At 38.6% G+C, this 115,343-nt stretch carries 99 protein-coding genes, 15 tRNA genes and 2 pseudogenes; 50 read left to right on the top strand and 66 right to left on the bottom strand.

Annotated features, from left to right (window positions below; all coding sequences use genetic code 11):
- Window positions 1-62 precede the first annotated feature (62 nt).
- The 17 genes from SKA34_RS09940 to SKA34_RS09860 form a co-directional block, all read right to left on the bottom strand.
- Window positions 63-147, bottom strand: a tRNA-Leu gene (locus SKA34_RS09940).
- Window positions 148-161: 14 nt separating this feature from the next.
- A tRNA-Cys gene (locus SKA34_RS09935) sits at window positions 162-235 on the bottom strand.
- A gap of 20 nt (window positions 236-255) precedes the next feature.
- Window positions 256-342, bottom strand: a tRNA-Leu gene (locus tag SKA34_RS09930).
- Window positions 343-405: 63 nt separating this feature from the next.
- Window positions 406-481, bottom strand: a tRNA-Gly gene (locus SKA34_RS09925).
- A gap of 19 nt (window positions 482-500) precedes the next feature.
- Window positions 501-574 (bottom strand) — tRNA-Cys (locus SKA34_RS09920).
- Between the two features lie 20 nt (window positions 575-594).
- Window positions 595-681: transfer RNA gene (locus tag SKA34_RS09915), tRNA-Leu, on the bottom strand.
- A 63-nt stretch (window positions 682-744) separates the two neighbouring features.
- Window positions 745-820: transfer RNA gene (locus tag SKA34_RS09910), tRNA-Gly, on the bottom strand.
- A gap of 19 nt (window positions 821-839) precedes the next feature.
- A tRNA-Cys gene (locus SKA34_RS09905) sits at window positions 840-913 on the bottom strand.
- Between the two features lie 20 nt (window positions 914-933).
- A tRNA-Leu gene (locus SKA34_RS09900) sits at window positions 934-1,020 on the bottom strand.
- A gap of 63 nt (window positions 1,021-1,083) precedes the next feature.
- Window positions 1,084-1,159, bottom strand: a tRNA-Gly gene (locus SKA34_RS09895).
- A gap of 19 nt (window positions 1,160-1,178) precedes the next feature.
- Window positions 1,179-1,252 (bottom strand) — tRNA-Cys (locus tag SKA34_RS09890).
- 215 nt (window positions 1,253-1,467) lie between these two features.
- A complete protein-coding gene (gene nspC, locus SKA34_RS09885; protein WP_255348828.1) occupies window positions 1,468-2,586 on the bottom strand; it encodes a carboxynorspermidine decarboxylase in 1,119 nt (372 codons plus the stop codon).
- 73 nt (window positions 2,587-2,659) lie between these two features.
- Window positions 2,660-3,904 (bottom strand): carboxynorspermidine synthase, encoded by a 1,245-nt coding sequence (locus tag SKA34_RS09880; protein ID WP_006645385.1) that lies wholly within the window; start codon window positions 3,902-3,904, stop codon window positions 2,660-2,662.
- A 40-nt stretch (window positions 3,905-3,944) separates the two neighbouring features.
- Window positions 3,945-6,854, bottom strand: coding sequence for a pyridoxal phosphate-dependent class III aminotransferase (locus SKA34_RS09875; RefSeq protein ID WP_006645384.1), 2,910 nt, complete (start codon window positions 6,852-6,854; stop codon window positions 3,945-3,947).
- A gap of 561 nt (window positions 6,855-7,415) precedes the next feature.
- On the bottom strand, window positions 7,416-7,721 hold the full coding sequence (locus SKA34_RS09870) for an MAPEG family protein (protein ID WP_006645383.1): 306 nt from the start codon (window positions 7,719-7,721) through the stop codon (window positions 7,416-7,418).
- A gap of 114 nt (window positions 7,722-7,835) precedes the next feature.
- On the bottom strand, window positions 7,836-8,123 hold the full coding sequence (locus SKA34_RS09865) for a putative quinol monooxygenase (protein WP_006645382.1): 288 nt from the start codon (window positions 8,121-8,123) through the stop codon (window positions 7,836-7,838).
- Between the two features lie 13 nt (window positions 8,124-8,136).
- On the bottom strand, window positions 8,137-8,607 hold the full coding sequence (locus tag SKA34_RS09860; RefSeq protein ID WP_006645381.1) for an NUDIX pyrophosphatase: 471 nt from the start codon (window positions 8,605-8,607) through the stop codon (window positions 8,137-8,139).
- Between the two features lie 220 nt (window positions 8,608-8,827).
- Between SKA34_RS09860 and SKA34_RS09855 the strand changes: the two genes are divergently transcribed.
- Window positions 8,828-9,583: a siderophore-interacting protein gene (locus SKA34_RS09855; RefSeq protein ID WP_006645380.1), complete on the top strand. Its 756-nt coding sequence runs from the start codon at window positions 8,828-8,830 to the stop codon at window positions 9,581-9,583.
- Window positions 9,584-10,101: 518 nt separating this feature from the next.
- On the opposite strand, the gene pgsA is transcribed toward SKA34_RS09855, so the two are convergent.
- The 3 genes from pgsA to uvrY form a co-directional block, all read right to left on the bottom strand.
- On the bottom strand, window positions 10,102-10,659 hold the full coding sequence (gene pgsA / locus SKA34_RS09850; protein WP_006645379.1) for a CDP-diacylglycerol--glycerol-3-phosphate 3-phosphatidyltransferase: 558 nt from the start codon (window positions 10,657-10,659) through the stop codon (window positions 10,102-10,104).
- Between the two features lie 109 nt (window positions 10,660-10,768).
- Window positions 10,769-12,619, bottom strand: coding sequence for an excinuclease ABC subunit UvrC (gene uvrC, locus SKA34_RS09845; protein WP_083784385.1), 1,851 nt, complete (start codon window positions 12,617-12,619; stop codon window positions 10,769-10,771).
- The gene (uvrY, locus tag SKA34_RS09840; protein WP_005368391.1) at window positions 12,619-13,263 is read right to left on the bottom strand and encodes a UvrY/SirA/GacA family response regulator transcription factor; all 645 of its coding nucleotides are present in this window, start codon (window positions 13,261-13,263) and stop codon (window positions 12,619-12,621) included. The genes uvrC and uvrY overlap by 1 nt, the downstream gene beginning before the upstream one ends.
- A gap of 911 nt (window positions 13,264-14,174) precedes the next feature.
- Here uvrY and SKA34_RS09835 point away from each other — a divergent pair.
- From SKA34_RS09835 to SKA34_RS09825, 3 genes are read left to right on the top strand one after another with little or no spacing between them, the layout of a single operon-like run.
- Complete coding sequence (locus SKA34_RS09835) at window positions 14,175-14,726, top strand: ECF-type riboflavin transporter substrate-binding protein (RefSeq protein WP_005368393.1); 552 nt, start codon at window positions 14,175-14,177, stop codon at window positions 14,724-14,726.
- Between the two features lie 2 nt (window positions 14,727-14,728).
- On the top strand, window positions 14,729-16,423 hold the full coding sequence (locus tag SKA34_RS09830) for an ABC transporter ATP-binding protein (RefSeq protein ID WP_006645377.1): 1,695 nt from the start codon (window positions 14,729-14,731) through the stop codon (window positions 16,421-16,423).
- A 2-nt stretch (window positions 16,424-16,425) separates the two neighbouring features.
- Window positions 16,426-17,268, top strand: coding sequence for an energy-coupling factor transporter transmembrane protein EcfT (locus tag SKA34_RS09825; RefSeq protein ID WP_006645376.1), 843 nt, complete (start codon window positions 16,426-16,428; stop codon window positions 17,266-17,268).
- Between the two features lie 88 nt (window positions 17,269-17,356).
- On the opposite strand, the gene lgt is transcribed toward SKA34_RS09825, so the two are convergent.
- The 4 genes from lgt to SKA34_RS09805 form a co-directional block, all read right to left on the bottom strand.
- Window positions 17,357-18,157 carry a prolipoprotein diacylglyceryl transferase gene (gene lgt, locus SKA34_RS09820; protein ID WP_006645375.1) on the bottom strand — a complete coding sequence of 267 codons (801 nt, stop codon included), beginning with the start codon at window positions 18,155-18,157 and terminating at the stop codon, window positions 17,357-17,359.
- 454 nt (window positions 18,158-18,611) lie between these two features.
- Window positions 18,612-19,097: a DUF1456 family protein gene (locus SKA34_RS09815; RefSeq protein ID WP_006645374.1), complete on the bottom strand. Its 486-nt coding sequence runs from the start codon at window positions 19,095-19,097 to the stop codon at window positions 18,612-18,614.
- Window positions 19,098-19,175: 78 nt separating this feature from the next.
- Window positions 19,176-20,090: a hypothetical protein gene (locus SKA34_RS09810; protein ID WP_006645372.1), complete on the bottom strand. Its 915-nt coding sequence runs from the start codon at window positions 20,088-20,090 to the stop codon at window positions 19,176-19,178.
- Window positions 20,091-20,271: 181 nt separating this feature from the next.
- Window positions 20,272-21,519 (bottom strand): mechanosensitive ion channel family protein, encoded by a 1,248-nt coding sequence (locus SKA34_RS09805; RefSeq protein ID WP_006645371.1) that lies wholly within the window; start codon window positions 21,517-21,519, stop codon window positions 20,272-20,274.
- Window positions 21,520-22,361: 842 nt separating this feature from the next.
- Here SKA34_RS09805 and SKA34_RS09800 point away from each other — a divergent pair.
- From SKA34_RS09800 to SKA34_RS23200, 5 genes are all read left to right on the top strand, one after another.
- Complete coding sequence (locus SKA34_RS09800; protein ID WP_006645369.1) at window positions 22,362-23,555, top strand: vWA domain-containing protein; 1,194 nt, start codon at window positions 22,362-22,364, stop codon at window positions 23,553-23,555.
- The gene (locus tag SKA34_RS09795) at window positions 23,552-25,018 is read left to right on the top strand and encodes a lytic transglycosylase F (RefSeq protein ID WP_006645368.1); all 1,467 of its coding nucleotides are present in this window, start codon (window positions 23,552-23,554) and stop codon (window positions 25,016-25,018) included. The genes SKA34_RS09800 and SKA34_RS09795 overlap by 4 nt, the downstream gene beginning before the upstream one ends.
- Before the next feature lie 678 nt (window positions 25,019-25,696).
- Window positions 25,697-26,155 (top strand): Na+ dependent nucleoside transporter N-terminal domain-containing protein, encoded by a 459-nt coding sequence (locus SKA34_RS23910; RefSeq protein WP_006645367.1) that lies wholly within the window; start codon window positions 25,697-25,699, stop codon window positions 26,153-26,155.
- A 4-nt stretch (window positions 26,156-26,159) separates the two neighbouring features.
- A complete protein-coding gene (locus SKA34_RS23905) occupies window positions 26,160-26,873 on the top strand; it encodes a nucleoside transporter C-terminal domain-containing protein (protein WP_006645366.1) in 714 nt (237 codons plus the stop codon).
- 243 nt (window positions 26,874-27,116) lie between these two features.
- Window positions 27,117-27,290 carry an AlsS gene (locus SKA34_RS23200; protein WP_006645365.1) on the top strand — a complete coding sequence of 58 codons (174 nt, stop codon included), beginning with the start codon at window positions 27,117-27,119 and terminating at the stop codon, window positions 27,288-27,290.
- Window positions 27,291-27,384: 94 nt separating this feature from the next.
- Here SKA34_RS23200 and SKA34_RS09785 read toward each other — a convergent pair whose 3' ends face one another.
- Window positions 27,385-29,064 (bottom strand): alkaline phosphatase, encoded by a 1,680-nt coding sequence (locus tag SKA34_RS09785; protein WP_006645364.1) that lies wholly within the window; start codon window positions 29,062-29,064, stop codon window positions 27,385-27,387.
- A 457-nt stretch (window positions 29,065-29,521) separates the two neighbouring features.
- Between SKA34_RS09785 and SKA34_RS09780 the strand changes: the two genes are divergently transcribed.
- From SKA34_RS09780 to SKA34_RS23345, 5 genes and pseudogenes are all read left to right on the top strand, one after another.
- Window positions 29,522-30,748, top strand: coding sequence for an NAD(P)/FAD-dependent oxidoreductase (locus SKA34_RS09780; RefSeq protein ID WP_006645362.1), 1,227 nt, complete (start codon window positions 29,522-29,524; stop codon window positions 30,746-30,748).
- Window positions 30,749-30,872: 124 nt separating this feature from the next.
- A pseudogene (gene gfa, locus SKA34_RS09775) lies at window positions 30,873-31,490 on the top strand (S-(hydroxymethyl)glutathione synthase).
- Window positions 31,491-32,104: 614 nt separating this feature from the next.
- Window positions 32,105-33,235: an S-(hydroxymethyl)glutathione dehydrogenase/class III alcohol dehydrogenase gene (locus tag SKA34_RS09770; protein WP_006645359.1), complete on the top strand. Its 1,131-nt coding sequence runs from the start codon at window positions 32,105-32,107 to the stop codon at window positions 33,233-33,235.
- 300 nt (window positions 33,236-33,535) lie between these two features.
- Window positions 33,536-34,780 (top strand): dicarboxylate/amino acid:cation symporter, encoded by a 1,245-nt coding sequence (locus tag SKA34_RS09765; RefSeq protein WP_006645358.1) that lies wholly within the window; start codon window positions 33,536-33,538, stop codon window positions 34,778-34,780.
- 290 nt (window positions 34,781-35,070) lie between these two features.
- On the top strand, window positions 35,071-35,220 hold the full coding sequence (locus tag SKA34_RS23345) for a hypothetical protein (protein WP_006645357.1): 150 nt from the start codon (window positions 35,071-35,073) through the stop codon (window positions 35,218-35,220).
- A 189-nt stretch (window positions 35,221-35,409) separates the two neighbouring features.
- Here SKA34_RS23345 and SKA34_RS09760 read toward each other — a convergent pair whose 3' ends face one another.
- Entirely contained in the window at window positions 35,410-37,731 is a 2,322-nt protein-coding gene (locus tag SKA34_RS09760; protein ID WP_006645356.1) for an ATP-dependent helicase, read from the bottom strand.
- Between the two features lie 244 nt (window positions 37,732-37,975).
- On the opposite strand from SKA34_RS09760, the gene SKA34_RS09755 reads away from it, so the two are divergent.
- The 4 genes from SKA34_RS09755 (at window position 37,976) to torE (ending at window position 41,576) form a co-directional block, all read left to right on the top strand.
- Window positions 37,976-38,683, top strand: a complete 708-nt coding sequence (locus SKA34_RS09755; RefSeq protein ID WP_006645355.1) for a hypothetical protein — start codon at window positions 37,976-37,978, stop codon at window positions 38,681-38,683.
- Window positions 38,684-38,905: 222 nt separating this feature from the next.
- The gene (locus SKA34_RS09750; RefSeq protein WP_006645354.1) at window positions 38,906-39,670 is read left to right on the top strand and encodes a metal-dependent hydrolase; all 765 of its coding nucleotides are present in this window, start codon (window positions 38,906-38,908) and stop codon (window positions 39,668-39,670) included.
- Between the two features lie 197 nt (window positions 39,671-39,867).
- Window positions 39,868-40,971: a phosphoribosylaminoimidazolesuccinocarboxamide synthase gene (locus tag SKA34_RS09745; RefSeq protein WP_006645353.1), complete on the top strand. Its 1,104-nt coding sequence runs from the start codon at window positions 39,868-39,870 to the stop codon at window positions 40,969-40,971.
- Window positions 40,972-41,396: 425 nt separating this feature from the next.
- Complete coding sequence (gene torE, locus SKA34_RS09740; RefSeq protein ID WP_006645352.1) at window positions 41,397-41,576, top strand: trimethylamine N-oxide reductase system protein TorE; 180 nt, start codon at window positions 41,397-41,399, stop codon at window positions 41,574-41,576.
- On the opposite strand, the gene SKA34_RS09735 is transcribed toward torE, so the two are convergent.
- A protein-coding gene (locus SKA34_RS09735; protein ID WP_086004116.1) for an IS3 family transposase occupies window positions 41,569-42,746 on the bottom strand; the annotation gives its coding sequence in 2 pieces (ribosomal slippage) (window positions 41,569-42,488 and window positions 42,488-42,746; 1,179 coding nt in all). The genes torE and SKA34_RS09735 overlap by 8 nt on opposite strands.
- A 130-nt stretch (window positions 42,747-42,876) precedes the next feature.
- Between SKA34_RS09735 and torC the strand changes: the two genes are divergently transcribed.
- Together torC and torA are read left to right on the top strand one after the other, a co-directional pair.
- Window positions 42,877-44,055, top strand: a complete 1,179-nt coding sequence (gene torC, locus SKA34_RS09725) for a pentaheme c-type cytochrome TorC (RefSeq protein ID WP_006645350.1) — start codon at window positions 42,877-42,879, stop codon at window positions 44,053-44,055.
- A gap of 23 nt (window positions 44,056-44,078) precedes the next feature.
- A complete protein-coding gene (gene torA, locus SKA34_RS09720) occupies window positions 44,079-46,547 on the top strand; it encodes a trimethylamine-N-oxide reductase TorA (RefSeq protein WP_006645349.1) in 2,469 nt (822 codons plus the stop codon).
- A gap of 211 nt (window positions 46,548-46,758) precedes the next feature.
- On the opposite strand, the gene gnd is transcribed toward torA, so the two are convergent.
- From gnd to zwf, 3 genes are read right to left on the bottom strand one after another with little or no spacing between them, the layout of a single operon-like run.
- A complete protein-coding gene (gnd, locus tag SKA34_RS09715) occupies window positions 46,759-48,207 on the bottom strand; it encodes a decarboxylating NADP(+)-dependent phosphogluconate dehydrogenase (protein WP_006645348.1) in 1,449 nt (482 codons plus the stop codon).
- Between the two features lies 1 nt (window position 48,208).
- Window positions 48,209-48,934: a 6-phosphogluconolactonase gene (pgl, locus tag SKA34_RS09710; RefSeq protein WP_006645347.1), complete on the bottom strand. Its 726-nt coding sequence runs from the start codon at window positions 48,932-48,934 to the stop codon at window positions 48,209-48,211.
- A 2-nt stretch (window positions 48,935-48,936) separates the two neighbouring features.
- Window positions 48,937-50,436 carry a glucose-6-phosphate dehydrogenase gene (gene zwf, locus SKA34_RS09705; RefSeq protein WP_006645346.1) on the bottom strand — a complete coding sequence of 500 codons (1,500 nt, stop codon included), beginning with the start codon at window positions 50,434-50,436 and terminating at the stop codon, window positions 48,937-48,939.
- A gap of 591 nt (window positions 50,437-51,027) precedes the next feature.
- On the opposite strand from zwf, the gene SKA34_RS09700 reads away from it, so the two are divergent.
- Together SKA34_RS09700 and SKA34_RS09695 are read left to right on the top strand one after the other, a co-directional pair.
- Window positions 51,028-51,363, top strand: a complete 336-nt coding sequence (locus SKA34_RS09700; RefSeq protein WP_006645345.1) for a PBPRA1643 family SWIM/SEC-C metal-binding motif protein — start codon at window positions 51,028-51,030, stop codon at window positions 51,361-51,363.
- Between the two features lie 106 nt (window positions 51,364-51,469).
- Window positions 51,470-51,937 carry an RNA methyltransferase gene (locus SKA34_RS09695; protein ID WP_006645344.1) on the top strand — a complete coding sequence of 156 codons (468 nt, stop codon included), beginning with the start codon at window positions 51,470-51,472 and terminating at the stop codon, window positions 51,935-51,937.
- A gap of 544 nt (window positions 51,938-52,481) precedes the next feature.
- On the opposite strand, the gene SKA34_RS09685 is transcribed toward SKA34_RS09695, so the two are convergent.
- Window positions 52,482-54,551: a GGDEF domain-containing protein gene (locus SKA34_RS09685; protein WP_006645341.1), complete on the bottom strand. Its 2,070-nt coding sequence runs from the start codon at window positions 54,549-54,551 to the stop codon at window positions 52,482-52,484.
- On the bottom strand, window positions 54,548-55,720 hold the full coding sequence (locus SKA34_RS09680; RefSeq protein WP_039860390.1) for an extracellular solute-binding protein: 1,173 nt from the start codon (window positions 55,718-55,720) through the stop codon (window positions 54,548-54,550). Before SKA34_RS09680 ends, SKA34_RS09685 begins: the two co-directional genes overlap by 4 nt.
- A gap of 374 nt (window positions 55,721-56,094) precedes the next feature.
- Between SKA34_RS09680 and SKA34_RS09675 the strand changes: the two genes are divergently transcribed.
- Complete coding sequence (locus tag SKA34_RS09675) at window positions 56,095-56,661, top strand: C40 family peptidase (protein ID WP_006645339.1); 567 nt, start codon at window positions 56,095-56,097, stop codon at window positions 56,659-56,661.
- A gap of 284 nt (window positions 56,662-56,945) precedes the next feature.
- Here SKA34_RS09675 and SKA34_RS09670 read toward each other — a convergent pair whose 3' ends face one another.
- From SKA34_RS09670 to SKA34_RS09660, 3 genes are all read right to left on the bottom strand, one after another.
- Window positions 56,946-58,121 carry an amino acid permease gene (locus SKA34_RS09670; protein ID WP_006645338.1) on the bottom strand — a complete coding sequence of 392 codons (1,176 nt, stop codon included), beginning with the start codon at window positions 58,119-58,121 and terminating at the stop codon, window positions 56,946-56,948.
- Between the two features lie 418 nt (window positions 58,122-58,539).
- Complete coding sequence (locus SKA34_RS23610; protein WP_006645337.1) at window positions 58,540-58,683, bottom strand: hypothetical protein; 144 nt, start codon at window positions 58,681-58,683, stop codon at window positions 58,540-58,542.
- Between the two features lie 286 nt (window positions 58,684-58,969).
- Window positions 58,970-59,353, bottom strand: coding sequence for a DUF805 domain-containing protein (locus SKA34_RS09660; protein ID WP_006645335.1), 384 nt, complete (start codon window positions 59,351-59,353; stop codon window positions 58,970-58,972).
- A 272-nt stretch (window positions 59,354-59,625) separates the two neighbouring features.
- Between SKA34_RS09660 and SKA34_RS09655 the strand changes: the two genes are divergently transcribed.
- Window positions 59,626-62,166, top strand: a complete 2,541-nt coding sequence (locus SKA34_RS09655; RefSeq protein ID WP_006645334.1) for an Ig-like domain-containing protein — start codon at window positions 59,626-59,628, stop codon at window positions 62,164-62,166.
- 75 nt (window positions 62,167-62,241) lie between these two features.
- Here SKA34_RS09655 and SKA34_RS09650 read toward each other — a convergent pair whose 3' ends face one another.
- From SKA34_RS09650 to SKA34_RS09640, 3 genes are all read right to left on the bottom strand, one after another.
- On the bottom strand, window positions 62,242-62,517 hold the full coding sequence (locus SKA34_RS09650) for a hypothetical protein (protein WP_006645333.1): 276 nt from the start codon (window positions 62,515-62,517) through the stop codon (window positions 62,242-62,244).
- Window positions 62,518-62,620: 103 nt separating this feature from the next.
- The gene (locus SKA34_RS09645; RefSeq protein WP_006645332.1) at window positions 62,621-63,883 is read right to left on the bottom strand and encodes a NupC/NupG family nucleoside CNT transporter; all 1,263 of its coding nucleotides are present in this window, start codon (window positions 63,881-63,883) and stop codon (window positions 62,621-62,623) included.
- A 310-nt stretch (window positions 63,884-64,193) separates the two neighbouring features.
- On the bottom strand, window positions 64,194-65,108 hold the full coding sequence (locus tag SKA34_RS09640) for a LysR family transcriptional regulator (protein WP_006645330.1): 915 nt from the start codon (window positions 65,106-65,108) through the stop codon (window positions 64,194-64,196).
- Between the two features lie 450 nt (window positions 65,109-65,558).
- Here SKA34_RS09640 and SKA34_RS09635 point away from each other — a divergent pair, with 450 nt between their 5' ends.
- From SKA34_RS09635 to SKA34_RS09595, 9 genes are all read left to right on the top strand, one after another.
- Window positions 65,559-66,380 carry a phosphate ABC transporter substrate-binding protein gene (locus SKA34_RS09635; protein WP_006645329.1) on the top strand — a complete coding sequence of 274 codons (822 nt, stop codon included), beginning with the start codon at window positions 65,559-65,561 and terminating at the stop codon, window positions 66,378-66,380.
- An 87-nt stretch (window positions 66,381-66,467) separates the two neighbouring features.
- Window positions 66,468-67,379: a phosphate ABC transporter permease subunit PstC gene (pstC, locus tag SKA34_RS09630; protein WP_006645328.1), complete on the top strand. Its 912-nt coding sequence runs from the start codon at window positions 66,468-66,470 to the stop codon at window positions 67,377-67,379.
- Window positions 67,380-67,384: 5 nt separating this feature from the next.
- Complete coding sequence (pstA, locus tag SKA34_RS09625) at window positions 67,385-68,272, top strand: phosphate ABC transporter permease PstA (protein ID WP_006645327.1); 888 nt, start codon at window positions 67,385-67,387, stop codon at window positions 68,270-68,272.
- A gap of 16 nt (window positions 68,273-68,288) precedes the next feature.
- Window positions 68,289-69,038 carry a phosphate ABC transporter ATP-binding protein PstB gene (gene pstB, locus SKA34_RS09620; protein ID WP_006645326.1) on the top strand — a complete coding sequence of 250 codons (750 nt, stop codon included), beginning with the start codon at window positions 68,289-68,291 and terminating at the stop codon, window positions 69,036-69,038.
- Between the two features lie 176 nt (window positions 69,039-69,214).
- Window positions 69,215-69,850: an alternative oxidase gene (locus tag SKA34_RS09615; protein ID WP_006645325.1), complete on the top strand. Its 636-nt coding sequence runs from the start codon at window positions 69,215-69,217 to the stop codon at window positions 69,848-69,850.
- Between the two features lie 26 nt (window positions 69,851-69,876).
- Window positions 69,877-70,212, top strand: a complete 336-nt coding sequence (locus SKA34_RS09610; protein WP_006645324.1) for a DUF1971 domain-containing protein — start codon at window positions 69,877-69,879, stop codon at window positions 70,210-70,212.
- Window positions 70,213-70,455: 243 nt separating this feature from the next.
- Complete coding sequence (locus SKA34_RS09605) at window positions 70,456-72,108, top strand: mechanosensitive ion channel family protein (RefSeq protein ID WP_006645323.1); 1,653 nt, start codon at window positions 70,456-70,458, stop codon at window positions 72,106-72,108.
- A gap of 368 nt (window positions 72,109-72,476) precedes the next feature.
- Window positions 72,477-72,926 carry an META domain-containing protein gene (locus SKA34_RS09600; protein WP_006645322.1) on the top strand — a complete coding sequence of 150 codons (450 nt, stop codon included), beginning with the start codon at window positions 72,477-72,479 and terminating at the stop codon, window positions 72,924-72,926.
- A 403-nt stretch (window positions 72,927-73,329) separates the two neighbouring features.
- A complete protein-coding gene (locus tag SKA34_RS09595; RefSeq protein ID WP_006645321.1) occupies window positions 73,330-74,241 on the top strand; it encodes a LysR substrate-binding domain-containing protein in 912 nt (303 codons plus the stop codon).
- A 51-nt stretch (window positions 74,242-74,292) separates the two neighbouring features.
- Here SKA34_RS09595 and SKA34_RS09590 read toward each other — a convergent pair whose 3' ends face one another.
- On the bottom strand, window positions 74,293-74,481 hold the full coding sequence (locus SKA34_RS09590; protein WP_005368511.1) for a DUF4250 domain-containing protein: 189 nt from the start codon (window positions 74,479-74,481) through the stop codon (window positions 74,293-74,295).
- Between the two features lie 133 nt (window positions 74,482-74,614).
- Entirely contained in the window at window positions 74,615-75,283 is a 669-nt protein-coding gene (locus tag SKA34_RS09585) for a hypothetical protein (RefSeq protein ID WP_006645320.1), read from the bottom strand.
- A 288-nt stretch (window positions 75,284-75,571) separates the two neighbouring features.
- Here SKA34_RS09585 and SKA34_RS09580 point away from each other — a divergent pair, with 288 nt between their 5' ends.
- On the top strand, window positions 75,572-75,928 hold the full coding sequence (locus SKA34_RS09580) for a hypothetical protein (protein WP_006645319.1): 357 nt from the start codon (window positions 75,572-75,574) through the stop codon (window positions 75,926-75,928).
- Window positions 75,929-75,934: 6 nt separating this feature from the next.
- Here SKA34_RS09580 and SKA34_RS09575 read toward each other — a convergent pair whose 3' ends face one another.
- Window positions 75,935-76,117: a hypothetical protein gene (locus tag SKA34_RS09575; protein WP_006645318.1), complete on the bottom strand. Its 183-nt coding sequence runs from the start codon at window positions 76,115-76,117 to the stop codon at window positions 75,935-75,937.
- Between the two features lie 174 nt (window positions 76,118-76,291).
- Here SKA34_RS09575 and SKA34_RS09570 point away from each other — a divergent pair, with 174 nt between their 5' ends.
- On the top strand, window positions 76,292-76,708 hold the full coding sequence (locus SKA34_RS09570) for a PPC domain-containing protein (protein ID WP_006645317.1): 417 nt from the start codon (window positions 76,292-76,294) through the stop codon (window positions 76,706-76,708).
- A 55-nt stretch (window positions 76,709-76,763) separates the two neighbouring features.
- Here SKA34_RS09570 and SKA34_RS09565 read toward each other — a convergent pair whose 3' ends face one another.
- The gene (locus SKA34_RS09565; RefSeq protein ID WP_006645316.1) at window positions 76,764-77,972 is read right to left on the bottom strand and encodes an MFS transporter; all 1,209 of its coding nucleotides are present in this window, start codon (window positions 77,970-77,972) and stop codon (window positions 76,764-76,766) included.
- Window positions 77,973-78,130: 158 nt separating this feature from the next.
- Between SKA34_RS09565 and SKA34_RS09560 the strand changes: the two genes are divergently transcribed.
- From SKA34_RS09560 to SKA34_RS09550, 3 genes are all read left to right on the top strand, one after another.
- On the top strand, window positions 78,131-79,009 hold the full coding sequence (locus SKA34_RS09560) for a LysR family transcriptional regulator (protein ID WP_006645315.1): 879 nt from the start codon (window positions 78,131-78,133) through the stop codon (window positions 79,007-79,009).
- Between the two features lie 315 nt (window positions 79,010-79,324).
- Window positions 79,325-80,692: an anaerobic C4-dicarboxylate transporter DcuC gene (gene dcuC, locus SKA34_RS09555; RefSeq protein WP_006645314.1), complete on the top strand. Its 1,368-nt coding sequence runs from the start codon at window positions 79,325-79,327 to the stop codon at window positions 80,690-80,692.
- Window positions 80,693-80,802: 110 nt separating this feature from the next.
- Complete coding sequence (locus SKA34_RS09550; RefSeq protein ID WP_006645313.1) at window positions 80,803-81,141, top strand: hypothetical protein; 339 nt, start codon at window positions 80,803-80,805, stop codon at window positions 81,139-81,141.
- Between the two features lie 13 nt (window positions 81,142-81,154).
- Here SKA34_RS09550 and SKA34_RS09545 read toward each other — a convergent pair whose 3' ends face one another.
- On the bottom strand, window positions 81,155-81,922 hold the full coding sequence (locus tag SKA34_RS09545; protein WP_006645312.1) for a ribonuclease H family protein: 768 nt from the start codon (window positions 81,920-81,922) through the stop codon (window positions 81,155-81,157).
- Between the two features lie 119 nt (window positions 81,923-82,041).
- Between SKA34_RS09545 and SKA34_RS09540 the strand changes: the two genes are divergently transcribed.
- The gene (locus SKA34_RS09540) at window positions 82,042-83,301 is read left to right on the top strand and encodes a mechanosensitive ion channel family protein (protein WP_006645311.1); all 1,260 of its coding nucleotides are present in this window, start codon (window positions 82,042-82,044) and stop codon (window positions 83,299-83,301) included.
- Window positions 83,302-83,385: 84 nt separating this feature from the next.
- Here the strand turns inward: SKA34_RS09540 and SKA34_RS23605 are convergent.
- From SKA34_RS23605 to SKA34_RS09530, 3 genes and pseudogenes are all read right to left on the bottom strand, one after another.
- Window positions 83,386-83,781 (bottom strand): annotated as a pseudogene (locus SKA34_RS23605) (Fic/DOC family protein); the annotation flags it as partial.
- 12 nt (window positions 83,782-83,793) lie between these two features.
- Window positions 83,794-83,976 carry a hypothetical protein gene (locus SKA34_RS23600; RefSeq protein ID WP_006645310.1) on the bottom strand — a complete coding sequence of 61 codons (183 nt, stop codon included), beginning with the start codon at window positions 83,974-83,976 and terminating at the stop codon, window positions 83,794-83,796.
- 2 nt (window positions 83,977-83,978) lie between these two features.
- Window positions 83,979-84,233 carry a YhfG family protein gene (locus tag SKA34_RS09530; protein WP_006645309.1) on the bottom strand — a complete coding sequence of 85 codons (255 nt, stop codon included), beginning with the start codon at window positions 84,231-84,233 and terminating at the stop codon, window positions 83,979-83,981.
- 205 nt (window positions 84,234-84,438) lie between these two features.
- Between SKA34_RS09530 and SKA34_RS09525 the strand changes: the two genes are divergently transcribed.
- Window positions 84,439-86,805 carry a YgiQ family radical SAM protein gene (locus SKA34_RS09525; RefSeq protein WP_006645308.1) on the top strand — a complete coding sequence of 789 codons (2,367 nt, stop codon included), beginning with the start codon at window positions 84,439-84,441 and terminating at the stop codon, window positions 86,803-86,805.
- Between the two features lie 174 nt (window positions 86,806-86,979).
- A complete protein-coding gene (locus SKA34_RS09520) occupies window positions 86,980-87,975 on the top strand; it encodes a phospholipase A (RefSeq protein ID WP_006645306.1) in 996 nt (331 codons plus the stop codon).
- Between the two features lie 42 nt (window positions 87,976-88,017).
- Here the strand turns inward: SKA34_RS09520 and SKA34_RS23340 are convergent, their stop codons facing one another.
- Together SKA34_RS23340 and SKA34_RS09510 are read right to left on the bottom strand one after the other, a co-directional pair.
- Window positions 88,018-88,173, bottom strand: coding sequence for a hypothetical protein (locus tag SKA34_RS23340; protein WP_006645305.1), 156 nt, complete (start codon window positions 88,171-88,173; stop codon window positions 88,018-88,020).
- Window positions 88,174-88,348: 175 nt separating this feature from the next.
- On the bottom strand, window positions 88,349-89,092 hold the full coding sequence (locus SKA34_RS09510) for a YggN family protein (protein WP_232284263.1): 744 nt from the start codon (window positions 89,090-89,092) through the stop codon (window positions 88,349-88,351).
- 221 nt (window positions 89,093-89,313) lie between these two features.
- Between SKA34_RS09510 and SKA34_RS09505 the strand changes: the two genes are divergently transcribed.
- Window positions 89,314-89,793, top strand: a complete 480-nt coding sequence (locus SKA34_RS09505) for an NYN domain-containing protein (protein ID WP_005368538.1) — start codon at window positions 89,314-89,316, stop codon at window positions 89,791-89,793.
- Between the two features lie 71 nt (window positions 89,794-89,864).
- Here SKA34_RS09505 and SKA34_RS09500 read toward each other — a convergent pair whose 3' ends face one another.
- Window positions 89,865-90,545: a cation transporter gene (locus SKA34_RS09500; protein WP_006645303.1), complete on the bottom strand. Its 681-nt coding sequence runs from the start codon at window positions 90,543-90,545 to the stop codon at window positions 89,865-89,867.
- Between the two features lie 158 nt (window positions 90,546-90,703).
- Between SKA34_RS09500 and SKA34_RS09495 the strand changes: the two genes are divergently transcribed.
- From SKA34_RS09495 to aqpZ, 3 genes are all read left to right on the top strand, one after another.
- Complete coding sequence (locus tag SKA34_RS09495; RefSeq protein ID WP_006645302.1) at window positions 90,704-91,588, top strand: LysR family transcriptional regulator; 885 nt, start codon at window positions 90,704-90,706, stop codon at window positions 91,586-91,588.
- A gap of 101 nt (window positions 91,589-91,689) precedes the next feature.
- Window positions 91,690-92,505: a UDP-2,3-diacylglucosamine diphosphatase gene (locus SKA34_RS09490; RefSeq protein ID WP_006645301.1), complete on the top strand. Its 816-nt coding sequence runs from the start codon at window positions 91,690-91,692 to the stop codon at window positions 92,503-92,505.
- A 234-nt stretch (window positions 92,506-92,739) separates the two neighbouring features.
- The gene (aqpZ, locus tag SKA34_RS09485; RefSeq protein WP_006645300.1) at window positions 92,740-93,429 is read left to right on the top strand and encodes an aquaporin Z; all 690 of its coding nucleotides are present in this window, start codon (window positions 92,740-92,742) and stop codon (window positions 93,427-93,429) included.
- A 73-nt stretch (window positions 93,430-93,502) separates the two neighbouring features.
- Here aqpZ and SKA34_RS09480 read toward each other — a convergent pair whose 3' ends face one another.
- From SKA34_RS09480 to SKA34_RS09470, 3 genes are all read right to left on the bottom strand, one after another.
- Window positions 93,503-96,565 (bottom strand): FAD-binding and (Fe-S)-binding domain-containing protein, encoded by a 3,063-nt coding sequence (locus SKA34_RS09480; protein WP_006645298.1) that lies wholly within the window; start codon window positions 96,563-96,565, stop codon window positions 93,503-93,505.
- Between the two features lie 214 nt (window positions 96,566-96,779).
- The gene (locus SKA34_RS09475; protein WP_006645297.1) at window positions 96,780-98,291 is read right to left on the bottom strand and encodes a phosphatase PAP2 family protein; all 1,512 of its coding nucleotides are present in this window, start codon (window positions 98,289-98,291) and stop codon (window positions 96,780-96,782) included.
- Window positions 98,292-98,385: 94 nt separating this feature from the next.
- Window positions 98,386-99,813: an NAD-dependent succinate-semialdehyde dehydrogenase gene (locus SKA34_RS09470; RefSeq protein WP_006645296.1), complete on the bottom strand. Its 1,428-nt coding sequence runs from the start codon at window positions 99,811-99,813 to the stop codon at window positions 98,386-98,388.
- Window positions 99,814-100,067: 254 nt separating this feature from the next.
- On the opposite strand from SKA34_RS09470, the gene SKA34_RS09465 reads away from it, so the two are divergent.
- The gene (locus SKA34_RS09465) at window positions 100,068-100,907 is read left to right on the top strand and encodes a pirin family protein (RefSeq protein WP_006645295.1); all 840 of its coding nucleotides are present in this window, start codon (window positions 100,068-100,070) and stop codon (window positions 100,905-100,907) included.
- Between the two features lie 53 nt (window positions 100,908-100,960).
- Here the strand turns inward: SKA34_RS09465 and SKA34_RS09460 are convergent, their stop codons facing one another.
- On the bottom strand, window positions 100,961-101,437 hold the full coding sequence (locus tag SKA34_RS09460; RefSeq protein ID WP_006645294.1) for a DUF2947 domain-containing protein: 477 nt from the start codon (window positions 101,435-101,437) through the stop codon (window positions 100,961-100,963).
- Between the two features lie 167 nt (window positions 101,438-101,604).
- Window positions 101,605-101,826, bottom strand: a complete 222-nt coding sequence (locus SKA34_RS09455; protein WP_006645293.1) for a hypothetical protein — start codon at window positions 101,824-101,826, stop codon at window positions 101,605-101,607.
- Between the two features lie 398 nt (window positions 101,827-102,224).
- Between SKA34_RS09455 and SKA34_RS09450 the strand changes: the two genes are divergently transcribed.
- The gene (locus tag SKA34_RS09450) at window positions 102,225-103,016 is read left to right on the top strand and encodes a DUF3108 domain-containing protein (protein WP_006645292.1); all 792 of its coding nucleotides are present in this window, start codon (window positions 102,225-102,227) and stop codon (window positions 103,014-103,016) included.
- 53 nt (window positions 103,017-103,069) lie between these two features.
- On the opposite strand, the gene SKA34_RS09445 is transcribed toward SKA34_RS09450, so the two are convergent.
- From SKA34_RS09445 to SKA34_RS09425, 5 genes are read right to left on the bottom strand one after another with little or no spacing between them, the layout of a single operon-like run.
- Window positions 103,070-103,321, bottom strand: a complete 252-nt coding sequence (locus SKA34_RS09445; RefSeq protein WP_006645291.1) for a hypothetical protein — start codon at window positions 103,319-103,321, stop codon at window positions 103,070-103,072.
- A gap of 37 nt (window positions 103,322-103,358) precedes the next feature.
- The gene (locus SKA34_RS09440; RefSeq protein WP_006645290.1) at window positions 103,359-103,925 is read right to left on the bottom strand and encodes a gamma-glutamylcyclotransferase family protein; all 567 of its coding nucleotides are present in this window, start codon (window positions 103,923-103,925) and stop codon (window positions 103,359-103,361) included.
- 4 nt (window positions 103,926-103,929) lie between these two features.
- A complete protein-coding gene (locus SKA34_RS09435; protein WP_006645289.1) occupies window positions 103,930-104,895 on the bottom strand; it encodes a biotin-dependent carboxyltransferase family protein in 966 nt (321 codons plus the stop codon).
- On the bottom strand, window positions 104,883-105,581 hold the full coding sequence (gene pxpB / locus SKA34_RS09430; protein ID WP_006645288.1) for a 5-oxoprolinase subunit PxpB: 699 nt from the start codon (window positions 105,579-105,581) through the stop codon (window positions 104,883-104,885). The genes SKA34_RS09435 and pxpB overlap by 13 nt, the downstream gene beginning before the upstream one ends.
- A gap of 9 nt (window positions 105,582-105,590) precedes the next feature.
- On the bottom strand, window positions 105,591-106,346 hold the full coding sequence (locus SKA34_RS09425) for a 5-oxoprolinase subunit PxpA (protein WP_006645287.1): 756 nt from the start codon (window positions 106,344-106,346) through the stop codon (window positions 105,591-105,593).
- Window positions 106,347-106,592: 246 nt separating this feature from the next.
- On the opposite strand from SKA34_RS09425, the gene SKA34_RS09420 reads away from it, so the two are divergent.
- Window positions 106,593-106,775 carry a DUF3012 domain-containing protein gene (locus SKA34_RS09420; protein ID WP_006645285.1) on the top strand — a complete coding sequence of 61 codons (183 nt, stop codon included), beginning with the start codon at window positions 106,593-106,595 and terminating at the stop codon, window positions 106,773-106,775.
- Between the two features lie 89 nt (window positions 106,776-106,864).
- On the opposite strand, the gene SKA34_RS09415 is transcribed toward SKA34_RS09420, so the two are convergent.
- From SKA34_RS09415 to SKA34_RS09395, 5 genes are all read right to left on the bottom strand, one after another.
- Window positions 106,865-106,951, bottom strand: a tRNA-Leu gene (locus tag SKA34_RS09415).
- Between the two features lie 100 nt (window positions 106,952-107,051).
- A tRNA-Leu gene (locus SKA34_RS09410) sits at window positions 107,052-107,138 on the bottom strand.
- A 66-nt stretch (window positions 107,139-107,204) separates the two neighbouring features.
- Window positions 107,205-107,280: transfer RNA gene (locus SKA34_RS09405), tRNA-Gly, on the bottom strand.
- Window positions 107,281-107,299: 19 nt separating this feature from the next.
- Window positions 107,300-107,373 (bottom strand) — tRNA-Cys (locus SKA34_RS09400).
- A gap of 171 nt (window positions 107,374-107,544) precedes the next feature.
- Window positions 107,545-108,459 (bottom strand): PfkB family carbohydrate kinase, encoded by a 915-nt coding sequence (locus tag SKA34_RS09395; protein ID WP_006645284.1) that lies wholly within the window; start codon window positions 108,457-108,459, stop codon window positions 107,545-107,547.
- A 798-nt stretch (window positions 108,460-109,257) separates the two neighbouring features.
- Here SKA34_RS09395 and SKA34_RS09390 point away from each other — a divergent pair.
- Both SKA34_RS09390 and SKA34_RS09385 read left to right on the top strand, forming a co-directional pair.
- Window positions 109,258-111,135: a DUF294 nucleotidyltransferase-like domain-containing protein gene (locus SKA34_RS09390; protein ID WP_006645283.1), complete on the top strand. Its 1,878-nt coding sequence runs from the start codon at window positions 109,258-109,260 to the stop codon at window positions 111,133-111,135.
- 12 nt (window positions 111,136-111,147) lie between these two features.
- The gene (locus SKA34_RS09385) at window positions 111,148-111,897 is read left to right on the top strand and encodes a 3'-5' exonuclease (RefSeq protein WP_006645282.1); all 750 of its coding nucleotides are present in this window, start codon (window positions 111,148-111,150) and stop codon (window positions 111,895-111,897) included.
- A gap of 50 nt (window positions 111,898-111,947) precedes the next feature.
- Here the strand turns inward: SKA34_RS09385 and SKA34_RS09380 are convergent, their stop codons facing one another.
- Complete coding sequence (locus SKA34_RS09380) at window positions 111,948-113,519, bottom strand: BCCT family transporter (RefSeq protein WP_006645281.1); 1,572 nt, start codon at window positions 113,517-113,519, stop codon at window positions 111,948-111,950.
- Between the two features lie 460 nt (window positions 113,520-113,979).
- The coding region (locus SKA34_RS09375; RefSeq protein WP_006645280.1) for an IS66 family transposase at window positions 113,980-115,343 on the bottom strand (1,364 nt) is incomplete at its 5' end.

The following is a 115,343-nucleotide window of genomic DNA, read 5'->3' as shown; positions in this document are numbered from 1 at the left end:
AGTTTATGATTAGACTAGAAACAACAAAGCCCCAGTGTGAGCTGAGGCTTTATCGTTTTTACTGGTGCCCGAGGACGGACTTGAACCGTCACTCCCGAAGGAAACGGATTTTGAATCCGTCGTGTATACCAATTTCACCACTCGGGCTTATTTTTAGATAATGGAGGCGCGTCCCGGAGTCGAACCGAGGTACACGGATTTGCAATCCGCTGCATAGCCACTCTGCTAACGCGCCATTTTTACTTATCAAATAGATGGTGCCCCGGGCCGGACTTGAACCGGCACAGCGCGAACGCCGAGGGATTTTAAATCCCTTGTGTCTACCAATTCCACCACCAGGGCACGCAATTTCTTGCGATGATTAGACACCATCTGTGACTACCGCTTTCGCCATAATCTTTAATTTGGAGCGACACATCGGGTTCGAACCGATGACCTCAACCTTGGCAAGGTTGCGCTCTACCAGCTGAGCTAGTGTCGCATAGATTCTCATAAGAGAATGGAGGCGCGTCCCGGAGTCGAACCGAGGTTCACGGATTTGCAATCCGCTGCATAGCCACTCTGCCAACGCGCCATTTTTACTTCTCAATTAGATGGTGCCCCGGGCCGGACTTGAACCGGCACAGCGCGAACGCCGAGGGATTTTAAATCCCTTGTGTCTACCAATTCCACCACCAGGGCACGCAATTTCTTGCGATGGTTAGACACCATCTGTGATTACCGCTTTCGCCATAATCTTTAATTTGGAGCGACACATCGGGTTCGAACCGATGACCTCAACCTTGGCAAGGTTGCGCTCTACCAGCTGAGCTAGTGTCGCATAGATTCTCATAAGAGAATGGAGGCGCGTCCCGGAGTCGAACCGAGGTCCACGGATTTGCAATCCGCTGCATAGCCACTCTGCCAACGCGCCATTTTTACTTCTCAATTAGATGGTGCCCCGGGCCGGACTTGAACCGGCACAGCGCGAACGCCGAGGGATTTTAAATCCCTTGTGTCTACCAATTCCACCACCAGGGCACGCAATTTCTTGCGATGGTTAGACACCATCTGTGATTACCGCTTTCGCCATAATCTTTAATTTGGAGCGACACATCGGGTTCGAACCGATGACCTCAACCTTGGCAAGGTTGCGCTCTACCAGCTGAGCTAGTGTCGCATAGATTCTCATAAGAGAATGGAGGCGCGTCCCGGAGTCGAACCGAGGTCCACGGATTTGCAATCCGCTGCATAGCCACTCTGCCAACGCGCCAACTTTGTTTCTGAAGAAGTTAACTTTTCCAGAATCTTTTGTCCTTTACGAGTCACCTCGTTGTGGTACGTGGTGTAATTTACTGATTTTACAGAATCAGTCAACGAAAAATTATGACTTTTTATTTAATTGGTCACTTTCCATTACATCAACCTATATTTCAGCCCGTAAATGATCAAAAACCAGACAATCTTTAATTATTAACTTTGTCTCATTTACGAAATAAGAAATCGTGATAATGAAGACTCAAAATCTTGATAAGTGAATTCGTTTAATTTTTCTACAGCGCCATCGATTCGACGACAATAAATACTAGGCATTCTTAATCCATTGAACCAATTAAGCTTCACCATGGTATAACCCGCGCTATCTGCTATGTGTAATTTCTGCCCAATAGCTAATGGCTGTTCAAAATTCGCCACACAGAATTGATCGCCTGCTAAACAAGAACAACTACCAATCACATATTGATGGTTCCCCTTTTCAGATGCTTCACTAATTGTGGCAGGTTCATTATAAATTAAAGTATCGAGTCGATGCGCTTCTGTTGCGCTATCTACAATCGCTGTTTTAATACCATTTTCGACAATATCAACCACGGTCACCGCTAAGTCAGTAGTTTGAGTAATAATTGCTTCACCAGGCTCTAGATATAATTGCACATCAAATCGCTCTGCAAATATTTTTAAAGCCGCAGCCAACTTTTCTAACTCGTAATCCGGCCAAGTGAAGAAAACACCGCCACCTAAACTCACCCAATCAAGTTTTTCCAAATAACGCCCGAAACGTTCTGATATAGAATCTAATAACGCAATAAACGCATCTGCACTTTTATTTTCACAGTTCATATGAAACATCGCGCCATCGAGATCATCAAACAGTTCATCTATTAATAGGTTTTCTTGCACTCCTAAACGCGAATATTGACGAGCAGGATCAGCTAAATCTTGCCCTGCACAACTTATACCCGGATTTAAACGAAGACCAACTGACGCCTTGCCGTCAGCCAAATGGCGATTGGCTTGCAATTGAGAAACAGAGTTAAAAATGATTTTATTACAGTACTGTAGGACCTCTTCTACATCTTCTTGGCTATATCCAACGCTATAAGCATGAGTTTCACCACCAAATTTTTCAGCACCTAACCTGACTTCAAATGGCCCACTACTGGTTGTGCCGTCAAGATATGGCTTCATGACATCAAACACGCCCCATGTTGAAAAACACTTCAACGCGAGTACCAGTTTTACACCAGATAATTGTTTTAACTTTTTGGCTTGCTCTAAATTATTGATCAGCTTCTGCTCATCAATCATGAAATATGGCGTTTTCAATGCGGCTTACTCTTTTATATAAATAACAAAGCGAGCTTGCTTCTACATACAAGCTCGCTTAAATAGATGTGTCTTATTTCAAGATTTGAATATCAGGCTGACCCACTGGCAATTCTTGTACATGCCAATCTAAACCGATTGTTGGCATTGTCGCTAAGAATGGGTCTGGGTCTAGCTGCTCCATATTAAACACACCTTTATCCGCCCATTTACCATTAAAGAACTGTAATGCGGCAGTAATAGCAGGAACACCTGTTGTGTATGAAATTGCTTGATGCTCTACATCTTCATACGCCACTTCATGATCAGCGTTGTTGTAAATAAACACACTGCGTTCTTTGCCGTCTTTTTTACCTTGTACCCAAGTACCGATACAGGTTTTTCCCGTGTAACCCGGCGCTAATGATGTTGGATCAGGTAATAACGCTTTTAAAACATGCAGTGGTTGTACGACAGTTCCATCATGAAGCGTTAGTGGATCTGGACTTAATAAGCCAATATCACGCATACAGTTAAAATAGTTCAGGTATGCATCACCAAAACCCATCCAAAACTCAATACGTTTTGCTGGAATAAACTCCTGCATAGAGCGCACTTCATCATGTGCCATAGAATAAACTTTATGCTTACCTACTAACGGGAAATCAAATTCAAGCATACGGCTATGACAGCCCACTTGTTTCCATTCACCATTTTCCCAATAGAAAGAATCGCCTTGGATTTCCAACATATTGGTTTCGGGATCAAAGTTAGTCGCAAACTTCTTACCGTGATCACCTGCGTTTACATCCATTACATCAATGGTGTCTATTTCATCAAACAAATGCTTTACTGCATAAGCAGCAAAAACACTCACTACACCAGGATCAAACCCCGCACCTAAAATCCCTGTAATACCTGCCTGCTTGAATTTCTCACGGTAACCCCATTGCCAATCATAAGCTTGAGGTACTTGCTGACCTTCAGAGCATAAATCAACAGCAACAGAAGTATCGAGATAAGAAACTTTCGCTTGGTAGCACGCTTCCATTATCGCCATATTGACCCAAGGAGGCCCTGCATTAATTACCAAGTCGGGTTTCACGTCTTCAATTAAAGCAACTAATGCATCAACATCGTCTGCATTGACAGCACGTGCTTGAATTGTCTTCGTCGGATCTTTTAGATTATTTTTCTTATCAATTGAGCTAATAATCTTTTCACATTTACTGATTGTACGAGAAGCTAATGTAATATCGCCGAGCACATCATTATTCTGAGCCGCTTTATGTGCGACAACCCAGCCAACACCACCAGCACCAATTTGTAAAATAGCCATTATTTATTTCCTTCTAAATTCATTTATCTGTGTGGTTGTCTTACTGAGTTGAAGACAATAGCGATTGGCCTAATTGAGAAACTTTATTCAATAAGGTTTTGAAATCGTGAATAGTTAAACACGGGTTTAAAATCGTGAACTTCAATGCCACTTTCTCGTCAACAACAGTTTCACCCAGTACTGCTTGTCCTTGCACTAAGGCATCTATACGCAATTGTTTATTCAGTTGATTAAGTTGCTGCTCAGTTAAGTTTGCTCCTTCACCTACAAAACGGAATAGTACCGTTGATAAAGCAGGATCGGCTAATAACTCATATTGCGATTGTTGATTAACTAAATCAGCGACATGTTGCGTTTGATTAATAAGATGATCGTACATTTCACCTAATGCATCAGCGCCAACACTTTGCATCGTCATTAACACTTTTAAAGCATCAAAACGCTTAGTTGTCGCTATTGATTTATCCACTAAATTTGGCAGTAAATCATCTTCACGGTTAAGATAATCTGCATGGTGGAGCAGATACTTAAAGTGTGCTTTATCTTTCACCAACACTGCACCACAGCTAATCGGTTGAAAGAAAAGCTTATGAAAATCAACGCTTAAAGAATCAGCTTTTTCAATACCATGCAAACGACTTTGATGACGACTTAAAATGAGTGCGCCACCGTATGCACCATCAACATGGAACCAAAGATTGTGACGAGCGGAAATATCTGCCAATCCTGTAAGATCATCAATTGCACCGTGGTCTGTTGTACCTGCTGTTCCAACAACTGCAAACGGAATAAGGTCATCTGCTTTTAATGCTTCAATCGTGGTAATCAATGATGCTAATTGAATAGTGCCATCAGGATTAGTATCAACACAGACTACAGATTGTTCACCAAGTCCCATCAACGACGCTGATTTTTGCACGGTGAAATGGGATTTTTTAGAGCATAATATACGTAGTTTATCCGCGTATGATGGCAAACCTTGTTGCTGAATATTATGACCAGAGATAGTGTCGGCAGCCCAGTCACGTGCTAACAATAGTCCCATCAGATTACTTTGCGTTCCCCCACTGGTAAACACACCATCTGCTTGTTGGCCTAATTGATAAACATCGCACAACCAATCAATGATTTTCTGTTCAACAAACGTTGCTGCACTGGCCTGATCCCATGAATCCATTGACTGATTCAATGCGGCAATAAAAGCTTCTGCAGCAATAGCAGGAACAAGTGGCGGGGTATGCAAATGCGCAATACAGTGTGGATGTTGCACCATAATTGAGTGCTTCGCGATAAGATCGCCTGTTTGCTCAATCACGGCATCAAGTGAGGACTGCGGCCGATTTAAATCAATACCATTTATTAGCGTTTTTAGTAATTGAGGATCCATCCCCGAATAAGGCTGATTAGTTTGTTCAAAGACTTTTTTCAGTACTTGAGTCGTTTGATTCAGCGCCGTTTCAAAGCTCTCAGAGCCACCTTTACCCGTTTGAATAAAGTAATCTTTCCAATTAACTTTATGATCCGACTCTAAAACCAATCCTTGTTCAATCGGTTCAACATGAACCTCAATAGCCTCTTTAATCGTATTAATAACAAAATCAAGCTGTTCGAAACTAATAATAAGAGGCGGTAAAAAACGTAATACAGAGCCTTGACGTCCACCTTTTTCAATAATCAAACCACGCTCTAATGCAGAGCGTTGAATCGCAGCGGTTAACTCAGGAGCGGCGATCGGCTCATCAAACTTATTCTTACTACCATCGGATTGAACAATTTCGATGCCCAACATTAAGCCTTTACCGCGTACTTCAGCAATACAGCTAGTTTGTGCTGCCACTTTTTCTAAACCACGACGCAGATACATACCCGCTTTTTGAGCATGCTCAACTAAACCGTCTCGTTCAATAATTTCTAACGTTTTAGCCCCTGTTGCCATTGCTAACTGGTTGCCACGAAATGTGCCGGTATGCTCTCCAGGATTCCAATTATCAATCTCTTTATTAAAAACAAGGACTGACATTGGCAAACCACCGCCTACAGCTTTTGATAAACAAAGAATGTCTGGCGTGATCCCTGATTCTTCAAACGCAAAATTATGACCCGTTTTACCAATACCACATTGGATCTCATCAAAGATAAGTAGAATGCCATGCTCTTGCGTTATTCGACGTAATTCTCGCAGCCAAAAAGCAGGCGCAGGAATAACTCCACCCTCACCTTGAACAGGTTCTACAATGATGGCAGCAGGTTTTTGAACTCCACTTTCATCGTCACTCAGCATGCGTTCGATATAACGTAAGCTTTGTTTTGCGCCGTCATCACCAGACAAACCATACGGACAGCGCAATGAATATGGGAATGGCAAGAAATGTACATCAGCCATTAACCCTTGACGGCGAGATTTAGTGTTTAAATTTCCCATCATCGCCATCGTGCCATTTGTCATTCCATGATAAGCACCATGAAAAGCTGCCATGGTATTTCTACCTGTCGTTTGTTTGGCAAGTTTAATCGCAGCTTCTACGGCATCAGCCCCTGTTGGGCCACAAAATTGCACACAGGCATTATTTGCAAACGACTCGGGTAAAAAGCTCAACAATTGCTTAATAAATTTATCTTTAGCAACCGTTGTTATATCAAGGGTTTGATATGGTAGGCCTGATTCTAATTGTTCAACAATTGACTTATTAATTTCTGGGTGATTATAGCCAAGTGCTAACGTTCCCGCCCCAGCTAAACAATCAATAAACAATTGCCCACGGGTATCTTCAACTAATACACCTGCCGCTTTCGCTATTGCTAAAGGTAAACGTCTTGGGTATGAGCGTACATCCGATTCGTAGTGCTCTTGGCTTAATAACAATTCATCAAGAGTTAAGTCATATAAACCATTAACAACAGGTACTGTTGTTGATAGATCAGTGTCGCCAAAATTAAAAAGTGTAGACATATTTCGTTCCTGTCATCACTTAGCTTTTGCACAATAAACGTAACAAAAGATAAGTAAAAACCATATTAATAACGATATAAATACCGAGTTAAGATATTTTTAAATATAAAATCATACTAAAAATACAAATGTGCAGAAGCAATAAGCATTTGCAACAACATGCAATTCAAGGTTTAGTGTGATTTTCGATCTGGAACGATCAAGGCTCCGTAATAATACGGTATTTCGGTAAATGAAAACCAAAATGAAATGAAAGTGATAATAGATCCACTGTTGGGTTCCTTAAATATGTGTTAGCTATTACAAAACTGAACACCGTATAAATTCCCTTCTATTTATGCAAATAAGCACAAATACCTACTGCGTAATTGCTAAGTGAACTACGTTATTATCTTACTCAAGCTAAGACGGGGCAAAAATACCACAATCTATTAATAAAAAACAACATTGAAAAATAAAAAGATACAAACTTTTACAAATCACCACTCTCGAAAATTTAGCCATAACTCAACGACTACGAGAGTTAAAACAGCCTTTAACATTACAATAAAATAACTCAATTTACAGCCAAGCGATAACTGCTGTAGCAAATAGTCCAATAAGCCCCAGTAAACTCACCGCGAAAAAGATACTGCGTAATACTTTTAAATTAAAGTAATAACACAACATATGCCCTATTCGTACGAATAAATAAACCACAGCGAAGCCATTAATCCAGTGAGCAATCGGCTGAGAAAATAATGGAAAAAGAACGAATAAAATAAAGATCCCAAGGCTTTCATTGCTATTAGCTAATGCTCTATTAGCACGGAATAAAAAGTGTTCATGGTTAGCTTCAATAGTAAAACCAGGGGCGTGCTTTTGCACTAAGAATAACAATATCTAATACGACTAATTGCAATAGTAACAACAATCCCAAAGAGCCAATAACCCAAATTGTCATTTTATAGGGAAGCAAAAACTCGATTGAATAGTCCTTTTTTATTCATTCTCGGTTTGCCACACCTCATAATGGCGTTCAACATTTGAAGTGACTCTCCCCCATTCAGATGCTTTGACTCGCCTTTGGTGATGTTCGAACGCAGTATTACTAGAAAACTCTTCGTAAACATCAAAATAACAAAGAGAATGAGAACGTTGATGAACATTAAACACTAAACAACCAGATTCTTTCTTCGTTAATTCGACATGCTTCTCAAGTGCTTTGCTAACAAAATTAAGTTCTTCTTCAGGAACGACAATAAATCCTTTTAATATCACTTTTCCCATATTTTCAATTTCCTCAATAATCTGGAATGTTCTGCTTAATATCTACTTTAAAAAGAGATTCAATCGGCTTATCAACAAAATAAGCCCATACATGATCAAAAACATGGTGCTGATTGGGAAATGGCGTTAGTGCTTTTGCTTCTTCTAATGTGCACCATTGATAATCTGTATGTTCGTGATTAAGTGTTACGGCTTGATTTGGAGGGCACATCACCACAAAAACCGGAATAATTTGCAGCACATTAACGTTGGCTTCAAAAAACTGCTGCAAATACTCAGCGTTATAAAGATCTACCACTTCAATTTGGGTCTCTTCTTTAAACTCACGGACAATGGCTTGCCAACCCGTTTCATTACCTTCGATAGACCCACCAACATGGCACCAATATCCACCTTTCACGCGCTTCATTAGTAGCATTTTCATCACGCCATCAATTTCTGATAACGCAACGCCCGCTACAATCGAAGAATCAATCGGGATCATCATCACTCCTTAATTTGTTGATCACTACCCTTTTCTAGTTATACACGAATACTTATAAAAAAAACGGCTGCACATTGAGCCGTTTGGTCATTATAGAAAATTAAAATAGATATTCGTCCATATAATTTCTGTCAGCCATATGCGTAAAAATAGTAAATAAAATATCCTATTGTACAGAGCCCTGCTAATATAAACAAAAATCATTCTCAATTGGTAAGGCATGAATAACGAAGTAAAAGTAAGAAACAGCGAAATCATCACAACCAATATGCAACGAATTACTTTACAAGGAGAGTGCTTATCTGCATTTTCTAAGAATAGTGCAGGAAACTATATAAAATTACTTTTTGCTGAAAATGGCAGTACTGATATTAGTCTTGTGCCGAAAGGGCAACGACCAGTGATGCGTACCTATACGATTAGAAAATATATTCCGGAAGAAAATAGTATTGAAGTCGATTTTGTTCGTCATAATACAGATCAAGGCGATCACAGCTATGCGGCTAAATGGGCGAAGCAAGCATCATTAGGCGATAAAATTAGTCTATTAGGCCCAGGGGAAATTAAAGACCTCAATCATGATGCAGATTGGTTTTTTATGGTTGCCGATATGACTGCCTTACCATCATTGACGACAAAAATACAAAGGCTGCCAATAAATGCGAAGGGATACGCCGTTATTCAAGTTATTGATAAAGAGGATATACAGGAATTATCTAAGCCTAAAAATATTGAAGTGATATGGATAACAGCCTCTGATTCGCTAACAGATACTGTAACGTCATTACCTTGGAAAGATGGCAAGGTTTCTGTTTGGTCAGCCTGTGAATTCGATACCATGCGTCAATTACGACAATATTTTCGTAATGAGAAAAACGTTGAAAAAGAGTTCATTTACATAAGCAGTTATTGGAAAAACGGTGTGTCAGAAGATGGTCACAAAGACATTAAACGTCGGGATGCAGCGAACATATGAAAAGTATTAAGCACTTTTGTAAGTCGTAAATGGTATAGACGTTTTTTATAGCTGTTAACTCGACTAATAAATAAAATCTTCTGATAACAGAGGCGTTCATGACAGCTCAGAAAACTAAAAGTTAAGCACCTGAAAATGGAACGCTATTACGGACAGGGTGTATATCACGAAGAATATCGTGACATTGAATGCGAACTTACGTTTAAACCAAGATAACAACATGCAGGTTATATACTTTCAACAAGAAAGAGTAATAAGTCTGCATGTCCAACATTAATGAGTATTATCTTTTATACACAGATTAGGATCTAACGCTTGCTTATCCAGTGCTGGAAAATTAGGAACTTGCACCCCCCTTTTTCTTTCTTTGAGTATTCTTGAGCATATTCCATTGCACTGATCCCTCATCCTTAATCGTTTGATTTTCACTCAATATAACTAAGAGAGGGTGTCTTAAGAAATACTAGAAGTATAAAAAAAGGCCTGATTAATCAGACCTTTTTTAAAAATATGGCTTACTAGTGATTTTCTGCGTTAAGCAAATCACCTTTGGCTGCCTTTAAATATTGCACCATTGACCAGTACGTTAATACCATTGCAACATACAAAGATACATAACCTAACCATACAACGTATTCATGCGGATGCCATAACAACAATAATAGAGCAAACATCTGAGAGGCAGTCTTCACTTTCCCTACCCAAGAAACAGCTACGCTTGCACGTTTACCAATTTCAGCCATCCATTCACGTAGTGCTGAAATAATAATTTCACGACCAATCATAGTGACAGCAGGGATCGTAACCCATACTGAATGATAATGCTCAACCACGAGTACTAAGGCCGTTGCTACCATGAGTTTATCAGCAACAGGATCGATAAAAGCACCAAACCGAGTTGTTTGATTTAATTTACGAGCAAGGTAGCCATCGAACCAATCGGTGACACCCGCGACCCAAAAAATGAACGCTGTTGCAAAAGCAGACCACTCGTACGGCACATAAAAGGCAATAACAAAAAATGGGATAAGAATGAGCCGGACGAAACTTAAGATGTTAGGTATTGATAAACGCATAATATTATTCTTATGTTCAAAATCAGAGTTTAATCTACTCCCCTAGCCTACTCCAAAGTCTGCTTAGGTGCGAATTTATCAGTAAATTAAACCAAAAAAGTGCAGCGAACTAATTATGTTGCAATGCATCGACTATTTTTTCTGCTAAAGCAGGACTAATACCAGGTACTTTAGCAATTTCTTCTTTATTTGCTTTCTTCAGCTCTTGCATACCACCCATATATTTGAGCAACGCTTGACGTCGTTTAGGCCCAATACCTTCTACATCTTCAAGACTACTACGCTTACGAACTTTTGCACGTTGGGCGCGGTGACCACTAATAGCATGGTTATGACTTTCATCACGAATATGCTGGATCAGATGCAACGCTGGTGAATCACTTGGCATAGAAAACTCTTCGCCTGTAACAAATATGAGCGTTTCTAAACCAGGCTTACGTGTAGTGCCTTTTGCCACACCAACAAGCAAAGGTCGTTTTGGCCAATCAGCAATATACGGCTTCACTACATCATACGCTGTTGATAACTGACCTCTACCGCCATCTATGAAAATTATGTCTGGAATTTTATCTAATTCCATATTTTTGCTATAACGACGTTCCAAAACTTGTGCCATTGCTGCGTAATCATCACCACCAGTAATACCCGTTATATTATAACGACGATATTCTTGCTTTAATGGCCCTTCCTGATTAAACACAACACATGAGGCAACCGTTTTTTCCCCCATCGTATGGCTAATATCAAAACATTCCATACGTGAAATCGGCTTTAAGTTTAAAGCTTGTTGAAGCGCAAAGAAACGCTCTTGTATCGTTAGACGGTGATTAATTTTGCTCGTCAGTGCGGTTTCTGCATTCGTCTTTGCCAATTTTAAATACTGCGCACGAGTTCCTCGTGAATTGTATTTAAAAGTGATAGTGCGCCCAGCCATTTCCGTTAACGCTTTAGCAATGGTTTCACCTTCTTCTCCCAGCGTTTCACTTAATAAAATAACGCTCGGGATCACTCGACCTTCTACTTGGTTAAAATAATATTGAGTAACAAACCCTGAGAGAACTTCTGTTAACGTTGCATCAATTGGCACTTTAGGAAAATAACTGCGGCTACCTAAGATCTTACCTTGACGAATATATAACCCATGGATACATGCAAGCCCATTACTGTGTGCAATACCAATGACATCAATATCATCTTCATTGTCTTGACTTACAAACTGCTGTTCTTGTATACGCCTTAGTGCTTGAATTTGATCGCGATATCGTGCCGCTTGCTCAAACTCTAACGCTTGGCTAGCTTGCTCCATTTTCTTAACCATAATGCTAATCACTTGGCGATCTTTACCCTGTAAAAATAATCGCACCAATTGCACTTGTTGTTGATAGTCATCATCGCTGATCAACCCTTCTACACAAGGCCCAGAGCAACGCCCAATTTGATACATCAAACATGGACGACTTCGGTTAGCATATACTGAGTCTTCACACTGACGAACCGGAAAAATTTTTTGTATGAGATGCAAACTTTCGCGAACTGCACCAACATCAGGATATGGACCAAAGTATTCACCTTTGCGACGTTTAACACCACGGTGAATCGACAAGCGTGGATGTTTGCTGGCACTTAGAAGAATATAAGGATAAGACTTATCATCACGCAGTAATACATTATATTTAGGTAAATACTGCTTGATGTAGTTATGTTCAAGGATAAGCGCTTCAGTTTCAGTATGGGTTACCGTCACATCCACATTGCAGATATTTTTAACTAAGGCACGTGTTTTTTCACCCGCAACATTAGTTCGAAAATAGCTAGAAAGGCGTTTTTTTAAATCTTTTGCTTTACCGACGTAAATAACCACACCAGCGGCGTCATACATTCGATAAACGCCTGGCTGGTGTGTTACTGTTTTTAGAAAAGCTTGAGAATCAAAACTTTTTTCTGTTGGAACATCTGACACTATAAGGTCTCTGTATCAAGCATTCCGTGTCGAATGGCAAGATGCGTTAATTCAACATCACCACTAATATCCAGTTTGTTAAACAAACGATAGCGATAACTATTAACGGTTTTCGGACTCAAATTTAATTGCTCCGAAATATCTGTTACCTTTTGCCCTTTCGTGATCATCATCATTATCTGAAGTTCGCGCTCAGAAAGCTCTTTAAAAGGATTCTCAGAATTTGAAGCAAATTGGCTTAACGCCATCTGCTGCGCAATTTCAGGTGAAATGTAACGCTGGCCACTGTTTACCATTCTTATCGCATTAACCATTTCATCAGGTCCCGCTCCCTTCGTTAAGTAGCCCGCAGCACCTGCTTGCATTACTTTTGTTGGAAATGGGTTTTCGGTATGAATCGTTAAAACAATAATTTTTACATCGGGATTGAATCGTAAAATCTTACGGGTCGCTTCAAGTCCACCAATACCAGGCATATTCATGTCCATAAGAATGATATCGGCATGATTGCTACGGCACCATTTTACGGCTTCCTCACCACTGATGGCTTCCCCTACCACTTTAATACCACGGACATCTTCAAGAAGACGTCGAATCCCTGTGCGAACCAGTTCGTGATCATCTACAAGGAATACATTTATCAAGCTGTATCTCCAATGATTTGGCTCTGCACCCAGCCAGAATGGCAGGATAGCTACTACTACATAATTCTACCTTAACTTGATACCTCACCAAATGCTGATTCTGTGTATCAGCGCAAAGTTTAGTGTTAAGTTAAAGCTTGACAATACGTTGTTTTATTACACGCTTCAAAATAAAGGTGCGCCTCAATTATTTCCTATTTAGAAAAAAAAATAAAGCGAAAAATATAATATTTCCAATTAGTTATAATTATCAATCAAATAACAATTTGTTACATCAGTTATAATTTATAAAGTTTAGATCTAACACTAGATTTGTCATGCTTTTTGCTGTATTGACTATATGAGTGTAATTGATTATGTGATTTTTTTTACTTAAATTGAAAAAAAAGCGCAAAAAAACACCAAAAATGAATACACTCCGACCTATTAAACCTCTCTGACTCAAGTTTTCACATTATTGTTTCCAAACCCCCCTATAAAAACAAAGAACGCGTACTAAAAATCGAGTTTTATCAGCTCTATAACATATTGAAAAATTTAATAAAACCATATCAAACACCGACTAAATTTTAGTTTTTAATATTAATTTAAATAAAGTCGTTCATTCTTTAGACGTCTAGATGTAAAGCATTCCCTTCGCTTACTTAATAGAGTATTATGTGCGCCGCTTTTGGTTCTACTCTTTTTTCGATATATCGAACTCAGAAATTAGGCCGCCACCGCTCTTATTTTATAATGGACTATTCGCGTGAGTGACAACATTTAGCATAATTTGCTATTGATTATCATCAACTTTGGCATGGCAGCTGAACCGGTGCATTTACTTAACCATAAAGCATACGCGAATCTAGTTTTTATATGTGTTGTTCAATATACGTTGAATAACTATCAAGAGTTTACAAGGTTTAGTTATGAGTCTTTCAGCCAAAACGGTTGTTCTGATTGCTATCGGTGCTGCACTTTACGGCATTGGAGGGTTACCTATGTTTGGTATTCCTGTTTTTGCAAACACAACTTTAAAGCCAGCAATGGCTGTACTGGCACTATTCGCTGTTCTATTTGGCCCTTTAGTTGGTTTTCTTGTTGGTTTTATCGGCCACTGGGTGACAGACCTGTTTGCTGGATGGGGGGTTTGGTTCACTTGGGTTTTAGGCTCTGGAATCGTCGGTATGATCATTGGCTTATACCCCAAACTAACCCGTGAACGCTTGGAAAAAGGCCTTTTTTCTAAGCTTGATTTCACTCTATTTGTAGTACTCGCATTCTTAGGCAATGTAATTGGCTACGGCTGTTCTGCCTTTTTAGACTCTATTCTTTATGCCGAACCTTTTGCCAAAGTCTTAGCGCAACTTGTCATTATTGCTGCAGGTAACACAACGTTAATTGCCGTTGTGGGACACTTTATTTTGACATCTGTTGCCAAACGTAAGCAGCAAAGCTACAACCTCAAAGAGGCATACTAAGCATGGCTATTCAATTTACTGATTTCTCCTTCAAATATTGGGCGCTTGAAAAGCCAACGCTAAAAAATATCAACCTCACCATTAATACTGGTGAGAAAATCGTGATTGTTGGTCCTAGTGGTAGTGGTAAATCAACATTGGGACAATGTCTTAATGGCCTAATTCCACATGCAATCAAAGGTGACTGTTCAGGAACACTCACTATCAATCAGCAAAATACTCAAAAAATGGACCTCGACCATTGTACAAGTATGGTTGGTACAGTATTGCAAGATACTGATGGTCAGTTTGTAGGATTAAGTGTCGGCGAAGACATCGCTTTTGCGCTTGAAAATCAAATGATCCCACAAAAAGAGATGCACGATATTGTTCAAGCAACTGCTGATATGGTTGATTTGAACGCTATCATTGATCACTCACCATTTGATTTAAGTGGTGGTCAAAAACAACGAGTGTCACTTGCTGGCGTTATGGTTGATGATGTTGATATCCTCTTATTTGATGAACCTTTAGCAAGTCTTGACCCTAAAACAGGCAAAGCAGCAATAGAAATCATTGATAACTTGCATAAAGATACAGGCAAAACAGTGATTATCATTGAACACCGTTTAGAAGATGTTCTCCATCGTCCTGTTGATCGCATCATTATGATGAATCGTGGTGAAATTGTCGCAGATATGACGCCTGATGAATTATTAGCAAGTACGGTGCTTGAACAGCACGGTATTCGTGAACCTTTGTATATTTCTGCTATTAAAGCGGCAGGTTGTACACTTTCAAAAGACGATCACCCCGCTTATTTCTCTACCCTTTCGCTAGATAAATTTAAGCCACAACTAGAGCAATGGTTTCATCAAGTTACGCCAGTACAAAAGCCTGAACTTAGCAATACCTTATTGAGCGTGAAAAACTTGTCTTACTCCTATGATGGCGTAAAAAACACCCTTAATGATGTTAGCTTTAATGTCCATAAAGGCGAATTTGTTTCTATTATGGGTAAAAATGGCTCGGGCAAGTCAACCATCACCCGTTTAATCATGGGAGTATTAGAGCAAGATAGCGGTACTATTTCGTTAAATGGTGATAACCTCGCCAATTGTTCTATTTTTGAACGCAGCCATAAAATTGGCGTTGTATTACAAAATCCCAATCATATGATTTCTCACCATATGATTTTCGATGAAGTCGCATCTGGGCTTCGTAACCGTGGTGTTGACGAAAATACAGTCAAAGACAAAGTTAATCACATGCTTGAGCTCTGTGGCTTAGGTCGTTACCGTGAATGGCCTATTGATGCGCTGAGTTTTGGTCAAAAGAAACGTGTCACTATTGCTACTATGCTTGTGTTGGAGCCTGAATTGTTGATCCTTGACGAGCCAACAGCAGGACAAGATTACCACCACTACACCGCAATGATGGCATTCATTAAAGAACTTAATGAAAAGCTTGGTATTACCATCATTATTATCTCGCATGATATGCATTTAGTACTGGAATACACACAACGCGCCATTGTTATTGCTGACAGCCAATTGCTTGCAGATGATAGTGTCTACCGTATATTTAGCCAGCCAACCCTACTTGATAAAGCTAACTTAACAGTGACAAGCCTTTACACTTTAGCTAAAGCTATGGGCATTACACGTATCGACAACTTCATCCGTTGTTTTATTGAGCACGAAGCAAAAACGAAATAATCATGAAAACCAATAAATTCAAATTTGGTATTAGTTATATTAATACCCATTCATGGCTACACTCGCTAAACGGTATTACGAAACTCATTCTATTTATAGCTTGGGTTACCATGGTATTATTGACGTTCGATCTACGTGTAATTTGTGGATTGATTATTTTAGGTCTGTTCTTACTTAAAGAAACCAAAATACCTTTTAAGGTATATAAACCGTTACTCATGGGTACAGCTGTCGTTTTACTGATGAACGCATTATTTATGTTCTTGATTGCGCCGCAGCAAGGCACAGATTACATGCATAGTAAAACCGTTCTGATCCACCTCTTTGGTCATTACGATATTACGCTTGAAACATTGTTTTACTTGTTAACAGTAACACTAAAATATTTCAGCATGTTCCCGATCGCATTGGTGTTTGTGTTCACAACTCATCCAACAGAGTTTTCCGCAAGTTTAAACAAACTGGGTGTACCTTATCGTGTTGCTTACGCTGTTAGTTTAACCTTACGTTATCTGCCAGAAGTGATGAAAGACTTCACCAACATTATGCATGCTCAACAAGCACGTGGGGTAGATATTTCAAAAAATGCACCGGTGATGACACGTATCCGCAATGTCGCAAAGATTCTTGGCCCATTAATTTTTTCAAGCTTAGATCGTGCAGATGTCATTTCCAATGCAATGACTTTACGTGGTTTTGGACGCAATAAACAGCGTACTTGGTATAGTTTAAAACCAATGACTAAAAATGACTTTATTGCTTTAGCAATTATTGTAGCAATACTTGGTTTTGGTATTTTCCACCGTGTTGAATCTACCAGCTTATTTTGGTATCCATTCCACTAATTACTTTAGCTTTGTAGTATCAGTTAACAGCAACAAAAAAGCCGATCACGAGATCGGCTTTTGATATCTACAGTACAAACAATCGTTTTTAACTTTGTGATTCTCGCGCTAATCGACGCGCTTTTTGACCTTTAATCACAAGGATAATACCAACAATAATGAATGGAATACTTAACAGTTGACCAGTATTAAGCACCATATCTGTTGAGTAGTCAGCCTGATGTACTTTAATAAATTCTAACAAGAAGCGTACTGTCATGACTAATACTAAGAACCAGCCTAATAGTAGCCCCTTATACTTTCCAATATCTGTTTTACGGTAAAGCGCAAACAATAAAACAAAGATGGCTAAATAAGAGAACCCTTCGTACAACATGACAGGGTGGCGAGGAATCATATCAACACGTTCAAAAATAACGGCCCATGGAAGATTACTCTGTGTACCTAGAATCTCTGAATTAAAGAAATTACCCGTACGAACAAAGAAGCCGAACAATGCTGTTGCGATAGCTAAACGATCAAGTAACCACATGAAGTTAATTTTGTAGCGCTTAGTATAGAAGTAGACAGCTAGAATAACACCTAAACCACCACCGTGACTCGCTAACCCGCCGTTCCATACCGCAACAATTTGACCAGGGTTCGCCCAGTAATAGCCTGGATCGTAGAACACAACATGAAATAAACGCGCGCCAACAATAATACCAACGACTGCGTACATTAATAATGAATCTAGACTTTCTACTGGCTTATCTTCACGTTCATACACTGACTTCATAACTTGGAAACCAGCGGTAATTGCTAACGCAAATAACACACCATACCAATGAATCTTCAAACCGAAGATTGACACCATAACGGGGTCGACATTCCAAACAAAATGATCCAACGAGATTACCTTCTCAGTAACATAGTGCCCAAACAAGATGGACGACTTACAATAGGCACAGGTTATCAAGAAAAATCACTGTGGTGAATAAACGTTAGCTTAATTTAAGTAAATTTATCCTATTAGTCAGTTCATTACTAAAGGTTATGCCCTGCATCTGCTAGTAACGCCAAATAATCAGAAATAAAACCATCAACCAATCAATCACCAAGACTAACGCATTTTTAGTAAATATAAAGATACGTTAAATATAATCCCTATGGCAAATGCGGAGTTGTAATTTGAAACATTGAGTTCGTGTGAGTGACCCATTAGCCATTATTTTATCTCTACTAAATTTTACTCTTTCTGATAAAAATCGCATGCAACCTGGTATTACAGATGTAAAAAAAGCAGCCAACGCTGCTTTTTATCACTTTCTATTTCATGTGTTATGTCTACGATGACAACACAATTATTCGGCTTCTACCGAAGTGGACTCTTCACCACGTAAGTTAATTTGTAATGCTTGTAAAAAGTTACGTAGCACCTGATCTTTACACTCACGGTAGTGTTTATGATCTAGCTTACGGAAAAACGCACTTAATTCATGCTTACTTAAACGGAAATCCACCAGCTTAAACAAATCTAATACATCATCTGCTTTTAGATTTAAGGCAATTTGCAGCTTACGGAAAATAATATTATTCGTTAGCTTTTGCTCTGGTACTGGTTGTGGACCTTCTTTCTTGCCACGCTTTTGATTGATAAAGCCGTTTAGAAACGTTGCAAATTCTTCATCTGAACAGCTTTTGTAATCGTCATTGTCTTCTGGCTTTAACCAGTTACATACTTGCTCACGAGTTACAGTTGCATCTGCTTGTGCAAAGATTTCAATTACTTGGCTATCGTTTAAATCAAAGATGTAGCGTACACGGCGTAAAATATCGTTATTAGTCACAGTTTTTCCAGTTTAGTAGGCTGCCCCTTCATCGGGATCACAGCTAAGTTTCGGCTGATACTAGCAGATGTTGCAGGGTTATTCACTTGCATTGTTCAAAGATGACACATCTACCGTTGCTATCATCGCCTTAGTTAATGGGTTCTTCTCACTAGTGATCAAGAGCTTTTTATCTTTATACCAATTCACAGCTTCCCACTGAGAATAAATACGTAAACGCTTATATTTTGCCGTCGACCAATCCAATTGATTGTTTTTCACTTTAACCAACCAAATAAATGAATAACCTAAAAAGATATCTTTACGATAGCCCAATAACGCCAGTGTTGAGGTCTTGTCATTATAATCAGCACTCGTAATTAGTCCTTCTGTTAAGTAATCCCCAACCGGTGAGACAGTCTGGTTAGATTTAGTCGTACTGATTCGGTATAACTTGGTATGTTCATTTTGCCAATTTTTACTAAATAACCATAATTGATCACCCACGACTGTTATCGCTTCACTATCGAAGTTATGTTGATACGTCTTACCCGGTTTAAAATCTTTAAAACGGTATCGAATAGTCGTGATAGGCGTAACTGACGATCCTTTTTCAAGCGAGACAAGTGGTACTTTATAAATCACACCACCATCACGGCGTGTTGAGTTATTCCCTGTATCGCCAATATATAAATAGCGTTTACTCTGTGCTAAATCTTCCCAATCATAATTTTTACTGCGTTTAACCGTCACCGTTTTTGTGACAGTTTGAAAATTAGAAGACAGTTGATAAATCTGATTGAGGCTGCCACTGTCATTATGTGACCATACATGCCCATTAATCACCGCCAAACCTGATGATTCATTTAAAACCTCAGGCAAATTCGCTATAACATTAACATCTAATGGCTTACGGACAGCATAAGTTGAGGCCGTGCTACAGCCAGACAAAAACAAAAAGCCTAACAACCAATAAACATGCTTGTTTAATGGGAAATGAACTCTATTAGCCATAAAAAACGGATACCTGTGATTTTTTATGTTCGATAATAAACATATTACATCATAGCATTCTATATAATAATATCTTTAATCATAAAACACATAGTCACGGTATTTCTCAAATATATTATACCTATAAGCAGTAAAGTAAACGGAAAAAAAAGATATTCCTATAATAGTTTTGATAAATATATCAATGATTATATAATATAGAGGCATCGCTATTATCAATATATCCTGATATATGTTGAAATGACTTTAACTCAAATATTGGTAACGAAGATAAAATGTGATCAAATATTTCTGATTGTATGTACTCATAGTTGATCCAATTTGTATCATTCGTAAATATATAAATTTCTATGGGCAGACCTTCTGATGTCGGCTCAAGGCTCCTTACTAGAAAAGTGAAATCAAGTTTAATATCATGTCGACTTCTTAAATAGACTTCAATATATTTTCTAAATAATCCAATATTGGTCAATGTTGTATATTTAAAACCATTATGATCACTGGCTGCTTGGGATAAATTATCATCAATAATTTTTTTTAAATATTCTATCTCTTTAAGTTTTTCAACTAATCTTTCAGAGCAAAACTTTACAGTGTCTAAATTTATATATAGAGCACGTTTTATCCTTCTACCACCAGACTCAGACATCCCTCGCCAGTTTTGAACAGTTGACGTCGTTAATGAAGTCGTAGGGATTGTTGCAATAGTCTTGTCAAAGTTTCTAATTTTTACTGTATTGAGATTTAATTCAATAACATCACCATCAACACCTTGAGATGGAATAGTGATCCAGTCTCCTACTCTAACCATATCCATTTGAGATACTTGAATACTCGAAACAAGTCCCATAATTGAGTCTTTAAAAACAATTAATGCAATACCACCTAAAGCACCAATACCAGCCATTAATGACAGCAAACTTTTGTTAATAATAATGGATATAGCAAGAATGGAAGCAAAAACTGCAATGATAATCTTTAATACCTGTACATAAACATGCATAGGTTGTTTTTCTAGTGACTTAACGCTTCGGGGCAGTTTCTTTAAGCCATCCAAGCAGCGAAATAAAAATATAATCACCACAAACAATAAGTACAATGCAGCCAATACTTCAATTGTTTTAACAAGGTCAACTAATGGCAACTTTTCACTCGAAATAAACGGTGCTGCTTTTAGAAAAACAATACCAGGACCTAAATGTGATAAGACCTTAATTACATTAAAATTAATAATTATTGTTAGTAATTTATTATTAGTTTTAGCTATGATTTTTTCAGCAGTGGTCACAATATATCGCTTCAAAATGAAGTTTAAAATAAAGCTAACACAACAAATAGTTAAAAAAACGATTAAAGCTGATAAGTAATTTGCCATTATTTCATTTATTGAAAGCGTTTGCAAAAGCCACTGTGTAATTCTGCTATTCATCCTTTAAGCTCCAATTTTTAGTGATGCTAGTTTAAATACCCAAGAATAAATAGCGTATCAAGCATTCCTAAACATAAGCTGAAATTGAAAAAATTATTTTGAATCATTTTACTTCATACTTTTAATTGTATTTTATAAAATACATGCGTCAATAAAACTTTGAATACCATCATGAAAAAATTAGTAAAATTAGGGGTTTCCTTAATCATCTATGATAATTTATTTTTAATAAACAATAGAGACATACATTAATATTAAATGTCAATACTTAAATAAAAATTTTAATATACTATTATTACTATATTAATTAAATAATTCATCTTAAAAAAGCTTTACTAAATGAAAACAAAAAGTAACTTAATATCTTTTAGGTGTTATTACTTAAGGACTATAAATTTATAACTTTAGATTTAAATTTATCATCGTGTCTAGTCTGATTAGTAAATACGATATATTGTACTCCAGCATATAAACCATAAGCACCAATTTTTGCCATGAATATACAAACCTTAACGAATTCACGTTTAAAGTATAGGTGTTTTGTTAGAAGCATATCGTTATTATAATAAAAATAAGAGGGACATTTGTAAAATCGACAAACACTATTAAACATGATGCAATAAATTTAAATCATTGTTATCAATAACTATCAGAACAAGTAGAAGATTATATTAAGGCCAAGGGCTACAGGTTACAAACACTCATCAATCTCTAACACCAATATTACCAGATAAACAACTTGTCAAAACTCTGCAAAAAAGATGCTTAGCAGCCATAATTAAATAGTCATTTTTGTAATTATGCTGAAATTCAGTACATAACATATTGATATGCGAGATATTATGTTGATACGTCTATTAATGCTCAGTTTTCTTTTGGTGGTCTCTCTTCCTACCTATAGTAGGAGTGATAAAAAACCACCAGCACTCGTCTTACCTGACATTTTACAACCTGAACAAACAAAAAATATAAACACGTCCATACCTTTTACTCGTACAGGCCCCACAATTCAAGTCGCGATCTTACTCGATGCTAGTGGCTCTATGGGAGGATTAATTAATCAGGCAAGAGAGCAGATCTGGTCAATCATCAATGCCATTTCATCAGCCAATAAACATGACCACCCTGTCACATTACAAGTTGCATTGTTTGAATATGGTGTTGAACATCAATCAAAATACGATGGTTATTTACGTCTACTCTCACCACTTACCTCAGATCTTGACCAATTTTCAGAAGCACTATTTGCAATAAAGATTGGAGGGAGTAAAGAATATGCGCCACAAGTAATTCAAGAAGCTACAAACCGTTTACAGTGGAGCCCCCATCAAGACGATCTACGTTTAATCATCATTGCAGGTAATGAAGAGTTTCAACAAGGGGATATTCCGATTAGCCATGCTATTCCTCTGGCAGTAAGTAAAGGTATCATCATCAACACCTTATATTGCGGTCCCCATTTAAAAGGTCGTAAATTACAGTGGGCAACACCTTCACTACTGAGCCATGGCAAATATCTGAATATCGATCATAAGAGGAAGGCCCCCCATATTGAGACCCCTTACGACGATGATATCATCGAACTAGGTAGAAAACTTAACGACACTTACATAGGTTATGGTGCAAAAGGGGCAAGTAAGAAAAGCCAGCAAATCGCTCAAGACACTAATGCATCAAGCCTTTCTAAATCCACTAGCACAGAGCGCAGTATTGCCAAGGCAGGAAAGCAATATAAAACCCAAGATTGGGATCTGATTTCTCTGGCTCAAGAAAATTTAGAGCAAGGTGTAACGTACGCGAAAAAAGATCAACAGCACTATAATGGATTAAATGATCAACAAATCACCGAAAAGCTAAAAAAACAAATTGCACAAAGAGTCCAACTACAACAACAAATATCAACGTTAGAGCAAAAGCGAAAAACCTTCATTAAACAATCAAAAAGTGAGAATACAAAGTCAAAAGATGACTTGGGAAATGCGATTATTTTAACCATACAGGATCAAGCTAAATCAAAAGGCTTTAGTTTCCCATGAACAACCAACTAAAAAGGCTGTTATTACCTTTATTGCTCTACCTAGCTTTACTCCTTACTTCTAGTACAGCTCTAGGCTTAACACTATCCCCCCTTATAGGCCCAACTTACACAGGCGATCTTAGCGTCCTTGAAAAAAAAAGAGTGATAAGAGTATTAGTTTCGGCTGACTTAGGTTTTTATTATATTGAAGATGGCCTTCCTAAAGGTATTATCGCTGAATTACTTCACCACTTTGAGTTAGATATTCATAAAACTTATCCAAAGCTTAATATTCAAGTGATCCCTGTACATAGAGATCAGCTCATCAAATTCTTAATTGCCGGACATGGTGATCTTGCCGTCGCAAATTTAACTATTACTGGGCAACGCAAAAAGCAAGTCGCGTTTAGCGATCCTGTACTTAGCGATATTTCAGAAGTTATTATTAATAATATCGATTCGCCTGAAATAACCAAAATAGAGCAACTGAGCGATCAAGAAATCTGGGTAAGAAAAAGTTCGAGTTACTATCAAAGCCTGCTTGAAGTCAATAACCGTCTATTACTCCAACGCCTTGCACCAATGAAGATCCATTTTATAGAAGAAACACTGCAAGATTATGAATTATTAGAAATGGTTAATCTCGGATTGATGAATATGACCGTTTTAGATGATCATAAGATGAAAATATGGAAGAAAATCTTACCTAAATTACGTATGAATTCTGCTTTCGTTTTAAGGAAAAACAGTGAAATAGCATGGGCGATGAGAAAAGATAATCCAAAATTAATGAAATTGGTTAATCGGTATATTGAACAAATAAAGTCAGGGACGTTATTAGGGAATGTTGTTTATAACAAGTATTTAGATAATCAAAGTTGGATAACAAACCTATTGAGTCATAATAATATTGATAAAATGGAGAAACTTTCAGATCTGTTTTTTAAATATTCTACGGAATATGACTTTGATTACTTAATAATGATGGCTCAGGGCTTTCAAGAGTCAGGGCTTAATCAACATAAAGTCTCAAATAAAGGTGCTGTGGGCATCATGCAAGTACTACCAAGTACAGCAAGAGATCGCTATATAGATATTCCTAACATTTATATCTCAAGTAATAATGTTCATGCGGGTATAAAATATATGCGCTATATCCAAAATAATTACTTAAATGATAACCGTCTAACCTTTGATAATAAAATGTATATGACACTCGCTTCTTATAATGCTGGTCCTGGCAATATTAGAAAAATGCGCCGTTATGCAAAGGAAAAAGGCTATAACCCTGACATATGGTTTAATAATGTTGAAATTATTACAAGGAGATATATAGGTAAACAACCTATTATCTATGTTACGAATATAAATCGTTATTATATTGTCTATAAGCAATTAATGCGTTTAAAAAAACATCGAGAGAAAAGTATACGACATTTTGTGCCACCCTACCGATTTAATAGCCCTACTATTCTAGAATAAGTATTTTTACTTACGTTGAACCGAATCTAACTTAGACGATCAACGTAAGTTAGCTACCCATGCATTATTTAGACTTTAGGCTTTTATTCAGTCTTTTTTCATTACGCTGATCGTGTTGATGGAAGTACCATAGTTTACGATTTTTAGCGGATTTTTTCATCGTTTCGATTCAACTAACTTATCACGAATATAATATTTTCTTTCGTAAGATAAATAAATATTAAGCGCAGTATTGAATCATATTTACAAAAATCTGAAATTTGTTTATCTAAAATATTATTTTCCATATTTAATGAACACAATTAAAAATAACATTAGATATACATATAAACCACAACTGTCTATTTAATCATCGAGTTTTTAACGACTATCCTACTGTTATATTTTAAAAACTCTAAATAAAGCCTTTTTTAATCATATTACAGGTGAGATTCAGCTCACAGTTATACTAATTTAGCATATTGATGAGAGACTCATTTAAGCGTATAACGACATCCCTGTAACTACAGGGCTCTTTCGAAGTGCAATCGTTTGCCGCAATCGTAATTCATCTAAGCATTTAATAATGACAGAAAATTACGCCAATAAAAAAGTGAGATACTGGTCACTTTTAGTAAGAAAGAAATGTTTAAACATAAACACATTGATTGACAAGAATCACACTGAGAGCAACCAAACATGGTCTATCTACATTTCGCTTTAGGTTTAGTCGTTATCGCTGCCCTAGCACTTGTTGCAAGTAATAACCGTAAAAACATCAAGTACAGATATATTATTCAGCTACTGCTTATTGAAATGGGATTAGCCTACTTCTTGCTTAACTCCTCAATTGGTACAGGGATCGTTAAAGAGTTTGCTGATGGATTTAATGGATTACTTAACTTTGCTGCAGAAGGGACTAATTTCGTCTTTGGTAACCTATCTAACAATGATGGCTTTAACTTCTTCTTAAGTGTTCTAATGCCAATCGTATTCATTTCAGCACTGATTGGTATTCTTCAGCACATCAAAGTTTTGCCATATGTCATCAAAGGTCTTGGATATTTATTATCAAAAGTTAATGGTATGGGTAAACTTGAATCCTTTAACGCTATTAGTGCCTTAATGGTCGGTCAGTCTGAAAACTTTATCACCTAGTAGAATGTCTGAGCGTCGCATGTACACGTTAGCGGCAACTGCCATGTCAACCGTATCGATGTCTATTGTCGGTTCTTATATGAAGCTAATCGATCCTAAATACGTAGTTGCAGCCTTGTTTCTAAACATGTTTAGTACCTTCATTATTCTCTCTATCATTAATCCATATGACCACGAAGCAGAGATGAATATTGATGAGATGATGGCGGCTGAAAGTGGAGAGAAACTGACGTTCTTTGAAATGTTAGGAGAATATATTCTTACTGGTTTTAAAGTCGCGGTTATTGTAGCGGCAATGCTGGTTGGTTTTATCGCACTAATTTCAATGATTAATGCAGGCTTTGATGCTGTGTTTGGCATAAACTTCCAAGATGTTATTGGCTACGTTTTCTATCCATTTGCATGGATCATGGGTATCCCTGCCCATGAAGCCCTACAAGCAGGTAGTATCATGGCAACCAAGCTTGTTGCTAACGAATTTGTAGCAATGTTGTCACTACAAAAACAATTAAGTGAATTAACACCGCACACCGTAGGTATTATTTCTATCTTCCTTGTTTCATTCGCTAACTTTAGCTCTATCGGTATTATTGCTGGTGCTGTTAAAGGGGTTAACGAAGAAAAAGGTAATATGGTGGCACGTTTTGGTTTACGACTACTTTACGGTTCCACGCTCGTTAGTTTTCTATCAGCGTTAATCGCAGGTATCATGATCTAATCGCTGTCATTGCCATTTCCCTCTTAAAGTGCCGGTCTTTTATAATATGAAAGCTGGCATTTTATATTACATCGTAAGTTCCCCCTCACCCACCTCATCTTTAAATTGAGAATTTAACTATCATTTTCAGTTATTTGATTTGTACTATGAATATATACAATTGTGCTACTCATCACATAAAATTCGAATTCACGAACAATGTCCTGAGCCTATTAACTTAATAAATATAATTTTTAGGCTTATATGTCGGATAAAACCTTTTCTGGTGCTGAACTAGTTGTTGAAACTTTAAACGCTTATAACGTTCCACACATTTTTGATATTCCAGGTGCAGAAGTGGATGCAGTTTTCGATGCCGTTTGTGATAACGTACCAGAAATTATTCTTTGTCATCAATTGCGCTGGATTACTAGGTAATGAAACGGTAATTTCTTTATTAGTCAATAAAAAAACCTGACTCATTCACCAAACGGCAATTCATCAGGTTATTCATTGTTAAATATAAATAGGTTTAGCTGACCATTAATCCATTTTTGGTCACCACCTGCTGTGTTTCTACTTGGTACTCTTTCTCTTTTACTGTCGAAACAAAGTGCCACGTTGAAAGTACTTGCTGATGATCAATATCTAAACGAATGAAACCGCGTTGTTTTAAATTAACCCATTGAAGCTCTGAAACTAATTGCGGTAGGACAAATTCCATTTGCCCAATAGTTTTCAAGTCTAACCCTAAGTATTTTTCTAATCCAGGGGAGGTCACCGAGCTTGTCGCAAACTCAACCCCCACCCCCTTCCCTTTATGATCACTTAATTCACTACACCAAGCATTGTGGCTATCGCCTGCCAGTGTAATGAGTTGTTTGTTGAGTTTTGTTGTTACACCGTATAGCCATTCACGCTCCATATAAAAGCCATCCCAAGCATCTAAATTATATGGAAGTAAATATGGGTCTGAACTTGGATTAGCTAAATACGCACTAATGGCATTCTGTACCGCTTTCATCGCCGCAGGTTTGTTTTCATCAGTTGCCTGAAATAATTGAAATAGCCCCATCATGACACTACTTGGCATTTCAATCTTACCCATTAACACTTGTTGTCCTAACAGTGACCATTTAGCTGTATTCGTTGCCATACGCTCACTAAGCCATTGCTTTTGATCATTGCCGAGTAACCTACGTTCAGGTGAACGTGCCTGTTGAATTAACCCAGAGATAGATTCAATCGATGTATCTGTCAGTGAAAAGTAATCAAGTGGTTCATCTCGTGCAACAACGCGGGTATCTAACATATATAAGTCAAACAAATCACCAAAGCTAAAATCTCGATAGGTGATCATAGAAGAAACAGGGTTTTCTCTAACAGGCAACCATTCTAACCAAGCTAGTGCAGCTGCAGCTCGACGTTGAGAAAAGTCGCCTTCTTGTTGTTGATGATTCTCAGCGCCTTCTCGCCATGTATCATTGGCTATTTCATGATCATCCCAAATAGCAATCATTGGTAATGTAGCATGTAAGGCTTGAAGATCACTGTCGCTACGGTATTGCGCATAACGTTTGCGATAATCATCTAAAGTAAGGCATTCAGTCTCTTTACTTGGAATGCGATTTAAACGTTGTGCATCTTCAGTGGCATACTCCCCAGCTCCATATTCATAAATATAATCGCCTAAATGTAGTACTGCATTTATAGGTGAAGTTTGGTGCTGTTTCACTATTTCTCGATACACATTAAAGTAACCAGCAGGAAAGTTAGAACATGACACAACAGCAATAGCCGCTTTATCTAGCTCACCTTCAGCTAAAGTCTGAGTCTGCCCTACAGGGCTTAAGGTATTATTTGCTTCAAAACGATAATAATAATGTTGATTAGGTTGTAGACCGTTAACATCTATCTTTACTGTAAAATCTTTTACGCTATCGCTAGTAACATCACCTGAAGCAACAACCTGCGTAAACTTTTCATCTGTCGCGACTTGCCACTGAACGTTAATTAAGCGTGCATCTGTCGTAATACGCGTCCAAATAATAACGGCATGTTGTAAAGGATCACCACTAGCAACTCCATGATTAAAGCCAACCTTAATCTTCGATTTTTCTTGTTGTTCATCATTACTATTACATCCTGTAAGCGAAGTGACCATCGCTGCTGATGATAGTGCTTTTACAAATCCTCGACGTGATAACGACATATCTATTCCTTTAAATATAATAACTGGTCAAACCAGGCGGAATATCGCATGTCTTTATGACGTTCTTGTTTGAGTAAGATGTAACTTTTATTAACAAAAGACTTAAAATGCGCACGACAGTAACGAAAAATACCTTCAAGGAATTTGCATTATTACTTAATGGTAAAGGTAATTTTATCTTTATGACTATTATCACCTTTAATGAAATAAATATAATACCTTCCATCGAAGAAAAGTATGATTTTGAAAATAAAACCCTGCTATAGCTCACAAAACTTGAATTTTGGTGGATTTCATTGTCTTATATCAAGGAAATTCATCTAATAAATGAAATAGCGTGCCATTCCATATAGGTATGCTAAAAAATAATAGAGTAGCAACGGATTAGCTCATTAATTTAATGATGGTCAAACCATCCCCTGTGGAATGAAGTCCAGGGTACCTTTGAGGAATTCGTATGTCACGAATCGTTATTGTAGGTGGCGGTGCCGCAGGCTTAGAGTTATCAACTCTATTAGCAAAAACCGTACGAAAAGAAGATGAAATTATTCTTGTAGAGCCAGAAACGCATCACTTCTGGAAGCCTCGTTTGCATGAAATTGCAGCAGGAACTTTTGATAGTGACTTAGATACAGTTTGTTATTTCACCCATGGTGCCCGTCATGGCTATCAACATTACCAAGCCGCGATGACAAATATTGATCGTGATAATAAAATGCTTTCTGTTCGTCGTCCGGATGGAACAGAGGCCGCTTTAAAATACGATTACCTTGTTATTGCGATTGGTGCGGTAAGTAACGACTTTAATACCACCGGTGCAAAAGATCATTGCTTATTCCTCGATTCAGCAAGTCAAGCGCGTCAGGCATGGCATCAAGTGAGCCTGATCCTTCGAGCAAGTGAAGATCGTACAGTAAACATCGTAGGTGCTGGTGCAACTGGTGTTGAGCTTGCTGCAGAGCTTGCACGTGTTAGCCAGAAACTTCAACGCTATAATGGTGCACCACTGCATATCAACTTGATTGAAGCTGCTGGCCGTGTCTTACCAAATAGCCCTGAAAAAATGTCTGAAAAAGTGCAAAAAGAGCTTGAGCGTAATGACGTGAATGTTCTTCTTGATACACGTATTCGTGAAGTCACTGAAAAAGGCATGCTAACAGTTGATAACCGTGAGTTAAATGCTGACGTACAGTTCTGGGCTGCAGGCGTTAAAGCGCCGGATTGGCTAAACGGTATTGGCAGTTTAAGTTATAATCGTATGAACCAAATTCAGGTCAATGCCAATTTAACAACAACGGTTGATGACAGCATCTTCTCTTTAGGGGATTGTGCTTCAATCCCTCAAGCTGATGGCAGCTTTGTTCCACCTAAAGCACAAGCGGCTAACCGTGCAGCAGTTCACTTAGCAAAAAGCCTTGGTGGGATGCTACGTGGTAAACCATTAACTGACTTCGAATTTAAAGATGGCGGTATGGTTGTTGCTGTTGGTCACCATTTTGCAGTCGGTTCATTTGCACCTGGTTCAAAATTGGAAGGGAAAATGGTTCTTCAAGGACGTCTAATTCGTCGTCTATACGATACCATTTTCCGTCTTCACCAACGTACTGTTACGGGGATGTTTACTGTTTCACGCTTGATGATTGCAAAACGCCTTAAAGCTGTATTTAAACCTAACGGTATTTAATCGCTAATTCAGGTTCTCAACAATGGTTAATATTCGAAAAATATTGACCATTTTAAAAATAAAAGTTTTTAAAATATATTCATCTATTATTTTTATTAGTCGTCTACAGCCACACGTTAAATTAATAAGTCTAAAACTATTCACTAAACAATTTAACCAAAACAACCGCCCTACTATCATTAACATCCACCCAGCAGTTAATCGTGGTATTACTCCAACGAATAACACTTTAAATGACGGTAAATTACAATGCCACTACCGTTCAAATAAAGTAACAGTTTCTTTAGAAGGTTAAACTGCACATAACCATATTTGTGGTTGTTCTAAATGTTGGAAGCCTGAAGGCGCAGTTTTCTCTCAAATCACTGTGATTTCTCGTGATAATGTTGCAGTTATCGCTAATGCAGACAAACTCGTTGTTGTTGACCAAAATGCAGCAATTAAACGTCACGCTTGTAAAGAATGTAGTGTCCACATGTATGGTCGTATCAAAGATACTAACCACCCATTCCACGGTTTAGACTTTGTTCACACTGAACTATCAACTGACGAAGGTTGGTCTACTCCTGAGTTTGCAGCATTTGTTTCCTCTATCATCGAAACGGGTACTGATCCAAAAGGTATGGATGCAATCCGTGCTCGTCTAAACGAACTTGGCCTTAAGCCATACGATTGCCTATCTCCAGCACTAATGGATGCTATCGCAACTCACGTTTATGCACAAAATCATAAAAATGCATAAGCGATAAAATAAATCCAATAACGTTTAAAGCACATGTAGACCATTCGGTTTGCATGTGCTTTTTTATTTGCACTGAAAAAATAACTTAACGATGCAATACTGCATTATAACCACCTCTAACATGACCACATTCATGCTTATTCTTTTTTAATCGAGTACAAAAGAACAACTTCTTCATAACGCTTTAAACAGAACAGCTCTCCTATAACCACCCACAGATAAATACTTCTTGGGAATAAAAATTAATAAAATTGTTCATTCATAATCAATGAAGGCACTTCTTCGCATATAAAGTAGCTATAAATTCAACCAGATAAGGTTTGACATAAATGTTTATAACAATAAAAAAAGAATAACTAAGAATTCTTTTAAAACATAAACTACAATGGCGTATAGTTATTTACTAAAATTTAGTATTAATTTTATGCTTAAAAATCAATTGGTAACTTAAATTATTACCAAATGGTAATAATAATTTTCCATATCATGGGATTATCAATAGGCAAGAAATAAATATAATGGTTCCATCAAAACGGCATGAGCAATATCGTTTAATTGTCGTATTTTAATAATAATTATTGCCAATCAAGTTGGCTTAACAGAGTGATTTAACGATGACTGATAAATTTATCAAATCAAAAGCTGCGATTGCATGGGGTCCAAAACAACCACTTTCTATTGAAGAAGTAGATGTAATGCTACCTCGTGCAGGTGAAGTTCTCGTTCGCATCGTTGCAACAGGCGTATGTCACACTGACGCATTCACACTATCAGGTGATGATCCAGAAGGTATCTTCCCTGCAATTCTTGGTCACGAAGGTGGCGGTATTGTTGAAATGATTGGTGAAGGTGTTACCGATCTTCAAGTAGGCGATCACGTTATTCCACTTTACACAGCAGAATGTGGTAAGTGTAAGTACTGCCTATCTGGCAAAACAAACCTTTGTCAGGCAGTACGTGAAACTCAAGGTAAAGGCTTGATGCCAGACGGCACAACCCGTTTCTACAAAGATGGTCAACCTATCTTCCATTACATGGGTTGTTCAACATTCTCTGAGTACACTGTTCTTCCTGATATTTCTTTAGCTAAAATTAGCAAAGAAGCACCACTAGAAGAAGTCTGTCTACTAGGTTGTGGCGTAACAACGGGTATGGGCGCAGTACTTAATACAGCTAAGGTTGAAGAAGGTAGCACTGTTGCTGTATTTGGTCTTGGTGGTATCGGTCTAGCAGCTATCATTGGTGCAACTATGGCAAAAGCAAGCCGCATCATCGCTATTGATATCAACGAAGATAAATTCGAATTAGCACGCAAATTAGGTGCTACTGAATGCATCAACCCAATGAAATTCGACAAGCCAATTCAAGAAGTGATTGTTGAAATGACTGACGGTGGTGTTGACTACTCATTCGAATGTATCGGTAACGTAAACGTTATGCGTTCAGCACTTGAGTGTTGTCATAAAGGTTGGGGTGAATCTGTAATCATCGGTGTTGCTGGTGCAGGTCAAGAAATCTCTACTCGCCCATTCCAACTAGTAACGGGTCGTGTATGGCGTGGTTCTGCATTCGGTGGCGTTAAAGGCCGTTCAGAGCTTCCAGGTATCGTTGATCGTTACATGGCTGGCGAATTCCAACTTGATGACTTTATCTCATTCAACATGGGCTTAGACAAAATCAACGAAGCATTTGACCTACTACACGAAGGTAAGAGCATCCGTACTATCATTCATTTTGATAAGTAATTTGCCTCTTATTTAAGCAATATCTTGTCTTCACAACAACTGCTTGTTGTGAAGACAAGTGAGATGCATATATCTCAAACTTTGTTCAATATAATGCTATGGAATAGCACTTCCTCATTTAGCGAAAGTTATTATTAAACTTATTCTTACTGTCATTTTTTAAGACATCAGCTTATCGTTAATTGAGAATTGGCATTTGCCACGCTCTGGCACTTTGTGTCAGAGCGTTTTTTATTATAACTATTATATTTTTATTATTGCGCCATTTTTAATTTCTCAACGAACGTATAAGAGTTTCTAATGCATCGTAGATTACTAAAATCACTACCTTTTCAACTACTCATATCAGGGCTGTTAGCATGGGCATTAGCATCAGCATTGCCATTATCAGCAGAGTTTGAAAGCTCAACGACATTTAAGTTACTGATGTTAACTAAGACCACCTATATTGGTTTGTTAAAAATGCTCGTTGGCGCCGTTGTTTTATTTTCTCTATTACGAGGAATAACAAGCATAGGCTCAACTCTTCGCCTAAAAGAGCTCGGCTGTAAAACCATAGCCTTTTACACTTTTACTTCAACACTCGCGATTGGCTTAGCATTAGGTACTTCATTATCGTTGCCTAAATGGCCGCAGCTTATTGATACCTCAACGGTAAAGGTTGGTGAGCATGTTCAGCTTATAGATCAAACATCAGCGTCAGGTGGTGCGATTGTTGAAAAGTTATTTAACATGGCATTGGTCAATCCTTTTCAGGCTCTTGCAACAACTAATTTACTCGCTATTGTTGTTTTCGCATTGTTATTAGGTATCGCACTGTTAGCCAGTCTACCTGAAAAACATCCAGTTTTTGATGTGATTAATGGTCTCAATATAGCAGTAAACCGTGTTGTTTCGTGGATCATTAAGTTAGCACCACTAGCCGTATTTTCTATTGTTTTCCAGTTCACACTGCAAAGCGGTAATGCCATCTTTGGGCAATTAGCTCTTTTTGCTTTATTGGTATTTACACTAACGCTGATCCACGGTGGATTCGTACTGCCAATTATCGCTAAAATTACTACTGGAATTAAATTCAGCCATTTGTTTAAAGCCCTATCAGCGCCAATGGCAATGGCGTTTGCAACATCATCAAGCTCTGCCACCTTACCTCTTTCAATGCAAACAGCAGAAGAAGAGCTTAATATTTCGCAATCAACCAGCAGTATGGTACTGCCACTAGGTTCGATTATGAATATGGATGGTACCGCTCTCTTTGAAGGCGTTGCTGCTATTTTCCTTGCTCAAATGTACGGTATCGATCTTGGAACTGGTGGTTTAATCATGATTTTCATCATGGCAATGGTCTCCTCTATTGGCGCACCGGGTATGCCATCAGGTTCTATGTCAGGTATGCAATTAGTCTTACTTGCTGTCGGTATACCGCTAGAGGCAATCGCAATTTTATTGGTTATTGAACGCCCATTAGATACCTTTAGAACAGCCGTTAACGTTGAAGGTGATTTAATTGCCGCGCTTGTTATTGATAAGTGGCAGAATAAGTAACCTTAATTAAGCATGGAAATGCATCATAATTTCACAATATTATGATGCATTTTTCGGTTTTGACATGGTAACTCTCATTACCTAATATAAGTGCTATTGAGGTCAAACTCCTTTATATTTACCATTTTTAACATCCTCTATTGAATTAGGAAGTCAGAACCTATGTTATTTAATACAACTTAGGTTCAGAAGCGTTTCGATATATTGAATCGTATTGGGAAGCTTAAATGCGATGTTTTTAATAACTAACAGAACTTTTCTTATAAAGCTAAAAAATAAGTAGGTTTAGAATGTTAAAACAATTACTTCACACCGTTTTTCATAGACGAAAAATTAATAAGTCACAACAATTACGCTCTCGTCTTGAATTTGTTATTCAACAAAACTTAGGCCAACGCGAAGCACGATATAATAGAGAACAACGTTATTTTGTTGATTAATAATAGATATCATAATGAAACGTTTATCATTCAAATATCATCAAATAAAACCTTTACTATTGAAATAATTCATCTGTAAATTAATTACGAGTATCAACAGAAATAACATATTCATAAATACAGTCATAAAACAAGCTAAAGCTATGAATAGCACTTTTAAGATCGTAAAATTATAAATGACTTCTCTATTTAGCTATATCTTCTCGCTTTTGCTTTAGCTATTACGATCAATCGATTCACCAACACTTTTTCTTTCTTCAACTCTGATTTTTTTAATTCTCGTAATATTCTATTTAACTCTGTCTCTAAATATTTTGCTGTTTTGGTTTTCACCATTGAACGAACAAGTTTTTCAGCATTATGAGGCAATGGTTGTTCAACTGCCCACAAATAACTGAAGCTTAACTGTCCATTCTTACCGGCAGCTGGCAGCTCTATCTCTACAGGCTCTGGTGCTGCTTGCATCTGTTCAATACGCCCTAAGCGCTGGTAATACCCTTGAACAATCGGCGATTTATTAAATGGTAACGCCCCTTCCAGATAAAGCTGAGGACCAATTTCTCGTGCAAGTGTTGCCTTCGATTCAAGAATAAACTGACTCGCGTTTTTATCTTTACGAACATACGTATCTTTTTTACTGTTCTCAACTGAATAGTAAATTTTAGCGTTATGCTTCGCACGCGTTATCGCGACATACGCTAATCGTCGTTCTTCTTCAGTATCCGCAGAAATACCAACAGAAGATCGATTGACGTAAGGAAAAGCATCTTTATCCCAATACGGTAAATGCACCTGGCTATACTCACAACCTTTCGCTCTGAATATCGTGGTTAATTGCACATTACTTGTGGTGGATTCTAATTGGCGTAACGAATCAGAACGTTGCGTATAATACTCAAAATACTGTAGTGCTTTTTCACAATCTTGATCCATCGAAGCCAATACCGTTTCAACACTATCAAGCCGTTCAACCGCTTCTTCAATTTCTGAGGCTGTTGCTTCTGTTTTCCATATCCAATTATCTAACTCGCTATCACGACGATACTGACGATAAACGTCTAAAGCTTTAAAGCCACCTTTACGGCGAAGCATCATTAACAATTCTACTCGCGAGGTAAAATTATCATGATTTAATGCAGGCTGTAACTTTTCCGTTTTCTTCACAATATCTAACCACTGCTCAATTGGCGTATTAGCAAGTTCATCACATAACGGTCGTAAACTCGCATTTGGCACATAACAGTGCGGAAAAGACATCATATTAAATACTAATGTCGCTTTCTCATACGGTTGAAACTGATTGTAGCGACCAGTGGCAAATCGCATCACATCAAGCAATAATTTCACTTCACGACTATTGGATAACACCGAGCCAACAGGCATATAAAAGGGAATGTTTTTAGTTAAAAACGCTAATTCAAACAACATGGTTTGTGACCAACGACGAACTAAAATCGCGACATCCGAAGCTATTCCACCTTGTTCGATATATTCAGCAATTGATTGTGCGATCTCACCTACTTGGCGCGCAGTTCCTATCACTTCAATGGGTGTATCAGCAACTGACTGATGAGAGATCGTTTGAAAATCGTGGAAACGTTGCTTGTTATTTGCAATTAAGTGACTCGCAGCTAACGCTAAGCTATGACCAAAACGAAATGTATGTGACAGGCTATAGGTGGTTGCAGGCGTAAAATCTTGCTCAAAATTCAGCATAAATTGGGGAGCGCTGCCACGCCATTTATAAATGCACTGATCGACATCACCGACAGCCACTAATTGCGCTTGCTCTCCGAGTAACAACTTTAATAATCGATATTGCGCGGTATTAATATCCTGAAATTCATCAACGACCATAAATTGGATTTGTTGATGATAATAAGCACGTAACGCCTCATTATTAGCCAATAAGTTAACCGTTTCAACTAACCAGTCATCGAAGAATAACTGTTTACGCTCTTTACGAATAGTTTCAAAGTTCCAATAAGCTTCAATGATAAAATGATATTCATCACTAATATCAGACAGCTCAAACACTTCCTTTGGCGGCAACATATGCGCCTTTACTAAACCAATAAAACTCATCAATAATTCAATGGTACGCGGATCTTTGAATGTTTGTTGCTTTTGATACGACTTCTCTTGCGCTGCCATTTGTCGCAAAATTTGTTTCGCGATGGTTTTATCACTTTCACCATTATTGAAATCGATTTGATAACCCGTCTCAGCTAAATAGCCAGATTGACGTAATAATTGATAACAAAAACTGTGAAATGTATGCACGGGGACATTCACCCCATGACTATTTCGCTCTAACTTAGCTTTAAAATCAGTGCGAATATCACGGTTAAACATCAACACCAACATATTTTGTGGTGCAATTGTCGCTAATTTTTTCTCAACTAGTCCTACCAAAGTGGTGGTTTTACCCGTCCCCGCCCCTGCAACACATAACGCATTACCAGATAGGTGATTAATAAAAGCCGTTTGTTCAGCTGTAAAGCTTGTCATGACAACACCACGTGATGGTAGATAAGTGAATGCGCGAGTATAACAATTCCTTAATTAGGTTTACATTCATTGCTGGTGATATATACAGCAGTTGAACATATCATGTACCTAACTATTACCTATCAATCTGCTAATTGTGGCATTGCACATGGTCTGTTGTTAAAATCTTCCCTCTATAAGCCATAAAGATTTGGCTCACCTCTTTTAAAATTAGCTGTGTATTCCACACCGAGAATAAACCCGTATGAATAAAAGCTTACTCACAAATCTTATTTCACTTATCTTGCTAGCTATTGGTTACCTTACTAACCAGCAAGTCATCCTTTATTGTGGCTTATTCGCATTCTCTGGCGCATTAACAAACTGGCTTGCCATTCATATGCTATTTGAAAAGGTACCAGGACTCTATGGATCAGGCGTTATTCCAGCGCGTTTCGAAGAATTTAAAACAGCCATTAAAAATCTGATGATGGAGCAGTTTTTTACTCAGGAAAACATTAGCCGCTTCCTAAATAAAGAAATGACAAGTTCAACCAATTTAAACTTGCAGCCTGTGATCCAAAAAATTGATTTTTCGCCAGCTTATGATTCGTTACTTGACGTGATCATGAATTCACAATTTGGTGGCATGTTAACCATGATGGGTGGCGTAGAAGCACTCCAACCATTACGCGAACCTTTCATTGAAAAAATGCAGGACTCTGTTAACGAAATTAGCCAACAAGATAACTTTAAAGCAGCACTTAAAGATCAACTAGCTAAGCCTGAATCGCTCAATGACATCGAAGATACGATTGAAGAGATTATCGATCAGCGTCTAAATGAATTAACCCCTAAAATGGTCAAAGAAATGGTGCAAAAGATGATCAGTGAACATTTAGGCTGGTTAGTCGTTTGGGGCGGTGTATTTGGTGGTGTGATCGGTATTATATCGGCATTTATCGCCGCATAAGTTTTTTCTCTCTGTTAATTAGAGCCTTAGTTAAGTTACTAAGGCTTTTTTCTCTCTTTTTCTCCCCCCAATGCTCCAACACACTTAACAGATAAATACTCCGCTTCGCTGTTTATTTATCCGAACAAACATAAAGCCCATGCTAAAATTGTGATATTGATTGAAGTTTATGACTATATAATGATAAAAAGACTGTATATAAATACAGTTGGAATTTTCTTCTTGGCTAACTTTTCTACTCATTTTAGTATTGCAGCCGTTGTTAGTGGTTTAACTGCCACCGCCTTCTTATCAGCTGATCATATTTCGCCTTCGACGGCAATTTGGATGACATTTCTTGGCACTATTGGTGGTTTATTACCTGACATAGATTCAGATCATTCAACATCGATGAAAGCCTTGTTTAACATCTTAGCTGGTTTTTGCTGTTTTATTTTAATTAGTCATATATATAATCAAGTGACAATGCTTGAGTTACTGCTTTATACAGCAGCACTATTTATTACTATTCGCTATATGGGAAAAACGGTTTTTGAACGCCGTACAGTCCACCGTGGTTGCTGTCATTCAATTGCCTTTGTTCTTCTCATTGCTCTATGTTGCGTTCATATAAGCTCTATCATTGGACATACCGCAGAAACCAGCTGGCTCGCAGGTGGGTTTGTTCTATTTGGTGGTTTTATACACTTGTTGTTGGATGAAATTTACAGTGTGGATATTTCCAATCAACGTCTAAAGAAATCATTTGGAACAGCATTAAAACCCTTTTCTTTTAGCAATCCTTTCATCAGCTTGGCGCAGGTAGTGACAATTGTTTTACTTTTTACAACCGCGCCGTCTTATCATAAGACATTGCATATTTTAACTAATTGGCATCACTTTAGGTTTAGCCCTGTATGGCTTAACTGGACTGATATTCAAGTATGGGTAAACCACTTTATCCATCAAGCACCACAAAAATTAAGCAGTATTCATCAGCTATTTTAAACATAGTTAAGGCGATAAATATCCCGACGTCTATCGCCTTTTTTATTTTTCCAAATCAAAGGCAAACGTTTGCCATTTTACTGGCAGTCACCAACTTATCCTTGTATTATGCGATTACGATGATTGATAACAACGTGATTTTATTCATGTCATTATCCTTCTGCATTTCTGTGTAATCTTTGAATAGGACTTTCACGATGAGCCTTGCCGATCAAGTTTTAGCTGTTAATGATGATCTCCCTATCCGTACTAACAAACCCGTTCATAGTGGTAAGGTACGCTCTGTTTATTGGCTTACAGAAGCTGACAGTCAACGTTTGATTAAAGAAAAAGGCTATAACGTTCAACCCGACGCACCGCTCGCTATTATGGTGATCAGCGACCGTATTTCTGCTTTTGATTGTATCTGGCACGGTGAGGGAGGGCTTAAAGGAGTCCCTGGGAAAGGCGCTGCGTTAAATGCGATATCTAATCATTGGTTTCAATTATTTAAAGATAATGGGTTAGCTGATAGCCATATTCTTGATATCCCCCACCCTTTTGTTTGGATTGTACAAAAAGCAAAACCCGTTATGGTTGAAGCCATTTGTCGCCAATACATTACAGGTTCAATGTGGCGAGCATACAGCAAAGGTGAACGCCATTTCTGCGGTATAGAATTACCTGAAGGTCTAGAAAAAGATCAAAAGCTCCCTGAACTACTCATGACACCATCAACCAAAGGCATTCTAAAAGGCATTCCGAATGTTCCTGAAGCCGATGATGTCAATGTAACTCGTGATGATCTAGTCAATAATTTCGCAGCATTCAACTTCCGTAATGCAGATGATATTACCCAGTATGAGAAGTTATTGGCAGAAGGGTTTAATGTAATCAGTAATGCACTCGCAAACATTGATCAAATCTTTGTTGATACCAAATTTGAATTTGGTTATGTAACAGACGCGAGTGGTAATGAAAAGCTCATTTACATGGATGAAGTGGGTACACCTGATTCTTCTCGTATCTGGGATGGTGCAGCTTACCGCGACGGTCAAATTGTCGAAAATTCAAAAGAAGATTTCCGCCAAGTACTGCTTAACACATTTCCAGAGCCAGATATTTTATTAAATAAAGATCGTATGAAAGAACGCTTTGCTCTAGCTCGTGACAACGAATTACCGCAAGAAGTACTAATGCAAATATCACGTGTTTATACGGGTATTGCCGAAAAGATCACAGGGAAAAATATCACACTAAGCCAAAACCCTAAAGCTGAAATTATTGATATATTACGTAATGAATATCAGCTTATTGATTAAACTTTGAGAACAGTAAACCTCAATAAAAATAGGCATTCATATGGTGCCTATTTTTTCACCAACAGCCTTGTTAATACTATTCACATTCCCAGCAGCAATTAATTGCCATAACACAACTCCATCCATATATTCAAGTAACGATGAATACAACTTTACTTTTTTTTATTACAATCACACAACAAACAATACGATCTGTAATAATCCCCATCCTTTAAAATTAAAATATACAATCATAAATCTTAACATCTTTACTTATTATGTCTTTTACCATTAATGTACACGGTCAAAATCAAAAAACACTTTAAAACATAAGGATATCTCTAAAGTATTAATTGAATTGTATGTAGTGGTTACTTTATGATCGTAATATAAATAGATTTAATAAAAATATTTATAACTACTCATTTTACAAATTAGGAGGTTGTATGAGCAGTGCGACTGATCAAGAAACCAAGCAAACTCGTAGCCGAGAATGGAAGATGTTCATTTTTATCGTCGTCTTTTTATTTCCAATTCTCAGCGTCATCTTTGTCGGAGGCTACGGCTTTACCGTTTGGATGCTTCAACTCTTCGTATTTGGTCCACCAGGTGTAGTGGTCAACTAAAATTGGCCACGGTTTTAGAGTTTTCCCAATATAATCGTTCTGATTCGTTGGGAGTTAGGCCGCCATTATATTGATGCGGCCTGAGTTGACAGTAATACCCGATAATGTAGCGGATGATCTCTTGTTGAGCTTCAGCAAAACTACGATAACCCACTGTTGGCACCCATTCGGTCTTCAAGCTTCTAAAGAAACGCTCCATTGGTGCATTATCCCAGCAATTTCCTCGGCGAGATAAACTCTGTTTTATCTTAAAACGCCACAGTAATTGACGGTACTTTCGACTTGTATAGTGGCTACCTTGATCGCTGTGGAACATGACGCCTTTCGGCTTACCACGCGACTCATAAGCCATTGAAAGAGCTTTGTCTGTCAGACTGGAATCAGGTGATAAAGACATCGACCAACCAATCACTTTGCGGGCAAAAAGATCAATAACAACCGCTAAATACATCCAGCGATTTCCTGTCCAAATATACGTAACATCACCAACCCAAACTTCATTTGGGGCGGTAACAGCAAACTGTCGGCCCAAGTGATTTGGAACCTCAACATGTTCTTGAGAAGCCTTTCTGTATCGATGCTTTGGCTGTTGGCAACTGACTAAACCAAGCTCTCTCATGAGTTTTGTTGCTCGATATCGGCTCAGTTTTAAACCCTGATTTGTGACTATATCTGCAATAGTCCTCGCTCCCGCAGAGGCGTTGCTTGCTGCGTGGGCCTCACTAACTAAGCTGCGAAGTTTGACTGTTTCCGCCCTAATCGCTGTTGGACGCTTTAGCCAATAGTTATAACTACTTCGATGAACATTGAAGACTTCGCATAATGTTTTTACGCTATAGCTCTGCTTGAGTTTCTTGATCATCAAGAATTGTTCAGTGAGTCCGACATCAACAGAGCCGTGGCTTTTTTTAATATTTCATTGTGCTCTTCAAGACGAGCTAACTTCTTTTTTAATTCCCGAATTTCTATTTGCTCAGGGGTCATAGGCGAAGCTTTTGGCGTTTTGCCTTGTCGTTCTTGTTTAAGCTGACGAACCCATTTATCCATCGTGGATTTACCCACATTCATGGCTTGGGCGGCTTCTGCCACTGAGTAATTTTGATCAATCACTAACTGTGCAGCCTCGAGCTTGAATTCTGCGCTGAATAGTCGTCTTGTACGATTTGTCATAGTGTCACCTGTTAACGTATGAAGTGATGATATCACCTCTAACTAAGTGACCAAATTCACTATGCCACTACAAGGACATGGCGGTTAATCCCTAATTAATCACCGTTAGCATCATATAAGAGAATCTATAATGAAATCATTTTTGCTTAAAGCTTGGCAGACTCTATCACGTCCAAGCGTTCATATTAGCCTAGGTGTACTCACCCTTGGCGGCTTTATTGCTGGCGTTATTTTCTGGGGTGGTTTTAATACTGCACTAGAAGCAACCAATACTGAAGAGTTCTGTGTTGGTTGTCACGCTGAAAACTTTGCTCCTGAATACGCAAACACTATTCATGACAAAAACCGTTCTGGTGTTCGTGCAACCTGTCCTGACTGTCACGTTCCGCATGACTGGACAGATAAAATCGCGCGTAAAGTTCAAGCAAGTAAAGAAGTCTTCGCCCACATGGCCGGCTTCATTGATACTCCTGAAAAATTTGAAGACCGCCGTATTGTTCTGGCTCAACACGAGTGGGAACGCTTTAAAGCTAATGGATCTCAAGAATGTAGAGACTGCCATGACTATAAAGGCATGGACTTCACTAAGATGTCTCCTATTGCTCGCGTTCAAATGAAGAACGCAGCAGAGCGTGATCAAAGCTGTGTGGATTGTCACAAAGGTATTGCTCACCACCTACCGAAAGATATGGATACCAGTGGTGGCATGATATCTGAGTTAGTACAGCTATCTCACGACACTAAGTACAACAAAGGCGAAGAAGTTTATAGCGTGCGTTTCCTTCCTGTTTATGAAGATAAAGACATGAAAGTAGAAGCCGGCCTTTTAAACCCTGCTTCTGGCGTAAAAGTTATCGATGAAACTGACAACGCAGTTGAAGTTGAAATTGCAGGCTGGCGTAAAGACAAGGGCTATGGCCGAGTTATTCAAGAAGACTTCGGTATGAATATTCCTGTTGCATCGCTTCTAAAAGAATCAGCGCAAAACGACAAGGTTGTCGATAAATACGAAGAGAAAGTTGATGACTTAACAGGCCTTCCTTGGCAACGTGTAACAGCAAAAGTATGGATGCCAAAAGACTCGCTTGTTAATGACATCACACCAGTTTGGGAAAAAGCGAAATCAGCTTACACCACTAACTGTTCAGTTTGTCATACCCAACCTGCTGAAAGCCACTTCGATGCCAATACTTGGCCTGGAATGTTCAACGGTATGTTAGCGTTCGTTAACTTTGACCGTGATAGTGAAGCTGTCGTGCGTAAATACCTTCAGAAACATTCTTCTGATTTTTCTGACGCACAGCACTAAGTATTGATGGAGTTAAAATAAATATGTCTGTATCAAGAAGAAGTTTTCTTAAAGGCCTTGCAACAACAAGTGCTGCTTCTGTTATCGGTCCTAGCCTACTCGCATCATCAAAAGTGTTTGCAGACGATCAAATTGGTCAAGGTACATGGCGCTACTCCGGCTCACACTGGGGCGCATTCCGCGCCCATATCTATGCCGGTAAAGTACAAGAAATCGAAGCGATTGAAATAGATAAGAACCCAACAGAGATGCTAAAAGGCATCAAAGGCGTAATCTACAATCCATCTCGTGTACGCTACCCTATGGTGCGTTTAGATTGGCTTAAGAAACATAAATTTAGTGGTGAGACTCGCGGTAATAACCGTTTCATCCGTGTGACATGGGATGAAGCATTAGATTTGTTCTATCGTGAACTGGAACGTGTTCAAAAAGATTACGGTCCATGGGCATTACATGCAGGTCAAACTGGCTGGCGTCAAACGGGTCAGTTCCACAGCTGTACCAGCCACATGCAACGTGCTGTAGGTATGCATGGTAACTACATCACCAAAGTAGGCGACTACTCAACAGGTGCTGGTCAAACCATCATGCCATACGTGCTTGGCTCAACAGAAGTTTACGCACAAGGTACTTCTTGGTCTGAGATCCTTGATCACAGTAAAAATGTGGTGCTATGGGCAAATGATCCGGTGAAAAACCTGCAGGTAGGTTGGAACTGTGAAACCCATGAATCTTTCCCATACTTAGCGAAACTGAAAGAGAAAGTCGATAACGGTGAGATCAATGTGATCTCTGTCGATCCGGTTAAGAACAAGACCCAACGTTACCTAAACAACAAACACCTATACATTAATCCACAAACCGATGTGGCATTTATGTTAGGTGTGGCGCATACCCTGTACAACGAGAACCTTTACGATAAAGAGTTCATCAAGATGTACTGCCTTGGTTTCGATGAGTTCATTGGTTACGTAAAAGGCGAAACCAAAGACAAGATTGAGAAAACGCCTGAATGGGCTGCTGAGATCTGTGGCGTACCAACCGATCAAATTAAAGATTTTGCCCGTATGCTGGTTAAAGAGCGTACTCAAATTCTGTTTGGTTGGTGTATTCAACGTCAAGAGCACGGTGAGCAGCCATACTGGATGGGTGCGGTTATTGCCGCTATGGTTGGTCAAATTGGTCTACCTGGTGGTGGTATTTCGTATGGTCACCACTACTCTGGTATCGGTGTACCTTCAACAGGCTTTGCTGCACCAGGTGGCTTCCCTCGTAACGTCGATGAAGGTCAAAAGCCGAAATGGGATAACAATGATTTTAACGGTTACAGCCGCACTATCCCTGTTGCACGTTTCGTTGACTGTATTTTAGAGCCAGGCAAAGAAATTAAATACAATGGTTCAAAAGTTATTCTTCCTGATTACAAAATGATGGTGATCAGTGGTAACAACCCTTGGCATCACCACCAAGATCGTAACCGCATGAAGAAAGCGTTCCAAAAACTACAAACCGTTGTTACGATTGATTTTGCTTGGACAGCAACCTGTCGTTTCTCAGATATTGTGCTTCCAGCATGTACCCAGTTTGAACGAAATGATATTGATGTCATGGGCTCATACAGCGGTCGTGGTTTACTGGCTATGCATAAACTGGTTGATCCGCTTTACCAATCTAAAACTGACTTTGAGATCTTTACTGAGCTGACACGTCGCTTTGGTAAAAACAATGAATACACCCGTGGTATGGATGAAATGCAATGGGTTAGTATGCTTTATAATGATTGTCGTAAAGCGAACAAGGGTAAGTTTGATATGCCTGAGTTTGATGTATTCTGGAAACAAGGTTTCTTAGATTTTGGTACAGGCCAACCTTGGGTACGTCATGCTGACTTCCGTCAAGATCCTGAAATTAACGCTCTAGGTACACCATCAGGCTTTATTGAAATCACCAGCCGTAAGATTGGTCGTTACAAATACGAACACTGTCAAGAGCACCCAATGTGGTTCGAAAAAACAGAACGTTCTCACGGTGGTCCAGGTTCTGATAAACACCCATTCTGGCTGCAATCTTGTCACCCAGATAAGCGTTTGCACTCACAAATGTGTGAATCGGAAGAGTTCCGTGCAACTTACACTGTCCAAGGTCGTGAGCCTGTTTACATTAACCCACAAGATGCGGCTGAAAAAGGCGTTAAAGATGGTGACGTGGTACGTGTATTTAACGACCGTGGTCAGCTATTAGCAGGAGCAGTGCTTACTGACAGCTATCCTCGCGGTGTTGTACGTATCGAAGAAGGTGCATGGTACGGCCCTCTCAACGAGAAAATTGGTGCGATAGATACCTATGGTGATCCAAACACTCTTACTATAGATATTCCATCATCTGAACTTGCGCAGGCTACGAGCGCACAAACGTGTATTGTGAACTTCGAGAAGTTTAAAGGTGAACTGCCACCAGTAACCTCCTTCGGTGGTCCAATTGAAGTAAGCTAATTACCAGTAGTACCTGAATAATATTAAGCCCTAACATTAAACATTGTTAGGGCTTTTTTTACTCTTAAACTCGGTAAAACTTTAATTTTTCACATACCTCTTCTTTTTATTAGATAACGGTTATCCGCTATTCTTATTCTTTAAATAGAAAATACTAGAAATAAAAAAGCCACCGCGAACGATGGCTTAGTGTAATTAATGCGTTTAGATATTAAACGTCGTAAGTAGTAGAAGCAGTGTTACCGCCGGTACCAGTCCAATTTGTATGAAAGAATTCACCACGTGGACGGTCAGTACGCTCATAAGTGTGAGCACCGAAGTAATCACGTTGAGCTTGAAGCAAGTTAGCTGGTAGACGTGCCGTTGTGAAGCCGTCTAGGAAAGATAGCGCAGAAATCGTACATGGCATTGGGATACCAGACTCTAGAGATTTAGCTGCTACTTTACGCCATGCTGCTAAGCTGCTTTGTAGGATGTTTTTAAAGTACTCATCAGAACCTAAGAACGCGATGTCTGGGTTTGCTTCGTACGCATCACGGATATTACTTAGGAATGCAGAACGGATAATACAGCCACCACGCCACATTAGTGCTACGTTACCGTAGTTTAGATCCCAACCGTTTTCGTTCGATGCTTCACGCATTAGCATGAAACCTTGCGCGTAAGAAATGATCTTAGATGCTAGTAGTGCTTGACGTAGTGCATCAACCCACTCTTGCTTATCACCTTCAACTGGCGTGATTGTCTTACCGAATAAAGTTGCAGCTTCAACACGTTGGTCTTTCAGTGCAGATAGGCAACGAGAGAATACAGACTCAGAGATAAGCGTTAGTGGAATACCTAGGTCTAGTGCGTTGATACCAGTCCACTTACCCGTACCTTTTTGGCCAGCAGTGTCTAGGATCTTCTCAACTAGTGCTTCACCATCTTCATCTTTGTAGCCAAGGATATCAGCTGTAATTTCAACTAGGTAGCTGTCTAGCTCAGTTTTATTCCAGTCAGCGAATACTGCCTGCATCTCATCAGCACTCATACCTAGACCATCTTTCATGAACTGGTATGCTTCAGTGATAAGCTGCATGTCACCGTATTCAATGCCGTTATGAACCATCTTAACAAAGTGGCCAGCACCGTCGTTACCAACCCAGTCACAACAAGGCTCACCAGCGTCAGTTTTTGCAGAGATACCTTGGAAAATTGGCTTAACCGCTTCCCAAGCTTCAGGTGCACCGCCAGGCATGATCGAAGGACCAAAACGTGCACCTTCTTCACCACCTGATACACCAGTACCGATGAAGTAGATACCTTTCTCACGACAATGCGCTACGCGACGGTTAGTATCTGGGTAGTTAGTATTACCACCATCGATAATGATGTCGCCTTCGTCTAATAGTGGAATGAGTTGATCAATGAACGCATCAACAACGTCACCAGCACGCACCATTAGCATCACTTTACGTGGTGCTTCTAACTTAGCAACAAGATCTTCAAGAGACGTTGCGCCAATGATATTTGTACCTTTTGCTGGACCTTCAAGGAATTCTTCCACTTTCGCTACTGTACGGTTGTAAGCTACAACGTTAAAGCCGTGGTCATTCATGTTTAGGATCAGGTTTTGGCCCATTACTGCCAAGCCAATTACGCCGATATCGCCTTTCATATTATTCTCCTTGCGCCAGCAGTTTTGCTGCTGCTGAATCTAAAAACCATTCTGTTTTGCCATTTACGGCTTTAATTTTCGCTGCAGGATAAGCTAGAACTTCTGCAGGTGTATTATTAATTTCTTGTAATACTTCAGCTTTGCTCTCACCTAGCACGAGGTAGGTAATACGATCCGCATTTTCAAGTAAGCGCGCTGTTTTTGAAATGCGTTTTTGACCACTATCTGGATGTGTTGCAATCACAGAAAGCTCAGAATCGTCAAAGTCTGTTTGGTTTGGGAATAATGATGCAGTATGCCCATCAGTTCCCATACCCAATAAAATCCAATCAAATGCAGGCAACCCATTTTTATGTGGAATTTCTGCATCCATTTCCTCTGCAAATCGAACCACTTCTACAGCAGGATCATCTTCACCCTTAATACGGTGAATATTACCGGCTGGAATATCGATTTGATGGAACAATAGTTCATTCGCTTCACCGAAATTACTTTCCGGATCGGTTGGCTCAACACAACGCTCATCACCCCACCAAAAGTGTAAATTGCTCCAATTAACATCTTTCACATAAGGTGCTTGCGATAATGTTTTAAACAACAGTTTTGGTGTACTACCACCAGAAAGCGATATATGGACAGGCTTCACCTGTTTGCTCATTGCTATCATGGTGTCAGCTAATGAAACGACAACATCCTGCGGTGTTTCAAATACGCGATAATTAATCATGCTTATAGCTCACAATAGTCAGTGTTTGCTAAATTCTTACAAGGAAAACGCCACTCACGATTACTTGATGCAAGTAAGTCATCAGCTTGTTTTGGTCCCCACGTACCTGCGGCATAACCAAATAAGTGCTCTGGGTTTTCTTTGTATTCAAGAATTGGTTGAACGAATTTCCAACAAGCGCGAACAGCATCTGTACGTGCAAACAAAGTTGCATCTTGCTTCATACAGTCAAGAAGTAAGCGTTCGTATGCCGTTAGCATATTAGTTTCTTCAAGCTTGTCGTAATGGAAATCCATTGATACTTCTTGAGATTCAAAACCTGCCCCCGGTTTTTTAAGACCGAAGCTCATTAGAATCCCTTCATCAGGCTGAATACGGATAATCAACTTGTTCTCAGGTGCATTTTCACCAAAGACTGGGTGCGGTGTTTTCTTAAAGTGGATAACCACTTCCGTCACACGCGTTGGTAGTCGTTTACCTGTACGAACGTAGAATGGCACACCATTCCAACGCCAGTTTTGAATAAACATCTTCATACCAACGTAAGTTTCAGTACGAGAGTCTTCTGCTACACCTGGTTCTTGGCGATAACCTAAGAAATGCTTACCACGAGCATCTGATTCAGTGTACTGACCCAACACTAAGTTATTTTTAAGATCATCTTCTGATAATGGTTTAAAGCTTTGCATCACTTTAACCACTTCATCACGGATAGAATCAGCATTAATTGCAGCAGGAGATTCCATACCGACCATTGCTAATACTTGCAGCAAATGGTTTTGGAACATATCTCGAACAGCACCTGCACCGTCATAGTAGCCACCACGATCTTCAACGCCTAATGATTCAGACGCAGTGATTTCAACGTAATCAATAAAGTTACGATTCCAAAGCGGCTCAAACATGCCGTTTGCAAAGCGGAATACAAGAAGATTTTGCACCGTTTCTTTGCCTAGGTAGTGATCGATACGGTAGATTTGATGTTCTTGGAAACAAGCATGAATTTGCTTGTCTAATGAGATCGCTGACTCTAGATCATAACCAAATGGTTTTTCAACAATCAGGTTTTTCCAACCTTCAGTTTCATCATTTAGGCCATGCGCGGCTAGACATTCAGGGATCACGCCGTAAAGGCTTGGTGGTGTCGCGAGGTAGAAAACGGCATTACCTTGGGTATTATGCGTTTCTTTGAATGTGTCTAAGCGTTCTTTCAATACTGCATATTCATCTTTATCAGACGTATTTAATGCTTGGTAGTAAAGGTGCTGACAAAAGTTAACCAATGTTTCTTCATCGATTTTTTCATTTTCTGTCAAAGATTGCTTTAACTTATCACGAAATTCTTGATCGCTATATGATGTACGACTTACCCCTAGAATTGCAAAATCTTCAGGCAATAAACCATTAGCATAAAGGTGATAAAACGCAGGTATTAACTTTCGGTGTGTCAAGTCGCCTGACGCACCAAAAATTACAATTGAGTTATTTTCTGGTTGAACCATATCATTTTCCCATTAATTTCAGATCTTCAGACCTGCGACAGCAATCTATTGCTTGGTATAACGGGGCCTTATTATGCCGTATTTTTTTCAATCATTACGAAAAAATTTGAAAAAAAATAAAAAATTTCGTTATACCTTATTATTTTGTTAAAAAGCATAATGACTATCAACATCAAATAGATGCATAACTCGCTGACTACACAACGATAAATCACTAATACAGAAAATTATTACGGCTTATGTTAACAACATTTGTTATCAGTACCAGTCGAAATTTTCTATTATGCTAATAGGCTAAGCCTTTGAACGCCGTTTCTTCTTTCAATTTTCTTTATTAGAAACGATCGTCAATCTAAAAGATACCCAGACTGACGCAAACGTTTAAACGTTCACCAATTCACATTATCATTCATGCTCTATCACCCGCTTAGCCGTCCAAAACACCTTATAACCCATATTGCTTACTATTGATAAGCTCACTAATGACGGTTATTATGCCCGCAATTTCAACCACCCTTGCGGTGGTTTTTTATTCGTAACGATTAACCCATTATTATAGTTTGGGTTAATTCATGGTAAATAGGTTATCCCATGTCTAAATTCTTCTTTAAAGGTCGTATCGAAAAGAAACCAAAATATGAAAGCTTTGGTTACAATACGAAACGCGAAACAAAACTGGGCACGGAAACCAACCCACTAACATTGATTGTTAACAGCGAAAAGCGTCAACAAGAAGTGCAGCAACAAGTTAATGACAACCAACTGTTTGCAAATATCAATATCAACGCCGACATTGCAGAAAATATTGCTGAGCTAGATGGTATTTTAAGTAAGCCCCAAACGACTGTTTTTGAAAAGACCCCCAACCGTAATGACCCATGTTCATGCGATAGTGGTAAAAAATACAAAAAGTGCTGTGGTAAGTAATAACAAAAAGCAGGTATTAGTACCTGCTTTGTTTTTAGCTTCAAATAAATGTCTAATTCGCATCTGTTAAACACTTGTTTATCTTTAATTTAAAGTAGATAGAAGTATGAGCAAAAAAAGCCAAGGCTATTCTTGTATTGGCCTATTTAATCCTAAAACACCTGAAAATGTTGGGTCTGTTATGCGTGCAGCTGGCTGTTATGGCGTTAACTCGGTGTTTTATACGGGATCGCGTTATGATCATGCCGCACAGTTTTGTACTGATACAAAAAAAGCATCACTTGATATACCACTAATAGGTGTTGAAGACTTAAAGAAAATCATTCCTATCGGTTGTGTACCCGTTGCTGTTGATTTAATCGAAGGTGCAAAAGCATTACCTGACTACAAGCACCCAAAACGTGCTTTCTATATCTTTGGTCCTGAAGACGGCACCTTAAAAAAAGAAATTACTGATTTTTGTCGTGAAACAATTTATGTACCGACAAATGGCTCAATGAACCTTGCCGCTGCCGTTAATGTGATTCTTTATGATCGTTTAGCTAAAGGCGATAACTTTTCAAATCACAAATAACGCGATAAGTAATGAAAGCCACGATAACTAATTAATCCGCTATCGTGGCTTAATTTAATGACGTTTCTGATGTTAGTTTCCTTGTTTTGTACATTACTCTTCTAATTAAAGATACCGTCAAAATAATCAAAAGACTAATACCAAACATAGGTAAAGTAACAGCAAGTAATACTATTCCCCCCCATAGTAACAGTCCTACTTTCTTATCTTCTGCAACTTTCGGTAAACCTAAACTCCTTTTCGGTTTACGCAGACAATATGATATTAAAGCACTTAGGCTTAATATTGCAGTCATCACACTAATGCCAAACATGAAGAACCAATTTTAACGATATCATTCCAGCGATAATATGCCATCGCCATAACCAACTGTGAATACTTTGTGCTTGTATCATATAACCATTCCATGGCGGTTGCTGAATCCTTGCTACAAGGTTTAACAGTTATCTACTAAGCCTTTTATTACTAGTGTTTTATTTTTGATTTTAGTGCTATGAAAAGCCATAGCTATACTATGGCTTTTCATTAAGATAGTGATCTTAAGCTATCTTGGCGTCTGTCCAATTCGTTCGTAATATGCTTTTTTATCTAAATACATTGCTTTGTCAGCTACTTGATAAAGCGTACACGCATCAACATTTTCAGTACTAGCACAGCCCATAGCAAAATGAATAGCCACTTTCTCTCCTGAAGATAAGCGCGCATAATGCTCATCTGTAAGTAACTGCTGTAAACGCAACGTTAACTTATCACAGCCTTCATTATTACCACCTTTGATAATAATCGCATATTCATCTCCACCCAGACGATATACCTTGTCGGTACTTCGGCAAACACTTTGAATAAGCCTACCCGTTTCGATTAACAGCTGATCACCCATATGATGACCATATTCATCGTTGGCTTGCTTCAAGCCATTAACATCGATCATAAACAAGCCAAAGTATTGTTCTGGATAGCGATGTGCGGTTTTTATCCATTCATCAAGATCAACATCGAACGCTTTACGATTACTGAGGCCCGTTAATGGGTCTGTAATAGCACTTCGTTCCAACTCTTCATTCAACAATCGACCTTCAAGTTCAGCAGATAGTTGACGAATAAATAACGAAATAATTTCATAGTCATCTCGTGCAATATTAGGATGTTCCATCACAATAATCCCCAACACTACACTATGCGTATCTACAATTTTGAAACATTGCAGCACTTTATCGTTACTATTAATGCGAAAGTAATCACTACAATGCGCATCTGCATTGATGCTGTCTAAATCAATGTTAGACAAGCCTTCACTAACCCAATTTTTATTCTGATTTATATATAGCTGCATTCCCCATCCTGAATAAGGATATAGGCTCACTAACTGCGTCATCACAGTAGAATGAATATCACCATGTTGTAATTTATTACTAAATGACAATAATGATTGAAGCATTGTTCGACGCTTTTCTTCGCGCTGCAATGAGTGAGTTAACTCGAGTGTCTTGTCATGTACTTTCTGCTCTAGTTGATCATTAAAAGTCATCAGCTTTACATTTTTATCTTCTAAATCAATTAGCTGTGCTTTTATTGTCATCGCCATTTTTTGAATTAAGTTATTGACCATTATTAACTCAGAAAACCTAAGATCTTTACTTGGAATATTGTAATTACCCCCTAAACAGGCTCTCACACTATCCATAAGATAAGTTAAAGGCTTGGCGAACCAACGATAGGAGATCGTCGCAGTCAATAATGCAAGAATAACGACAATAATAGCGACAATCGTTAATATTTTTAATGAATTCGTAAAGGGGTTTTCACCCAAGTATTTATTCATAAAAACTTGCCCGTTATATGACATTGGCTCTGTAATATATTTGTTATCTATCGTCACAACCTCTGTTTTAGAAATTGTTGGGGTCAATGGATCTATTTTCCCTTGATAGACAACTATATTATCCATGCCATTATGCTGAAAGATAACATGCTCGCCATCTTTTAAATAAGGACGAAGAACCTTAATAATGTTTTCAACAGGTACGATAACAATTAAATAACCTAACGGTTTACGCTTCAGCCCCTCAGTTAACATTGACTGATATATTGGCACACCAATAACAACGCCTTTATGACTAGGATTGAATTTATCAGGCATTAAAGACTCATCAGCATAATTGAATACCCATTGATCACCGGTATTTTTACTGGTACTCACCTTTTGACTTAGTAATACTTTTAAACCAGAGAATGAGTTAACTCCATTAATACCATTATAATTTTCTACTTCATCCCACTTCGCATCAACCAAATATGCCGCTTGTACTAATGGCGTGTTATCAACTAAATTTGCTAATGTAGCATCGACATGACTAGTCAAAAAAAAGTCATCAATTCCCTGCACTAATAACCTATCTCGTGATAACACATCTAGCGCAGTAGATAATAAATAAAAACGATAATTAAACTCTTGCGCTAATGTTGTGGATAAACGGTCTATTAGATCAATTCGGTAATTAGATTCGACTTCTGTTTGCTGCTTTATTAATAATCCGCCAATAATAGATGTTGGTAAAACCGCAACGAAAACCATTAATAGCGCCAGTGATGACTTTAATTTTAGTTTCATCATTTACTTAACCGCTTACATTGCTGAATAGCGATATGTTGCATAAATTCAGCCGTTTTTTCTGCCGATAGACCATCTTCATAACGCTTAAATCCAATAGCCATTGCTTGCCATGCTATCGACATTTTTATTGTTGACGGCATTGGTTTAGATAATTCAAATTGCTTAAACAATATTTGCTCGTCACCAGTAGCTTGCTGCTGATAGCGATTCATTAATTTACCGGAAGTAGGTAATAAACATGTCTCTTCGTAGACCAATTTTTGAATACTTGGTCGTTGAATAAACTTGGCAAACTTTTTAATTAATGCTTTTTTATTTGTCGCGTGGCTATTGTAATTAGGTAATGACAGAACAAATGTACTACTCATTGGGCGCATTGCATTACCATCAACACTAGGTAATAAAGCTACGCCTAAAGCATCGCCCATTGCCCTCTTTAAATCTTGATATGCCCAATCACCATTGATCGCGTACGCCTCTTTACCTTGAATAAAATCACTTTGTGAACAAGTATAATTACATTCAGGGTTTACAATTTTTTGTTCTGATAAATAACGATAATATTTTAAGGCCTTAATCATTTCTGGTGTATTAAGTGATATTTCACCTTCAATAATTGGCCAACCATTAAACGCTGACAAAAATGGTATAAAGTAATACATATCGAGGTAATTCCACCCAATAGGCAAAATATTTTTATCAATCCACTTTTGCTTATTATCGATAATCTTATGCCAGCTACTCACAGGCTGAGAAACTAGCTTTTTATTGTAATATAGCAATAGGTTATTCCCTTGAATAACAGGAACTCCCCAATATTTATCATCAACATACGCTGTCATTATTGCTTTTTGAGAAAGCTCTGGCGATAACCAATCTTTAGGAATACTCGATAGTTTCATTAAACTATGTAAGCCAATAAAATCAGAGGGGAAGATGACAAGATCAGGCAAACCGCCATATTGTGCACCCAGTAAAATTTCAGCTTTTATCTTCTCAGGATCAAATTGAACAAGAGAAATATTTATATTATTTTCTTTTTGAAATTCACTTACCAATAGTTCAATAAAACTATTATCTTGATTCGAATACCAAAGCGTTAATCTTTCTTCAGCTTTTGCTGATAAAGAAAGAAACATCATCAAAAACAATACTATACTTCTCAACATAACCACGCTAAATACCTTTTGAGGATATCGATAAAAAGCGAACAATATTATTAATATAATACACACCTATCGATATTTACGGTATGATAAATCATTCCAAAAAAGAATCAAACACCGACCAATAAAAACCTAATTGGCATTCATAATACTTATAGTAATAAAACAAACTATGGATTTCACTTTATTACCTTAAAGCACTAACATTAATAGTTAATACAACAATTTACGTTATAAATTTATTACTCTTTTATTGAGCAGCGATGACTTAATAACCTTAATGTGAAGTGATTCAAGTAAAAAATTAACACTATTTTCATCAAACCGTTATGATGAAACATCTTTACCCTTTTTAAACTGCAAGCGCACATAACGTTATGACATTACCTAAATCCTCATTAGCACTTATCACCTGTTCACTTTGCTTTCTTACTGCTTGTGAAACAACGGTAAATGCATCACCGCAGCCAAAGACGCTCTCAAAACAACCTCTGATATCTAAAACAGTGGCTAAACCATCCGTTACACCTATTTCAAAAACTGAACTAAACAAAGAACAAGATATGATCAACTTCGCACGTAAGTATCTTGGTACAAAGTATGTGTGGGGTGGTACAACACCTAAAGGTTTTGATTGCTCTGGTTTCATTAAATATGTTTATAACAAGTACGATATTTCAATACCTCGTACCACTGCGGCTTACCCTAGTCTTTATAATAAAAAAGTATCACTAAAACATGCCAAAGTAGGCGACCTCATCGTTTTTACAGGAACAAATCCAAGAATTCGTAAACCAGGTCATGCCGGTATTATTACTGAAGTGGGTAAAAATACATTGAAATTTGTTCATAGCTCTTCATCTAAAAAACACTTTGGTGTAACTGAGACCGACTATTATAAAAGTGGTTATCCAAAGCGTTATTTAACAGTGATCAAAATGTAGAGAAAATAATCGAGCAACTCAGCGATAAAGGAGCATCATGCTCCCTTTTTCTGTAATCATTTCTTTACGCTGTAAGATTTCCTAAAATTCTCATCATCTAGCCCTACTCCCAGAAACTTTGTATTATTTAGAAAAATAACAGTGTTTGCTAGCGATATGCTTATCGCACTCCAATAGTCATTCTCTGTATGGTATGTCTAAGTCGGTCACTTAATACATACCTAGAATAAGGGGCTGAAAGATCGGTCAATCTATCAGCCCCAAGTTTTGTGATTATGCTTGATTTAAATAACTTGCGCTCCAATCAAGAACAAACCAAAGCCAAAACAAACCATCATTGCAATTTGCCCACCTCCAACTTCGTAATACGCATCATTACTTATTGCTGTTTGTGTCTTACCATCAGCTTTTCTCAAGTTAAGAGCCATCATCATAGGGATAAACACTGCAATAAACACCATGATTAAGCCCGCATAACTTAATACGGCTAAAAATTTATCTGCAGCAAATATGGCGCCTAACAATGGAAGAATAAAGGTTAAAACATACGTCACCGCACGATTTTGTTTAAATAAATCAATATTTTGGTCAAATAATGAAAGCGCAACACCAAAGAATGAAGTCAGCAGTGCAAGTCCTGTAAATAATGAAAGAATGACATGGATGCCTTCAAAACGAGTTGCCAGTACATTAATTAACTCGGAAACATTATTGAACTGTGTTAACTGTTCGTAAGATAAACTTCCCACAACAGCGTAAAGCCAAAGTAAGTAACACACCAATGGGATGAGAGAACCCAATAAAACCATATTACGTAATTGAGCATGTGTGGCTTTGTCGTTATAAGACACTAAGGATGGAATAACAGGGAAAAATCCAAAACTGGTGAACAGAACTGCACTTGTTTTAATTAAATCAATATTATTGTCATTTGAAGCTGTGAAGAAATGCGTCAATGTCATATTAGGGACAAGAGCAAAAAGGGTAATAATAAGCACTACTAGCATTAAGAGGAACAGCACTCGATTAAGCTTATCAATCACACCAGTACCAGCTGCGACAATACCACCAGCAATAACAGCAAACAGAATTTGACTTTGAACTAACGAGATATCTAAACCTAAATTCAGTATCATTTTATGGACTAAATCACCGGCACCAATGATGTAAGCCATTAATAAACAGATTAATAGTGCGTATAACAATCCATTAGTGATTAACTGTCCACCCTTTCCTAATGATTGCTTCGCGATAGTATTCATACCTAAACCACCACGAACTTTAATACTGGCTTCAAGTAATAATAACGCTGAGTACGTAGTTCCGCTCCAAATAATCAACATTAAAATTGTGCCTGACAATAAGCCAAACTGAGCCAATACCATTGGAATAGCGAGCATTCCTGCACCAAGTGCCGTACCCGCAATAATCAGCGAGCTACCTATTAATTTTAAATTCACACAATACCCTTACTTTATATATGCAACACAAAGCCTCAGCTTATGGCTGCTCATTATCAAATGATTTTTAATCTTTAGATTGGCGGCTAATTAATAGCCGTGACTAAATCGAGATGAATATAAAGATAGGTTCGAAAAGACAGCCAACGAGCATTGTCGCTGAACTTGATGAATAGAAAAGTTACACAACATTAATCGTACTCCAAAAACGATATTAATAATGATGAGTGGTCATGATGCTTCATTTCGGTCAAAACGAACATCGCTCATCTGTTGCCATACTAAAACACATTTCTAAAGAATGAAATAATAGATTATATCCTCAGACCAGCAATCTGCTTATATAAGCCTTCAGTGCTTATTAACTAAAGGCTCATAGAGTGCTTTAACGAGATTAATACTAAGAAGGATGGTTTATTCACCCCATGTGCTTTTCTGAAGCAAGACTAACGAGAGTTAAGCTGTTAAATGAGCCTGGTTTTACAGCAATCAAGCTACCATCGCCAAACTGAATCCCATCAAAGAACTGAGAGCCCCATTTCACACGCTTAAAAGTGTGCATAACGCGCTTTTGAATATACGGTTTCTAAGGCGTTCAAAGCACCTTCACGCTTTACTTGCTCTTGAATTGCTTTACTTAATAATTTATCAGCAATAAGCATCGTTGCCTCCTACAAAAATAACCGCGCTTTCCATATTCGCTCATTTCTTTTTACCAAACACACTAAGATATGCAAGGGTACATTTAGCAATTTTTACTTTTTTTAATTAGCTGCTTAAATTTTGCGCACAAAAAAGCCCAGAACTTTTGTCTGAGCTTTACGTTAAATATGATGATTAATTGGTATTTACACCGTGAATGAACCTTCATTATGCTTTGGGTTTGGACCAAATCGGTTATCACCTGGCTTGCTGTCTTGTACCATGAAATAGAGAAGCACTAAAATACCAACAATCGGAACAAACATGATCAGTGCCCACCAACCAGTACGATCTTGATCATGCAAACGACGCACAATCACGGCAATATTAGGAATAACAATAAACAGTGAATATAGTGCAGCTAATACTCCGTAACCATCCCCAATTGATGGTAGACCTAAAACACTATCGGCAAACCCCAATGCCATACTGATCAAAGCGCTAAAGAGTGTAAAAAACCAAAACTCTTTTCGGCGTGAACGACCATTAAACTGCGCATATTTTTTTAAAACAGCAAGATACCAATCCATTTTTCTTCCTTTAGTCCGATATTTCAAAGCTAATAAGCCTCTTACACAAAATGTATTCCTTTTCATAACTATAGCCAAGCAATTTTAACTACCTCTTTGTTGTGAGAAAGCTCAAAAATAAAAATGACATTCAATTTGTATTCTATTTAGACTGTGAGTGACTTAGTAAAGCCTAAAAAAACATGCACCTTGTTTTTAACATTTATTCACTTTATCTCGCATTATTATTTTTACTCACTTTCGAGGAATTTTAACTGCAATAGGGATAGACAATGCAAAAGACACTTATTACCTGTGCGTTAGCCGTCGCCTTTAGCACATCGCATGCTCATGCAGCAGATTGTTCTAATATGGCTGAATGGCTGGCAGATATAGCCTATAGTGGCGGTAGCCAAGTCCAACAAGACAATAACATATATAATGCAAATTGGTGGTCTCAAGGCAATCAGCCATCGAGCCACTCAGGCCCTTGGCAAGAATGGACATTTGTTGATAGCTGCACGAGCAGTGGAAATCAAGCTCCTTCCGTGACACTACTCTCACCGCTTAACAATGCACAATTAACTGTGCAAACAGGTATTACGCTGGCTGCCAACGCAAGTGATAAAGATGGTTCTATCCAACATGTTGAGTTTTTCATAAACCAACAATCTATTGCAATTGTCGATACAGCCCCATACCAAATTAACTGGACAACGGTGCTTGGCGACCACGCTATTACTGCCACAGCAACGGATAATGAAAATGCCACTACAACAGATGTTGTGAATATTAGTGTCGTTTCAGCGAGTGAAAACCTTGCGCCAAGTATTTCAATTAGTTCACCAACATCTGATACCACTATCTCTGAAGGCGATACGGTAACGATCACAGCCAATGCCGAAGATAAAGATGGCTCAGTCACTCAGGTAGAGTTCTTTGTTGATAACCAACTAATCGCAACAAGTTCTTCTGCTCCATTCACTGCACAATGGACGTCAACGGCTGGTAATCATCAAATTACAGCCAAAGCAACAGATAATGAAAATAGTACAACTACGTCAAGCGCGATAACTCTCACTGTTGATAACGTTATTGTTGGTGGTGGTTGTGGTGATATTCCAACCTTTAAATCTGGTACTGATTATCTAACTGGCGATTTAGTAAAGAGTAATAATCATAAATACCGATGTGACGTCGCAGGTTGGTGTTCATCATCATCTGATTGGGCTTATAAGCCTGGTGAGGGACAGTATTGGACAGATGCATGGACAGATTTAGGAATTTGCGCCATTGCTCCTGACGTTAAGATCACCTCTCTTAATGCTCAGCAAACGGTATTAGCAGGAACAACTCTGACGATTGATGCTGATGCTACTGATGCCGATGGTACTATCGAACAAGTCAGTTTCTATGCTAACGAACAACTTATTGACACCGATCTCACAGCCCCTTATAGCACACAGTGGTTAGCATCAGATTTAGGTAATACCACAATTAAAGCCGTTGCCACTGATAATGAAGCGAACACGAATGAAGCTAGCGCCACGGTTACTGTAAGCGATCAGGCTCTTGTCACTAGCTTAACATCTCCAAGTAGTGGCTCTATTGTCACACTAGGTAAATCACTCACCCTTTCTGCAACAGCGACGGCACTAACAGGTGATGTTCGACAAGTTGATTTCATTATTAACGGCAATGTTGTTGCAACCGATAAGACTGCACCTTACAGCAGTTCTTGGACGGCGCAATCTGCAGGTAATTACACTGTCACAGCCCTCTCTACGAATGGTAACGGTGAAACCGCACTATCAACCGCAGCAAGTGTAAAAGTGCAAGAGCCGATTGAGACTCAACATAACTTAATTGGCTATTGGCATAACTTCGTTAATGGCTCTGGCTGTCCGATTCGTCTTCGTGATATCTCGCCAGCTTGGGATATTATCGATATCGCATTTGCTGATAATGACCGCAACAGCGACGGTACTGTTCACTTTAATTTATACAACGGTGACATTCGCAGTAGTTGTGAACCGCTTAATCCACAACAATTTAAAGATGATGTTCGTGAATTACGCGCACAAGGTAAAATCATCGTTCTTTCTCTTGGTGGTGCTGAAGGAACTATCACTTTAAATAACGATGCAGACCAAGCAAACTTTGTCTCAAGCTTGACCGATATTATTAATGAATGGGGATTTGACGGGCTAGATATTGATTTAGAAAGTGGATCGAACTTACTTCATGGTACAGAGATCCAAGCTCGTTTACCTGTTGCGTTAAAACAAATAGAAGCCAACATTGGTGGTGATATGTATTTAACCATGGCACCAGAACATCCTTATGTTCAAGGCGGTATGATTGCTTACTCAGGAATTTGGGGCGCTTACATCCCGATGATAAATGAGTTACGTGACATGCTAAACCTGCTGCATGTACAGCTATATAACAACGGTGGCTTAGCAAATCCATATACGTCAGGAGTAGCCCCTGAAGGATCGGTTGATATGATGGTGGCTTCAGTCAAAATGTTAGTAGAAGGGTTTGAACTGGCAGATGGCAGTCAATTTTCACCACTTCGCGATGATCAAGTTGCGATAGGCTTGCCGTCAGGATCAAGTTCCGCGAATTCTGGACAAGCACCAACACAAAATATTATTGATGCACTAGATTGTGTAACCAAAGGCAGTAGCTGTGGCTCGGTAGTACCGACTAAGCTTTATCCTAACTTTGGGGGTGTAATGACCTGGTCAATAAACTGGGATGTTCATGATGGCTTTAATTTCTCTGGTCCTATCGGAGATAAGCTTCAACAAATGAATAGCCAACGTTAACCCGTAAACATGATAAGCAAACGCCAAGATTGCTACTAATGCATCTTGGCGTTTTTTTGAAATAAGGAAAATCAATTAATAGCGCTTAATTCGAACTACTTTCATCGTTTCAATCTCAAATCCTGCCACATTCATCACTTCAGGGTAATACGTCATATTCACCTTACAGCCATTTAAGGTTTTATATTTTTTCTTTCGCTTAAATTTAAATGGAACATCGTAACCTTCAATCATCAAAGTATGCAGGATCCACTCACCTTCTTCTCGCTGAGTATGTGAGCGAACTTTCAATCCATCGCTATGAATGAGTTCAGCATGTTTTGCTACAAGCTTATCCACATCAGATTTCATGATATTCGTTTCCTTTTATTATTTAATCGCGACTTGAAACAACATATACAAAAACAGAGAGCCAAAGCTCTCTGTTTTGTTCAACTCTACTCTTCATATATTACTATGAAAGAGGAATAAATAAACCTGCCAGTGTCGCACTCATTAAGTTTGCAAGTGTTGCGGCAAAAATAGCTTTCATACCTAAGCGAGCAATCTCAGGACGACGTTGTGGGACAATACCCCCTAAACCGCCCATTAACATTGCAATTGAGGTTAAGTTAGCAAAACCACACAATGCAAAGGTCACAATCGCTTGGGAGTGTTCGCTTAATTTAGCTACAGTTTCAGGCTTCATTAAATCAGCGAATGCAATAAATTCGTTTACCGCAATTTTAGTACCAATCAAACTGGCAGCCGTTGTTGCCTCTGACCACGGCACACCAATTAACCACGCAACAGGCGCAAATAGATAACCAAAGATCATATCAAGGCTTAGTTGATGTAAACCATCCCAGTTAAAGCCTAACCACTGACCAACAGAGGCTAACCAGTTACCAATATGACCTAAGCCACCATTCACAAGCGCAATTAAGCTGATAACCGCCAGTAAGCTTGCGCCGACTGCCATTGCAATTTGTAAACCACTTAACGCACCACGAGATGCTGCATCAACCATATTTACCGGTTCGTCTTCTTCACCATCGTCTTCTTCTTCCATGGTGTGAACACCTTCAGTTTGAGGAACAAGCAATTTTGCCATCATCAAACCTGCAGGCGCAGACATAAAGCTTGCCGCGATTAAATACTTAAGTTCAACACCTAAACCTGCGTAGCCAACCATAGTACCACCAGCAACAGATGCTAAACCGCCAACCATTACTGCGAATAATTCTGAACGTGTCATTCGAGACAGAAATGGTCGAACAACTAGAGGGGCTTCTACAGAACCCACAAAAATATTAGCCGTTGCTGACATTGATTCTGTACGTGTTGTGCCCAATAATTTTTGTAATAGACCACCAATACTACTGATCACCCATTTCATAACGCCTAAATAATACAGTACAGAGATCAACGCAGAGAAAAACACAATTGAAGGCAAAACGTTAACAGCGAAAATGAAACCCAATTTAAATTGTGCTAATTGACCAAAAAGAAATTCCGTACCTTCATGGCCATATTCAAGGATACCTGACACAGCACCGGATACGCTGTTTAAAACTACACGACCAATAGGAATATATAAAATGAAGCCAGCAAAAATAACTTGAATACAAAATGCACCCAACACGCTGCGCCAATTAATTGCACGACGATTTTCTGAAAATAAAAAACCAACGGAAAAAATAACAATAATGCCTAAGATGCCGACCAAATAATGCATGGTCATTCTCCAATGTGTAGTAGTAAACGATTGCGGGGGGATTCTATTGAGAAATAAAAATGTGACAAGGATCAAATTGTTATTGGATTTAACAATTGAGAAACAAAAAACACAGAAAATGAGTATTTTTCAAGCTAAGCAAACGAAATGCGTTTGATTGGTTCCTATAGGGGATACTATTGTTTCCATAGTTTACAATCAGGAACGTTTAAAACAGCGTTTAGCTAACCGTTTGCGTCACGCTGCTGTTTTTTACATCATATGATTGGTGAAAATAAAGACTTACTAGCAGAAATAGTTTAATGACTCATTAAAGCTGACATGAGATATTCCCTAACTCAATATGTTCACGAATAAACTCAATAAAAAGATTAACCTTCGATGGTAAATACTTATGACGAGGATAAACAGCATACAATGGCATATGTTGTGTTAACTGCCAATTCGGCATTAACCGAATTAATTTACCTTGGCGGATCTCATCTTTTAATAAATACGTCGCTAAGTACCCAATACCATTACCAGAAATGGTTGCATCACGTATCGCATCAGCAGAGTCCACTCGATAATTGCCAGTTACCTTCACATGTTGTTCTTCATTACCTAGACTAAAGTTCCAAATATTGTCTTTACGCTCACGACTAAAATACGTAATACAGTTGTGATGTTGTAAATCATCAGGATGATAAGGCACACCATGCTTTGCTAAATAATCAGGGCTCGCGACTAAAACGAAATCACAATTTGTTAAGTGGCGAGCAACAAAACCTTCAGGAGGAGAATCCATAAAACCTATCCATAAGTCTAATTGCTCTGAGATCAAATCAACACGATGATCAAATAAGCTAAGTTCAAGGTCAACTAATGGGTTTTGTTCATGAAACTCATTGATATAAGGCGCCACATGATTTGAAGCAAATGACTGGGCAATACCCACTCGTAACGATCCTTGCTGGCTATCACCAAATATCAACAGTTCACTTTCTGCTTCATTAATTTCATCGACAACGGTTTCACAATGTTTCGCAAAAATTCTCCCCGATTCCGTTAACGCAAAAGATCGTGTTGTACGCTGTACTAGCTGTACTCCAAGACGTTCCTCTAATTGTTGAACCAGTTTACTCACTTGGGTACGCGAAATTTCCAGTAATTGAGCAGCCCTTGTAAAACTCTTCTGCTTGGTTAGAGCATTAAACACCACCATCTGCTGCGCTTTTTTTAACATCGATAGCCTTTATTAACATAAAAAGTCTGTTTGGGAAGTAATTACAATTTAACTGTCCATTACAATAGCTCATTTTACTATAGATAAAGTGTCAAACAACTTTCTGATATATCGTCTTCAATTCACTTCATAAATAAGCTTCTATCAAGCAACGATTAAGTACGACATATCGAAACATTCAACTTTCGAGCAAGTAAATAGGTGAAAAATCGCTCACACCCAGCTCAAACTATATAGATTAACTCATAACAACAAGATACCAAATAGCAATAAAATGCATCCACCGCTTTAATATCATTAAATTAAAGCTCTAATTAATCCCTATTAAGTATTTATGACAACATTCATAGAGTCTTCAAAGTTCTGAAACATAAGTGTCATAAAACTTTCTTAACCTTTGTCACGTTCATTTAAATCTACAGTAATAAGCAACCACGAAGGACTAGGGAAATGAAAACAAAGATTATCGGTGCAATCGCTTTAGCAGGAACAATGGTAGCTAGCTCTGCAGCAATTGCAGGTGAAACTATCTCTGTTGTAGGTTCAAGCTCAGTAACACCGCTTATGGAAGTTTTTGGTGAGACTTACGCGAAAGCAAACGACGTAACAGTAGAAGTTCAAGGCCCAGGTTCATCAGCAGGCATTCGTACTGCACACGATGGCTCAGCCGACTTTGGTATGTCTTCTCGTGCACTTAAAGCATCAGAAGAAGCGCCAGAAGTAAAAGAAGTAGTTATTGCTCGTGACGGTATCGCTGTTGTTGTTAATAACAACAACTCTGTCTCAGACCTAACAAAAGAGCAAGTTGCAAAAATCTATAAAGGTGAAGTAACTAACTGGAAACAAGTTGGCGGTGAAGATAAGCCAATCGTTGTTGCTACACGTGATACAGCATCAGGTACCCGTGGTGCTTTTGAAGACATCATGAAACTAAAGAAAGAAATCAATGGCGTAAAAGTTTCAGCTATTTCACAAAAAGCACAAGTTGCAAGTGGTAATGGTCAGCTGAAAACAACAGTTGCAAACAACCCATTTGCTATTGGTTATATCTCTTTAGGTTCAGTAGATAACACTGTTAAACCGCTAGCTATCGACGGTCACCAACCATCTGTTGCTGCAATCAAATCTGGTGACTACACAGTTCAGCGTCCTTTCCTTGTTGTTTACAAAGAAGGTCGTCCATCAGCTGAAGCTCTAAAATTCCTATCTTGGATGAAAACAGCAGACGCACAAAAAATTGTTGAAAACAAAGGCTTCATCTCTACACATTAATTAGTATTTTACGCTCAGCTCATTAGGGCTGAGCGTGTTTTTGTTTGTCAGTAACTGGTCACTTTTGTACTGGTTCTGGAGTAAGTAATGACCATCGCGAATATTGAAAAAACAGCAAAGAACACTTCTTCGCTAAAATCAAAAAAACGAATTGATTGGCGAGAAATATTCTTTAAAAATCTATTTATGTTAAGTGCCGCTATCGGCATATTATCTCTAGTTACCATTGGCTACTTTATTTTCCGCGAAGGTTATGCAGCCTTTGCTCAAGCTGGTGTAGCAGGTATCGTTCTTGGTACTGATTGGTTACCACCAGCGCTATATGGTATCGCACCAATGATTGTCGCATCACTCGTTTCAACGGCTGGTGCTGTCGTGTTAGGTGTACCCATTGGTGTTTTAACTGCTATTTTTATCGCAGAAGTAGCCCCAAAACGTCTAGCCGATTTAATTCGTCCAATGATCGAACTATTAGCTGGTATTCCTTCTGTAGTTTATGGTTTCTTTGGCTTAGTTATTATCGTGCCTCTTATCCAAGAAGTGTTTAATGTCCCTGCCGGTAACACTATTCTGGCCGGTATCATCGTGCTTTCAGTAATGATCTTACCAACAGTTATTACGGTATCTGAAACCTCTATCCGCGCTGTACCTCGTGCTTATAAAGAAGGGTCTTTAGCATTGGGAGCATCATCGATGTTCACCATTTTCAAACTGCTGGTTCCGGCAGCTCGCTCAGGCATCATGACTGGCGTCATCTTAGGTGTTGCTCGTGCTCTAGGTGAAACGATGGCTATCATCATGGTGATGGGTAACTCCCCTGCTATGCCTGAAGGTTTATTAGAGTCTGCACGTACTTTAACAGCGAATATTGCAATCGAAATGTCTTACGCAACCGGTATTCACGCCAGTGCATTGTACGCTACAGGTATTGTCCTTCTGGTTTTCATCATGATGCTAAACGGTGCGCTTTTATTTTTAAACCGTGAGCGTGCGAGGTAATAGTTATGTCATTAACAGCAAATACATCGGCATTGGCTAAAGCCAATCCTAAAGCACAAAAACGTAAAGATCAGATCGCTTTATCTTTAATTTGGTTATCAGCAGGTATTACGGTTGGTTTTTTACTTTGGGTTATTTGGTACATTTTAAGTAATGGTCTAGCCCATGTTAATTGGTCCTTTATTACTTCTGGCTACACCACGATTGGTAAAGAGTCAGGAATTTGGCCAATGATCGTCTCAACTATCTATATGGTTATTGCTTCTATTTCAGTTGCAGCACCATTAGGTATTATGACGGCTATCTACTTAACCGAATACGCAAAAGTAGGCAGTCGTTTAGTTAAAGTCATTCGATTCTGTACAGAATCACTCGCCGGTATTCCATCAATTATTTATGGTTTATTTGGTATGACATTCTTCGTTGTGGTTATGGGTTTTGGCTATTCAATTTTATCAGGCGCATTAACACTCAGTATTTTGATTCTGCCTGTTATTATTCGAACCACAGAAGAAGCACTAATGGCTGTTCCTCAAACCTACCGTGAAGGTTCATATGGTTTAGGCGCATCTAAAATTTACACCATCTGGCGACTTATTCTTCCTAGCGCAATGCCAGGAATTGTAACTGCTATCATCCTCAGTGTCGGTCGTGTTATTGGCGAATCCGCACCGGTATTTATGACCGCAGGTATGGTTGCACGTATACCTGAAAGTGTTTTCGACTCTGGTCGAACGCTTACCGTGCACCTTTATAAGTTAACCCAAGAACTTTACACCGTTCATGAATGGAATCAGGCATACGGTACTGCCACTGTTCTTATTGTAATTGTTCTTATCATTAACTTAATTACCAAACTAATTGCTAGCCGTTTCAACACTGCGACTTACTAATTCTGAGGAAGATAAAATGAATAAATTTAATATTGAAAACCTAGATCTTTACTACGGTCAGAACCAAGCACTAAAACAAATTAACTTACCTATTCCAAATCGTCAGGTAACGGCTCTTATTGGTCCATCAGGTTGTGGTAAATCTACCCTACTTCGTTGCCTTAACCGCATGAATGATCTTATTGAAGGCGTAAGCATCAAAGGTTCACTGACCATGGATAGCGAAGATGTTTATGGCAATATTGATGTGGCTCAACTGCGTATTAAAGTCGGCATGGTATTTCAAAAGCCAAATCCGTTTCCAATGAGTATTTATGAAAACGTTGCTTATGGTCTTCGAGCGCAAGGTGTTAAAGATAAAAAAACCCTTGATGAGATTGTAGAGCAATCGCTTCGTGGTGCAGCATTATGGGAAGAAGTAAAAGATCGCTTGAAATCACATGCCTTTGGTTTATCTGGTGGTCAGCAACAACGTTTATGTATTGCACGTACAATCGCAATGAAACCTGAAGTTATTTTGATGGATGAACCAACATCCGCACTTGATCCTATTGCGACCAAGAAAATTGAAGATTTAATGGAGTCACTGAAGAAAGATTTCACCATTGTTATCGTTACTCACTCAATGCAGCAAGCACGTCGTATCTCTGATCGTACTGCATTCTTCCTTATGGGTGAATTAGTTGAACATGATGAAACGCAAAACCTGTTTACTAACCCTCAAGATGATCGCACTCGTGGTTATGTAAATGGTGATTTTGGTTAATTAATAGAATTTAATTAACGTTCTTCCTCTTCGCATTTTTTAGAATAATAATAGCGATGGTACTTTTGCCTCTTCCTTGTGAAGAGGCTTTTTTGTTTATGTTGCATTTGGAATACTTGTTTTAATATCTTAAACATGTATCATTGATACATGTTTAAGAAAGAGCGAGTAGTCCAATGTCAGATTTTGCTTTAACACACAGAGAAACCAATAAATTTTCTGAACGCCTAGCGTATAAAATCACACAGCTTCTCAAGTATTCTCTTAATATTTTCTATGGAAAAAAATACGCTAAACGTGCAGTGATTTTAGAAACTATTGCCGCAGTACCAGGTATGGTTGCTGGTATGTTTAACCATTTAAAAGCCCTTCGCCGAATGAAAGATGATGAGGGTTGGATCAAAGAGTTATTAAGTGAAGCAGATAATGAACGTATGCACTTAATGATCTTTTTAGACATCGCTAAACCAAGCTGGGTTGAACGTGGACTCGTATTATTAGGACAAGCCGTTTTCATCTGTGTGTACAGTATTATTTACCTCACTTCATCCAAAATTGCACACCGTGTCGTGGGATACTTTGAAGAGGAAGCTTGTAAAAGCTATACCGAATTTTTAGAAAAAATTGATAGTGGTGAACTTGAAAATGTCGCAGCGCCACAAATTGCAATTAACTACTATGAGTTACATGATGATGCAAAACTGCGAGATGTTGTATTAAGAATCAGAGAAGATGAAGCTAAACATCGCGATCGCAATCATAACTTTGCTGATTGTTATCAAAACAAAGAGTTACCTGCTCACCAAGCCTAATCAAGAACAAATATTGGAGAGAACTTATGCCATCGATTCCTAATAGCTTTGTTAACTATAAATCAACCTCAATATTTAATCGTGACACTGTGCCGAAAATGTTAGTTCATGAGCACAACACTCGTGAAGGTGTATACGGAAAAATTAGTGTTATATCTGGGACTCTAAAATTTTATGGCTTTACTGAAAGGCGGGGAGAAATCGAACAAGAAGTTGTTGTTCAAGCAAACGACTCACTCATCAGCCCGCCTCAATATTGGCATAAAGTTGAGTTAATGACGCCTGATACACAATTTCAAGTACATTTCTATGCTGACAAAGACAGTGAGATAGTGCGCCAGAACTTAAATGAACGTTCATAATAAGATCATTATCAAACCACGATAAACAACCAATTATCGTGGTTTTTATCTATATTACATATAGTTAAATTTTAAATCTAACTATAATACCCCAAATTATAACTTCCAATTTTCTAACAATCTGCATTAAAACTAATATATAATCTGCGCCTATTTTTATAGCCAGCAAAAAATTACATAATTTAAAATGTACACTATGGCTTTTCTTTAATTATGTTTAAACCAGTAGGAGTTAATCGCGTTATGCGCTTTCTGGTATTAATATTATTACTTGTGTCTTCCCTTAGCTTTGCAGAGGGCAAAACAGACGCCCCTAAACTTACAGCGCCCCCTCAAGTGGAGCAACTACTTCAACTAAGTAGTGAAATATCATCATTAATCGACGAATCAGTGGAAGCGAAGGGTTCTTCAAAAGATGTTGTTCGTTCACAGATTTTAAATAAAAATGATGAAGTTCGTGACATTTTATCGTCACTTATTGTCAAGAAAAACTCGGATAAAAAACTTCTGCTTGATCAAGTTGAGAAGCAAGTCATTTTTATGAAACGAGCCAATAAATATCTTGATGATAAATCAATACAAGATCAGGAAGCATTCGATAAAGCAAAAGATGCAGATAAACTCGTTGCATTAAAGTCTTTACAAGAAACACGTAATAATTCTACGATGATAATTAGACAAGAGTGGCAAAATTATCAATGGTTAGAAAAACTAGGAAAACCTGTACCTCAAGCAGTAAAGGATTTGACCAATAAAGTCGAACATCGCTTAGAGTTTATGTCAGCTTCACTTACTTTTGATAGCGAAGCGCTAGAACTTGCTGACAAGCAATTAAAATCGGGAACCGAAGGCGAAACTGGCTCACTGCAACTCACACAGGTTTTAGCGCAACGTCTAGTAGAAAGTGACACTGAGACCCTAGAACAACTAATTGATGTAGCAGATAAAATTGGCATTGATACTGCTGAGTTTAAGAAAATATTATTCGAACAAACTGGTAACGTCACTAACGATTTATTAAATAGTAAAGTGATTTGGTCAATCGCTTCAGGGTGGACAATAGATTTCAAAGACTGGCTTCTAGCAAACTTGCCCCAACTAATTTTTAAAGTATTCATTTTTGTTTTAATCATCTTTGCTTTTAGAACATTAAAAAATATTGTTAGAAAGATGGTGAAAAAGGCCGTATCTGCCAAAAACCTCAAAATGACGATGCTAATGCAAGAATTTTTTATCTCGATGTCAGGTAAAATTGTATTTGGAATTGGCTTATTGATTGCTTTATCTCAAGTCGGTCTAAACCTTGCTCCCGTACTCACTGGTTTTGGGGTTGCTGGTATTATTATTGGTTTTGCCTTACAAGATACCCTAGCAAACTTTGCCGCTGGCGTGATGCTTCTCATTTATCGTCCATTTGATGTAGGCGATCTTGTTGAGGCAGGCGGAATTACTGGCAAAGTAAGCCATATGAGCCTAGTTAACACCACAATTAAAACATTCACAAATGAAATGCTAATGATACCCAATGGTAAAATTTGGGGTGATATCATAAAAAATGTGACACACGAGAAAGTACGCCGCGTTGATATGGTCTTTGGCATTGGCTATGGCGATGATGTTGAAAAAGCAGAAAATGTGCTAAATGAAATTGTGACTGAACACCCTTCTGTACTTAGAAGCCCTGAACCAACAGTTAAACTTCACACCCTAAATGCTTCATCAGTTGATTTCGTTGTTCGTCCTTGGGCAAAAACAGACGATTATTGGGAAGTATACTGGGATATCACACGTGAAGTGAAGATGCGCTTTGATCGTGAAGGTATTTCGATTCCATTCCCGCAACAAGATGTACATCTACATATGGTTGAAAAAGCAGTTGAATCTAACAAAGCTTAAATAAGTAAGGGCAAGGTATTACATCACCTCTGTAATACCTTGCCCTTCTTTTAGCGCTTGCTTTATTAAGCATACTTTATAAATGCCCTGTTACATCCACTTCTTCTCTTAAAACAATGATTCATCAGCGATAACACGTTACAATATTATAAGGGGTTTATAATAATTAAATCTTTCAATAATATTTTACTTCGCTTAACGAATTACATTTGGTTACTTAAAAAAATGTAAAGTAATACTCTGGTAGGGTAATTTAAGCTATAGTTATTCACTCAAAGAAACGGCGTACAATAACGCCGACCTAAAAATAGAATGTGTTTATCACGCTTTACTATTTTTTAAATAGAATTTATTCAGGAATGATTATTATGAAAAAGCGTCTTTTATCAGTTTTGGTACTTCCTTTGATGCTAACAGCTTGTGCAGGTAACAGTGCTATGAACTCAGCACCACATAAAGCCACTGCAAACGAAATCAGTAATGGCAATTGGGAATTAGTTAAAATTGATGACAAAGCTCTTACATTACAAGAACCTTTCCAAGCTCCTAGTCTAGAGCTAGGTTCGGATCTTGCAGCTAACGGTAACGCAGGTTGCAACCGTTACTTTGGTCAAGCAGAGCTTAAAGATGGTCAACTACGCATTGAAAAAATGGGGATGACGATGATGCTTTGTCCTGACGATGCAATGAAAGTTGAGCAAACATTCTCTGAGTCACTATCAGACTGGAACAAAGTTGCTATTTCTGGCGACACGCTAACGCTGACAAATACAAAACACACATTAACGTTCACAAAAAAAGTTGCTGACGTTAAATAAGTATTTGCTACAAAAAACAGAAAGGCAGCCTTGAAGCTGCCTTTTTTATTTCTATATTTTACTTATTTATACTGCCGTTTTAATGTAACTATTGGTGTGATTTTTCGGCTGGGCTGATCATATTTTCAAATTCAGCTTTAGTTTCATACTAGTTACGTGTTTTCAAACTACTATCAGGGTTTAAATTTGTGATGTACTTTCTGTTGTCTAAACATTGAAAGAATGAGTGGTATTGAACAACCTTTAACTATTCCCCCTGATTATGGATGTTTATCAAGTTGATAGTATGGCGATATGAATTAATTCACGCCAATATAGCCGTTTAGCCATCTAGATGTTTACGTCTGTATCAAAAAACGATACGTTTATAAAAGAATACGCTTTCACAAGGACGTAGATAAGCATGATTGAGCTAAAACATCTTAGAACATTGTCAGTATTACGTGATACAGGCTCATTAACGGCGACAGCCAATACCTTGTGCTTGACCCAATCGGCTCTTTCTCATCAATTAAAAGATCTTGAGCAGCGGCTTGGTGGTCAGCTATTTTTACGAAAAACTCGGCCTGTCAAATTTACTGCAGAAGGTGATATTTTATTAAACCTTGCAGATACGATCATTCTGCAAATCACTCATGCAGAACATGAACTAGCCAATATAAAACAAGATGCTAATGGTCGCTTGCATATGGCAATCGAATGCCATTCTTGTTTTCAATGGCTAATGCCTGCGCTAAAGGAGTATCAGGGACAGTGGCCAGCTGTAACACTAGACTTCTCATCAGGCTTTGGCTTCGAGCCGTTACCAGCTTTGGCTTGCGGTGAGCTCGATTTAGTGATCACATCCGATATTCAGCCACGTAGTGAAATCCATTATGAACCTTTATTCGATTTTGAAATGCGATTAATCGTTAGTGTTAACTCCCCTTTAGCAGAAAAGCCTTTTATCACGCCGCAAGATATTGCCGATCAAACCATGCTAAGTTATCCCGTACAAAAAAATCGCTTAGATATAGTCAAGCATTTCCTACAACCTGCTGGCATAGAGCCGAAAGCTTGGAAACAGGCGGATAATACCTTGATGCTTGTGCAAATGGTGTCAGCAGGATTAGGCGTTGCCGCACTACCCAATTGGGCTATTCATGATTTTGCACAGCAGGGATTAGTCGTAAGTAAACCGTTAGAACAAGGTTTATGGCGACGTTTATTTGCCGCTATTAGAGCATCAGAACAGCAACGTCACTATCTACAAGCTTTTTTTGCAACGGCAAGGCAACAATGTCAGCTTCATTTAGAAGGCATTAAATCGGCATAATCCATACAGAATAAAAGCCTCATTAATGAGGCTAATTTATAAATTAGTTTACTAGCGAAATTGATTTGTTATTGGATCATACTGGTAGCCTAGCTGTGCCAACTTATCTGTCAATTCGCCTTCATCTAGCTCATAACGACTCAATAATTCAGACATGCTACTACATTCTAAACGTAAGCGTTCATTCACTATACCGATGACAATATTGCCATCCATACTCAATAGATTGTTAATTTCCATACACCGTCCAACTCCCTACATAAATAACTTAATCACAAAGTGTTCATGTTACTTATTAAGCATAGACGCAGATAACCAATACGAAAAAGCCGCTATAAAAGCGGCTCTATTTCAATGTTTACAATACCTATTATTAAAACAAAACTAACTGTAAACCCGCAGAAAACATCAACACAGCAAGCGCAATCACTAACTGCCAATTGTTCGCTTTTTTATTTAATAATATGTGACCTGCCCAAATCACTAAGCCAATCACCATTAATGCTAATGCAGTAATGATTTCTATCATATGGTGACTTGTTGTTGACTGACCGAGAGTCATGATCTGCCAGATCATAAATAAAATTGTTAATATTGCACTGATAAAGCCGACAAAAGGTAATATCCGGTGAAATGCCTGTAGACGCGTACGAGCAAAAGTCAGTAAAACATGGGCCAGTGCGCTACCATATAACGCAATAGCGACTAGGCTAATTGCGATTTCAGGCATATTTAAGCTTGGAAGTAATACAAGCCAACAAATAAATGCGAATACATCACTGCCATATAAAACTTTGATAGGCCCTGCATCACGTGTTTTTCCTGTTTTCACTTTCATGGTAAAGAACGCTAATGCCAGTAACGGTAAAACGGCTAAGGGTTGCGCGATTGCAGCAAGTAACCAACCCAAAAGCAGTACAGGTAACATTTTATGAACACGACCACGTTGACCTGGACAAATTTCGCCCTTCATCAAAACAATGGTAAGGATAAGTTGCGCCCCAAGTAGCGCGGGCACAAGAAAGGTTAAGTAGCCTGCCATAATAAACGTCATTGAGTAGAGAAAAAGTAAAGCGATTATACCGAGTTATTCAGTGATGTGAATATATGGCTAGATTTTCTAAATTGAGACGACATTTTAAAATAAACCAATAACGTCATTTATTCTATTTGAGACGCATTTTGCATATTTTATTAAAAAAGTCTTAATAATAAGAATTTTTAATGATTAGGCTATCTTTAATAGTGAAAGGGATAAAATTAAAAAGAGGTTTAACTATTTAGCCTTTACTTCTAATCATCAGGATTATTCAAACTGCAGGAGGTTTATATGAACAAATCACAACTACTCCCACTATTATTACTACTTAGCAGTACAACTGCATTTTCCGCTATTTATTCTTGCGCTGACATACCGTCGGGTAAAAATACACTAGAAACCAACGACTCAGGAATTGATGCCTTTTATGTCATTAATTGTTCAGAGCAAACGTTAACCTATAGTTATCAATATAACCCAGCTTCTTTTAACTCAGAACAGCTACATGGTTTAGCGAAAGAAATGCTAAAAAATATGCACTCAGATAAAGCGATTTTAAATAAACAATATCCGTTTGTTAATTTTCTCAGTTTTAAAATTTATCATGGTTCAACATTATTAGATTCTGTCGTTGAGAAAATAAAATAAAAGTATTTAATCTAATTTCATAAGCGCATCAAAAGCAGCATCATCATCAATCAATATATCAAGATTATATTCTGTTGCAGCTGCTCGTACTCGGCGATCAGAATCTGTCGATAAAATGCGAATAAATAATCCTTGCTGAGCCAGTAGCAAGCGCTGCTTTACGGTAAGATCTTTTATTTTATTTTCCATTTTAATGCACCTGTCCATATACACTTAATTTCACATAACTTACCTTAATATTTGCATAGAGTATATATAAAATTTTTATATATCAGCATAACTGTCTATCGATAGATTTATCATCATTTTAATACCCTGATATAATCATACAATAAGCTTTATCTCTCTTTACAGGACAGGACTATGAAATTCTTTTCCCGCTTATCACTCACTATTTTTGTTTTATGTTTTAGCTTCTTTTCATCTCCTGCCTTGGCAGCAAATAAAACACAGGACGTACGCTTTAAAAAAGGGGCAACTAGTGCTGAATATCCGGCAAAAATAACAGGCTATGATTTTAATGATTATGTTTTTTATGCAAAAAAAGGGCAGGCACTAACAGCAAAACTTCTTACAAAAAGTACCAAATTATGGATTAACCTATCTAATCAGAACTTAGAATCAGGCGTTGATCTCAGTGAATACTCTGAATCACTCAACAAACAGGGCGCTTATACTTTGCCATACAGCGGTAAATACACCATTCGTGTTGGTCAATATCGTGCTTTTGCTCGTCGTGGTGAGCATAGTGATTTCACATTATCGATTGAAATAAAATAGTTAAAAGTACGTTATAGATCCTCGCTAGAACGTACAAACAATATGCCCGAAACCTTTATCCAAGTTGATCTATCATGTGCGTTTTACTTTTTTCAGCTTCTCGGGCTAATAATCCACATAAAATAAACATTACGCTATAAAGTACCGTTCCACCTGCAACGACACTTTCCCAGTGACCATGCTGCCAACAGTAAATTAATAAAAAGCCCCCTATACTTCCGCCTACATAGTAATGCACTAGATACATCGCTGTTGCTGTAGCTTTAGCAACTTGTGCATGTTTACTCACCCATGCATAAGCCAGTGAATGAGTAAAGAACGCGCCAGAACTAATAAGTAACAAACTGATGAGGATCATTGCACGTGCTTCAACCAAACCTAACCACATGCCCAGTAAGCTAACTAAACTACCAAAAAACATGCCACTCACAGGACTAAATCTGTTCGCCCATTTACCGCTGAGTCGTGCTGTTAATGTTCCACTCAAATAGCAAAGAAAAATTAAGGCAGCCCAACTTAATGGTAAATTAAATGGTGCAGCGACCAATCTAAAACCAGAGACAGAATAAAGGTTAACAAAGAGTGCAAAGTTAATACCGCCAATCAACATCGCTATCCATAGTAACGGTTGCTTTATATGTTGTACCAAATGCTTACCATGAATGCGAAAACCTTGACGATTAGGCTTAAAGTGTTGCTGTTTAGGTAATAACTTAATCACAATGATTGCACCAACCAAGCTAAAACCAGCTAACCCTAATACGGCGAGATGCCAGCTAAAATGCTCGCTAATAATACCGCCATATAATCGCCCCACTATCCCCCCTAATGAATTAGCACTAATATAGCTCCCCACTGCAACCATAAGCGCTTTTGGAGTAAACTCTTCTGCCATATAAGCAACAGCAACAGCAATAAAACCAGCAACAGAAACCCCCATTATCGCCCTTAAAATCGTGAGTGTGATTAAGCTATTACTAAAAGCCATAATACAGCCAACGACAGGTAATAATGACAAACTCATTAACATAATCACACGCCGTCCGACAATTTCAGAAGCAATCGCCCAAGGGATCAAACACACAGCTAACATTAATGTTGTTGCCGCTAATACCCAATTAATAGCTGTCGCACTCACTCCAAATTCTCGTGCCATAAGCGGCAGCATTGGCTGAAATAAATAAAGGTTACAAAACACAATAAACGAACCTAATGCCAGAGCAAAACAGGCTTTTTTATAATGTGATGAATGAAGTTCAATCATGTATTCACCAGAAATTCATGCTCAATACAACGCTCAAACATTGATGTAAGCATTAACGTAGGAAAGAATTATCTATCAAGTGACACTTACGGTATCAATTGCCTTGTAATAATGAAAATATATAATATATATAATCATAATAACTTTGGTTTATAGCTATGGATTCTCGACAACTTACCTATTTTGTCGCACTAGCAGAAACAAATAATTTTACGCGAGCAGCTGAAAAGTTACACATTGCTCAACCCGCGCTTAGTATGACAATCAAAAAGCTAGAACAACAACTGGGCTTATGCTTATTTTCACGCAATGAACGCAAAGTAGAATTGACTAATGAAGGAAAAGTATTACTTCTTCATGCAAAAGTGATTATTCAAAAAATTCATGATGCACAAACTGCAATGGCTGAATTACGAGGATTAGAAAAAGGAGAAGTACGTGTCGGTATTCCAAGCATGCTAGGATCATACTTCTTTCCTGAAATTATTATGGGCTTTAAAAGTCAATACCCAAACTTAAAGCTCAGTATTGTTGAAGCTGGCACTCAATCAATTAGAAAAATGATCATTGATGGCGAGTTAGATTTTGGTGTAATCATTAATCATGATCTGCCTGATTCATTGCATCCAGAGCCACTATTAAAATCACAAATGGTTGCTGTTGTTTCAGAAAATCATGAATTATCAAAATATAAATCCCTTTCTTTTGCTGATTTTTTTAACCAAGAGCTAGTGATGTTTAAACATGGTTATTTTCATCGAGAAACAATCGATAGCATCTGTGAGAAATACCATTTCACACCTAACATTTCATTTGAAACTAACTTACTGGCGATGATTTTTAAAATCGTGAGACAAGATTTCGCCATCACTACATTGTTAGAAATGGTGACAGAGTATGAACCAAAGCTTATCCCTATTCCTTTTGAAGAACCGATCTTGCTTGATATTGTAATGGCATGGCGTAAAACAGGATATTTATCAATAGCAGATCAAGCATTTATTGATTATGTAAAGCAGCACTGCTGCCAACAATAATTACATTATATAAAGACCACTCAACAACTAAATAGTTAAGTCGCTTTATTTTATTAATCGATCTGATATTAAATCTTATTATCTTTTAATAGAAAACAATATGAATATCAATATTTAACGTCAAATAACCACTGATAGAAAATATTATTATCATTTACACAGCAAATAATTAACAATAAACGGTAAATACTGCTTTAGATCATAAGTTTTCTGATAAAACCTCGTTAATAATTTTATTTTTAGTTAAATTACTCGCAGCAAAAACTATTATTCAGTAATAATTTTCTATCTTTAGATTTAAAATAAGGAGTCTTCATGACGGAGCTATTAATAGGCTTGGTGATCACCATCGCCGTTGGCTATTACATTGTAAAAGGATATAAAGCTGCAGGAGTATTATTAACTGCAGGAGTTTCGTTATTAATTATTGCAGGCTTATTAGGGCATTCTGTTTTACCTGAAAAAGTTGTCTCAACCGGTAATTTATTCACCGATTCTCTTGAATATGTAAAATACATGCTGCAGTACCGTGGCGGCGGCTTAGGTCTACAAATCATGTTGTTATGTGGCTTCGCATCATACATGACCCATATTGGTGCTAATAATGTCGTGGTTAAACAATTTTCAAAACCTTTGTCATTTATTAAATCGCCTTACGTATTATTAGTTGCAGCTTATATTGTTGCTTGTTTAATGTCTCTGGCTGTGAGCTCTGCAACTGGCCTTGGCGTATTATTAATGGCGACACTATTCCCAATGATGACTGCAATGGGTATTTCTCGCCCAGCAGCTGCGGCAGTGTGCGCATCCCCTGCTGCAATCATTTTATCACCAACGTCAGGTGATGTAGTTGTTGCAGCGGAAAAGGCGGGCTTACCATTACATGTCTTTGCCGTTGAAACCGTATTACCTGTTTCTATCAGTGCTATTATTGTAATGGCGGCAGCGGCGTACTTCTGGAACAAATATCTTGATAAGAAAAACAACACACCAATGGAGCGTGTTGATATTTCTGAAATGGAAGTAAAGGCTCCTGGGTATTACTCAATCTTACCTTTCATGCCAATTATTGGGGTATTCCTATTCAACGGTGAAACTATCCCTGGTCTAAAAATCGATATTTACACCATTGTTGTGTTATCTATTACCATTGGTGCGATTGTCGATTTTCTGACTAATCGTTTGAACGGTAAAGTTACACTTGAAAACCTAGAATCTTGCTACGCCGGTATGGGTGATGCATTCAAAGGCGTAGTTATGCTATTAGTCGCAGCAGGTGTGTTTGCGCAAGGATTAATGTCTGTGGGTGCCATTGATAACCTACTAGCCTTAGCCGATAAAGCCGGTGCCGGTGGCGTCGCTCTAATGCTATTACTAACAGCACTAACTGTTGCCGCTGCAATTGCAACAGGCTCGGGTAATGCACCTTTCTATGCCTTTGTTGAACTTGCACCTCAACTTGCGGGTAAGTTAGGTTTAAGCCCTGCATTCCTTATCATCCCTATGCTTCAAGCATCAAACTTAGGCCGAACTATCTCACCAGTATCAGGTGTTATTGTAGCAACATCTGGTATGGCTAAAATCAGCCCATTCGATGTGGTTAAACGTACTGTTGTTCCTGTAGTTTGTGGCTTAATCACCGTTATTTTAGGTACTGTCGTGCTTGTACCTATGTACGCTTAATAGAAACTGAGCATTATAAAAACTCAAGCCTGTAGAGCGAACTACAGGCTTTTTTAATTGCTTCTAAAACGGCAGAATAACGACTCAATCATCGATTAAAGATAATGACAGTGGATAAACAACAAGCTATTTATCAAATTATGAGTTTTGGCTCTGAACGTGACAGCGCCTTTTCTGTCTATCTTAATGCAGAGTCATCAGCCCAAGATACACCATTTGTTGTCACTAAATCTTTGCTAATTCAAGTACTGAATAAATACTTAACACAAGAGATTGATGATAACGATCTTGAGCAATGGGCTAATTTGATCAATTTTCGTGACGATATTGATGGCGATGCGATTGAAGATTGGCTCTATGCGTTAGGCAATCAAGAAATGATGGGAAATAACGGAAATAAAAAAGCGAACATTGAACGTATGCTCGCTTTACTAAACAATCAAGAATAATGCATCACCGATTTTAGCCCGCTCGTAGTGCTAAAATCGCTTTAATATCTAAGGGATACTGATATAGCGAAAACGCAACCTCTTGCTCATCTACTGCAAGAATAGACATCCTATCAGCTAATTCATTGCCTTCGATGCCTACGTGTCCATTCACATGGTAAATCTGGAGCATATCTTTAATTGTCTGATAGCACTCAAACATTAGTTGGATCAAATCTAGGTTTTTGATCTCTCCTCCTGATTTTTTCCAACCATTCTTTTTCCATGATACCGCCCATTGGGTAATGGACTGAATCGAATAACGTGAATCACAAAATATCGCGACACTTATTCCACCAGCAATATACTTTTCAGCTTGGAGTAATGCTTGATATAACGCATTTAATTCAGCGGTATTATTGGTACCTTTCGGATTATATAAACCAAACCACAACTCATTTAAATGGTTTTCTCTATACAGGGCTAAACCTGAGCCTGCTTTACCGGGATTAGGATCACAACCTCCATCTGTGAAGATTTTAATCTCTGCTTTAACCGCATGTACTTGCTCTGCAGTCAGAGATCCTTTACTGGTTTTGACTGCTTTCGAGACATTTTTTGTGGCGGTTGATGTCCGATATACAGAGGCTTTACCATTAAAAGCGGCTTTTGCTTCTTCTTGGCTAGGAAATGATTTGTATTTAGCGCCAGTAAACTTGTCCACTTGCTGTTTACAACTCGTCCAATCAGTATATATTCCAGGCTCTCGTCCTTGCCATACAACATAAAACTTTTTCGCCACACCAATCTCCAGCACATATCATTAAGTATTCAGTTATATACTAACAGTCATTAGCTATTTTTTTCAGGTATGATGCGGTAATAATTTATTGTTTAAACGTTATTAAGTGGAGTGAGCCTGTGAGCAAGGAAATTAGAGTTGATATTGCCCACATTTTATCCGAAATTGGTGTCAATATTGAACCACATGACAATATATCAACGGTCTTTTTCTTAGTATTGTGTTGTGGGGCCGCTTTTATTTCTTATGTGATCGTTCGCTGGGGATTACTGAAAATTGTTAATGCCATGCTTAGGCGTTCAAAAGCCTCATGGGGTTCAGTGATCGTCAAACATGCGGTATTTGAAAAACTGTCACTTATCATTCCTGCCGTTGTGCTTAACTTACTCATCCCATTAGTGCTTGATCAACATATTATCCTTAGTGGATTAATAGACCGTCTTCTAAGTTTATGGCTTATTTTGGCTCTTATTCGAAGTAGTTATGCTTTTTTAGATGCCAGTAATGATATTGCTGACATCAAATTAATGAGCCGTGATCTACCTATAAAAAGTTTTGTTCAATTATTTAAGTTAATCATCTTTTTAATTGGTTTTATCATTGCTATTTCAGTGCTCACAAATCGCTCTCCCGTTTATTTCTTAAGTGGCTTAGGTGTTGCGACAGGCTTAGTGTTATTAGTCTTCCGCGATACTATTCTAGGCTTTGTTGCTGGTATCCAGTTATCAGCAAACCAAATGGTAAAAGTGGGTGATTGGATCCAAATGGATAAATATGGTGCTAATGGCAGTATTGAAGAGGTCTCATTAACCACGGTAAAGGTTAAAAACTGGGATAACACCGTGACAAATATTCCTGCATATGCGCTTGTTCAAGATTCCTTTATTAACTGGCGTCAAATGCAAGAATCTGGTGGTCGTCGTATTAAACGTTCTGTGTTAATCGATATTGATACCATCAAGTTTATCGACAGCAATGATGAAGCACAGTTAGCAACAATAGATTTTGTTCCTGCAATTCTGGCAAAGAAAAAACAAAACCTACCACCAAATACTGGCTTAACCAACGTCGCGATATTTCGAGGTTATCTTGATGTGTATCTCAAACAACATCCTCAAATACGTCAGGATATGACTTTTCTCGTGCGTGAATTAGAGCCGACACCTAATGGATTACCTATCCAAATTTATGTTTTTGTGAATGATACGCGATGGGCTTTTTATGAAGATGTGCAATCAGATATTTTTGATCATGTCTTTGCGATGATCCCTAAATTTGGTCTATCGGTTTACCAAAGCCCTGCTTCGTCAGATATTAGAAGTTTGCAGCCAATTACAGCAATGGAACAACAGACTATTGCTAAAAAACAAAACTTTTAATTATCGAACTTAAAAATGGCAAGCGATTTAACGTTATACACTCAGCGTATAGCTTGCTGTTTTTATCTGAAAGTTGCTAGTACATTAAGGCACTATCACACAGCGTCTGAACAAATCCTGCATCGGTTTATAGTTGCACACGACCCCTTGAATGTTAGCGTTAAGCCACTGCTCTGCCGTTACACCACTAAAATTAATATTATAACCACAATTAATGACGATATGTTCAAACAGTATCCGCTGTGTCCGACCGTTTCCCTCTCGAAATGGATGTAATACATTAATATCGCAATAATATTGTGCCAGTCGCTCAATCAACTCATCAAATGGTAACCCTACCAGATAGTGTTCAGCTTCAAGTTGGTTAAATATACGAGTTGTTTCTTGTGGTAAACGGCTTACGTGACAAAAACGTGTATCGTCTTTTGATATATCAATCTTACGACATTGACCCGCCCACTCAAATAAATCATCAAAAAGCCATTTGTGAAGCTAACAAAAATACGCGAAATCATAAGGTGGCGTATCAAATTCAATTCCCATCGCCGCCAATATATTAAATTGAGTTTCTGCCTCATCAAATAAAGCTTCATCTCTAATATTGAGCTTATTAATCAATACATCAGAGTTTTCGTAAGTATATGGATCTTGGTCTGTACCGTACTTATCGTCCACATTTACACCTTTTCAGTGTTCTCTTGTTGATAATACCTAATAAGTTGCATTCGCAATGCATTACGCTCTCGAGTACTCTTTATCTTTGAAGGCACACTAATGTCATAACCTTCTAACCGCATACTTTGCGTAAAATTAGCCATTTTAACTTTCTCGCAATATGCATGTTTGTCTGTAAAGCTTGTTAATATTGATAACTTTTTATTCTCCTGCTCATCACTCTTCATCCATTTTCTCTCTTCTCTTTTTTCGTCCATTGTAAACATTTTTATGTTTTATAATTTATTGTTCATCTATATATTTAATTTAACGTTCGATATGAAATATTTTTAGCATAGTTAACTATTATAAAAATGATGTTTCAGTAGTGATTTATCCTTAAAAAATATCTGGTTTTATAGGGGCTAGTCAGTGATACCGCTAACCGTTATAATTCCCGCCTCAAAATATAGAGGTCAAAACATGCACACGAAAGTAACACCTATTGATAGCTATCCTAAGTATTGGGCTGAATGCTATGGCACAGCGCCATTTTTACCAACATGCCGTAAAGAAATGGATGCTTTAGGTTGGGATAGCTGTGACATTATTATTGTTACTGGTGATGCCTATGTTGACCACCCTAGCTTTGGTATGGCGGTAATTGGACGCCTTTTAGAAGCCCAAGGGTTCCGTGTTGGTATTATTTCCCAACCTAAATGGGACAATAAAGACGAATTCATGAAACTGGGTAAACCGAATCTCTTTTTTGGTATTACTGCAGGTAACATGGATTCGATGATCAACCGCTATACCGCCGATCGTAAGCTTCGTCATGATGACGCTTACACCCCGAACAATGAAGGGGGCAAACGTCCCGATCGTGCAGTACTCGTATATTCTCAGCGCTGTCGTGAAGCATTTAAAGACGTTCCTATTGTATTAGGTGGTATTGAAGCAAGCCTTCGCCGTCTTGCACACTATGATTACTGGTCTGACAAAGTGCGTCGTTCAGTATTAATGGATGCAAAAGCCGATATTTTATTGTTTGGTAACGCTGAACGTGCGCTGGTTGAAGTCGCGCACCGTTTGGGTAATGGCGAAGATATTAAGTCATTAACGCGTATCGCTGGTACTGCGGTAATGGTGAAAGAGGCTCCTGAAGAGTATAAAGAAATTGACTCTTCACGTATTGAAAAGCCCGGCCGCGCAATGGTAATGCCAAACCCATACGCGACCGAAGAAAACTGTGATACGAATAAACAAGAACAAAAAAACGAAGCCAAAGTAGTACGTGTACAACCATCACGTCACGATGCAAAAACAACAGTTGTTCGTTTACCATCATATGAAAAATTAGCCAATGACCGTATTCTCTATGCCCACGCTAGTCGTGTGATGCATTTAGAAACCAACCCCTACTCTGGTCGTGCTCTAATTCAAAAACACGCTGATCGTGAGCTTTGGGTAAACCGTGCGCCGATCCCACTATCAACTGAAGAGATGGATTTCGTTTTCGGCTTACCGTTTGCGCGTGTGCCACACCCTAGCTACGGCAAAGCAAAGATCCCAGCTTATGATATGATCAAAACTTCGGTTAATATCATGCGTGGTTGTTTTGGTGGTTGCTCTTTCTGTTCAATCACAGAGCACGAAGGTCGAATCATCCAAAACCGTTCAAAAGAATCTATTTTGAACGAAATTAAAGATATTCAAGAAAAAGTACCAGGCTTTACGGGTACCATTTCTGATCTTGGTGGCCCAACAGCAAACATGTATCGTTTAGGCTGTTCTGATGAACGTGCAGAAGCCAACTGTCGTCGTCCATCATGTATCTTCCCTAAGATCTGTGAAAAGCTAAATACTGACCATAAACACACTATCGATCTGTATCGTGAAGCGCGTAATCTAAAAGGCATTAAAAAGATTATGATTGCGTCAGGTGTGCGTTATGACTTAGCAGTTGAATCACCAGAGTATGTTCGAGAACTTGTGACTCACCACGTTGGTGGCTACTTAAAAATTGCCCCAGAACATACCGAGAAAGGCACGCTTGATCTGATGATGAAGCCTGGTATGGGTACGTTTGATCGCTTTAAAGAAATGTTTGAACAATACAGTCAGGAAGCAGGCAAGAAGCAATACCTGATCCCTTACTTTATTTCAGCACACCCTGGCTCTACTGATGAAGACATGCTTAACCTTGCTTTATGGTTAAAGCAAAATGACTACCAGTGTGATCAGGTTCAGAACTTCTACCCGTCACCAATGTGTAATGCAACGGCGATGTATCACTCTGAAACAAACCCACTGAAGAAAGTGAAATATAAAGGCCGCGAAGATTTATCAGTTGCCAAAGGTGAGCGTCAGCGTCGCTTACACAAAGCGCTATTACGTTACCATGATCCAGCTAACTGGGTATTGATCCGTGACGCGCTAATTTCGATGGGTAAAAAACATTTAATCGGTAATCGTTCAAGCTGTTTAGTTCCACCACCAGGTACTGAAGCTGAGCTAACGCCAGCAGAGCGTCGTGGCTCGGGTCGCCATGGTGCTAAGCGATTTGCGACTAAGCACCCAAATCAACCTGATATTCGTAAAGACGGAAAGCGTAGCTCAACAGCGCGTAACGGAAAGCCAACAGTAAAAGGTAAACCTTCAGCCAATGGAAGACCTACGGCTAATAGTAAACCTGCTGGAACAGGCAACCGAAGTGAGACAAACGGCAATAAGCGCCCTAATAATGGCAGCAATGCAGGTGCCCGTAATGGCAAACCAGCAGGCAATACAAATCGCAACGGAAAAGCGGGGCGACCAAATAAACCGACACGCAGTCGAGCTGGTGCATAAACTGACACATCGTCAACTATATTAGTATTAAACGCTGTATCAATGCAGCGTTTTTATTTAATCGTATGTTGACAATTTCCATGTATCATAAGAACTTATTGACATTAATAGCATAAATAAACATATTTTATTTATTATTAACTAATTTATTTATTTCAAGGACGTCAATTCGCTGTGAAATCTATTACTCAATTCTGCTTATTCACGTTACTTACCACGCCCGCCTTAACTTATGCTTCAGATGATGATTATGAAGCGTGTTTGTTAAATGCTGTAAAAAATCAAAGTGGTGAATTAACAGTGAATCAAATCCGTTCTCGCTGTAAATCCATTGTTACTCATTCTAAAACGGTAAAAGATCAACCCATGATCACTCAGCGATTACAAAGCGAACGTGAAACGAGCTTTGAACCCTTTGTGATCACACCGCACCGTATGAACTACTTCCTTCCTTTGTCTATAACCGACAGCATTAACCATGAAGCTTATAAAGGTACAGAATGGGGTAACCACTTTAAAAATGCAGAAGCCGAATTCCAGATTAGTTTCAAAACGCCGCTAAATTACGATGATCTATTAATTGATGGCGATGGTCTTTTCCTTGCTTTTACGCTCAATTCTTATTGGCAGGTTTACGCAAGTGGGGTTTCACGCCCATTCAGAGAGACTAACTATCGACCTGAAATGTTTTACTTAGCACCAACACCATGGACCCCATTTGGTGGCAATACTTGGGCTACATTGGGAATCGAGCACCAATCGAATGGTCGTACACAAGGGTTATCTAGAAGTTGGAATCGTGTATATACCGACTTTATCTTTGAAAAAGGAAACTTTGCATTCTCATTTAGACCATGGTGGCGTATTCCGGAGGACAAGAAAAAAGAACCTCTCTCGCCATCTGGTGATGATAACCCTGATATCGAAGATTACATGGGACATTACCAAGTCGGTGTGGTTTACAAATGGGATGACTATGAGTTCAGCTTTACTGGACGAGAAAACTTTGCTTCTCATAAAGGCTATGGTGAGATCGGGTTGACCTTCCCATTATGGGGTAAATTGCGTGGATATACTAAATATTCAACGGGTTACGGTGAAAATTTGGTTGATTATAACCACAAACAGCAACGTATTGGTGTGGGTATTGCCTTGACCGATATTTTATAAAATATGTATAAGCATGACGTTTTAAGAAGCGTCATGCTTGTTTCATCTAAATAATTCAAACCCCATAAAGATAATTGCAGCACTACCTAATATGGAAAAAAGACCTACAACAACCTTTCTTTGATTCGTAGGCGACATATAGCGCATAACCCAATAAGCAAACAGTAATAGACCAATTATCACAACAATCTTCAACATATTTATCCCCTATTGGTCAAAGTGCGTTCTTTAATGATGTATAAATCTTCCTTTAAATACACGATCTTATTACTTATTTTATCTTTTTAGCTTAACACATAGTTCATATTTAGGACAAAAAACACGCAAATATAAATAGCGCAGAGCAGCGCTATTTTGATATATGAAAGAGAGATTAAATCTCAAACATTGGAATACCTTTTAATTGCGGTATCACTTGTTGAAGTTGTTTCTCTTGCTCAGCCAAACCGTCAATTGAACCACATAAACTATCTGCTTTTACTTTCATTTGCTGGCTACGATGTGTCATTTGTTCGCCTAATCGTGTTTTTAATGCAGTAAATTTTGACTGAAGTTGTGTAAAATCCACATTACCATTTTTCATTTCATCAGAAAGCGCTGCAAATAAGCTCGCTAACGATTGAACACTGACTTGTTTCATTGCCGATTCAAACTCGGTTTTCCAATTAGTATCCATATTAGAAAACACATCAGCAGGCATAACAAACTCACCTTGCTGATTATAAAATTTCCCATGAGCTTGCTGACCAAACTGAGCAATTAAGATCTCAACGTTTTTAAACGCATCCTGTGAATCAAAACTATTGGCAACTTCACCCAATACGTCTGATGCCATTCCAACGCCTTCTTGTGCTAGTTGTGCCATCTGCGGTAGGTAAGTCTGAACATTCTGGCTATAGGCCTCGACTGCTTTTTGCTGCATTGCCGTTAAATCAACTTTTCCACCATTAACATATACTTCATTACTTTTATTAATCAGTAACTTAGGCTCACCTTGTTCATAGACAGAAATATTACCATTATCAATGTGAATTGGATTTGGCACATCCACAGGACAACTCTGTGCAAATACTGAGTTTGAAATTAATAGCAGTATGCCGATCAATAACTTGTTCATCACTTTATCTCTTGAAATCATCTAGGCGAATGATTGCCTTTTTATTAAGACCACAGTTTTCCATTTTCACTCCATATTCTATCGCGATTTGTTACTTGTAACGACTTGTTGTCTTTCTTTGAATAAAAAACTAATAATAACAGCACATTGTTCAATAACAGTTGAATTATCCCCATCATTTCTTCAACATAGCTTTTAAATTCAACCGATTTGGAATTCTCGTGGAAAAAGTTGCAATATTTGTTGATGTACAAAACATCTACTACACCGTAAAAGAAAAGTATCGCGCTAACTTCGACTACAATGCTTTTTGGGCGGAAGTATCACAAGATAGAGAAATCATCGCAGCTTACGCTTATGCCATCCATAAAGGAGATGAAAAGCAAAGACAGTTTCAAAATATTCTGCGAGCGATTGGCTTTGAAGTAAAACTAAAACCGTTTATCCAACGCAGTGATGGCTCTGCTAAGGGAGATTGGGATGTGGGTATTACACTAGATGTTATCGAGCATGCACAAGATGCTGATCGTATTATTTTACTATCAGGCGATGGTGACTTTGATTTATTAGTGGATAAAGTACAGACCAAATATAATACCAAGGTAGAAGTGTATGGCGTACCGGGCTTAACGGCGACATCACTTATCAATACCGCAACACATTACCGCGAAATTGAAGATACCCTGTTACTTGGACGTTAGTCGCTATATACCTTAATAAATAAGGCCAGCTCTATCAAACAATAAAACTGGCCTTATCTCTTTTACTCTCTTTATTTACTCATTACATGTGCCATTGGCTGACCATGGATTTCTAATAGTTCGTGTACTGAATGCCATACCATTTTTACAGGAACAATAATGAAATAAACCGACGCTAATACAACCATTGTTGGATCGGCATAGACTGCATATCCAGCATATTGCGTCATCATTAATAATTTAGCGATAAAGAAACCAGCAAGTACAGCAACACTAATCACAGTGTCCATAATCCACTGTTTTGCTTCAGCATCTGCTAACGCTGATTCAATATTCTCGCTCTTCAACTTAATATAACGATAAGTCGCATAACAACCAGTAACACTTACCATACCAAATGCAAGTGCAACGCCCGCATTGACATCACGACCCCCCGCTAAAATTGCTTCAACGGCTGAATAAAATGACCATAAACACATAACGGCAATAACAGAACCTTTAATCGCAATTACCGCAGGCTCAATCATTGCAAATTGAGGGGTTGTCTTATCCACTTCAGGCTTATGAATATAATGCGCTGCACCCAGTGATAACATGGTTAAGGCTAAGCTGACGAGTGAATAGGCACCATCAAACACAATTACTAACGAGCCAACAATAGACCCTAAAACAATCCCTATTACCGCAAATGAAAATGATGATATTGTTGACAACAATAGCAATCCACGCTCTTGTTGTATCTTGCTAGACATATATACCTCAATCGACAAATTATTCGTCGTTTTTTGTTGTTGAATTATCCTAGGTACATAATACTGTGACTTAAATTAATAATATAATCACTGAGCGACAGTTTTTTCGTCGCTAATATTGGCATATAGGTTGGTATATTTAACAGGCAAAAATCTGCATGAGAACTAATCAAATTGAAATGTATTTATATGCAATTAAGACAGGGTCTATTGCAGAAGCCGCACGAAAGTTAGGAAAAAGTCGAACTACCGTCAGTGCTGCTTTAAGTGCGCTGGAAGATGAGCTCGGTATTGCGCTTTTAAATCGAACAGGAAACCAAATAATTCCTACTGGTATCGGTGATGCAATTGCTAATGATTTCGAAAGAATGCTACTTATTGCCCGTGATATTGAAACCCGCTGTGATCAGCATTTAGCTGGTGTTGAATCCAGCATTCGTATCGCACGTGATGACTCATTACCAGAATCTGTGTGGCGTAAACTACTACGTGATATTCGTAAACAATTCCCACAAACCAGTGTCTCTATTTATAGCGCTCCACCACAAGAGCTAGAAGAAATGGTGACCCAAAATCTTGTTGATGTCGCCTATGGGTTATTACCAGATACCCATCAGCTTTCACGTGTGAATCAGATCCATTTAGGTCAAATTCGCATGATGTCCGTTGCCCATAAAGATCATCCACTTAGTCAATTACGTAAAGTGACAGCAGCCGATCTTGAGCGTTTTACTGAAATTGCCGTTGCCTATATCGATGAAGAAAGTCTGAAAATTGTTACACCTAAGGCTGGTAAATACATTGCATTATCGTTTTACGAGCACCTTCGAGATGCGGTGTTAGATCAAACTGGTTGGTCTTATTTACCTGCAATTCTCATTAATCATTACTTGCGCGACGGCACACTTAAAGTCATCAAGTATAACCGAGCCATGAACTGGCAAGCTTATGGTGAGGTAGTAGAAACCGAATCACGCCGTACACCAGTTATAAAATGGCTTTCAGAACAAATAGAAGCTTACTTGTTTGATGAAAGTGATTAGAAGCATAAAAAAGCAACATTAGAAGTTAATCAAATAGCCACTGAAAAGTCATAAAACCGCGATAGCGTAAAAATTCATCCTAAACAGAGTGTTTAAGAATCATGAATATCAATACCTATCGCACCTTATGGCTATCTGATCTCCATTTAGGTAACCGTGATTGTAAAATTGATTATCTCCTCAACTTTTTTGAACATAACCAAGCTGAAACCATTATTTTAGTTGGTGATATTATTGATTTATGGTCTCAAAAAAATCGTTCTTATTGGCCTCAGAGCCATAATGCATTACTAAACCTATTACTCGATAAAGCACACCACGGTTGTAAGATAATCTATATTCCAGGGAATCACGATGAAAAAATCCGTGACTTTCTTCACTATGATTTTGGTCATATACAACTCGAACGCCAATATATTCATACCACTGCGACTGGAAATAAAATACTGGCGTTACACGGTGATGAATTTGATGATTTGATTACCATTAATCGCTTTCATTCTTATTTAGGTGATAAAGGCTATGACTTCCTACTTTTTCTCAATCGTTGGCTACACCATATTCGCCGAAAATTAAATAAACCTTATTGGTCCTTAGCTACATACTTAAAGCAACGGGTCGATAAGGCGCATCAAGCTATTGCTCGTTTTCGTCAAGCTGCAATTAATCATGCTAAAAATAATCAGGTTGATGGGATTATATGTGGCCATATCCACCAGCCAGACCTTCAATATTGTGACAGTATTATGTATGCCAATTGCGGTGACTGGGTCGAAAATTGCACCCTTTTAACTGAAACCCATGATGGTGCAATACAACTACGACATTGGACAGATACCCATTGTGAATTAATTACAGATAGTCGTAAATTATTTAATCAGAATAAAAAACAGCCACTTAAAAAAAATGTCGCCTAGTCATTAATGGGACCAGTAACACATAACTTATTGATTAATGAATTTACATCAGACAATTACAAAACGATTGCTACACTTATTATGCTTATTGTAAGTCATTCACTTCTGTGAATTCAGCTGAATTAAGATAAATAATGATAATTTATCTTTAAAATATATGGACATAGCTAGATTGAACGGTGTTTTTAACCCATTATGTGCGTCGTTTTTATAAAATAAGGAAAAAGAAATATGATGAGAAAATTGGTTGCCGAGTTTATCGGTACATTCTGGTTAGTACTAGGTGGTTGTGGTAGTGCGGTTCTGGCTGCTGCTTATCCTGATTTAGGCATCGGTTTCCTCGGTGTAGCACTAGCATTCGGTTTGACTGTTGTAACTATGGCATACGCGATTGGTCATATTTCTGGCTGCCACTTAAACCCAGCAGTGACTGTTGGTCTATGGGCTGGTAATCGTTTCCCTACTGGTGAAGTTGTACCTTATATTATCTCTCAAGTACTTGGCGGTATCGCTGGTGCTGCTGTACTTTACGTTATTGCAAGTGGTCATGCTGGTTTCGATCTAGCTGGCGGTTTCGCATCGAACGGTTATGGTGAACACTCACCTGGTCACTACTCATTATTATCTTCTTTCGTTACTGAAGTAGTCATGACGTTTATGTTCCTATTTGTGATTTTAGGTGCGACCCACAAACTAGCATCACCACAAATGGCAGGTTTAGCCATTGGTCTTGCCCTAACACTTATTCACCTAATCAGTATTCCTGTAACAAACACATCGGTTAACACTGCACGTAGTACAGGTCCTGCTTTGTTTGTTGGCGATTGGGCAACATCTCAACTTTGGATGTTCTGGGTTGCGCCACTTATCGGTGCGGTTCTAGCTGGTTGGATATACCGTTGGTTAGCACCAAATAACGACTAATATCGTTATTATATCAAACACTAAAAAAGCGAGCATCAGCTCGCTTTTTTAGTATCTTTGCTTAATCTAATAATTAAACTTCTTGCACCGTTTGTAATAGCACTTGTACTGGGTGCTTAAACTTAATGTGCTCAAAACGTTTTACTTGGCTTCGGCAAGAATAGCCCGTTGCCATACAACGTGAATTATCAAGTTGCTCGATATTTGGTTTCCAGCTTAAATTATATACCCCTTTAGAGGTCTCTAACTTATCTTTTTCATGACCAAATGTTCCAGCCATACCACAACAACCAACAGCAACAGATTGAAGCGCTATACCAAAGTGACTAAATATCGTTCCCCACTGCTTTTCAGCATTAGGCATCTTGGTTTTTTCAGTACAATGAGCAAAGAGGTACCAAGGTTCTTCATCTGTCGCTTGATATTGCTTTAACTCTGGCAGTAATGGTAATAACCACTCATGTGCGGTTAACACTTCAAAGTTACCACGGGTTTCTTTTAATACTTCAGCGTATTCATCGCGGTAACAAAGCACAAGTGCAGGATCAACACCTACCATTGGAATATTCAGCACAGCTAATTGGTTTAGGAAATCAGCGGTATTACGAGCGGTTTTAGCAAACTGGCGCAAGAACCCTTTTACATGCTGTGCTTTACCATTTGGTTTAAATGGCACCAAAATTGGTTTTTTGCCCAGCTTTTCAGTCAAGAGAATAAAATCTTTTACCACTTCGGCATCATAGAAGCTGGTAAACGGATCTTGAACAATCAGTACATAATTCTTACGCTCTTGCTCTGATAACGCTTGTAACCATTGCAGGTCAAAACGCAGTGCATGGTGTCCATCAAGTTGCTCAGTTAATGTCGGCAATGACAATAACGGCATATCAACATACCCAATCGCTTTTTCAGTGAGTTTTTTCGACCACTCCAGACGTGTTAAGGCGTTCATCACCCCAGGTGCTTTCGCCATTAAGGGTAAATAGTATTCAACATACGCAACTAAATAATCTTTAGCTGGGCGTTGATAGCGGCTGTAATAGATATTCATAAAGCGGGAGCGGAAGCTTGGAACATCTACTTTGATTGGACATTGGCTTGCACAAGCTTTACATGCTAGACAGCCATTCATCGCTTCCATCACTTCATGAGAGTAATCATATTGCTTACGGCGCTTACCATACGTATTTTTTAGACGATCGATAATCTGTTTAATCGTCGGTGTCGTAGTCAATAACTTATGTTCTAACTCGTCTGCATTAACACCTTGCTCTGCTAATTGACGTAGCCATTCACGAACCAACCCTGCCCGCCCTTTCGGAGAATGACGACGATCTGCGGTGATCTTCATCGATGGACACATCGGTGAGCTTGTGTCGTAGTTAAAACACAAGCCATTACCATTACATTCCATCGCTTGTTTAAAGCTATCTCGCGTTGTTACAGGGATCTGGCGATCATAAAAACCACGCTTACGATCATCAACCTTCACTAATTGATCATCGCTCTCTAATGGCGTACAAATTTTACCCGGGTTTAAACGATTGTGTGGATCAAACGCTGATTTTACACGACGTAATTCTGTGAATAACTCATCACCAAAGAAAGCCGGACCATATTCAGAGCGGAAACCTTTACCGTGCTCGCCCCACATCAATCCTCCATATTTTGCCACCAGCTCAACAACTTGATCAGAGACTTCTTTCATCAAGCGCTCTTGCTCAGGATCACACATATCAAGTGCTGGGCGAACGTGTAAAACCCCCGCATCAACGTGGCCAAACATGCCATAATTTAATTGTTTTTCATCAAGTAGCTGACGGAATTCAGCAATAAAATCAGCTAAGTTTTCAGGAGGTACGCAGGTATCTTCAGCAAATGCGATAGGTTTTTGACTACCTTTTGCTGCCCCCAACAAACCCACAGCTTTTTTACGCATAGTGTAAATTTTTTGAATGCTCGCCAGCTCTTCACAGACTTGATAGCCAATAATGCCTGCTTCATTCGCCGTTATCATGGCATCGAGTCGTTCACATAATGCTTTCACTTGTTGTTGATTCTCGGCAATATCGTTGCTTGCATACTCAACCATATTGATTCCAAGCATTTCCTTGCCAGGAACATCGGTTAATAAATCGCTAACAGTGTTCCAAACAATATCTTGTTTTGCGAGATTCAATACTTTGGAATCGATGGTTTCTACCGATAGCGCTTTAGCTTCAACCATCATTGGCGCATTACGTAGCGCTGAATCAAAACTATCGTATTTAATATTTACAAGCGTACGTGATTTCGGGATTGGCGTAATATTCAGTTTCGCTTCTGCAATAAACGCAAGCGAACCTTCTGCTCCACACAACAAACGACCAATATCAAATTGTGTTAGTTCATCGTCATAAACATTTTTTAAATCATAACCCGTTAGAAAGCGATTCAAAGGTGGAAACTTATCGATAATTTGCTGGCGTTTTTCACGACATATTTGCGCAGAGGTTTTAACAACTTTTGCAGCGAGATCATCACCTGTTATCGACTCTATTTGCACCTCATTTAATGCTTCAGTTTTTAATACTGAGCCATCAACAAGGACTGCCGTTAACGACAATACATGATCAGACGTTTTTCCGTATTTTAACGACCCTTGACCCGAAGCATCAGTGTTGATCATACCGCCCACGGTAGCACGGTTACTGGTTGATAAATCAGGAGAGAAAAAATAGCCATGAGGACGTAACGTATCGTTAAGTTGATCTTTTACGACACCTGTTTGTACTCGAACCCAACCTTGTTCAGGATTAACTTCCAGTACCTTATTCATATGGCGTGAGATATCGACAACCACACCGGGTGTCAATGATTGGCCATTAGTTCCCGTACCGCCCCCACGAGGAGAAAAAGTGATTTTTTGATAGTTTTTCTGTTGACCAATTTGACCAATTAACACCAGATCATCGATATCTTTCGGTAAGACAACCGCCTGAGGAATAACTTGATAAACGCTATTATCCGTCGCAACAGCGAGTCTACTCGCATAGGTTTTCTCTATCTCACCACGAAAACCTGCCGCGAATAAATCGTCAAGGAATGACAGCACCAGTTGCTCGATACTGTGCTGATGGGTTAATGCTGGTAACATTGTGCTCCTTCTCCAATGTACGCTATCACTTATAGCGGAGTCGTGTCCTACGACTATTGGCTTTCTCTCATTTAATATTTATAGCCTGATCGTTATAAATTCGATCATCGGCACATCAATTTTAGGTATTATTATCACTTTACTCTACCTTACAACGCGATAGAACAAAACAAACAATCCTTGCTTGTCACTACCGCTTCTGCCTTGAAAGTACTTATTTAAAACGGTAACTATGCACAGTCATCATTACGCACGCCATAACCATTACGATAATAGTTAATGTTTTTATCAATAATATAGCGACTGTACTTATCACGAGATCTACAAATAATGAGCTCAAAAATCCCATCGCCAATACAGAGCTTAGTAGAGACACTGCTAATTTTATTTTTTGAGTGTAAGTAATTGTCTGTCGTGATCGACCTCTATCAAATAAGACAGCGGTACTCATTGCAAGCGTACAAGCCAATAAATACACTTGCTGAGGGACTTGAAAATAGCTCAAACCCACAGCTATTATTATGCTTAGTAGCGTCCAATATCGCCAATTACGAACATGCTGATAGGCTAAGCCTGAGTGTTGCCACCAAATAAACAAGACTAAAAGCACTATCCCAGCACTCAAACCAAGTACGGTATCTGAGATAAAATGTACACCTAGCCAAATCCTTGCTATAGCTTGTAAACTGATAGCAATAACCAACAACGGTAGTGTCTTTAAGCGGAACGCTATTAGGTTTGAAGTAAAGTTAAGTCGATAACGATTAATCAACAACGGCAAATTATACCAAAGCAGTCCCCATAGTACCGTTGCCATTAATGTATGACCGCTCGGCAAACCAAAACCACTGGCAGCAGTTTGTTGTAAATCAGGCCAAATATAAAATGGACGAGGTGATGCTAATGCTAATTTCATTACCGAAGCAATAAAAGTGGCAGACACAAGCACACTTGATAAATACAACATTGCTGTCACACCAAAACTGACGGTAACAACGAGCAATAACAAACCAATAAACAACTTCTCACCAGGTAAGTTAAACACAGACATCACTCGTTGAAAAAGTGATTGGTAACTGTTAGGCAGCGATTTGATTTCTTGTTGAAACGACTTAATCTGTGTCAGCTCCCATTGGTGTAACCTACTCACCGCATAGTAATCTGCAGCATTGGTCGTAATTTCACTATTGGGTACTTGTGATAATAAGCGTTGGATCAGTGGAACATCATTTGGGTAACGATAATCTTTTGGCGTAATGTTTTCAGCTGTCAGTATATAGGCACGCTTTACCTCTTTGGTAAAATGCTTCGCTTGCCAAGTACTAATTAACAAATCATCACTTTCTGTCGTTGTTAACGGTTGGGTATAAGGCGTGATCAGTATTGTTGGAATGGGCTGTTTCGCTACACACGCAAATAACGTCGTATTACCTCGCAATTTTAGCAATTTCACCGCATCAACATGAATACCAGTTTCTTCATAGACTTCACGTACAGCCGCTTGCTCAGGAGAATCTTCAGAAGTGATTTGCCCGCCTGGTAAGGCTAATTTATTTGATATTTCTTCTTTTATAACGACAACTTTATCACCGTGACGGATCAAACATGCTGAGCCAACCAACGGAGTAGCCTGAGCTGGAAACGAAAAAAAGATAATAAGAAGTAAAGTTAAAATAGCCCTGTCAGGCTTTATTGCAGAGAGAGAAGGTGTACTAATACGTACCATGGAAAATAGCATCCAAGAAGAATAGAAATAAGAGAGCTGAGAAACACAGTGTAACTCAGCTCACTAGACATGACGCTAAAAGAATCACAAAACGCTATAAGCCACCCATCAAGGTGTATTTCATTTCAGTATATTCTTCTAAACCTTGATGCGCACCTTCTCGGCCAATACCTGATTCTTTTATACCACCAAATGGTGCGAGTTCAGTAGAAATTAACCCTTCATTAACTCCGACCATGCCATATTCCAGTGCTTCACTAACACGAAAAACGCGTGATAATGATTGAGTATATACGTATGCAGCAAGTCCTGAGTCGGTATTATTAGCACGTGTAATAACATCTTGCTCATCCGTAAACTTAAACACAGCCGATAAAGGACCAAAAGTTTCTTCATTCGCCACTAACATATTATCGGTTACATCACTGAGTACCGTAGGTTGAACAAAGCAGCTTATAGAAGGCTTTCGTGTACCTATGACTAGGTTAGCCCCTTTCATCATCGCATCATTAATATGTTTTTCGACTTTCTCAACCGCAGCTCGGTTTATCAACGGGCCAATAGTTACGCCATTATCAACACCATTTCCAACCGTTAGTGCTGATACTTTTTCTGCTAGCTTTTCTACAAATTGCTGGTACACATCACTATGAACATAGATACGGTTAGTGCACACACATGTCTGACCTGCATTACGAAACTTAGAGACCATCACCCCATCAATCGCACGAGATAAATCGGCATCATTAAACACAATAAATGGCGCGTTACCACCTAACTCTAAAGACACTTTCTTAACGGTAGCTGCTGACTGTGCCATCAAAAGCTTACCGATTGCAGTAGAGCCTGTGAATGAAACTTTGCGAACGCGCTTATTACTCATAAGCTCTGCGCCAATTTTGACGGCATCTCCCGTAATTACATTAAACAAACCTGCAGGAATACCCGCCCGATGCGCGAGTTCTGCAAGGGCAAATGCAGTATAAGGGGTATCTGGCGCCGGTTTTAATACAACGGAGCAACCCGCAGCAAAAGCTGGACCACATTTACGTGTGATCATTGCAGCAGGAAAGTTCCATGGTGTAATGGCAGCAACCACACCAACAGGCTGGCGAGAGACTAAAATACGGGCATCTTCTTTATGGCTTGGAATAATCTCACCGTTTAGACGCTTAGCTTCTTCGGCATACCATTCAACAAAACTCGCCGCATAGGCAATTTCACCTTTAGCTTCAGCCAATGGTTTACCTTGCTCAGCAGTAAGAATATTAGCTAATTCATCACTGTGTGAAACAATTAACTCATACCACTGACGTAAGATCATCGAGCGATGTTTCGCTGTTGTTTTTGACCACAATCGATACGCTTTATCTGCCGCATCAATCGCGATATTTGTTTCTTCTACACCCATAAGTGGAACATGACCAATAACTTCATTTGTCGCCGGATTGGTAATATTTGCCGTTTTACCAGAAAAAGCGTCACTCCATTGGCCATTAATAAATGCTTGCTGTTTAAACAAGCCACCAAAAGAAAAAGTCGTGTTTCCTATTATTCCGTAAATATTGAGTATCTATTTAATCTTGATATTGTAATACAAATAACTATTAAGCGTTTAATATTCCGCTATCATTTTATCAGTTGCCAAATTTTGTTGCTAATAATGCGGCAGAGCAGCGAGTAAGCAACTAGGCTAAAAGAGATTTGAATATTATTTTGTAATGGCATGATACATAGGCTTGTTTTCTAGCCTTACGAAAACAGGTAACAATAGCAATGACTAGAAAAATTGCAGTAATTCGGCACGGTATAAAACACGGCGCCATCATAACTTATATCGATACTCCCCATCTTCCTGATACCAACCCCTTTATCCTTTGGGATCATTATTTATCCACTAACCGATCACATAATGAACTAGGCTTTCATGGCCACTCAGGTATCGAAGCTGTCAGCTATCCCGTTGTCGGTTCAATACAAAACGATGACAGTATTAACGGTAAAAATCACATTCAAACGGGTGATATTCATCTCACCACTTGTGGCTATGGCATGGCACATAAATCATTGATGAAACCTCACAATGGTATCGTAGAAGCATTTCAAATGTGGACCGCTTCGCCTTCAGAGAAAAAAGGTGAAATGGCTAGGCCATCAAGCACGCATATTGCCAGTGAAAAACTACCTCTCATTGAAGGCACACACGCGACAACAAAAGTACTCATAGGTCACTACAATGGTGTTGAAAGCCCGATAAAACACAACTGCAATATTATCTATCTTGATATTATTGTCACGTCATACGGTAGTTGGACGTTTACACCACCAGAGACCCATGTTGCAGGTTTTATTTATTTACGCTCAGGGCACGCCTATATCGCAAATAATCAGCTACATCCGAATCAAATGGGAATTTTTGCTCACTCACAATTGCCCATTACCGTCACAACCACAAACCACAGTGCACGATTTTTTATTGCGTTAGGTGAGCCATTAAAACAACCTTTAATAACAAAAGAAGGCTCTGTTCATTCTTCAAGTAATAATTTACACATTGCATTAAAAAATATTCAACAGATTATAAAGCAATTACAGCCTGTTGAAGAAAAAACATAAATAACAACGCCCTGTAATTTAAAAAGGGCTATATATTACAGGGCGTTAGAAAGTTATGGACGTGATGCTAACTGATAAGTGCCATTTGATTGAAACCATAGCGTTTGTTTTTGTTTGCGACCCAATAGAATTGGACCATCATCAAAAAACAAAAAGTTTTTCCAGTTACGTTTAAATACACCCCATTTAGTTTCTACAATATTGTACTTTTCGTAGCAAAAATAAATCGTTGTATTATCTTCCCATTGCAAAGCAGCCAAAATAGCGTCTGGCAATGAAACATCATCATCGTTATCCCAAGCATCTTGCCAGTCTTCAGGCTCTGACCAGACTTTTGTATCTGCAGCCCAATCACCGTGCTCAAAGTGATCAGAATCCGGACTCTGTTTACTAATATGTTCCTGCCACAATTGCGAAGAACGTGCTTGGGTCAACGGTTTTATTTGCTCAAGATCTGCCGTAGGAACAGGCATCGAAGCATGGGTAAAAATCCACTTACGCGTGTAATTATCAAGTTCGGTGTAATTCATCAATTAGCCTAAATATATAATGACACCGCAATGTACATCAGACACAAAATTTGTTCCAGTTACAGACTAAGAAAAAGAATTCTTAATCGCTGCTCTCAATGTATCAAAAAAGGTACGACCATAATCGTACCTCATCCATCATTTCCCGTGATTATAATTATCCTGTTTTATTTTTCTTCACCCCATAAATTACTTACCCAACCGCCCACATTGTCATCATAATGACTATCATTAAATGTCGTTATTGGCTTTATGAGATTTTCATTATTATGACTTTCTAGTAGCTGTGATATATGCATCGCCATAGGATCACCTGTCGATTTCATTTGATGCCGAGTTGCAACTTCTTTGATAATTTGTAATCGATATGACGAGTTCATTTTTTTCATCACACACTCCTCTTTCTTAGACATAAACGTTTAAAAAATAGGCGCACCAACATCAAACGTCAAATAACTGTATTGCTAATGTCATAACAGTCAGGCATTTGAATCGAAATGAAATGTTATAAATAACAACACGTTATTTTTTCAAGAAAAGAAAAACATTACTACCTCATATAATTAAACACATAACCAATTGATTTAAATAAAATTAATAATTTATTAATTTTTTATTTCATTTGGTCCTATTGTTAATAATTATGTCTAAAAATATACTTACAAAATAAGCGATGTAATCGGAGTGTCTTCGTGCATTAAATACATGCTATGTGATCATCTTGTTACCAAACCTGTTAAACTATAAGACGTTATTGTTCTTTATATCTAAATGTTTAGGAGTACCTGTGCGTTTATTGTCTTTATTTACTTCGTCGGTTTTATCTTTATTGAGTGTGACAGCCATTGCAGCACCGACAAGTAATACTCCAACGGCACTACAAAAAGAGAGTCATGCTACCTATTCTTTTCCGAACCAATTTCATCAATGCAAAAAGACATTAAATTACAATGTCTTTTTTAAAGGTCAGAAAATTGGTCATTATCAACGTCACATTGTTTGGAAAGGCGATAGCGCTGATATTTATACCAACAGTGAAGTTGATGTTTTGATTACTAAATCAAAAATGAACTCTCATACTCAATTACATTGGTCAGATGTTGCCCAACACTTTGTCACGGATAAATTTCAACGAACGATCACTGGACTAATGTCGGGTAATGTCAGTGTAGCTTTTAGTAACGATGGTCATAACTCAACAGTGACTGAAGATGGAAAAACGCAGAAATATACCAACGCTTTAGCGCCTATTCTTGATGGTGACACGATTGGAAGCCAAATGCGTCTCGATTTAATAGAAGGTAAAAAGAACTTTGATTTTATCATGCAAAACAGTGACGAAACTAGCCACTACTTCTTTGCGGTAGTAGGTAATGAAACAATTAATACTAATTTTGGTACTCTAAATACTATTAGGGTTAATCAAACGAGAAAAAGCGATCGCCAACTTTCATTATGGTTTGCACCATCACTTGATTATCAACTCGTAAAAGCAACTTATCACCGTAAAATTGTTGATTTAGAGGCGATACTTATGAGTAAAAAGATTGATTGCCCACCAAAGCAGTTATTCAAGTAGTAACCATCATTAGTATCGAATAGCCGAGTTATAAGTAACTCGGCTTTTTATTTTTACTTCATCGTCACTTTGCCGCCAATGATTTTAAATGCAGGTGTACCTCTTACTAGTGTATCGCGTCCAAATACCGCACCACATTCAGGGCATGTTGCAGACTCAACCGTAAAATCTTTTACAATTCTTTCTTTAAAACACTTTACTAACGCCCCTTTTCCACCCTTTCGATATTTAAATAAAGGCGTTTTACATTTAGCGCAAAAGATATCGACTGTTTTTGTCGGCCCTTTTTTATTCGGTTTTGCCACCGTTTATCTCGCTTAAATTATGACGATGAGAAGATCGTTAATTACCTGAAATCGTATTTTCAATGAGTATATCAATCTGTTTTCTATCAATATCATAAACGCCAGCTAAGTTGCCATATTTAGGTGCATGACGATCATTTAGATAAGGATATTGCCAGCCAGTCGTCGTTGCGACGAACATCTCAGCAAATTGATGTGAAATAGATAAGCATCCGGCTAAAACCGTATCAACATAGGTTTGTGTAATAGGAAACTGCTGACAAGGCGGTAAGGCACTATTATTAATATACACCCAAACTGGTTCTGATAATGTGAGCTGCGGATTTTCTAATAATTCAATCTGTTGTGCAGTAATTTGAATACGTTGATAGCCATGCTCTCTTTGATCAAAATCTCTCAAACCTTTTTCATCAACTTCAATTAACACGCCATTACATACACCTTGTCCCGGCTTTACGACTAAAGGTGCAATAGGATAGCTACCATCAACATTACCCCATGAGCGCTGTAAGCCATGTACTAATGCAGGATAGGTTTTACCTGTATTACCTGTACGCTTTCGCGAGTATTTATTGATCAGGCTTCCATAGCCAAAAATATACATCCAATCACCTTTCTCTCTTTTCGTTACCACAATTGAAAACATTAAAGAATCGACAGAAAGTAAACCATTTCTCTAACTCAAGTTCAAATAGCTCTGGGCTTAATGGTAAAAATCGGATTGAATCACCCGGTTTTAATTGACTAACCAAATTAAGATCGCACTGAGTTATACAACCTAAAATAGGATATCCCCCCAACGTTTGTCGATCATTGAGCAATATAATGGGCTCTCCTGCTGCTGGAAATTGAACCGCTCCCTTTGCTATGGGTTGAGAGATCAATGTCGTCTTATTTGGGAGGATCTTTTCCCCTACAAGCCGATAACCCATGCGATCACTATGTTGACTCACTTGATATTCTGACTGATAAAACTGCTGCTTTTGCTGTGGAGAAAACCACTCTGCTTGATATGATTCAATAATAGATACCGTTAACTTTTCCGCATAATTGGGTATATAGCGTGCGGGTACTGCTTGAAAATGATAAACGTTATTTCCACCATATTTAGAAAGCCGTTGCCCCTCTTTAAGTGACTGACCCGCACCATCTAAACCGCCCAGATGATTCCTAACAACTGTCGATACACTACCTAGACTTTCTTTAACACAAAAGCCACCTTCAATTGCCAAATATGCTCTTAATCCCTGACGTGCATAACCCAACTGCAACACTTGTCCTCGCAATAGGCGTACCGTTTGCCAAGGCATAATTTTTTTTCCATCAACTTTGGCTTGCATATCAGCCCCAGTGAGAGCGATAGTACAGTCGGTGAGAACGTTAAAACTGACTTGCCCTAATGTGATCTCTATTTGAGCCGCATTAGGATCATTATTTAACAATAAATTCCCCCAGCAGAAAGCATGCAGATCCATTGCGCCACCTTGGCTTAATCCATGCTCTGCAACACCATAACGACCAAGATCTTGCAACTGCATTAGCACCCCTGATTCAATGATCTCTAACGCTTCCATAACTGCCCTCCTAGATCTAAAAATTCTTGTTTGGTGATCGCGAAAAATTGCACCTGATCGCCAATTGAAAAAATAGATAACGGGTACTGATCAGCTAAAAATAAGGATTGCGGACAGTTACCAATAATATGCCAACCTCCAGGACTTTGATCGGGATATATTGCGGTTTGGTTATCGGCAATACCGACGCTTCCTGCTGGTATTTGAAGTCGAGGTGACAAAAGTCTAGGCATTGCGATTTCATCATCCACCGAAGATAAAAAAGCAAAGCCAGCAGTAAAACCAATCGCACCTACCTGATAGATTTTATCGCTATGTCGCGTAATGACTTGTTGCTCTGTTAACTGGTTATGATCGGCAACAGTTGCTAAATCTGGCGCAACATCTGGATGATAACAAACAGGTAATTGATGCAATTTTGGTGTTAAATAGCAAGATCCTTTATGACTCTGTTGATGTTCAGCAAACCATTGCTCACTTGCCACAACCAATAAAGAATAACAATCACTGTCCTGCCGAAAATGTAGCATCACTTTAGTATACGAGGGAGTAACATCGATTAATTCACGGACATATTGTGTTTTGATAAACGTCACGTAGTCAGCAATCATGGCTGTTGTTTCAGAGGTAATTTTCTGCCCAAATTCCACCATCATGGCTGATTCAGTTAACCGACTAATAAGCATAATAACGTCCTATTTATTATCATTTGCTGACTGCAATAACTGGGCGATCTCTTTAATTGTCGCAATTGATTCAGGGTTATCACCATGCACACAAATAGTATCAACCTGTAATGTTAATAATTTCCCGCTATGGGTTTTCACTTTACCTTGAGCGAGTTGTAATATTTGCGCTTTTATCAAATCAGGATGGTGATGTACTGCACTAGTTTCATGACGTGGAACCAATAGCCCTTCTGTTGTGTAAGCCCTATCTGCAAACGCTTCAAAAAGTAAAGAAACCCCTTTTTGTTTGGCTATTTTAATATATGCATCGTTATTTGCTCGTGAAAGGACCATAAGAGAAAGAGGGAGAGCACGAGAAGTATTAAGCTTGGCGATAGTTGAAACAATTACTTCGAAAATAGCAGGATCTTGCATCATTTGGTTATATAATGCGCCATGAGGCTTCACATACCTAATAGCCATAGTATTCAGCTGACATAAGGCATCTAGTGCCCCGATTTGATAAGCCACAATATGACTGATTTCATCTAACGTATGGGGAATAGGTCGTCGTCCAAACCCTTCTTTATCGTTATACCCAGGGTGAGCACCTATGATCACGTCATGATGTTTAGCTAAAGTAATCGTTCTTGCCATCACCGTTGGATCGGATGCATGAAAACCGCAAGCAATATTCGCCATATTGATCCATGGCATCACTGATGCATCATCACCCATATTCCAAGCACCAAAACTTTCGCCCATATCACAATTTAATTTCATCATGCTCTCCTTGCAATCATGCCAGAACACTGGCTATCAATAATTATCTTAGCCCTCCGAAGCATCAGAGTCTTTGTGTTTAGCAAAAATATCTTTTCCTTTGTTATTGAAATATTACATAATTCTTACATAAAACACTTTTTTAAATTTGCTAATACGTGACCTTTCAGCCATTCTTGCAACATTGTGAGTAATCGCAAAAATTTAAAGCTAAAGCTGATGATTAATCAGTAATATAGGATTTTTATGAAAAAGTTATTTATTTTATTAGGTGCTGTGACATTGCTTTCTGCATGTACACCGGAGGTAGGCAGTGAAGATTGGTGTAACCAATTAAAAGAAAAACCAAAAGGTGATTGGACAGCGAACGAAGTAACCGAATTTGCTAAAAGTTGCATCATTCGCTTCGGCACTGATAGCGATAAATAACAAAAAAGAGCCTTTAGGCTCTTTTTATTTAATGTATTCACATTACAGACGAAAAAAAAGCTCATCTAATGATGAGCTTTTTTTATTGATGGTGCCCCGGGCCGGACTTGAACCGGCACAGCGCGAACGCCGAGGGATTTTAAATCCCTTGTGTCTACCAATTCCACCACCAGGGCACGCAATTACTTGCGATGGGTAAGACACCATCTATAGATATCGCTTATTAGCAATAACTTTTAATTCTATTTGTATTTTACCTGTTAGGTAAAATTAAGATGGTGCCCCGGGCCGGACTTGAACCGGCACAGCGCGAACGCCGAGGGATTTTAAATCCCTTGTGTCTACCAATTCCACCACCAGGGCACGCAATTACTTGCGATGGGTAAGACACCATCTATAGATACCGCTTATTAGCCATATCTTTTAATTTGGAGCGACACACGAGGTTCGAACTCGTGACCTCAACCTTGGCAAGGTTGCGCTCTACCAGCTGAGCTAGTGTCGCATAATATTCTCAAAGAGAATGGAGGCGCGTCCCGGAGTCGAACCGAGGTCCACGGATTTGCAATCCGCTGCATAGCCACTCTGCCAACGCGCCATTTTATTTCTACCGATAACTGAGTTGCTCTTCGGTATGGGAGGCATTCTACGTAATGTAGCTTTTGAGTCAATACTATTTTAAAAAAATAATGCTAAGCGATTATTTTACAACCAAATTATGTAATTCAGCCTGTGATTTAGTCACCATGAGATATAAAACATCATAACGCTACATCATATCTCGCATTGCTGCTGCAGGGATCACAGCTTTAGAATGATTCTGAACTTTTAAAGTGAGCTCTTTTCCAAGATTGAGTGCATGACGAATGCTTTTACCGCTACTCCTTCCGGCAAGATATCCTGCAATAAACGCATTATCTGCAATATAATCCGTTGTCTGCCCTATTGATTGGATCACAGATATCTTCATCTGTGTATGATGAGCTTTAAGATCACTTATCGGATGGTCGTTATATTGTTTGATAACTAATTCACAACAGTTCGAATGGCTATATCGTTCAACAATACCAAGGCTAGTGCCCCAGATTCGTTGTTCATCTTTTATCTCAATAAACGCAATGTCAATGTAAGGTAATAACTGACATATCCAGTATCTTGCTTGCTGTGGTGTCCACATATGAGGGCGGTATCGATTATCAAAGTAAACTTTGCCACCATCTATTTTATATTTTTCTAACAGTACTAATAACGTTGCTTTTGCTTCATCGGTTAATAATGCAAAGCTCACCGCACTGATATAAATGGCATGATAATTATAGTTACTTAATGCTATTTCAAGTGGCGATGACTCCCTTGAAAAGTAATAACGAGCTGCATTATCTTTATTCCAAAAATGGCGATAACAATGCCCTTCTCTATCTGTCTCTATATAACAAAGATCAGGAAATTTAGTCGAAAGATACCGAACTAAACTAGTATCAATACCTTCTTGCTGCCAACACGATAATAATGATAACGATAACTTATCAGTTCCTACGGCTGTCGCGTAACTGACAGAGATAGCTCGAGACTGTCCGAGCCGAGACAAATACAAGGCTGTATTAGGCACATCCCCACCATACGTTGCATACTTATTGGTGTTATTTATTTCAACAAGCGCTTCACCAAAGAAAACAATTCTCACACGGATACCCCATCGTCAGATATCTAAGATTATGCTTCCATTCATACTCATCGTTATATTGTTTATTAAAGCCTAATACAAATGCCACAAATATTGATAATACAATCATCTAGATTTAAAGTATTTTCAGTTCATTATATGGAATAAACGCAATCTCCATTATTACTATTATTAATAACGTTTTATCAGCTCTCATCGATGAAAATAGATAACGACTGCGAAGATATTTTTGTCTCATTATTTAAAAGAAGCGTCTTAAATTCAGGGGAATTATCTATGCTATTTTTATTGAAAAGATCTCATCATTATATTTTTTATTGCGGCACCTAATCCACAAGATATGATATTTATTTGTTATTATGTTGTTTAACTAAGGAATTTAATTTACATGGAAGTGTAAGATTTTATTCAAGCAATTTTATTTAGTCTTGGTATTCTTCTTTTTGCAATCTCAGCAGGTTTGCAGTTTCATTTATGACTATAAAGTATTATGAGGTTGAAGATGTAGCTGAAAGCAAAATTAAAGCGAGTTTTTTCTCTGCGGCATGTCTATTTGTAGCGCTGTTATCGCTTATCTCTTGATGTAATTAAATTTTCAGAATAATTTGACCAATCTTTTACGCTTGTCCCCGTGATAAGCGTTTAATTCTTCTTCCGTATGCTTTAACCTCATTTATACGTTAAACTTTCACCTATCTATTACTTAATAGCTATCTTAGATTCTTAGCTTTAATGAGCAATAGAACATTGAATAATACAACGCCAACTAAATATTTGCCTTAGATAACGGAAGATGTAATGGAAGCGGAACAAATAGAAATTCTAAATTTTATCTCACAGTATCCGCCTTTTGATACTTTGCCTGAAGAGCAACTTCATCAACTTGCTCTTGAAATCGAAGTCGCTTATTACCGTGCGAACACCATGATATTGAATACTGGCGATAGTATTCATGATCTGTTTTTAATTCGAAGTGGTGCTGTTGAAATATACCGACGTAAAGGCGAGCTCTACAACCGTCTTGATGAAGGTGATATTTTCGGTCAAATGGGCTTGTTGATGAACAACCGTGTCCGAATGCCAGCAAAAGCGCTTGAAGATACTCTACTCTACTGTATTCCCAATACTCTTTTTATTGAGCTTTGCGATAAATACGATAGCTTTGCTGATTTCGTTGAAGTTGAAGACAGTGCTCGTTTACGTCATGCCGTATCAAGCCAACATGATGAAAATGATCTCACCACATCAAAACTAAGAACCTTGATCACTCGCGATGCCGTCATCATTGATCAAAACGAAACCATACAAACAGCAGCACAAACAATGGCTGAAGAAGGCGTTTCTGCATTATTGCTCAGTGACAGTAATGCCACCGATGACGATGATGATAACGATTATGTCACGGGTATTATTACTGATCGTGATTTATGTACCCGAGTATTAGCAGAAGGTATTTCAACCTCAAATCCTGTTTCTTCAGTCATGACAGCAGAGCCCATTACACTCGATCATAATGCTTATGTATTTGAAGCGATGTTGACTATGCTGCGATATAACATTCACCATTTGCCAGTGCTTAGAAACAAACAACCTATAGGTGTAATTAGCGTTTCTGATATTGTTCGCTATGAATCACAAAATAGCTTACTACTGGTTAGTAGTATTTATCAGCAGCAATCTGTAGAAGAGCTCATTCAATTATCAGCGCAAGTTAAAGACTGCTTTGTCCGCATGGTTAATGAAGATGCTAACTCGCATATGATTGGCAGTGCAATGGCAGAAATTGGACGTAGCTTTAAACAGCGTTTATTAGAATTAGCAGAAGAAAAACTCGGGCCACCACCTATTCAATACTGTTTCTTGGCCTTAGGCTCTATGGCACGAGATGAGCAACTAATTGTCACAGACCAAGATAATGCCATTATTCTGGATAATTCCTTCGATCATGATAAACATAATGCGTATTTTGAAGCTCTTGCGACTTTTGTTTGTGATGGCCTTGCTGCCTGTGGTTACAGCTATTGTACTGGCGGCATTATGGCGACAAACCCAGAATGGCGTAAAACCCGTCATGAGTGGGAGCAATGTTTTGCTGATTGGATCGATAATCCAAAACCTCAAGCTTTATTAAACAGCTCTATCTTTTTTGACTTAGGTGGTGTTTGGGGTAGATTACGTTGGGCAAAACAACTTAATGGTTTTATCGTTCGTCGTGCCCGTAATAGCCCTCGATTTTTAGCTTGCCTTGCACGCAACGCAATCAATCGTACGCCACCATTAGGTTTCTTTAAAGATTTCGTAATGGAAAAAGATGGACGTCACAATAACTCGATTAATCTAAAGCGTCGTGGTACAGCGCCATTAGCAGATTTAATTCGTGTCCACGCTCTTGCGGTAGGCTCTCGTTCACAAAACTCGCTGGAACGTTTGGACGACATTATCGATAGTGGAATTTTACCACCAGGACGTGCTCAAGATCTTCGCGATGCCATGGAGTATATTTCATTAGTTCGTATTCGCCACCAAGCATTGGATGTGGAAGAAGGACAAGATCCTGATAATAGTATTGAGCCTGAAAATATGTCTGATTTTGAACGTCGCAATCTTAAAGATACTTTCCAAATTTTAAGCAAAGCCCAAAACTTCGTGAAATATCGCTATCAAGCAACACGATAAGGGTAACTAAGCATGTTTAGAGAAGTATTCAAAAAAACATCATCAACCCACTTCATTCGTAATACGCCAATAGTGGATTGGCAGAAAAAGTTTACGGTACTAGCCCATGATGCTAACGATCAACGCATTAAACAATATTATAAACAGGGTATTTTTAGTGGTGACACCCCATTAAAAGACATTGAATTTGTTGCATTAGATTTTGAAACAACAGGGCTTAATGCTAACAAGGATGACATTATTAGTGTCGGGCTTGTTCCCTTCAATATCAATCGTATTTTTTGCAAACAGTCGCAGCATTGGGTTGTAAAACCAAAAGCAAAACTAGATGAAGACTCTGTCATCATTCATGGCATTACACACTCAGATGTACAAACTGCACCCGATATACGTCGAATTTTAGAAGCTGTATTAGATTCATTAGCTGGTAAAGTCGTAGTAGTGCATTACAAAGCCATCGAACGGCAGTTTATGGATAAGGCATTAAGAGTGCGATTAAACGAAGGTATCCAATTTCCTGTTGTTGATACTTTAGCACTTGAATCACATATCCAAACCCAGCAATACAGTGGTTTTTTAGCAAGATTGAAAGGGAAAAAGCCAGGATCGGTTCGATTAGGAAAATGTAGAATTCGATATGGATTACCAGCTTACCAACCTCACCACGCGTTAACAGATGCATTAGCGACAGCTGAGTTATTACAAGCTCAAATCGCATATCACTTAACCCCAGATACGCCAATTAATCAAATTTGGGAATAAAAAAAACCGCAGTATTAACACTGCGGTTTTTTATTACCATCTTATGATAATTACTTGTACTTTTCTGTTCTAAAGCCAAGCAATAGGCTTACACACATCAGCAATAATATAATGGTAAACGGAAGTGCCGTTGAAATAGTACCCGCTTGAAGCGCTTGAATTGCTTGAGTACCACCTACCCACAACAATGCAATCGCAATTAAGCCTTCAATAACAGCCCAAAATACGCGTTGCGTTACTGGGTTATCAACTTTACCACCAGCAGTAATACTATCGATAACTAGAGAACCTGAGTCTGAAGAAGTAATGAAGAAAACTAAAACTAAACAAACACCAATAACTGATAAAATAGTACCGAGTGGTAAAGCATCAAACATTTGGAACATTGCTAGTGACGTTTCATTCACACCATTTTGGCCTAGAGAACCAATTTTATCGATAATTTGATGAATAGCCTGACCACCAAATACAGACATCCACACAGTTGTAACTAGTGTTGGTACAATCAACACAGCAACCAAGAATTCACGGATCGTTCTACCTTTAGAGATTCGGGCAATGAATGAGCCAACGAATGGTGACCATGAAATCCACCACGCCCAGTAAACTACAGTCCAAGCATGTAGCCAATCCTGATCAGTTCGACCAAATGGATTACTTAATGGAATAAAGTTTTCAACGTAACCTACTATCGTTGTTGGGATAGTATGCATAGACACTGAGAAACCAACAGCACCGACAAACACTAATAAGATTAGCGCCACTAACATGTTAATGTTACTCAATAACTTAACACCGGAGTCGATACCTTGAGCGACAGAATATATGGTAATGATTGTTACACCGATAATAATACCAATTTGTAACTCTAACCCACCATGTGTACCAAATATATGGTTAATACCACTTGCTGCTTGCTGGGCACCAAGCCCTAATGATGTTGCTAAACCAAATAGCGTCGCAAGCACAGCAAGAATATCAATAATATGCCCAGCCCAGCCCCAAGTTCGGTCACCAAGGATAGGATAAAACACCGAGCGAATAGAAAGAGGTAAGCCTTTATTATAAGCAAAAAATGCCATTGATAATGCAACAACGCCGTAAATAGCCCAAGGGTGTAAACCCCAGTGATACATAGTTGCACCCATTGCTACCTTAAAAGCTTCCGGTGTATCTGGAGTCACACCCAATGGTGAGCCACCAGAACCTGTGTAGTAGCCAGCTGGTTCTGCTACACTCCAGAACATTAAACCAATCCCCATCCCCGCGGCAAATAGCATCGCTAACCAAGACATCGTTGAATGCTCAGCTTCTGCGTCTTTACCACCTAAACGGATACGACCATATGGAGAAATTATCAATCCTAGACAGAAAATAACGAAAAAGTTACCAGCTAAGATGAACATTGAATCGAATTTATTTACAATCGCGCTCTTTACGCTATCTAATGTTGCTTTTGCTGTTGCAGGATCGCTGATAAGAATTGCTGCTAAAAAGAGAACAATTAACCCTGCACTGACGCCAAAAACCGCATTATGGACATCAAAGCCCCATTTTTGGACATTATCTTGTCCAATTGTATAGTCGGTATTATTAATACTATATTTATCGTGCTTACTCATTTCTTAAGTCCCGTTATGATTACAGCTCAAATCAAAAATACTTAGTCCTGTAAATAAAATCTGAGCCGCAATATATAACCATTTGATCATTATAACTGTCAATAGACGGGTTAATCGTCTAGTAACAATACATTTGTTATAAAAAAACAACACTCACTATAAAAAGACAGTGACATAGGTAAGATAAATTAGTAGTAATTTATATTGTACTCTAATCACTTCTATCTCAACTTTAGACTATTTTTTTATTGTTGACCGACAAATATAAATTAATCATTAATCGATCTATTTTTCTTTTTATTCAGCACTTTATAGCTAATAACTTATTTACAAACCCATCACTCGTCAAATTCCTGTCACTTTTTAACCATAATACTTCTACTTTGTTATTAACATAATATAACTACGAGTAAACACAGGTTAATCGTAAACGCCCCATGAACCCACGGGGCGATATTTGTTAGTGTTTGAGGTTCCAAGGTAGGAGTGCATCGATATCGGGCTCAGCTTTCGCGAGCTCTTTCATGCACTTGACCATGTAGTCGTAGAGGATAAGGCCGTTGGCTTTCGCAGTCTCGACGATGCTGTAAAGCATCGCACTCGCATCAGCACCATTTGGCGTGTTCGAGAACAACCAGTTCTTTCTGCCAATGACCAGCGGTTTAATTGCGCGTTCAGCGCGGTTATTGTCTATCGATAAGTGACCGTCATCGATATAGCGGATCACCTTCGGCCATTGGCCGAGCGTGTATTTTATCGCTTTACCCAGCGGGCTAGACGCTATCACTTGTTGAGATGTCATCCACTCGTACAACTCGTCCAGTATCGGTTTGCTATGCAGTTGACGTTCTGCTTTTCGTGTTTCGACAGTCGCACCTTTTAAGCGCGATTCTATCCCATAGAGCTTCTGGATTTTGGCCAGCGCTTTATCTGCTTTGCCTGACTTACCTTTACCTTGAAGCTTCTTAGCCTCCATGAACTTTCGCCGTGCATGTGCCATGCAGCCAACATTGGTGACGTGATAAAGACCATCATAGGCACCATAGCCATCGGTTTGTAGATAACCACTGTAATCCCCCAAGAAGGCAACAGGGCATGCCCTCGCGCGACTGTTTTGATAGTCGTACAAGGCAATATTCTTCACATTGGGGAGTGCGGCTTCTGGCGAGTCTGCGCCCGAGCAGTAGAGCCACATGTAACACTGTTTTTCTTCCTTGAGAACATTGAGTGGCGTTTCATCCGCCTGGAACACCACTTGTTGAAGTAGGTGCTCTTTTAGAGCGGCATAGAGTGGTTTGAACTTCTCACTAACTTGGATAACCCATCTGGCCATAGTGGTTCGTGATAGCTCGATTCCCGACTGGGTAAACAGCGACTCTTGGCGGTAAAGTGGCATCGCGTACTGGTATTTGCCAAGAATGATGTTGGCAAGCAAGCTTTCTGTGGCAAAGCTCTTCGGGATAATGCTTTGCGGTGCTGGCTTTTGAACGATGTGATTGCTGTCTTCAGTTTGCTCGCACTGGCGGCAAGCATATTTAGGGCGAACATATTCCAGCACTTTGAGTACGGCTGGCGAAAACTCCAGCTTTTCACTGCTGTCTTCACCGATTTTATGCAGGTCATGATTGCAGCATGCACACTGCTTTTCATGGTCGTCTAAATCAAGTTCGATAACTTCACGAGGTAAGGTCTTTGGAAGAGGCTTACGCTTACCGCGTTTCTTCGTTGTGGTTGTGGTGGTCGTCGTAACCTCAACCTCTTCTTCCTTAGCGGCTTCACATTCCGCTTCGTTGAAGAGGTCACCTTGAGATTCATCGTAGGGCT

This window comes from Photobacterium sp. SKA34 (genome assembly GCF_000153325.1).
In the GTDB taxonomy this organism is placed as follows: domain Bacteria; phylum Pseudomonadota; class Gammaproteobacteria; order Enterobacterales; family Vibrionaceae; genus Photobacterium.
This window is presented reverse-complemented; position numbering and strand designations above follow the sequence as displayed.

Bases quoted from the DNA above. Each gene is read 5' to 3' on its own strand.
- SKA34_RS09880 (WP_006645385.1), bottom strand. From the start codon at position 3,904: ATGGCTATTTTACAAATTGGTGCTGGTGGTGTTGGCTGGGTTGTCGCA.
- SKA34_RS09875 (WP_006645384.1), bottom strand. From the start codon at position 6,854: ATGTCTACACTTTTTAATTTTGGCGACACTGATCTATCAACAACAGTA.
- SKA34_RS09865 (WP_006645382.1), bottom strand. From the start codon at position 8,123: ATGGGAAAAGTGATATTAAAAGGATTTATTGTCGTTCCTGAAGAAGAA.
- SKA34_RS09860 (WP_006645381.1), bottom strand. From the start codon at position 8,607: ATGATCCCGATTGATTCTTCGATTGTAGCGGGCGTTGCGTTATCAGAA.
- SKA34_RS09855 (WP_006645380.1), top strand. From the start codon at position 8,828: ATGAATAACGAAGTAAAAGTAAGAAACAGCGAAATCATCACAACCAAT.
- pgsA (WP_006645379.1), bottom strand. From the start codon at position 10,659: ATGCGTTTATCAATACCTAACATCTTAAGTTTCGTCCGGCTCATTCTT.
- SKA34_RS09835 (WP_005368393.1), top strand. From the start codon at position 14,175: ATGAGTCTTTCAGCCAAAACGGTTGTTCTGATTGCTATCGGTGCTGCA.
- SKA34_RS09830 (WP_006645377.1), top strand. From the start codon at position 14,729: ATGGCTATTCAATTTACTGATTTCTCCTTCAAATATTGGGCGCTTGAA.
- SKA34_RS09825 (WP_006645376.1), top strand. From the start codon at position 16,426: ATGAAAACCAATAAATTCAAATTTGGTATTAGTTATATTAATACCCAT.
- SKA34_RS09810 (WP_006645372.1), bottom strand. From the start codon at position 20,090: ATGGCTAATAGAGTTCATTTCCCATTAAACAAGCATGTTTATTGGTTG.
- SKA34_RS09805 (WP_006645371.1), bottom strand. From the start codon at position 21,519: ATGAATAGCAGAATTACACAGTGGCTTTTGCAAACGCTTTCAATAAAT.
- SKA34_RS09800 (WP_006645369.1), top strand. From the start codon at position 22,362: ATGTTGATACGTCTATTAATGCTCAGTTTTCTTTTGGTGGTCTCTCTT.
- SKA34_RS09795 (WP_006645368.1), top strand. From the start codon at position 23,552: ATGAACAACCAACTAAAAAGGCTGTTATTACCTTTATTGCTCTACCTA.
- SKA34_RS23910 (WP_006645367.1), top strand. From the start codon at position 25,697: ATGGTCTATCTACATTTCGCTTTAGGTTTAGTCGTTATCGCTGCCCTA.
- SKA34_RS23905 (WP_006645366.1), top strand. From the start codon at position 26,160: ATGTCTGAGCGTCGCATGTACACGTTAGCGGCAACTGCCATGTCAACC.
- SKA34_RS23200 (WP_006645365.1), top strand. From the start codon at position 27,117: ATGTCGGATAAAACCTTTTCTGGTGCTGAACTAGTTGTTGAAACTTTA.
- SKA34_RS09785 (WP_006645364.1), bottom strand. From the start codon at position 29,064: ATGTCGTTATCACGTCGAGGATTTGTAAAAGCACTATCATCAGCAGCG.
- SKA34_RS09780 (WP_006645362.1), top strand. From the start codon at position 29,522: ATGTCACGAATCGTTATTGTAGGTGGCGGTGCCGCAGGCTTAGAGTTA.
- SKA34_RS09770 (WP_006645359.1), top strand. From the start codon at position 32,105: ATGACTGATAAATTTATCAAATCAAAAGCTGCGATTGCATGGGGTCCA.
- SKA34_RS09765 (WP_006645358.1), top strand. From the start codon at position 33,536: ATGCATCGTAGATTACTAAAATCACTACCTTTTCAACTACTCATATCA.
- SKA34_RS23345 (WP_006645357.1), top strand. From the start codon at position 35,071: ATGTTAAAACAATTACTTCACACCGTTTTTCATAGACGAAAAATTAAT.
- SKA34_RS09760 (WP_006645356.1), bottom strand. From the start codon at position 37,731: ATGACAAGCTTTACAGCTGAACAAACGGCTTTTATTAATCACCTATCT.
- SKA34_RS09755 (WP_006645355.1), top strand. From the start codon at position 37,976: ATGAATAAAAGCTTACTCACAAATCTTATTTCACTTATCTTGCTAGCT.
- SKA34_RS09745 (WP_006645353.1), top strand. From the start codon at position 39,868: ATGAGCCTTGCCGATCAAGTTTTAGCTGTTAATGATGATCTCCCTATC.
- torE (WP_006645352.1), top strand. From the start codon at position 41,397: ATGAGCAGTGCGACTGATCAAGAAACCAAGCAAACTCGTAGCCGAGAA.
- torC (WP_006645350.1), top strand. From the start codon at position 42,877: ATGAAATCATTTTTGCTTAAAGCTTGGCAGACTCTATCACGTCCAAGC.
- torA (WP_006645349.1), top strand. From the start codon at position 44,079: ATGTCTGTATCAAGAAGAAGTTTTCTTAAAGGCCTTGCAACAACAAGT.
- gnd (WP_006645348.1), bottom strand. From the start codon at position 48,207: ATGAAAGGCGATATCGGCGTAATTGGCTTGGCAGTAATGGGCCAAAAC.
- pgl (WP_006645347.1), bottom strand. From the start codon at position 48,934: ATGATTAATTATCGCGTATTTGAAACACCGCAGGATGTTGTCGTTTCA.
- zwf (WP_006645346.1), bottom strand. From the start codon at position 50,436: ATGGTTCAACCAGAAAATAACTCAATTGTAATTTTTGGTGCGTCAGGC.
- SKA34_RS09700 (WP_006645345.1), top strand. From the start codon at position 51,028: ATGTCTAAATTCTTCTTTAAAGGTCGTATCGAAAAGAAACCAAAATAT.
- SKA34_RS09695 (WP_006645344.1), top strand. From the start codon at position 51,470: ATGAGCAAAAAAAGCCAAGGCTATTCTTGTATTGGCCTATTTAATCCT.
- SKA34_RS09685 (WP_006645341.1), bottom strand. From the start codon at position 54,551: ATGATGAAACTAAAATTAAAGTCATCACTGGCGCTATTAATGGTTTTC.
- SKA34_RS09680 (WP_039860390.1), bottom strand. From the start codon at position 55,720: ATGTTGAGAAGTATAGTATTGTTTTTGATGATGTTTCTTTCTTTATCA.
- SKA34_RS09675 (WP_006645339.1), top strand. From the start codon at position 56,095: ATGACATTACCTAAATCCTCATTAGCACTTATCACCTGTTCACTTTGC.
- SKA34_RS23610 (WP_006645337.1), bottom strand. From the start codon at position 58,683: ATGCACACTTTTAAGCGTGTGAAATGGGGCTCTCAGTTCTTTGATGGG.
- SKA34_RS09660 (WP_006645335.1), bottom strand. From the start codon at position 59,353: ATGGATTGGTATCTTGCTGTTTTAAAAAAATATGCGCAGTTTAATGGT.
- SKA34_RS09655 (WP_006645334.1), top strand. From the start codon at position 59,626: ATGCAAAAGACACTTATTACCTGTGCGTTAGCCGTCGCCTTTAGCACA.
- SKA34_RS09650 (WP_006645333.1), bottom strand. From the start codon at position 62,517: ATGAAATCTGATGTGGATAAGCTTGTAGCAAAACATGCTGAACTCATT.
- SKA34_RS09645 (WP_006645332.1), bottom strand. From the start codon at position 63,883: ATGCATTATTTGGTCGGCATCTTAGGCATTATTGTTATTTTTTCCGTT.
- SKA34_RS09640 (WP_006645330.1), bottom strand. From the start codon at position 65,108: ATGTTAAAAAAAGCGCAGCAGATGGTGGTGTTTAATGCTCTAACCAAG.
- SKA34_RS09635 (WP_006645329.1), top strand. From the start codon at position 65,559: ATGAAAACAAAGATTATCGGTGCAATCGCTTTAGCAGGAACAATGGTA.
- pstC (WP_006645328.1), top strand. From the start codon at position 66,468: ATGACCATCGCGAATATTGAAAAAACAGCAAAGAACACTTCTTCGCTA.
- pstA (WP_006645327.1), top strand. From the start codon at position 67,385: ATGTCATTAACAGCAAATACATCGGCATTGGCTAAAGCCAATCCTAAA.
- pstB (WP_006645326.1), top strand. From the start codon at position 68,289: ATGAATAAATTTAATATTGAAAACCTAGATCTTTACTACGGTCAGAAC.
- SKA34_RS09615 (WP_006645325.1), top strand. From the start codon at position 69,215: ATGTCAGATTTTGCTTTAACACACAGAGAAACCAATAAATTTTCTGAA.
- SKA34_RS09610 (WP_006645324.1), top strand. From the start codon at position 69,877: ATGCCATCGATTCCTAATAGCTTTGTTAACTATAAATCAACCTCAATA.
- SKA34_RS09605 (WP_006645323.1), top strand. From the start codon at position 70,456: ATGCGCTTTCTGGTATTAATATTATTACTTGTGTCTTCCCTTAGCTTT.
- SKA34_RS09600 (WP_006645322.1), top strand. From the start codon at position 72,477: ATGAAAAAGCGTCTTTTATCAGTTTTGGTACTTCCTTTGATGCTAACA.
- SKA34_RS09595 (WP_006645321.1), top strand. From the start codon at position 73,330: ATGATTGAGCTAAAACATCTTAGAACATTGTCAGTATTACGTGATACA.
- SKA34_RS09590 (WP_005368511.1), bottom strand. From the start codon at position 74,481: ATGGAAATTAACAATCTATTGAGTATGGATGGCAATATTGTCATCGGT.
- SKA34_RS09585 (WP_006645320.1), bottom strand. From the start codon at position 75,283: ATGGCAGGCTACTTAACCTTTCTTGTGCCCGCGCTACTTGGGGCGCAA.
- SKA34_RS09580 (WP_006645319.1), top strand. From the start codon at position 75,572: ATGAACAAATCACAACTACTCCCACTATTATTACTACTTAGCAGTACA.
- SKA34_RS09575 (WP_006645318.1), bottom strand. From the start codon at position 76,117: ATGGAAAATAAAATAAAAGATCTTACCGTAAAGCAGCGCTTGCTACTG.
- SKA34_RS09570 (WP_006645317.1), top strand. From the start codon at position 76,292: ATGAAATTCTTTTCCCGCTTATCACTCACTATTTTTGTTTTATGTTTT.
- SKA34_RS09565 (WP_006645316.1), bottom strand. From the start codon at position 77,972: ATGATTGAACTTCATTCATCACATTATAAAAAAGCCTGTTTTGCTCTG.
- SKA34_RS09560 (WP_006645315.1), top strand. From the start codon at position 78,131: ATGGATTCTCGACAACTTACCTATTTTGTCGCACTAGCAGAAACAAAT.
- dcuC (WP_006645314.1), top strand. From the start codon at position 79,325: ATGACGGAGCTATTAATAGGCTTGGTGATCACCATCGCCGTTGGCTAT.
- SKA34_RS09530 (WP_006645309.1), bottom strand. From the start codon at position 84,233: ATGGACGAAAAAAGAGAAGAGAGAAAATGGATGAAGAGTGATGAGCAG.
- SKA34_RS09525 (WP_006645308.1), top strand. From the start codon at position 84,439: ATGCACACGAAAGTAACACCTATTGATAGCTATCCTAAGTATTGGGCT.
- SKA34_RS23340 (WP_006645305.1), bottom strand. From the start codon at position 88,173: ATGTTGAAGATTGTTGTGATAATTGGTCTATTACTGTTTGCTTATTGG.
- SKA34_RS09510 (WP_232284263.1), bottom strand. From the start codon at position 89,092: ATGAACAAGTTATTGATCGGCATACTGCTATTAATTTCAAACTCAGTA.
- SKA34_RS09500 (WP_006645303.1), bottom strand. From the start codon at position 90,545: ATGTCTAGCAAGATACAACAAGAGCGTGGATTGCTATTGTTGTCAACA.
- SKA34_RS09495 (WP_006645302.1), top strand. From the start codon at position 90,704: ATGAGAACTAATCAAATTGAAATGTATTTATATGCAATTAAGACAGGG.
- SKA34_RS09490 (WP_006645301.1), top strand. From the start codon at position 91,690: ATGAATATCAATACCTATCGCACCTTATGGCTATCTGATCTCCATTTA.
- aqpZ (WP_006645300.1), top strand. From the start codon at position 92,740: ATGAGAAAATTGGTTGCCGAGTTTATCGGTACATTCTGGTTAGTACTA.
- SKA34_RS09480 (WP_006645298.1), bottom strand. From the start codon at position 96,565: ATGTTACCAGCATTAACCCATCAGCACAGTATCGAGCAACTGGTGCTG.
- SKA34_RS09475 (WP_006645297.1), bottom strand. From the start codon at position 98,291: ATGGTACGTATTAGTACACCTTCTCTCTCTGCAATAAAGCCTGACAGG.
- SKA34_RS09465 (WP_006645295.1), top strand. From the start codon at position 100,068: ATGACTAGAAAAATTGCAGTAATTCGGCACGGTATAAAACACGGCGCC.
- SKA34_RS09460 (WP_006645294.1), bottom strand. From the start codon at position 101,437: ATGAATTACACCGAACTTGATAATTACACGCGTAAGTGGATTTTTACC.
- SKA34_RS09455 (WP_006645293.1), bottom strand. From the start codon at position 101,826: ATGAAAAAAATGAACTCGTCATATCGATTACAAATTATCAAAGAAGTT.
- SKA34_RS09440 (WP_006645290.1), bottom strand. From the start codon at position 103,925: ATGTATATTTTTGGCTATGGAAGCCTGATCAATAAATACTCGCGAAAG.
- SKA34_RS09435 (WP_006645289.1), bottom strand. From the start codon at position 104,895: ATGGAAGCGTTAGAGATCATTGAATCAGGGGTGCTAATGCAGTTGCAA.
- pxpB (WP_006645288.1), bottom strand. From the start codon at position 105,581: ATGCTTATTAGTCGGTTAACTGAATCAGCCATGATGGTGGAATTTGGG.
- SKA34_RS09425 (WP_006645287.1), bottom strand. From the start codon at position 106,346: ATGAAATTAAATTGTGATATGGGCGAAAGTTTTGGTGCTTGGAATATG.
- SKA34_RS09420 (WP_006645285.1), top strand. From the start codon at position 106,593: ATGAAAAAGTTATTTATTTTATTAGGTGCTGTGACATTGCTTTCTGCA.
- SKA34_RS09390 (WP_006645283.1), top strand. From the start codon at position 109,258: ATGGAAGCGGAACAAATAGAAATTCTAAATTTTATCTCACAGTATCCG.
- SKA34_RS09385 (WP_006645282.1), top strand. From the start codon at position 111,148: ATGTTTAGAGAAGTATTCAAAAAAACATCATCAACCCACTTCATTCGT.
- SKA34_RS09380 (WP_006645281.1), bottom strand. From the start codon at position 113,519: ATGAGTAAGCACGATAAATATAGTATTAATAATACCGACTATACAATT.